The 115,343-nt window shown below is 58.7% G+C and carries 94 protein-coding genes and 2 pseudogenes (2 of these 96 only partly in view); 61 read left to right on the forward strand and 35 right to left on the reverse strand.

From position 1 onward, the window contains the following. The 4 genes and pseudogenes from fdx to sseB form a co-directional block, all read left to right on the forward strand. Positions 1-5, forward strand: the end of a protein-coding gene (gene fdx, locus HWQ14_RS11130) for an ISC system 2Fe-2S type ferredoxin (RefSeq protein WP_061709977.1). It extends 331 nt beyond the left edge of the window; only the last 5 of its 336 coding nucleotides appear in the window; its start codon lies off the left edge, out of view; its stop codon occupies positions 3-5. 1 nt (position 6) lies between these two features. Then, complete coding sequence (gene iscX, locus HWQ14_RS11135; RefSeq protein WP_003860650.1) at positions 7-207, forward strand: Fe-S cluster assembly protein IscX; 201 nt, start codon at positions 7-9, stop codon at positions 205-207. Positions 208-260: 53 nt separating this feature from the next. Continuing rightward, on the forward strand, positions 261-1,547 hold the full coding sequence (gene pepB, locus HWQ14_RS11140) for an aminopeptidase PepB (RefSeq protein ID WP_176609743.1): 1,287 nt from the start codon (positions 261-263) through the stop codon (positions 1,545-1,547). Between the two features lie 112 nt (positions 1,548-1,659). After that, positions 1,660-2,438 (forward strand): annotated as a pseudogene (gene sseB, locus HWQ14_RS11145) (enhanced serine sensitivity protein SseB). 17 nt (positions 2,439-2,455) lie between these two features. Here the strand turns inward: sseB and HWQ14_RS11150 are convergent. The 4 genes from HWQ14_RS11150 to HWQ14_RS11165 form a co-directional block, all read right to left on the reverse strand. Next, on the reverse strand, positions 2,456-3,226 hold the full coding sequence (locus HWQ14_RS11150; RefSeq protein ID WP_176609744.1) for a MurR/RpiR family transcriptional regulator: 771 nt from the start codon (positions 3,224-3,226) through the stop codon (positions 2,456-2,458). Further along, positions 3,226-4,071, reverse strand: a complete 846-nt coding sequence (gene sseA / locus HWQ14_RS11155; RefSeq protein ID WP_176609745.1) for a 3-mercaptopyruvate sulfurtransferase — start codon at positions 4,069-4,071, stop codon at positions 3,226-3,228. Before sseA ends, HWQ14_RS11150 begins: the two co-directional genes overlap by 1 nt. A gap of 90 nt (positions 4,072-4,161) precedes the next feature. Next, on the reverse strand, positions 4,162-5,529 hold the full coding sequence (locus HWQ14_RS11160) for a 6-phospho-alpha-glucosidase (RefSeq protein ID WP_176609746.1): 1,368 nt from the start codon (positions 5,527-5,529) through the stop codon (positions 4,162-4,164). Between the two features lie 12 nt (positions 5,530-5,541). Beyond that, positions 5,542-7,086 carry a PTS transporter subunit EIIC gene (locus tag HWQ14_RS11165; RefSeq protein ID WP_176609747.1) on the reverse strand — a complete coding sequence of 515 codons (1,545 nt, stop codon included), beginning with the start codon at positions 7,084-7,086 and terminating at the stop codon, positions 5,542-5,544. Positions 7,087-7,372: 286 nt separating this feature from the next. Here HWQ14_RS11165 and HWQ14_RS11170 point away from each other — a divergent pair, with 286 nt between their 5' ends. The 16 genes from HWQ14_RS11170 (at position 7,373) to HWQ14_RS11245 (ending at position 30,600) form a co-directional block, all read left to right on the forward strand. Next, positions 7,373-12,325, forward strand: a complete 4,953-nt coding sequence (locus tag HWQ14_RS11170) for an alpha-2-macroglobulin family protein (RefSeq protein ID WP_176609748.1) — start codon at positions 7,373-7,375, stop codon at positions 12,323-12,325. A gap of 1 nt (position 12,326) precedes the next feature. Next, positions 12,327-14,654 carry a peptidoglycan glycosyltransferase PbpC gene (gene pbpC / locus HWQ14_RS11175; protein ID WP_176609749.1) on the forward strand — a complete coding sequence of 776 codons (2,328 nt, stop codon included), beginning with the start codon at positions 12,327-12,329 and terminating at the stop codon, positions 14,652-14,654. Between the two features lie 88 nt (positions 14,655-14,742). Beyond that, positions 14,743-17,121 carry a DMSO/selenate family reductase complex A subunit gene (locus HWQ14_RS11180; protein WP_176609750.1) on the forward strand — a complete coding sequence of 793 codons (2,379 nt, stop codon included), beginning with the start codon at positions 14,743-14,745 and terminating at the stop codon, positions 17,119-17,121. After that, positions 17,118-17,747, forward strand: a complete 630-nt coding sequence (locus HWQ14_RS11185; RefSeq protein ID WP_176609751.1) for a DMSO/selenate family reductase complex B subunit — start codon at positions 17,118-17,120, stop codon at positions 17,745-17,747. Before HWQ14_RS11180 ends, HWQ14_RS11185 begins: the two co-directional genes overlap by 4 nt. Continuing rightward, complete coding sequence (locus tag HWQ14_RS11190) at positions 17,740-18,528, forward strand: dimethyl sulfoxide reductase anchor subunit family protein (RefSeq protein WP_176609752.1); 789 nt, start codon at positions 17,740-17,742, stop codon at positions 18,526-18,528. Before HWQ14_RS11185 ends, HWQ14_RS11190 begins: the two co-directional genes overlap by 8 nt. Next, positions 18,528-19,403, forward strand: a complete 876-nt coding sequence (locus HWQ14_RS11195; protein ID WP_176609753.1) for a 4Fe-4S binding protein — start codon at positions 18,528-18,530, stop codon at positions 19,401-19,403. Before HWQ14_RS11190 ends, HWQ14_RS11195 begins: the two co-directional genes overlap by 1 nt. Positions 19,404-19,527: 124 nt before the next feature. Next, entirely contained in the window at positions 19,528-19,959 is a 432-nt protein-coding gene (ndk, locus tag HWQ14_RS11200) for a nucleoside-diphosphate kinase (protein ID WP_045326029.1), read from the forward strand. A 147-nt stretch (positions 19,960-20,106) separates the two neighbouring features. Beyond that, positions 20,107-21,273, forward strand: a complete 1,167-nt coding sequence (locus HWQ14_RS11205; RefSeq protein WP_003860623.1) for a bifunctional tRNA (adenosine(37)-C2)-methyltransferase TrmG/ribosomal RNA large subunit methyltransferase RlmN — start codon at positions 20,107-20,109, stop codon at positions 21,271-21,273. 291 nt (positions 21,274-21,564) lie between these two features. Then, positions 21,565-22,569, forward strand: coding sequence for a cytoskeleton protein RodZ (gene rodZ, locus HWQ14_RS11210; RefSeq protein WP_176609754.1), 1,005 nt, complete (start codon positions 21,565-21,567; stop codon positions 22,567-22,569). A gap of 26 nt (positions 22,570-22,595) precedes the next feature. Beyond that, positions 22,596-23,714 carry a flavodoxin-dependent (E)-4-hydroxy-3-methylbut-2-enyl-diphosphate synthase gene (ispG, locus tag HWQ14_RS11215; RefSeq protein WP_148420665.1) on the forward strand — a complete coding sequence of 373 codons (1,119 nt, stop codon included), beginning with the start codon at positions 22,596-22,598 and terminating at the stop codon, positions 23,712-23,714. A gap of 81 nt (positions 23,715-23,795) precedes the next feature. After that, positions 23,796-25,070, forward strand: a complete 1,275-nt coding sequence (hisS, locus tag HWQ14_RS11220; protein WP_176609755.1) for a histidine--tRNA ligase — start codon at positions 23,796-23,798, stop codon at positions 25,068-25,070. 13 nt (positions 25,071-25,083) lie between these two features. Next, complete coding sequence (locus tag HWQ14_RS11225; RefSeq protein ID WP_176609756.1) at positions 25,084-25,704, forward strand: YfgM family protein; 621 nt, start codon at positions 25,084-25,086, stop codon at positions 25,702-25,704. A gap of 10 nt (positions 25,705-25,714) precedes the next feature. After that, entirely contained in the window at positions 25,715-26,893 is a 1,179-nt protein-coding gene (gene bamB / locus HWQ14_RS11230; RefSeq protein ID WP_176609757.1) for an outer membrane protein assembly factor BamB, read from the forward strand. Positions 26,894-27,005: 112 nt separating this feature from the next. Further along, entirely contained in the window at positions 27,006-28,478 is a 1,473-nt protein-coding gene (gene der, locus HWQ14_RS11235; RefSeq protein WP_022648998.1) for a ribosome biogenesis GTPase Der, read from the forward strand. A gap of 300 nt (positions 28,479-28,778) precedes the next feature. Beyond that, entirely contained in the window at positions 28,779-30,320 is a 1,542-nt protein-coding gene (locus HWQ14_RS11240; RefSeq protein ID WP_148420669.1) for a peptide MFS transporter, read from the forward strand. 58 nt (positions 30,321-30,378) lie between these two features. Continuing rightward, the gene (locus tag HWQ14_RS11245; protein ID WP_148420670.1) at positions 30,379-30,600 is read left to right on the forward strand and encodes a zinc ribbon domain-containing protein; all 222 of its coding nucleotides are present in this window, start codon (positions 30,379-30,381) and stop codon (positions 30,598-30,600) included. Here HWQ14_RS11245 and HWQ14_RS11250 read toward each other — a convergent pair. Further along, positions 30,597-30,947, reverse strand: a complete 351-nt coding sequence (locus HWQ14_RS11250; RefSeq protein WP_148420671.1) for a protealysin inhibitor emfourin — start codon at positions 30,945-30,947, stop codon at positions 30,597-30,599. The two genes, HWQ14_RS11245 and HWQ14_RS11250, sit on opposite strands and share 4 nt — an antisense overlap. Then, entirely contained in the window at positions 30,947-31,966 is a 1,020-nt protein-coding gene (locus tag HWQ14_RS11255) for a M4 family metallopeptidase (RefSeq protein WP_148420672.1), read from the reverse strand. Before HWQ14_RS11255 ends, HWQ14_RS11250 begins: the two co-directional genes overlap by 1 nt. Positions 31,967-32,128: 162 nt before the next feature. Here HWQ14_RS11255 and HWQ14_RS11260 point away from each other — a divergent pair, with 162 nt between their 5' ends. Further along, complete coding sequence (locus HWQ14_RS11260; protein WP_176609758.1) at positions 32,129-33,262, forward strand: MFS transporter; 1,134 nt, start codon at positions 32,129-32,131, stop codon at positions 33,260-33,262. Here HWQ14_RS11260 and xseA read toward each other — a convergent pair whose 3' ends face one another. After that, complete coding sequence (xseA, locus tag HWQ14_RS11265; protein ID WP_176609759.1) at positions 33,263-34,636, reverse strand: exodeoxyribonuclease VII large subunit; 1,374 nt, start codon at positions 34,634-34,636, stop codon at positions 33,263-33,265. It abuts the gene before it with no gap. Between the two features lie 159 nt (positions 34,637-34,795). Between xseA and guaB the strand changes: the two genes are divergently transcribed. Together guaB and guaA are read left to right on the forward strand one after the other, a co-directional pair. After that, complete coding sequence (gene guaB, locus HWQ14_RS11270; protein ID WP_176609760.1) at positions 34,796-36,262, forward strand: IMP dehydrogenase; 1,467 nt, start codon at positions 34,796-34,798, stop codon at positions 36,260-36,262. 68 nt (positions 36,263-36,330) lie between these two features. Further along, positions 36,331-37,908, forward strand: coding sequence for a glutamine-hydrolyzing GMP synthase (gene guaA / locus HWQ14_RS11275; RefSeq protein WP_062933291.1), 1,578 nt, complete (start codon positions 36,331-36,333; stop codon positions 37,906-37,908). 101 nt (positions 37,909-38,009) lie between these two features. On the opposite strand, the gene HWQ14_RS11280 is transcribed toward guaA, so the two are convergent. Then, complete coding sequence (locus HWQ14_RS11280; protein WP_148420677.1) at positions 38,010-38,363, reverse strand: helix-turn-helix domain-containing protein; 354 nt, start codon at positions 38,361-38,363, stop codon at positions 38,010-38,012. Positions 38,364-38,698: 335 nt separating this feature from the next. Between HWQ14_RS11280 and HWQ14_RS11285 the strand changes: the two genes are divergently transcribed. Continuing rightward, a complete protein-coding gene (locus HWQ14_RS11285) occupies positions 38,699-39,874 on the forward strand; it encodes an efflux RND transporter periplasmic adaptor subunit (protein WP_176609761.1) in 1,176 nt (391 codons plus the stop codon). Positions 39,875-39,897: 23 nt separating this feature from the next. Then, positions 39,898-43,050, forward strand: coding sequence for a multidrug efflux RND transporter permease subunit OqxB (gene oqxB, locus HWQ14_RS11290; RefSeq protein WP_176609762.1), 3,153 nt, complete (start codon positions 39,898-39,900; stop codon positions 43,048-43,050). Between the two features lie 66 nt (positions 43,051-43,116). Here the strand turns inward: oqxB and HWQ14_RS11295 are convergent, their stop codons facing one another. From HWQ14_RS11295 to HWQ14_RS11305, 3 genes are all read right to left on the reverse strand, one after another. Further along, a complete protein-coding gene (locus tag HWQ14_RS11295; protein WP_148420680.1) occupies positions 43,117-43,596 on the reverse strand; it encodes an RrF2 family transcriptional regulator in 480 nt (159 codons plus the stop codon). 170 nt (positions 43,597-43,766) lie between these two features. Then, on the reverse strand, positions 43,767-45,155 hold the full coding sequence (locus HWQ14_RS11300) for a sensor histidine kinase (RefSeq protein WP_176609763.1): 1,389 nt from the start codon (positions 45,153-45,155) through the stop codon (positions 43,767-43,769). Continuing rightward, positions 45,155-45,832: a response regulator gene (locus tag HWQ14_RS11305; protein ID WP_148420681.1), complete on the reverse strand. Its 678-nt coding sequence runs from the start codon at positions 45,830-45,832 to the stop codon at positions 45,155-45,157. Before HWQ14_RS11305 ends, HWQ14_RS11300 begins: the two co-directional genes overlap by 1 nt. A 205-nt stretch (positions 45,833-46,037) precedes the next feature. Between HWQ14_RS11305 and HWQ14_RS11310 the strand changes: the two genes are divergently transcribed. Further along, positions 46,038-46,874 carry a MipA/OmpV family protein gene (locus tag HWQ14_RS11310; RefSeq protein ID WP_176609764.1) on the forward strand — a complete coding sequence of 279 codons (837 nt, stop codon included), beginning with the start codon at positions 46,038-46,040 and terminating at the stop codon, positions 46,872-46,874. 28 nt (positions 46,875-46,902) lie between these two features. Here the strand turns inward: HWQ14_RS11310 and HWQ14_RS11315 are convergent, their stop codons facing one another. Then, the gene (locus HWQ14_RS11315; protein WP_176609765.1) at positions 46,903-47,733 is read right to left on the reverse strand and encodes a MurR/RpiR family transcriptional regulator; all 831 of its coding nucleotides are present in this window, start codon (positions 47,731-47,733) and stop codon (positions 46,903-46,905) included. A gap of 291 nt (positions 47,734-48,024) precedes the next feature. Between HWQ14_RS11315 and HWQ14_RS11320 the strand changes: the two genes are divergently transcribed. From HWQ14_RS11320 to iolB, 10 genes are all read left to right on the forward strand, one after another. Further along, on the forward strand, positions 48,025-49,530 hold the full coding sequence (locus HWQ14_RS11320; RefSeq protein ID WP_176609766.1) for a CoA-acylating methylmalonate-semialdehyde dehydrogenase: 1,506 nt from the start codon (positions 48,025-48,027) through the stop codon (positions 49,528-49,530). An 11-nt stretch (positions 49,531-49,541) separates the two neighbouring features. Then, positions 49,542-51,467: a 3D-(3,5/4)-trihydroxycyclohexane-1,2-dione acylhydrolase (decyclizing) gene (iolD, locus tag HWQ14_RS11325; RefSeq protein WP_176609767.1), complete on the forward strand. Its 1,926-nt coding sequence runs from the start codon at positions 49,542-49,544 to the stop codon at positions 51,465-51,467. A gap of 482 nt (positions 51,468-51,949) precedes the next feature. Continuing rightward, the gene (gene iolG / locus HWQ14_RS11330) at positions 51,950-52,936 is read left to right on the forward strand and encodes an inositol 2-dehydrogenase (RefSeq protein ID WP_176609768.1); all 987 of its coding nucleotides are present in this window, start codon (positions 51,950-51,952) and stop codon (positions 52,934-52,936) included. Positions 52,937-52,967: 31 nt separating this feature from the next. Beyond that, positions 52,968-53,897: a substrate-binding domain-containing protein gene (locus HWQ14_RS11335; RefSeq protein ID WP_148420686.1), complete on the forward strand. Its 930-nt coding sequence runs from the start codon at positions 52,968-52,970 to the stop codon at positions 53,895-53,897. A gap of 54 nt (positions 53,898-53,951) precedes the next feature. After that, entirely contained in the window at positions 53,952-55,499 is a 1,548-nt protein-coding gene (locus tag HWQ14_RS11340; RefSeq protein WP_176609769.1) for a sugar ABC transporter ATP-binding protein, read from the forward strand. A gap of 11 nt (positions 55,500-55,510) precedes the next feature. Further along, on the forward strand, positions 55,511-56,539 hold the full coding sequence (locus HWQ14_RS11345) for an ABC transporter permease (RefSeq protein WP_013098254.1): 1,029 nt from the start codon (positions 55,511-55,513) through the stop codon (positions 56,537-56,539). An 8-nt stretch (positions 56,540-56,547) separates the two neighbouring features. Next, positions 56,548-57,681 carry a Gfo/Idh/MocA family protein gene (locus HWQ14_RS11350; protein ID WP_176609770.1) on the forward strand — a complete coding sequence of 378 codons (1,134 nt, stop codon included), beginning with the start codon at positions 56,548-56,550 and terminating at the stop codon, positions 57,679-57,681. 12 nt (positions 57,682-57,693) lie between these two features. Further along, positions 57,694-59,598 carry a bifunctional 5-dehydro-2-deoxygluconokinase/5-dehydro-2-deoxyphosphogluconate aldolase gene (locus tag HWQ14_RS11355; protein ID WP_176609771.1) on the forward strand — a complete coding sequence of 635 codons (1,905 nt, stop codon included), beginning with the start codon at positions 57,694-57,696 and terminating at the stop codon, positions 59,596-59,598. An 11-nt stretch (positions 59,599-59,609) separates the two neighbouring features. Then, the gene (gene iolE, locus HWQ14_RS11360; protein WP_176609772.1) at positions 59,610-60,500 is read left to right on the forward strand and encodes a myo-inosose-2 dehydratase; all 891 of its coding nucleotides are present in this window, start codon (positions 59,610-59,612) and stop codon (positions 60,498-60,500) included. Positions 60,501-60,509: 9 nt separating this feature from the next. Then, on the forward strand, positions 60,510-61,334 hold the full coding sequence (gene iolB, locus HWQ14_RS11365; protein ID WP_176609773.1) for a 5-deoxy-glucuronate isomerase: 825 nt from the start codon (positions 60,510-60,512) through the stop codon (positions 61,332-61,334). Between the two features lie 89 nt (positions 61,335-61,423). Here the strand turns inward: iolB and HWQ14_RS11370 are convergent, their stop codons facing one another. The 3 genes from HWQ14_RS11370 to HWQ14_RS11380 all read right to left on the reverse strand — a co-directional run bounded on the left by HWQ14_RS11370 (position 61,424) and on the right by HWQ14_RS11380 (position 63,053). Beyond that, on the reverse strand, positions 61,424-62,167 hold the full coding sequence (locus tag HWQ14_RS11370) for an alpha/beta fold hydrolase (RefSeq protein ID WP_176609774.1): 744 nt from the start codon (positions 62,165-62,167) through the stop codon (positions 61,424-61,426). A gap of 11 nt (positions 62,168-62,178) precedes the next feature. Further along, a complete protein-coding gene (locus HWQ14_RS11375) occupies positions 62,179-62,646 on the reverse strand; it encodes a DUF6130 family protein (protein WP_148420693.1) in 468 nt (155 codons plus the stop codon). 236 nt (positions 62,647-62,882) lie between these two features. After that, on the reverse strand, positions 62,883-63,053 hold the full coding sequence (locus HWQ14_RS11380) for a YfgG family protein (protein WP_176609775.1): 171 nt from the start codon (positions 63,051-63,053) through the stop codon (positions 62,883-62,885). Between the two features lie 368 nt (positions 63,054-63,421). On the opposite strand from HWQ14_RS11380, the gene HWQ14_RS11385 reads away from it, so the two are divergent. Then, positions 63,422-65,659: an EAL domain-containing protein gene (locus tag HWQ14_RS11385; RefSeq protein ID WP_176609776.1), complete on the forward strand. Its 2,238-nt coding sequence runs from the start codon at positions 63,422-63,424 to the stop codon at positions 65,657-65,659. A 4-nt stretch (positions 65,660-65,663) separates the two neighbouring features. Here the strand turns inward: HWQ14_RS11385 and ppx are convergent. The 4 genes and pseudogenes from ppx to purM all read right to left on the reverse strand — a co-directional run bounded on the left by ppx (position 65,664) and on the right by purM (position 71,147). Continuing rightward, positions 65,664-67,203, reverse strand: a pseudogene (gene ppx, locus HWQ14_RS11390) (exopolyphosphatase). A 3-nt stretch (positions 67,204-67,206) separates the two neighbouring features. Beyond that, the gene (gene ppk1, locus HWQ14_RS11395; RefSeq protein WP_148420696.1) at positions 67,207-69,267 is read right to left on the reverse strand and encodes a polyphosphate kinase 1; all 2,061 of its coding nucleotides are present in this window, start codon (positions 69,265-69,267) and stop codon (positions 67,207-67,209) included. Positions 69,268-69,471: 204 nt separating this feature from the next. Further along, entirely contained in the window at positions 69,472-70,113 is a 642-nt protein-coding gene (gene purN, locus HWQ14_RS11400; protein ID WP_148420697.1) for a phosphoribosylglycinamide formyltransferase, read from the reverse strand. Next, positions 70,110-71,147 (reverse strand): phosphoribosylformylglycinamidine cyclo-ligase, encoded by a 1,038-nt coding sequence (gene purM, locus HWQ14_RS11405; protein ID WP_148420698.1) that lies wholly within the window; start codon positions 71,145-71,147, stop codon positions 70,110-70,112. The genes purN and purM overlap by 4 nt, the downstream gene beginning before the upstream one ends. 266 nt (positions 71,148-71,413) lie before the next feature. On the opposite strand from purM, the gene HWQ14_RS11410 reads away from it, so the two are divergent. The 4 genes from HWQ14_RS11410 to HWQ14_RS11425 all read left to right on the forward strand — a co-directional run bounded on the left by HWQ14_RS11410 (position 71,414) and on the right by HWQ14_RS11425 (position 75,870). After that, positions 71,414-72,844, forward strand: coding sequence for a 6-phospho-beta-glucosidase (locus tag HWQ14_RS11410; protein WP_176609777.1), 1,431 nt, complete (start codon positions 71,414-71,416; stop codon positions 72,842-72,844). A gap of 226 nt (positions 72,845-73,070) precedes the next feature. Beyond that, positions 73,071-73,697 (forward strand): uracil phosphoribosyltransferase, encoded by a 627-nt coding sequence (upp, locus tag HWQ14_RS11415; RefSeq protein WP_176609778.1) that lies wholly within the window; start codon positions 73,071-73,073, stop codon positions 73,695-73,697. Between the two features lie 85 nt (positions 73,698-73,782). After that, complete coding sequence (gene uraA, locus HWQ14_RS11420; protein WP_148420700.1) at positions 73,783-75,072, forward strand: uracil permease; 1,290 nt, start codon at positions 73,783-73,785, stop codon at positions 75,070-75,072. A 96-nt stretch (positions 75,073-75,168) separates the two neighbouring features. After that, entirely contained in the window at positions 75,169-75,870 is a 702-nt protein-coding gene (locus tag HWQ14_RS11425) for a DnaA inactivator Hda (protein ID WP_211482948.1), read from the forward strand. On the opposite strand, the gene HWQ14_RS11430 is transcribed toward HWQ14_RS11425, so the two are convergent. Genes HWQ14_RS11430 through celB form a run of 3 tightly spaced genes read right to left on the reverse strand, consistent with a single transcriptional unit; the run spans position 75,860 to position 79,581 of the window. Continuing rightward, a complete protein-coding gene (locus HWQ14_RS11430) occupies positions 75,860-77,302 on the reverse strand; it encodes a leucyl aminopeptidase family protein (protein WP_176611186.1) in 1,443 nt (480 codons plus the stop codon). The two genes, HWQ14_RS11425 and HWQ14_RS11430, sit on opposite strands and share 11 nt — an antisense overlap. Further along, positions 77,302-78,258 carry a N(4)-(beta-N-acetylglucosaminyl)-L-asparaginase gene (locus tag HWQ14_RS11435; RefSeq protein WP_176609779.1) on the reverse strand — a complete coding sequence of 319 codons (957 nt, stop codon included), beginning with the start codon at positions 78,256-78,258 and terminating at the stop codon, positions 77,302-77,304. Before HWQ14_RS11435 ends, HWQ14_RS11430 begins: the two co-directional genes overlap by 1 nt. A gap of 3 nt (positions 78,259-78,261) precedes the next feature. After that, on the reverse strand, positions 78,262-79,581 hold the full coding sequence (celB, locus tag HWQ14_RS11440; RefSeq protein ID WP_176609780.1) for a PTS cellobiose transporter subunit IIC: 1,320 nt from the start codon (positions 79,579-79,581) through the stop codon (positions 78,262-78,264). A gap of 147 nt (positions 79,582-79,728) precedes the next feature. On the opposite strand from celB, the gene HWQ14_RS11445 reads away from it, so the two are divergent. Beyond that, entirely contained in the window at positions 79,729-80,553 is an 825-nt protein-coding gene (locus HWQ14_RS11445) for an XRE family transcriptional regulator (RefSeq protein ID WP_176609781.1), read from the forward strand. Here HWQ14_RS11445 and arsC read toward each other — a convergent pair. Together arsC and bepA are read right to left on the reverse strand one after the other, a co-directional pair. Beyond that, the gene (gene arsC / locus HWQ14_RS11450) at positions 80,550-80,906 is read right to left on the reverse strand and encodes an arsenate reductase (glutaredoxin) (RefSeq protein WP_176609782.1); all 357 of its coding nucleotides are present in this window, start codon (positions 80,904-80,906) and stop codon (positions 80,550-80,552) included. The genes HWQ14_RS11445 and arsC overlap by 4 nt on opposite strands. A 14-nt stretch (positions 80,907-80,920) precedes the next feature. Next, positions 80,921-82,384: a beta-barrel assembly-enhancing protease gene (gene bepA / locus HWQ14_RS11455; protein WP_176609783.1), complete on the reverse strand. Its 1,464-nt coding sequence runs from the start codon at positions 82,382-82,384 to the stop codon at positions 80,921-80,923. 219 nt (positions 82,385-82,603) lie between these two features. On the opposite strand from bepA, the gene HWQ14_RS11460 reads away from it, so the two are divergent. Continuing rightward, entirely contained in the window at positions 82,604-83,668 is a 1,065-nt protein-coding gene (locus tag HWQ14_RS11460) for an AI-2E family transporter (RefSeq protein ID WP_148420706.1), read from the forward strand. 85 nt (positions 83,669-83,753) lie between these two features. Here HWQ14_RS11460 and bcp read toward each other — a convergent pair whose 3' ends face one another. Further along, the gene (gene bcp, locus HWQ14_RS11465) at positions 83,754-84,224 is read right to left on the reverse strand and encodes a thioredoxin-dependent thiol peroxidase (protein ID WP_148420707.1); all 471 of its coding nucleotides are present in this window, start codon (positions 84,222-84,224) and stop codon (positions 83,754-83,756) included. Next, entirely contained in the window at positions 84,224-84,793 is a 570-nt protein-coding gene (locus HWQ14_RS11470) for a glycine cleavage system transcriptional repressor (RefSeq protein ID WP_148420708.1), read from the reverse strand. Before HWQ14_RS11470 ends, bcp begins: the two co-directional genes overlap by 1 nt. A gap of 145 nt (positions 84,794-84,938) precedes the next feature. Here HWQ14_RS11470 and dapA point away from each other — a divergent pair, with 145 nt between their 5' ends. From dapA to ypfH, 6 genes are all read left to right on the forward strand, one after another. After that, positions 84,939-85,817: a 4-hydroxy-tetrahydrodipicolinate synthase gene (gene dapA / locus HWQ14_RS11475; protein WP_148420709.1), complete on the forward strand. Its 879-nt coding sequence runs from the start codon at positions 84,939-84,941 to the stop codon at positions 85,815-85,817. 16 nt (positions 85,818-85,833) lie between these two features. Further along, positions 85,834-86,868: an outer membrane protein assembly factor BamC gene (gene bamC / locus HWQ14_RS11480; RefSeq protein WP_148420710.1), complete on the forward strand. Its 1,035-nt coding sequence runs from the start codon at positions 85,834-85,836 to the stop codon at positions 86,866-86,868. Positions 86,869-86,977: 109 nt separating this feature from the next. Beyond that, positions 86,978-87,691 (forward strand): phosphoribosylaminoimidazolesuccinocarboxamide synthase, encoded by a 714-nt coding sequence (gene purC / locus HWQ14_RS11485; protein ID WP_148420711.1) that lies wholly within the window; start codon positions 86,978-86,980, stop codon positions 87,689-87,691. A gap of 120 nt (positions 87,692-87,811) precedes the next feature. After that, positions 87,812-88,681, forward strand: a complete 870-nt coding sequence (gene ypfJ / locus HWQ14_RS11490; protein ID WP_176609784.1) for a KPN_02809 family neutral zinc metallopeptidase — start codon at positions 87,812-87,814, stop codon at positions 88,679-88,681. Beyond that, on the forward strand, positions 88,681-90,627 hold the full coding sequence (locus tag HWQ14_RS11495; RefSeq protein WP_176609785.1) for a tRNA(Met) cytidine acetyltransferase TmcA: 1,947 nt from the start codon (positions 88,681-88,683) through the stop codon (positions 90,625-90,627). Before ypfJ ends, HWQ14_RS11495 begins: the two co-directional genes overlap by 1 nt. Positions 90,628-90,700: 73 nt before the next feature. Next, positions 90,701-91,396, forward strand: coding sequence for an esterase (ypfH, locus tag HWQ14_RS11500; RefSeq protein WP_176609786.1), 696 nt, complete (start codon positions 90,701-90,703; stop codon positions 91,394-91,396). 97 nt (positions 91,397-91,493) lie between these two features. Here ypfH and HWQ14_RS11505 read toward each other — a convergent pair whose 3' ends face one another. The 3 genes from HWQ14_RS11505 to HWQ14_RS11515 are packed head-to-tail and all read right to left on the reverse strand — an operon-like array spanning position 91,494 to position 93,203. Continuing rightward, on the reverse strand, positions 91,494-91,691 hold the full coding sequence (locus HWQ14_RS11505; protein WP_000383991.1) for a YpfN family protein: 198 nt from the start codon (positions 91,689-91,691) through the stop codon (positions 91,494-91,496). Positions 91,692-91,715: 24 nt separating this feature from the next. Beyond that, on the reverse strand, positions 91,716-92,843 hold the full coding sequence (gene dapE, locus HWQ14_RS11510; protein WP_148420714.1) for a succinyl-diaminopimelate desuccinylase: 1,128 nt from the start codon (positions 92,841-92,843) through the stop codon (positions 91,716-91,718). A 3-nt stretch (positions 92,844-92,846) separates the two neighbouring features. Beyond that, positions 92,847-93,203, reverse strand: coding sequence for an ArsC family reductase (locus HWQ14_RS11515; RefSeq protein WP_176609787.1), 357 nt, complete (start codon positions 93,201-93,203; stop codon positions 92,847-92,849). Positions 93,204-93,592: 389 nt separating this feature from the next. On the opposite strand from HWQ14_RS11515, the gene ypfM reads away from it, so the two are divergent. After that, entirely contained in the window at positions 93,593-93,652 is a 60-nt protein-coding gene (gene ypfM, locus HWQ14_RS11520) for a protein YpfM (protein WP_102751470.1), read from the forward strand. Between the two features lie 108 nt (positions 93,653-93,760). On the opposite strand, the gene acrD is transcribed toward ypfM, so the two are convergent. Together acrD and narQ are read right to left on the reverse strand one after the other, a co-directional pair. Next, positions 93,761-96,874: a multidrug efflux RND transporter permease AcrD gene (gene acrD, locus HWQ14_RS11525; protein ID WP_176609788.1), complete on the reverse strand. Its 3,114-nt coding sequence runs from the start codon at positions 96,872-96,874 to the stop codon at positions 93,761-93,763. 141 nt (positions 96,875-97,015) lie between these two features. Beyond that, the gene (gene narQ / locus HWQ14_RS11530) at positions 97,016-98,710 is read right to left on the reverse strand and encodes a nitrate/nitrite two-component system sensor histidine kinase NarQ (protein ID WP_176609789.1); all 1,695 of its coding nucleotides are present in this window, start codon (positions 98,708-98,710) and stop codon (positions 97,016-97,018) included. A 152-nt stretch (positions 98,711-98,862) separates the two neighbouring features. On the opposite strand from narQ, the gene aegA reads away from it, so the two are divergent. From aegA to HWQ14_RS11545, 3 genes are all read left to right on the forward strand, one after another. After that, positions 98,863-100,839, forward strand: a complete 1,977-nt coding sequence (gene aegA / locus HWQ14_RS11535; RefSeq protein ID WP_176609790.1) for a formate-dependent uric acid utilization protein AegA — start codon at positions 98,863-98,865, stop codon at positions 100,837-100,839. A gap of 67 nt (positions 100,840-100,906) precedes the next feature. Beyond that, complete coding sequence (gene nudK, locus HWQ14_RS11540) at positions 100,907-101,497, forward strand: GDP-mannose pyrophosphatase NudK (protein ID WP_176609791.1); 591 nt, start codon at positions 100,907-100,909, stop codon at positions 101,495-101,497. Between the two features lie 109 nt (positions 101,498-101,606). Beyond that, positions 101,607-102,650 carry a DUF1176 domain-containing protein gene (locus tag HWQ14_RS11545; RefSeq protein WP_176609792.1) on the forward strand — a complete coding sequence of 348 codons (1,044 nt, stop codon included), beginning with the start codon at positions 101,607-101,609 and terminating at the stop codon, positions 102,648-102,650. 39 nt (positions 102,651-102,689) lie between these two features. Here the strand turns inward: HWQ14_RS11545 and tkt are convergent, their stop codons facing one another. Further along, positions 102,690-104,678, reverse strand: coding sequence for a transketolase (tkt, locus tag HWQ14_RS11550; RefSeq protein WP_176609793.1), 1,989 nt, complete (start codon positions 104,676-104,678; stop codon positions 102,690-102,692). A 19-nt stretch (positions 104,679-104,697) separates the two neighbouring features. Then, entirely contained in the window at positions 104,698-105,648 is a 951-nt protein-coding gene (gene tal / locus HWQ14_RS11555; protein WP_176609794.1) for a transaldolase, read from the reverse strand. A 286-nt stretch (positions 105,649-105,934) separates the two neighbouring features. On the opposite strand from tal, the gene maeB reads away from it, so the two are divergent. Both maeB and HWQ14_RS11565 read left to right on the forward strand, forming a co-directional pair. After that, positions 105,935-108,214: an NADP-dependent oxaloacetate-decarboxylating malate dehydrogenase gene (maeB, locus tag HWQ14_RS11560; protein WP_176609795.1), complete on the forward strand. Its 2,280-nt coding sequence runs from the start codon at positions 105,935-105,937 to the stop codon at positions 108,212-108,214. Between the two features lie 163 nt (positions 108,215-108,377). Then, on the forward strand, positions 108,378-109,520 hold the full coding sequence (locus HWQ14_RS11565) for an IS481 family transposase (protein WP_432418021.1): 1,143 nt from the start codon (positions 108,378-108,380) through the stop codon (positions 109,518-109,520). Between the two features lie 84 nt (positions 109,521-109,604). On the opposite strand, the gene hemF is transcribed toward HWQ14_RS11565, so the two are convergent. Together hemF and amiA are read right to left on the reverse strand one after the other, a co-directional pair. Beyond that, positions 109,605-110,504: an oxygen-dependent coproporphyrinogen oxidase gene (gene hemF / locus HWQ14_RS11570; protein ID WP_176609797.1), complete on the reverse strand. Its 900-nt coding sequence runs from the start codon at positions 110,502-110,504 to the stop codon at positions 109,605-109,607. Then, positions 110,504-111,379, reverse strand: coding sequence for an N-acetylmuramoyl-L-alanine amidase AmiA (gene amiA / locus HWQ14_RS11575; protein ID WP_176609798.1), 876 nt, complete (start codon positions 111,377-111,379; stop codon positions 110,504-110,506). Before amiA ends, hemF begins: the two co-directional genes overlap by 1 nt. A 212-nt stretch (positions 111,380-111,591) precedes the next feature. Between amiA and HWQ14_RS11580 the strand changes: the two genes are divergently transcribed. From HWQ14_RS11580 to cysT, 6 genes are all read left to right on the forward strand, one after another. Beyond that, on the forward strand, positions 111,592-112,017 hold the full coding sequence (locus tag HWQ14_RS11580) for a GNAT family acetyltransferase (protein ID WP_148420004.1): 426 nt from the start codon (positions 111,592-111,594) through the stop codon (positions 112,015-112,017). Continuing rightward, positions 112,004-112,453: a DUF2919 domain-containing protein gene (locus HWQ14_RS11585; protein WP_176609799.1), complete on the forward strand. Its 450-nt coding sequence runs from the start codon at positions 112,004-112,006 to the stop codon at positions 112,451-112,453. Before HWQ14_RS11580 ends, HWQ14_RS11585 begins: the two co-directional genes overlap by 14 nt. Before the next feature lie 63 nt (positions 112,454-112,516). Continuing rightward, a complete protein-coding gene (locus tag HWQ14_RS11590; protein WP_176609800.1) occupies positions 112,517-113,092 on the forward strand; it encodes an RpoE-regulated lipoprotein in 576 nt (191 codons plus the stop codon). Positions 113,093-113,184: 92 nt separating this feature from the next. Continuing rightward, positions 113,185-114,084, forward strand: coding sequence for a Dyp-type peroxidase (locus tag HWQ14_RS11595; protein ID WP_176609801.1), 900 nt, complete (start codon positions 113,185-113,187; stop codon positions 114,082-114,084). Positions 114,085-114,244: 160 nt separating this feature from the next. Then, the gene (locus HWQ14_RS11600) at positions 114,245-115,258 is read left to right on the forward strand and encodes a sulfate ABC transporter substrate-binding protein (RefSeq protein WP_176609802.1); all 1,014 of its coding nucleotides are present in this window, start codon (positions 114,245-114,247) and stop codon (positions 115,256-115,258) included. Further along, a protein-coding gene (gene cysT, locus HWQ14_RS11605) for a sulfate/thiosulfate ABC transporter permease CysT (RefSeq protein ID WP_107533459.1) crosses the window boundary here: on the forward strand, positions 115,258-115,343 show its 5' end (the start). The gene runs 748 nt beyond the window's last position; 86 of the gene's 834 nt are visible here — the first part of the coding sequence; it begins with the start codon at positions 115,258-115,260; its stop codon lies off the right edge, out of view. The genes HWQ14_RS11600 and cysT overlap by 1 nt, the downstream gene beginning before the upstream one ends.

A 115,343-nucleotide genomic window follows, 5' to 3' on the forward strand; every position in this document is an offset into this window, starting at 1 on the left:
ATTGATATGGGACTGAAGTGGACCGACAGCCGCGAGATCGGCGAAGCGCTGTACGACGCGAACCCGGATCTCGATCCGAAGACCGTGCGATTCACCGATATGCATCAGTGGATCTGCGATCTGGAAGATTTTGACGACGATCCAAACGCATCCAATGAAAAAATTCTGGAGGCGATTCTGTTAGTCTGGTTAGATGAAGCAGAGTAAATCACTTAACGGGCTGCCTTCTGGCGGCCCGTTTGCTAATAAGGATAAATAAAATGACCGAAGCGATGAAGATTACGCTCACCACGCAGCCAGCCGACGCGCGCTGGGGCGAGAAAGCCACCTGGAGCATCAATAACGACGGTATTACCCTGCACCTTACCGGCAAAGATGATTTAGGGCTGATCCAGCGCGCCGCGCGTAAAATTGACGGCCTGGGCATTAAGCATGTGTCTCTGGAAGGTGAAGGCTGGGACACCGACCGCAGCTGGGCGTTCTGGGCCGGTTACAAAGGCCCGAAAGGGGCCCGCAAAGTTGAGTGGGCCAGCCTCGACGAAGCCGGGCAGAAAGAGCTTGAAAGCCGCCTGCAAATCATCGACTGGGTACGCGATACCATCAACGCCCCGGCGGAAGAGTTAGGCCCGGAGCAGCTGGCGCAGCGCGCCGTTGACCTGCTGTCCGGCGTGGCGGGGGACAGCATGTCCTACCGCATCACCAGAGGTGAAGATCTGCGCGAGCAGAACTATATGGGCATCCACACCGTGGGCCGCGGTTCTGAGCGTCCTCCTGTGCTGCTGGCGCTGGACTACAACCCAACCGGCGATAAAGCCGCTCCGGTATTTGCCTGCCTGGTCGGTAAAGGCATCACCTTCGACACCGGCGGCTACAGCCTGAAGCAGAGCGCGTTCATGGACTCCATGAAGTCAGATATGGGCGGCGCGGCGACCATTACCGGCGCGCTGGCGTTCGCCATCACCCGCGGTCTGAAAAAGCGCGTGAAGCTGTACCTGTGCTGCGCAGACAACATGGTAAGCGGTAACGCCTTCAAGCTGGGCGACATCATTCGCTACCGCAACGGTAAAAACGTCGAAGTGATGAACACCGACGCAGAAGGCCGCCTGGTGCTGGCCGATGGCCTGATCGACGCGTCAGCCCAGAAGCCGGAGCTCATTATCGACATGGCAACCCTGACCGGTGCGGCGAAAACCGCCCTGGGAAACGACTATCACGCGCTGTTCAGCTTCGACGACAGGCTGGCCGCGCGCCTGCTGGCAAGCGCCGCGGCGGAAAACGAGCCGTTCTGGCGCCTGCCGCTGGCCGAGTTCCACCGCAGCCAGCTGCCGTCTAACTTTGCCGAGCTGAACAACACCGCAAGCGCGGCGTACCCGGCGGGGGCAAGCACCGCAGCAGGCTTCCTGTCCCACTTCGTCGAGAACTATCAGGAAGGCTGGCTGCACATTGACTGCTCCGCAACGTACCGTAAGGCGGCGGTTGAGCAGTGGTCCGCGGGCGCGACCGGTCTGGGCGTGCGTACCGTGGCGAACCTGCTGACGGCTGAGTAATTATTGGCCCCTCACCCCGGCCCTCTCCCCAAAGGGGAGAGGGTGTTCAAATTCCCTCTCCCCTTTGGGGAGAGGGTTAGGGTGAGGGGAAAATGCATTATCTGGAACTGTTATGTCCGAAACCAAAAATGAATTAGAAACTCTGCTGGAGCAGGCGGCTACCGAGCCCGCCCACCGTCCGGCATTTTTCCGCACGCTGCTGGAATCCACCGTCTGGGTGCCGGGCACGGCGGCGGAAGGTGAGCAGGTTGTCGAAGACAGCGCGCTGGATCTGCTCCACTGGGAGAAAGACGACGGCACTTCGGTGATCCCGTTCTTTACCTCGCTGGAAGCGTTACAGGAAGCGGTCGAAGAGGAACAGGCGTTCGTGGTGATGCCGGTGCGCACGCTGTTCGAAATGACGCTGGGGCAGACGCTGTTCCTTAACGCGAAGCTGCCGACAGGAAAAGAGTTCACCCCGCGCGAAATCAGCCATCTGATTGGCGAAGAGGGTAACCCGCTCAGCACCCAGGAGGTGCTGGAAGGGGGCGAAACGCTGCTGCTCTCTGAAGTGGCCGAACCGCCCGCGCAGATGATTGACTCCCTCACCACGCTGTTTAAAACCATCAAGCCCGTAAAGCGCGCGTTTCTCTGCTCCATCAAAGAGCAGGCTGACGAACAGCCGGTGCTGCTGATTGGTATTGAAGCGGACGGGGATATCGACGACATCATTCAGGCGGCGGGAAGCGTTGCTACCGACACGCTGCCGGGCGATGAGCCCATTGATATCTGTCAGGTCAAGAAAGGTGAGAAGGGCATCAGCCACTTTATTACCGAGCACATTACCCCGTTCTACGAGCGTCGCTGGGGGGGGGCTTCCTGCGCGATCTCAAAACCAACCGCATTATCTGATTACAGCGGGGTGAGTTTCACCCCGTTGCTTCCAGCAGCAGTAAATCCATCAGCAGGACCAGATTCGACTCAAACGACGTCACGCCTGCGGCTTCGGCAGCGAAGTGTACCGCCTCGTCATACAGCGCGAAATGCAGATCCGCCATGCCCGCCAGCGTATTGGCGGAGGCACGGGTAAAGGCGACGACCGTCATACCCACGTTTTTGGCGATCCGCGCCTTATCCAGCACCTGCTCCGTTTCACCGCTGCGGGAGACGGCAATAAATACCTGATAGCGTGCGGCGTTGCTGAGGAAAATATTCCGGCTGTCCCCCGGCCCGGAGATAAACGCCGTTTTACCCAGCACCTGCAGTTTCTTGGTCAGGTGCTCGGCAAAAAGATAGGAAAACCCGGCGCCGTAGAGAAAAAAGCTCTCTTTCTGGCGCAGCAGGCTGGAAAACTGCTGGCGTTTCTTCTGCGTAACCCACTGAAAGGTTTGCTGATAGTTGGCAATAAACTGATTAAAAAGCGCCGGTAATTCTGCATGCTGCTCGGGCTGCACGGCGATATGCGGCGTGTCTGTAAGCAGCTGCTTGCAGTGCCAGATAAACTCGCTGAAGCCGCTGAATCCCAGCTTCTGGCACAGCCGCATAATGGTCGCGGTGGAGACAAACGTCGCCTGCGCCAGCTCGCGCACCGTGATGTTGCCCACCAGCAGCGGATGCTCCGTGAGGTGGGCGAGAACGCGATACTCCGCGCGGGTCAGGGACGCCCCGCGCGTTAACAGCGTGGCCAGGCGGTTATCCATTATTTCGCCGGTTCAACCGGCAGATCGTCTCGCGCACCCCATTCGCTCCAGGCGCCGTCGTACAGCGTGACGTCATTCACGCCCAGAGTCGCCAGCGCAAGGATCGCCACGCAGGCCGTCACGCCGGAACCGCAGCTGGCGATGATCGGACGATGCAAATCAACACCCGCACGGTCAAAAATTGCCTTTAGCTCGTCGGTGGTTTTCAGCTCCCCCTCGAACACCAGATCGCCCCACGGCACGTTCAGCGCGCCCGGAATATGTCCACGCTTCAGGCCCGGACGCGGTTCATCCGTTTCGGCGTTAAAACGTGGCGCAGGGCGGGCGTCGACGATTTGCGCTGTTCTTTCGTGGCTAACAACCAGAACGTCAGTCAGTCGCTTCACCACCTGCGCGTCAAACGTCGCGTCGAAATCGCCTTCCGGCAGCGTCACGTCACCCTGCTGGAGCGGCAGCGCATCGCGCTTCCAGCCCGCAAGGCCGCCTGCCAGAATCGAAACGTTTTCCACGCCGAAAGTTTTCAGCATCCACCACGCGCGCGGTGCCGAGAAGAGGTTACCTTCATCGTAAACAACAAGGTGTTTATCTTTGCTGACGCCAAGTTCGCGCATCGCGACGGAAAACGCTTCCGGGCGTGGCAACATGTGCGGCAGGTGAGAGGTGTGATCGGAAAGGGCTTCGATATCAAAAAATACCGCGCCGGGCAGATGTCCGGCACGGTATTCACCGGGAACGTCACGATGCTCCTGGCCCGGAGGAGCCATGCGCGCGTCAATAATCTGGACTTCCGGATCGTCGCCGTGCTCAATCAGCCAGTCGGCGGCGACAAAATATGAGGTGGACATGGGTTGCCTCCATTCTTTTCCGTAAAAAAGGATTGTCGGTGTTTTTTCTGACACCGACAAGCAAACCGCGTTCAACTCGCGAGCAAGCCCCTATTTTTTCACCGTTTCGCCGTCCTGCCAGGCTTTTTGCAGCGCAGGCCAGTAGTCGCGGTTGGCTTCAATCATGTCATCCAGAATCGCTTTCGCGTGCGCCATGGTCGGCACGGTACGGTTCAGGGTGAACGCCTGCAGCGCTTTCTCATAGCTGCCTTCGATGGTTGCCTCCACCAGCAGCTGTTCAGACGCGAGCTGCTGTTGCAGGAGGGTCTGATGGAACAGCGGCACCTGGCCCACGCGGACGGGCTCCGGTCCTTCGGAGGTGATATAGGCGGGCACTTCCACTACCGCGTCGTACGGCAGATTGGTTATCGCGCCGCGGTTTTCCACCATTACCAGATGGCGGCTCCGCAGGTTAAAGGCCAGCGAGCAGGCGACATCGACGATAAACTCACCGTGGACGCCTACGTGGAAGGCATCCGGTAAAATCCCGGTGCGCTTGTACTCTTCCGCGGCGGCGAAAAGTTTTTTCTCACGCCCGTTCATCACTTCGTTAGCGCGGGTGTACTCCGGATCCTGATGTTCCACAATCTGGTTCGGCATCAGGTAGTACTGCAAATACGGGTTCGGCAGGTACTCCGGGAAGTTATCCATAATCGGCTTGATGTTGCGCCAGGTTTTCACCCACGACGGATCAGAATGCTGCGGATCCGTTTTGGCGGCATCTTCCGTCAGCAGGCCAAACTTCGCGATATGCTTACGCAGCTCCGGCAGCCTGTCTACGCCGTCCACCAGCACGCGGGTAAACCAGCCGAAGTGATTCAGACCAAAGTAGTCCACCTCCAGCTTGCGGCGATCCACGCCCAGAATGGCGCCCATATTACGCATCGCGGCAACCGGCATATCGCAGATGTTCAGCACGCGCGCATTCGGGCGCAGACGACGTACGCCTTCAGCGACGATAGCCGCCGGGTTGGAGTAGTTAACGATCCACGCTTTCTCATGCGCGTAGCGATCCACCAGATCGATAAGCTCCACCATCGGCAGGATCGTACGCAGCCCGTACGCCAGCCCGCCGGGGCCGCAGGTTTCCTGGCCAACCACGCCGTGACGCAGCGGGATCTTCTCATCCTGCTCCCGCATCCTGTACTGACCAACGCGCATCTGGGCAAACACAAAATGCGCGCCGCTGAAGGCCACTTCCGGGTCGCTGGTGACGGTGAATTTGATGCTCTGGCTGTGGTCGCGAATAACCTTTTCCACCACCGGCGCAATAGTGTCCTGACGCGCCTCGTCGATATCATAAAGGCGAATCTCCGCCAGCGGGAAATCCTGCAGGCGCACCATCAGGCTTTTCACAATACCCGGCGTATAGGTGCTGCCGCCGCCGGCAATGGACAGAATGAATGGGAGTGTAAACATCTTTAGCTCCTTTCAGAGAAACGTCTCAACGGCTTCTCGCATTTTTTTGACATGCAGCCCGTAGACCACCTGAACGTTGTTGCCTTGTTTGATAACCCCTTTCGCGCCGGTCGCTTTCAGGCGCGGTTCGTCGATGATGGCGACGTCCTTCACCGTGACGCGTAAGCGGGTGTAGCAGTTATCAACGACTTCAATATTTTCCCGGCCGCCCAGGCCTACCACGATGGATTCGCCCAGCCCGTCATTATTCCCCTTCGCCTGGTACTCCTGCTTGCTGTAAAGGCGCGTCTCCTGCTCCTCATCTTCACGGCCCGGCGTTTTCATGCTGAAGCGCAGGATCAGGAAGCGGAACACCACGAAGTAAAGGGCGAACATAATCAGTCCGACCACGATGTACATCGGCCAGTTGGACTTCTCCGTGCCCAGCGGCAGGTTGTAGAGAATGAAGTCGATAACCCCGTTGGCACCGATGGCGTGAACGCCGAACAGGGAGAACAGCATCATGCCGATGCCGGTCAGCACCGCATGCACCACGAACAGCAGCGGGGCGACAAACAGGAAGGAGAACTCAATCGGCTCGGTGACGCCCACCAGCAGCGAGGTTAGCGCCGCCGGGATCAGAATGGCTTTCGCAATGGCTTTACGCTCCGGCTTTGCGGTCATGTACATCGCCAGCGCGGCGGCAGGCAGGCCGAACATTTTGCTGATGCCGCGCGCGTCCCACACGACCGTGCTGCTCAATTGCTTCACGTCCGGGCAGGCCATCTCGGCGAAGTAAATGTTGCGCGCGCCCTGGTAAACCGTGCCGCACACCTCCTGCGTACCGCCCAGTTCGGTATAGAGGAACGGGGTGTAGACCAGATGATGCAGGCCCGTCGGCACCAGGATGCGCTCAAGGAAGCCGTAGATCGCCACGCCGAACGGACCGGAGCCTTTGATCGCCAGCGCCAGCGCGCTAATGCCGTGCTGAGCGTACGGCCACAGCTCGCTCATCACCACGCCGAGCAGCATTGAGACGGGCAGCATCACAATGGCAACAAAGCAGTGGCCGGAATAGATCGCCATCGCGCCGTTAAACTGCACGCCGGAGTATTTGTTGTACAGATAACCGGAGAGCGCCCCGGTCAGGATCCCGGCGAACACGCCCATCTCCAGTACCTGAACGCCAAGCACCATGCTTTGACCCGCGGCTTTCATCTGGTCAGCTGGAGCCAGTTCACCGTGAAGCTGTAGCGTCACGTTCATGGCGTTGATAAACACCACAAAGGTCACCAGCCCAATCAGCGCCGCGTAGCCTTTGTCCCGCGTGGCCAGGCCAATGGGGATCCCGACGGCAAACACCAGCGCCAGGTTAACCAGCACCGACACGGCAGATTTGGCGATCAGCTGGCCAACATTCTGGATCAGCGGATGGCCGAGAAACGGCAGGTACTCGGCCAGATTACCGTTGCCCAGCACGTTGCCAAAGGCGATAAACAGACCGACGATAGGTAAGATAAGTACCGGTCCGTAAAGTGATTTACCGAAATTTTGTAGGGCGTTCACGGCTCGTTTCATGGCTTTCTCTCTTATTGAACCGCGCACTCGGCGTGCGTCATGGTCATAAAACTAGCAGGCCCGGAAGGATCTTATCCAGCTATCTTCTTGTTTTAAAAACAAATGACGTGAAAGGTAACATGTTACGTTAAGGGCTGTGATCGTGGTTCCAACACCGTATGGCAGGGTGATGTCATTCTGCGAGGCGCTTTCCACAATACTAAATTGGACTTTTTGTATTAACGAAACTTGCGGATAATACTTATCCGGACGACGACCAACAGGCCTCACAGGCCAGGGACTAAGGATGAAACCGTTTCGCTTAGCCGCGATCTCTCTCGCGCTGCTCACCACGTTTACGCTTGTCGGCTGCGATAACAGCGACGACAAAACACAGGCTGCTGCGCCCGCAGCGTCAACCGCTTCAGAAAAGAAAGCACCGGAAAAACCGGACCCGAAAACGCTGGCTGCGCTGGCTGCACAGAGCCAGGGTAAGGCGCTGACGCTGCTGGATGCCTCAGAGGTACAGCTAGACGGCGCTGCGACGCTGGTGCTGACCTTTTCGGTGCCGCTTAAGCCGGATCAGGACTTCGCCAAAACCGTGCACGTGGTGGATAAGAAAAGCGGCAAGGTGGACGGCGCCTGGGAGCTGGCGCCCAATCTGAAAGAGCTGCGCCTGCGCCACCTGGAGCCAAATCGTAACCTGGTCGTCACCGTCGAACGTGGTCTTGAGGCGCTGAACAGCGCGACGTTTGGCATTGATTATGAAAAAGCCATCACCACCCGGGATGTTGAACCGACGGTCGGATTTGCCAGCCGCGGTTCGCTGCTGCCGGGCAGCGTGGTGGAAGGACTGCCGGTGATGGCGCTTAACGTTAACAGCGTGGACGTGAACTTCTACCGCATTAAGCCGGAGTCGCTGGCCTCGTTTGTCAGCCAGTGGGAGTACCGTAACTCACTGACCAACTGGGAGTCCGACACGCTGCTGAAGATGGCGGAACTGGTCTATACCGGCCGCTTTGACCTCAACCCGGCGCGCAACACCCGCGAGAAACTGCTGCTGCCGCTGAAGGATATTAAGCCGCTCCAGCAGTCGGGCGTTTATATAGCCGTCATGAATCAGGCCGGGCACTACAACTACAGCAATGCCGCGACGCTTTTCACCTTAAGTGACATTGGGCTCTCCGCTCACCGCTATCATAACCGCCTGGACATCTTCACCCAGAGCCTGGAAAACGGTGCGGCGCAGTCAGGCGTTACCCTTACCCTTCTGAACGATAAAGGCCAGACCCTGGCCGAGGCGAACAGCGACGCGGACGGTCATGCGAAGCTGGAGACGGATAAAGAAGCCGCGCTGATCCTCGCCAGCAAAGACGGGCAGACCACGCTGCTCGATCTCAAACTTCCGGCGCTCGACCTGGCGGAGTTTGATATCGCCGGCAAGCCGGGTTATAGCAAACAATTCTTTATGTTTGGCCCGCGCGATCTCTATCGTCCGGGTGAAACGGTGCTCCTCAACGGCCTGCTGCGCGACAGCGACGGAAAACCGCTTCCCGATCAGCCTGTGAAGCTTGACGTATTGCGCCCGGACGGTCAGGTGGCGCGCACGGTTGTTGTGCAGCCCGAGAACGGTCTTTACCGCTTCAACTACCCGCTTGATAGCGGCGCGCAGACAGGCATGTGGCATGTTCGCGCGAATACGGGAGACAACCAGCAGCGCATGTGGGATTTCCACGTTGAAGATTTCATGCCTGAACGCATGGCGCTGAATCTGACGGGGCAAAAAACACCGGTTTCTCCACGGGATGACGTGGACTTTAACGTAGTGGGTTATTACCTGTATGGCGCACCGGCTAACGGCAACGCTCTGCAAGGCCAGCTTTTCCTGCGCCCGCTGCGTGAGGCGGTGACTGCGCTGCCGGGCTTCCAGTTCGGTGATATTGCGGAAGAGAACCTGAGCCGTAGCCTGGATGAAGTGCAGCTTACGCTTGATGAGCAGGGGCGCGGACAGGTGACCACTGAAAGCCAGTGGAAAGAGGTGCACTCGCCGCTGCAGCTGATTTTGCAGGCTAGCCTGCTTGAGTCGGGCGGCCGCCCGGTGACGCGTCGCGCCGAGCAGGCTATCTGGCCGGCGGCCACGCTACCGGGGATTCGTCCTGAGTTCGCCAGTAAGGCCGTTTACGATTACCGTACCGATACCACCGTCAACCAGCCGATTGTCGATGAAAACGGCAACGCCAGCTTTGACATCGTTTATGCCGATGTCGGCGGGGCGAAAAAAGCGGTGTCCGGTTTGCAGGTGCGCCTGATCCGCGAGCGCCGGGACTATTTCTGGAACTGGTCAGAGAGTGAGGGCTGGCAGTCGCAGTTTGACCAGAAAGATCTTGTTGAGGGCGAGCAGGAACTTAACCTCAAGGCTGATGAAACCGGCAAAGTCACTTTCCCGGTGGAGTGGGGCTCATACCGTCTGGAAGTGAAAGCGCCTGATGACATGGTCAGCAGCGTGCGCTTCTGGGCAGGCTACAGCTGGCAGGATAACAGCGACGGCACGGGGGCGGCGCGCCCTGATCGCGTGACGATGAAGCTTGATAAGCCAGCTTATCAGCCTGGCGATACCATCAACCTGCATATTGCCGCACCGGCTGCGGGCAAAGGCTATGCCATGATTGAATCCAGCGAAGGGCCGCTGTGGTGGAAAGAGATCGACGTCCCGGCAAACGGTCTGGATCTCTCCATTCCGGTGGATAAGGCCTGGAAGCGCCACGATCTCTACCTCAGCACGCTGGTGGTACGTCCCGGCGATAAATCCAAATCCGCCACACCAAAGCGCGCGGTCGGGCTGCTGCATCTGCCAATGGGTGACGAAAATCGCCGCCTGAACATTACGCTTGATAATCCGCAGAAAATGCGTCCTAACCAGACGCTTTCTGTGAAAGTGAAAGCCAGCGTGAAGGAGGGCGCGGTACCACAGAAGGTGAACGTGCTGGTTTCGGCTGTTGATAGCGGCGTGCTGAACATTACCGACTACGTTACGCCGGATCCGTGGGAAGCCTTCTTCGGTCAGAAGCGTTATGGCGCGGATATTTATGATATCTACGGCCAGGTCATTGAAGGCCAGGGGCGCATGGCCGCACTGCGCTTCGGCGGTGACGGCGATGAGCTGAAGCGTGGCGGTAAGCCACCGGTTAATCACGTCACTATTATTGCCCAGCAGGCGCAGCCGGTTACGCTGGATGCTAACGGTGAAGGCACCGTTACGTTGCCGATTGGAGATTTTAACGGCGAGCTGCGTCTGATGGCGCAGGCGTGGACGGAAGACGATTTCGGCAGCAGCGAGAGCAAGATCGTTGTAGCCGCGCCGGTCATTACCGAACTTAACACGCCGCGTTTCCTGGCAAGCGGTGACACCTCCCGCCTGACGCTGGACCTGACTAACCTCACCGATCGGCCGCAAACGCTGAACGTCACGCTAACCTCAACCGGCAAGCTGTCGCTGGAAGGCGCTCAGCCAGCGCCGGTTCAGCTGCCGCCTGGCGCACGCAGCACCCTATTTATTCCGGTGCGGGCGCTGGAAGGATACGGTGATGGCGAAATTACCGCTCAGATTGCCGGACTACAGCTTCCGGGCGAGACGTATATTCCCCAGCAGAAGAGCTGGAAAATTGGCGTGCGCCCCGCATTCCCGGCGCAAACGGTGAATACGGGCACGATGCTCAACCCTGGCGAATCCTGGACTGCCCCAGCGCAGCACATTGCCGGTTTCTCTCCTGCGACGCTACAGGGGCAGTTGCTGCTCAGCGGAAAAGCGCCACTGAACCTGGCGCGCTACATCCGTGAGCTGCAGGCTTATCCGTACGGGTGTCTGGAGCAAACCACCAGCGGCCTCTTCCCGTCGCTATACACCAATTCCGCGCAGCTCAAGGCTCTCGGCATTAAGGGTGATACTGACGACAAGCGCCGTGCGGCTATCGATCTCGGTATCTCCCGCCTGCTGCAAATGCAGCGTGACGACGGGGGGTTTGCGCTCTGGGATAAAAACGGTCCGGAAGAGTACTGGCTGACCGCGTACGTTACTGACTTCCTCGTGCGCGCAGGGGAACAGGGCTATAGCGTTCCTGCCGATGCGGTAAATAAGGCGAATAACCGCCTGCTGCGTTACTTACAGGATCCGGGCATGATGTCTGTCCGCTATAGCGACAACGCTCAGGCCAGTAAGTTTGCCGTACAGGCTTATGCCTCGCTGGTTCTGGCGCGTCAGCAAAAAGCGCCGCTCGGCGCGCTGCGTGAAGTCTGGGAGCGCCACGCTCAGGCTGCTTCCGGGCTGCCGCTGATGCAGCTGGGGATGGCGCTGAAGCTGATGGGGGATGCGCCGCGCAGCCAGCAGGCGCTGGATCTGGCTATCAAAACGCCGCGTACTGACGGCCGAAGCTGGATGGCGGATTACGGTAGCCAGCTTCGCGATAATGCCCTGATGCTCTCCCTTCTGGAAGAGTACAAGCTGCTGCCGGATGCGCAAAATACGCTGCTGAACGCCTTGTCGCAGGAAGCCTTTAGCCAGCGCTGGCTCTCAACCCAGGAAAGCAACGCCCTGTTCATGGCCGGACGTTCGCTGCAAACGCTCTCCGGAGCATGGCAGGCGACCACGAGCCTCTCTGAGCAGGCACAAAGTAGTGACAAACCGCGGGTAGAAAACCTGAACGGCGCCCAGCTTAGCGCGCTGCAGGTTACCAATACCGGCACTACGCCGCTGTGGGTTCGTCTGGACAGTACGGGGTATCCGGAGTATGCGCCTCAGCGATCCTCTAACGTATTGCAGATTGAACGCCACGTTCTGGCGACAGACGGCAGCAGCAAGTCACTCTCTTCCCTGAAGAGTGGTGAGCTGGTGCTGGTGTGGCTTGAAGTGAAGGCCAGCCAGAACGTGCCGGATGCGCTGGTGGTGGATCTGCTCCCGGCAGGTCTGGAACTTGAAAACCAGAATCTGGCGAGCAGCAGCGCCAGCCTCCAGGACAGCGGCAGCGAAGTGCAGAATCTGCTGAATCAGATGCAGCAGTCTGATATCCAGCATATGGAATTCCGCGACGATCGCTTTGTGGCCGCTGTGCCGGTCAATGCAGGTCAGCCGGTTACGCTGGTCTACCTGGCCCGAGCCGTCACGCCGGGAACCTACCAGGTGCCGGTTCCGATGGTGGAATCCATGTACGTTCCGCAGTGGCGGGCAACAGGGGCGGCCAGTGGCCCGCTGATTGTTGTTCCTTAAGATGCTGCCAGAACGACTGTTACGCTCCCGCTGGCTATGGCTGGCGGGAGCGCTTTTCGTTTCAGTGGCGCTGATTGTCGCTGCCGACCGCCTGTGGCCGCTGCCTCTGAAAGAGGTTAACCCCTCGCGCGTGGTTGTGGATGAGCAGGGCGTACCGCTGTGGCGTTTTGCCGACAGTGAGGGCATCTGGCGTTATCCGGTTACCATTGAGGAGGTTTCACCGCGCTATCTCGAGGCCCTGATCCAGTATGAAGACCGCTGGTTCTGGGAGCACCCGGGCGTCAATCCGCTCTCTGTACTGCGCGCTGCCTGGCAGGATCTTACCTCCGGGAGAGTCGTTTCTGGCGGAAGCACGCTTACCATGCAGGTGGCGCGCCTTCTGGATCCGCACCCGCGCACTTTTGGCGGAAAAATTCGTCAGCTGTGGCGGGCAATGCAGCTGGAGTGGCATCTCTCCAAGCGTGAAATTCTCACGCTGTATCTCAACCGGGCCCCGTTTGGCGGCACCCTGCAGGGAGTGGGGGCAGCAAGCTGGACCTACCTTGGAAAGCCGCCATCACGGCTGAGCTATTCCGACGCGGCGCTGCTGGCGGTGCTGCCGCAGGCACCAAGCCGCCTGCGCCCGGACCGCTGGCCGGAACGCGCGGAGGCGGCGCGTAACAAAGTCCTCGACCGCATGATGGCTCAGGGCGTCTGGTCAGAAAAGCAGGTGAAAGAGTCCCGGGAAGAACCGGTGTGGCTGGCTCCCCGCCAGATGCCGCAGCTGGCACCGCTCTTTTCGCGCATGATGCTCGGTAAAAGCCGCGAGACAAAAATAGCCACCACGCTTGATGCCACGCTGCAGCGACAGCTTGAAGAGCTGGCGATGAACTGGAAGTCTCGCCTGCCTGCCCGCAGTTCGCTGGCAATGATCGTGGTAGATCACACGGATATGAAAGTGCGCGGCTGGGTCGGCTCGGTGGATATCAACGATGACAGCCGTTTTAGCCACGTGGATATGGTCAATGCAATTCGATCCCCGGGATCGGTTCTCAAGCCCTTCGTCTACGCCATGGCGCTGGACGATGGGCTGATCCATCCCGCCTCCTTGCTTCAGGATGTGCCAAGAAAAACCGGGGATTATCGCCCCGGCAACTTTGACAGCGGCTTTCATGGGCCGGTCAGCATGAGTGAAGCCCTCGTACGCTCCCTCAATCTGCCTGCGGTGCAGGTGCTGGAGGCGTACGGCCCTAAACGTTTTGCCGGGATGCTGAGCAATGCGGGGTTACCGCTGATTCTCCCGGCGGGCGCGCAGCCCAACCTCTCCCTGATTCTGGGGGGCGCAGGCGCACGTCTGGCTGATATAGCCGCCGCGTATAGCGCTTTTGCAAGGCAGGGTAAGGCCGGTCGGTTGCGTTTACAGCCGGGCGATCCGCTAGTTGAACGTCCGCTGTTGTCGCAGGGCGCTGCGTGGATTATTCGTCGCATTCTCGCCGGTGAAGCCCAGCCCCTGCCGGACAGCGCGCTGCCGCAGGTTGCGCCGCTGGCGTGGAAAACCGGCACCAGCTACGGCTACCGGGATGCCTGGGCCATTGGGCTTAACGCCCGGTATGTCATTGGTATCTGGACCGGACGCCCGGACGGCACGCCCGTCGCGGGGCAGTTTGGTTTCGCCAGCGCGGTTCCGCTACTGAATCAGGTGAATAACCTGCTTCAGTCTCGTTCGACGGTGGATGAGGCTCGTCTGCCGCGCGATCCGCGTCCTGCCAGCGTGGGGCGGGGTGTGATTTGCTGGCCGGGCGGCCAGTCGCTGCCGGAAGGGAGCGAAAACTGTCGGCGTCGTCTGTCAACCTGGCTGCTTGAGGGCAGTGAACCGCCTACGCTGCTATTGCCGGAGCAGGAGGGAATTCGCGGGATCCGTTTCCCGGTCTGGCTGAATAAAGACGGTCAACGCGTTGCGGCGGATTGCCCGGATGCGACAGAAAAAGTGCTGGATGTCTGGCCGTTGCCGCTGGAGCCCTGGCTGCCCGTTGCCGAAAGACGTGCCGCTCGTCTTCCTGCCCGTTCAACGGTTTGCCCGCCGCTGGATAATCATAATTCGGCACCGCTGATGTTATCAGGCGTCAGAGAAGGAGCGGTAATTAAGCGCCTTCCGGGCGAGAAAAATATGACGCTCTTCGTTTCAACCAGCGGTGGCGAAGGGCAGCGCTGGTGGTTTTTAAACGGTGAACCGCTGGAGGGACGGCAGAGGAATTATTCATTGCAATTATATTTGCCGGGTAATTATCAATTAATTGTAATGGATGAAACAGGGCAAACGGCGACGGTGAATTTTGAATTAGATCGTTAAGCGTTACCCCTGAAGGGTTAGCTTGATAATTATCAATATTCATTCCTGAAAAAAAACGAGAATGCGTTTTTATTTTAAGGAATGAGCAATGAAAAAAAATAAAAATCCGGGAGAGGGGCTTATTCCAGCCTTATCCCGACGTCACTTTATTCAGGCAGGATCGGCGCTGGCCGCCCTGCCGTTTGTCGCCACAACCGGCAAAGCACGTGCCCAGGGCCCGGCAAAGACCAGCGCCACGCCTGAAGAGAAAGTCGTGCAAACCTGTAGTACGTTTGACTGCGGCGGCAAGTGTGATATTCGTGCGCACGTTAGTGAAGGCGTTGTCACGCGAATTTCCACCCGCCCGGATGATGCCCTTGATCCGCAGATGCCGGTTATGCGCGCCTGCGTTCGCGGTCGCGCTTATCGGAAATTCGTTTATCACCCGGATCGGCTTAAATATCCCATGAAACGCGTAGGTAAACGTGGCGAAGGAAAATTCGAGCGTATTACCTGGGATGAAGCCACCACGCTTATTGCGGATCGGTTAAAAACCATTACGCAAAAATACGGCCCCGCCTCGCGCTATGTGCATGTGGGCACCGCAGTTTCCGGCGGCACGTTTTCTGGCGATAAGATGGTTCGTCGCCTGCTTAACCTAACCGGCGGTTATCTCGAAAGCTATCACTCGGTCAGCATGGGCAACACGGCGGCGGCAACGCCGTATACCTATGGCACTGCCGCCAGCGGCAGCTCGCTGGACACGCTGCAGGACACCAGGCTGGTCATCCTCTGGGGGCACAACCCGACAGAGACGATCTTTGGCCACAGTAACCACTATTTCCAGAAGATGAAGCAAAACGGCACCCGCTTTATCGTTGTCGATCCGCGCTATTCGGACACGGTTTCCTCCCTTGCCGATCAATGGATCCCGCTGCTTCCTGCAACCGATAACGCCCTGATGGACGCCATGATGTACGTGATCGTCACGGAGAACCTGCACGATCGCGATTTCCTTCAGCGCTATACCCTGGGCTTTGACGAAGACGCCATGCCAGAGGGCGTTCCGGCGAATGAATCCCTGATGGCTTACCTTAGCGGTGCAAAAGATGGCGTGGCGAAAACGCCTGAGTGGGCAGAGAAAATCACCCACGTGCCGGCGCAGACCATTCGTCAGCTGGCGCGCGACTACGCAACCACCAAGCCCGCCGCGCTGATCCAGGGCTGGGGGCCGCAGCGCCATAACTGCGGCGAACGCACCGCGCGCGGCTCGACGATACTGGCAACGCTGACGGGCAACGTCGGGGTGAAAGGCGGCTGGGCGGCTGGCTATGGCGGCTGCGCAAACCGGAAATTTGCGGCAGGTCCAGAGATGCCGGATAACCCGGTAAAAGCCAAAATATCGGTAATGAACTGGGTGCAGGCCGCCGATGATGCTTCCCAAGTAACGGCAGAAGTCGGCCTGAAGGATGTGGATAAGCTCGACAGCAATATCCGCATCCTGTTCTCGCTGGCGGGCAACTATCTGGCTAACCAGAACCCGGATCTTCATCAGGCGGTCCGCGTGCTGGAAGATGAGTCAAAAATTGAATTTATCGTCGCAAGCGATCTGTTTATGACGCCGAGCGCCAGATATGCCGATCTTCTCCTGCCGGAAACCAGCTTTATGGAGCGCTGGAATATCGGTGAAACCTGGGGCACGGCAAGCTATCTGATCCTGTCTGAGAAGCTGATTGAACCTGAGTTTGAGCGCCGCTCAGATTACGACTGGCTGCGGGAAGTCGCTGCTAAGCTTGGCGTCGAACCCGCATTCAGCGAAGGCCGTGACGAAAAAGCGTGGATTGAACACATCTGGGAGCAGACGCGGCTGTCCATGCCGGACGAAAACCTGCCGGACTTCGCGACGCTACAGAAAACGCGTCAGCATCTCTTCAAAAGCGCGCCGTTCGTTGCCTTTGAGGACAACATCCGCGATCCGCAAAATCATCCGTTCCCGACGCCTTCCGGAAAAATTGAGATCTTCTCGAAGCGCCTGTACGACATGCATCACCCGGAAATTCCGGCGCTGTCGCACTACGTTCCCGCCCATGAGGGCCCGGAAGACGCGCTGGCGAAAACCTTCCCGCTCCAGCTGATCACCTGGAAAGGGAAAAACCGCGCCAACTCTACCCAGTACGCCAACCCGTGGCTGATTGAAGTCCAGCAGCAAAAGCTGTGGATTAGCCCGCAGGATGCGCAAAAGCGCGGTATTGCGCAGGGAGACACCGTGCGCATTCACAACGCGCGCGGCATTTGTGAGGTCCCGGCGGAGGTCACGCCGCGCATTATTCCCGGCGTTGTTGCCATGCAGGCAGGCGCCTGGTGGCAGCCGGACGAGCGGGGCATTGATAAAGGCGGCTGCGCGAACGTGCTCAGTTCAGCCCGTATTACCGCACTTGCGAAAGGAAATTCCCATCAAACCATGCTGGTGGAGGTAGCGAAAGCATGAGTCAGTTCAAACACTACGCGCCGGTGAGCGACAAGCAGCTGGGGTTCTTTATCGACTCATCCCGCTGCTCGGGCTGCAAGGCCTGCCAGGTGGCGTGCAAAGATAAAAACAACCTTGAGGTCGGGCGTCGTTTCCGTCGCGTGTACGACGTTAACGGCGGGAATTTCATCCCGACCGGCCAGGGCGGGGTCAGCAATAACGTTTTTGCCTACACGCTTTCTGTCTCCTGCAACCACTGCGCGGATCCCATCTGCACCAAAAACTGCCCGACCACCGCGATGCATAAGCGTCCTGGCGACGGCATCGTGCGTGTCGATACGGACAAGTGCGTCGGCTGCGGATACTGTGCGTGGTCATGCCCCTATGGCGCGCCACAGCTCAACGAGCAGACCGGGCAGATGTCAAAATGCGATTTTTGCGTGGATCTGCAGGCAAAAGGCGAACAGCCTGTCTGCGTGGCAACCTGTCCCCTCGAAGCGATCAAATTCGGGCCGATTGATGAGCTTCGGGCGAAATACGGTGCGGTCTGTGACGTGAAGGGCTTGCCTGATTCCTCCATCACAAAACCGAACCTGGTGATCAAAGCACATCAGGGCGCAGAGAAAGAGGGGAAACGTCATGCATGAGTTACCGCTGTTGATTTTTACGCTGTTCCTTCAGGGTTCGGTAGGCGTTACGCTCTGGCTGGCGTTCGGGGGCGCGCATGGTTCGCCGCGTAGCGCGCTGCTGCCTGCTGCCGGGGCGTTCGTGCTGGCCTGCCTGGGGCTGCTCGCCTCGGCGCTGCACATGGGTTATCCGCTGAATGCCCTTAACGCGCTGCGCCACGTATCCAGCTCCTGGCTGAGCCGCGAGATTGTCTTTGCCAGCCTTTATCTTGCGGCGCTTGGTCTTGCGACGCTGCTGATGTTCGCAAAAAAGCCGGGTTGGAAGCCGCTTCTGGCCGTGGCGGGTCTTGTCGGGCTGGTGGATGTCTTCTGCATGGCGCAGATTTATATGCATGCGTCCGTGGTGACCTGGCAGCACATAAACACGCTGGTGCTGTTTATCGGCTCGGTGGGCATTATCGGCTCAGCCTGCATGGCCGCTGGAACGCCTTCCCGGGCGACCCTGCGTGCGGCGGTTGCGATCGTTACGCTGCTGGTGCTTGTGCGTCTGCTGATGCAGCCCGTCTGGCTGGCTGACATTACTGCCGTGGACAACACCGTGGTGACGTTCCCGCACGCTCCGTTACGGATGCTGGAGCAGCTGCGCACGCTGCATCTGCTGAGCTGGTGCGTTTCCGTTGCCGGCATGCTGTGCTTTGCCGCGGGCGGTCTGAAGGCAGCGCGAGGCCCTGTTCTGCTCGGAAGCGCGTTGCTGATTGTGGGTGAACTGATGCTGCGCTTCGTTTTCTTCAGTATTGGCTGATGGGCGGATTAACGCTTATCCCGGCGATGGACGTGACGCACGCGTGCGTTCGTCGCCGCTTTCGCCACGCCTCCTGCCGCGCCTGTGCGGACGCTTGTCCCGCGCAGGCGTTCTTCGTTACGGACGCGGGCGTCCTGATTGATGACAGCCGCTGTATTGAATGCGGCGACTGCCTGTTTGTCTGTCCTGCCGGGGCCATTACCGGCATCATGCCGCGAAAGCGCTTTTTGCGTGGAGATATGCTTGTCGGGCCGTTTACTGAGCGCGCGCCCGGCGTGAATGAGCTGCTGCTCTGGCACGCGCAATACCGCGTTCGTTTTATCAGTATTGAAGCAGAGCGTTACCCTGCATGGCTGCTGGCGCTTGCCCGGCTTAATCTTGCGCTTCGCCGACGCGGTGAGGCGGCGTGGACGTTCAGGCTTATCCCGCACAACGAGGTTAATCTCGCCCGTCGTGCGCTGATGCACGTTCCCCGTGAGGCCGTTCAATCCTGTAGCGTAATGCCCGGCCTGCGCGAGCTGCGAAGGGCTTTTCCCGCGTTTAGCGAGGCAGAGATAACGCTCGATGCCGGAAAGTGCGTGCTGTGTGGGGCATGCTGGCGAAGCTGCCAGGAAAAGGCGATTCGCTTTGAGAACGCCGTGCTGAAGGTGGAGTCCGGGCATTGCACCGGTTGCGGGGGATGTGAAGCGGTTTGCCAGCATGAGGCGATAAATGTGACGCAAGCAGAGGGATCCGCAAATACCGTTGCCAGGCCCGCATATGAGGTGGTTTGCCAGTCGTGCCACCGCCAGTTCTGGTCATTTACGCCTGATGAAAAGCAGTGCCCGCTCTGTTTTCATCATCATTACGGGATGCGAAATCAGGCCTGTTGCTAATCTTCGTCTCATTTTAAAAAAATGTTATGCATAACCATAGGCAATGGCGCTATTGCTCTTTATAATCCGCGCCACACCATACTCAGGTATGCAAAAACAACAGAACATTTTACAGAGGTTATCAATGGCTATTGAACGTACTTTTTCCATCATCAAACCAAACGCGGTGGCAAAAAACGTTATTGGCAGCATCTTCTCTCGCTTTGAATCAGCAGGGTTTAAGATCGTTGGCACCAAAATGCTGCATCTGACCGTTGAACAGGCTCGCGGTTTCTACGCCGAGCACGAAGGTCGCCCATTCTTTGACGGTCTGGTTGAGTTCATGACTTCTGGCCCAATCGTTGTATCCGTACTGGAAGGCGAAAATGCGGTACAGCGTCACCGCGATCTGCTGGGTGCAACCAACCCGGACAACGCGCTGGCAGGCACTCTGCGCGCCGACTACGCTGACAGCTTCACCGAGAACGGCACCCATGGTTCCGACTCTGTTGAATCTGCTGCACGCGAAATCGCGTTCTTCTTCGCAGAAGGCGAAGTGTGCCCTCGCACTCGCTAATAATTTCGTAAATGCCGCGTGCAAACGTGGCATCCCTGCGCCAGACTTTGTACAATGCAACGCCCCGGACGAGCAGACCGCTTACCGGGGCGTTTCTTTTCAACCCACCAAGGGCCACAACGTGTAACAACGAGGCCGGAAAACATTATGTCTGAATTAGTGAATACCTCCGAAGTCGCCATTCCTGCGGTTCCCAATAAAAATGGAAAAATTAACCTGCTGGACCTGAACCGTCAGCAGATGCGCGAGTTCTTTAAAGAGATGGGCGAGAAGCCGTTTCGTGCCGACCAGGTCATGAAATGGATGTACCACTATTGCAGCGACAACTTTGATGATATGACGGACATCAACAAGGTTCTGCGCAATAAGCTCAAAGAAGTCGCGGAAATCCGCGCGCCGGAAGTAGTGGAAGAGCAGCGCTCGTCGGATGGCACCATTAAATGGGCCATTGCGGTTGGCGATCAGCGCGTTGAAACCGTGTATATCCCGGAAGACGATCGCGCCACGCTGTGCGTCTCTTCTCAGGTGGGCTGTGCGCTGGAGTGCAAATTCTGCTCCACGGCGCAGCAGGGCTTTAACCGTAACCTGCGGGTGTCGGAAATTATCGGCCAGGTATGGCGCGCCGCGAAAATCGTGGGCGCGGCAAAAGTGACCGGTACGCGTCCAATCACCAACGTGGTTATGATGGGGATGGGCGAACCGCTGCTGAACCTGACCAACGTGGTGCCGGCGATGGAAATCATGCTCGACGATTTCGGTTTTGGCCTGTCCAAGCGCCGCGTTACGCTCTCTACTTCAGGCGTGGTTCCCGCGCTGGACAAGCTGGGTGACATGATTGACGTCGCGCTGGCCATCTCCCTTCACGCGCCAAACGATGCGATTCGTGACGAAATTGTGCCGATCAACAAAAAGTACAATATCGAAACCTTCCTGGCCGGCGTGCGTCGCTACCTGGAGAAATCCAACGCTAACCAGGGCCGCGTGACCATCGAATACGTGATGCTGGATCATGTTAACGACGGCACCGAGCATGCTCATGAGCTGGCTGAACTGCTGAAAGATACGCCATGTAAGATCAACCTGATCCCATGGAACCCGTTCCCGGGCGCGCCGTATGGCCGCAGCTCGAACAGCCGTATCGATCGTTTTTCCAAGGTGCTGATGGAGTATGGCTTCACCACTATCGTGCGTAAAACCCGTGGTGATGATATTGATGCCGCCTGTGGCCAGCTGGCGGGTGACGTTATTGACCGTACCAAACGTACGCTGCGTAAGCGCATGCAGGGTGAGTCAATCGCGGTTAAAACCGTTTGATTATTATGCAGACACGGCGCGTTTTTTGCGCCGTGAAGCATAAATTTACTGAATAATCAGTCACAATCATCACGATTGATTAATAATTACGGTGCGTTTCATACGACTTTCGGGCAGTATGTAACGACGTAACAACAGTTTAGCGCGAAGGCCTGCCAGCGCTGTCATCTGCGGCCCGACAGTCTTATACTGTTTGTTCAAGGTTAACTGACCTGAAGTTTCGCGGTGCGGGTGGCATTGTGACTCACCGGCACCTGAACCCTTATTTTCACGTACCAGTAGTTGTAGCGAATGAATACTGAAGCCACTCACGATCAAAATGCAGCACTCTCCACTGGCGTTCGTCTTCGCAACGCCCGTGAACAACTCGGACTCAGCCAGCAAGCCGTTGCAGAACGCCTGTGCCTGAAGGTTTCCACCGTTCGCGATATTGAAGAAGATAAGGCACCAGCCGATCTGGCTTCAACGTTTCTGCGCGGTTATATCCGTTCTTACGCCAAACTGGTTCATATTCCTGAAGACGAATTACTGCCGATGATGGAGAAGCAGGCGCCCGTGCGTGCTGCAAAAGTTGCGCCTATGCAAAGCTTCTCTCTGGGTAAACGTCGTAAAAAACGCGATGGCTGGCTGATGAGCTTTACCTGGCTGGTCCTGTTCGTGGTTGTGGGCCTGACGGGCGCATGGTGGTGGCAAAACCACAAAGCGCAGCAGGAAGAGATCACCACCATGGCCGATCAGTCCTCCGCTGAGCTTAATCAAACCAACGGTGCGCAAAGCGTGCCGCTGAGCACGGAAGGGGCTGCATCTTCCAGTGAACCTCAGACGGCGGCAACGAACGCGCCTGCAAGCGAACCTGCTCCAGCGCCAGAGGCGACGGCTAACACCGCGCCAGCGACCCAGGCACAGGATCAGAACGCGGTAGTGTCACCTTCCCAGGCAAATGTTGATACTGCACCTGCGGCAACGGCATCTGCGGAAAATCCTGCGGCGACGCTGCCAACGGACCCGGCCGGCACGGCGGCACCTGCCGTTGACCCGAATGCGCTGGTGATGAACTTTACGGCGGATTGCTGGCTGGAAGTCACTGACGCAACGGGTAAAAAACTTTTCAGCGGCCTGCAGCGTAAAGATGGCACGTTAAATCTAACGGGGCAGGCACCCTACAAGCTTAAAATCGGCGCACCGGCAGCGGTACAGATCCAGTATCAAGGAAAACCTGTCGATCTGAGCCGCTTTATCAGAACTAACCAGGTTGCGCGTCTTACCGTTAATGCCGAACAATCAGCAGCACAGTAACAGACGGGCAATGCGGGAGATTTTACATGCATAACCAGGCTCCTATTCAACGTAGAAAATCAAAACGGATTTACGTTGGGAACGTGCCAATCGGCGATGGGGCGCCTATCGCCGTCCAGTCGATGACCAACACGCGCACCACGGATGTGGAAGCAACGGTCAATCAAATCAAAGCATTAGAACGCGTAGGCGCGGACATTGTCCGCGTCTCCGTCCCGACCATGGATGCCGCTGAAGCGTTCAAACTAATCAAGCAGCAGGTGAACGTGCCGCTGGTTGCCGATATTCACTTCGATTACCGTATTGCGCTTAAAGTCGCTGAATACGGCGTCGATTGCCTGCGTATCAACCCAGGCAATATCGGCAACGAAGAGCGTATTCGCATGGTTGTTGACTGCGCCCGCGACAAAAACATTCCAATTCGTATCGGCGTTAATGCCGGTTCGCTGGAAAAAGATCTGCAAGAAAAGTACGGTGAGCCAACGCCGCAGGCGCTGCTTGAATCCGCGATGCGTCACGTCGATCATCTGGATCGTCTTAACTTCGAGCAGTTCAAAGTGAGCGTGAAAGCCTCCGACGTTTTCCTTGCCGTTGAATCTTATCGTCTGCTGGCAAAACAGATCGATCAGCCGCTGCACCTCGGGATCACCGAGGCGGGCGGTCTGCGCAGCGGTTCGGTGAAGTCCGCCATTGGCCTTGGCCTGCTGCTCTCGGAAGGCATTGGCGACACGTTACGCGTCTCTCTGGCCGCCGATCCGGTGGAGGAGATCAAGGTAGGTTTCGATATCCTGAAATCACTGCGCATCCGCGCGCGCGGGATCAACTTCATTGCCTGCCCAACCTGTTCACGTCAGGAATTTGACGTGATTGGTACCGTGAATGCTCTGGAGCAGCGCCTGGAAGACATCATCACCCCGATGGACGTTTCCATCATTGGTTGCGTGGTGAACGGTCCGGGGGAAGCGCTGGTGTCAACGCTGGGCGTTACCGGCGGTAACAAGAAAAGTGGTCTCTATGAAGATGGCGTTCGTAAAGATCGTCTGGATAATAGCGACATGATCGACCAGCTTGAAGCCCGCATTCGCGCTAAAGCGACAATGATGGATGAAGCGCAGCGCATCAGCGTTCAGCAGGTTGAAAAATAACGTGATGGGAAGCAGGCTGCTTCCCATGTATGATTGAGCCCATTCTTTGGGTTCTTTTTTGTATATAGAAAGAGAATAAACGTGGCAAAAAACATTCAAGCCATCCGCGGCATGAACGATTATCTGCCTGGCGAAACCGCCATCTGGCAGCGCATTGAAGGCACACTGAAGCAGGTGCTCGGCAGCTACGGTTACAGCGAAATTCGTTTGCCGATTGTAGAGCAGACCCCGTTATTCAAACGCGCGATCGGCGAAGTGACCGACGTGGTTGAAAAAGAGATGTATACCTTTGAGGACCGCAACGGCGACAGCCTGACCCTGCGTCCTGAAGGTACGGCGGGTTGCGTGCGCGCCGGCATCGAACATGGTCTCCTGTACAATCAGGAGCAGCGCCTGTGGTATATCGGCCCGATGTTCCGCCACGAACGTCCGCAGAAAGGCCGCTATCGTCAGTTCAACCAGCTGGGTGTGGAAGTGTTTGGTCTGCAAGGGCCGGATATCGACGCCGAGCTGATTATGCTGACAGCCCGCTGGTGGCGCGCGCTCGGTATTTCTGACCACGTCTCCCTGGAACTCAACTCTATCGGTTCGCTGGAAGCGCGTGCTAACTACCGCGATGCGCTGGTGGCATTCCTGGAAGCGCACAAAGAGAAGCTGGACGAAGACTGCAAGCGTCGTATGTACAGCAACCCGCTGCGCGTGCTCGATTCCAAAAACCCTGACGTGCAGGCGCTGCTGAACGATGCGCCTGCGCTGGGCGATTACCTGGACGACGATTCCCGCGAACACTTTGCCGGCCTGTGCAGGCTGCTGGAAGCGGCGGGCATCGCCTATACCGTTAACCAGCGTCTGGTGCGCGGTCTGGACTACTACAACCGTACCGTGTTTGAGTGGGTCACCACCAGCCTCGGTTCGCAGGGCACCGTTTGTGCCGGTGGCCGTTACGACGGTCTGGTTGAGCAGCTTGGTGGCCGTGCGGCACCAGCCGTTGGCTTCGCAATGGGCCTTGAGCGACTTGTTTTGCTGGTTCAGGCAGTTAATCCGGAATTTAAAGCCGATTCTGTTGTCGATATATACCTGGTGGCTTCAGGTGCGGATACGCAGCCTGCGGCGATGCAGCTTGCCGAACGCCTGCGTGATGCATTGCCGGACGTTAAGCTGATGACCAACCATGGCGGCGGCAACTTTAAAAAACAGTTTGCTCGTGCCGATAAGTGGGGCGCACGTATCGCACTGGTGCTGGGCGAGTCCGAAGTGGCTAACGGCGAGGTGGTGGTAAAAGACCTGCGCTCTGGTGAGCAAACTACGGTAACGCAGGACGGCGTTGCGGCGCTCTTGCGCACTCTATTGGGCTAAGGAGAAGGACTGCGTGGAAATTTACGAGAACGAACACGACCAGGTTGATGCGGTTAAACGCTTCTTTGTTGAAAACGGCAAAGCGCTGGTTGTTGGGATTATTTTAGGTGTAGGTGCGCTGGTTGGCTGGCGTTACTGGAACAATCATCAGGCTGACTCTGCTCGCGGTTCGTCCCTGAACTACGAAAATACCGTTAGCGCAATCCGTGCCGATCGGCCGCAAACGCTGACGGCGGCGGAGAAATTTGCCGCTGACAACAAAAACACCTACGGTGCGCTGGCCGCGCTGGAAGTGGCCCAGCAGTATGTTGATAAGAACGAACTGGACAAAGCCGCTGCGCAGCTGTCTCAGGGTCTTGCTGCTGCCAGTGATGAAAACCTGAAAGCGGTAATTAATCTGCGTCTGGCTCGTATCCAGGTTCAGCAGAATAAAGCCGATGACGCGCTGAAAACGCTTGATACCATTAAAGGCGAAGGCTTTGCCGCCATCGTTGCCGATCTGCGCGGTGAAGCACTGCTGAGCAAGGGTGATAAAGCGGGCGCGCGTAAAGCGTGGCAAGCTGGCGTGGATAGTAAAGCTTCACCTGCGCTGAGCGAAATGATGCAGATGAAAATAAATAATTTGTCCGTCTGAGGGGGACCCAATGCAATTGCGTAAATTACTTCTGCCAGGACTGCTTTCTGTTACGTTATTGAGCGGTTGTTCATTGTTCAGTGGCGAAGAAGACGTTGTCAAAATGTCCCCGCTGCCGACGGTTGAAAACCAGTTTACCCCGTCTACCGCCTGGGACGTTTCCGTGGGCAACGGTATCGGTGACTTCTACTCCAACCTGCACCCGGCGTTTGCTGACGGCGTCGTTTATGCGGCCGATCGCAAAGGCACCGTTAAAGCGCTGAACGCTGATGATGGAAAAGAAGTCTGGTCCGTCAACCTGGCGGAAAAAGACGGCTGGTTCTCCCATAAGCCTGCGCTGCTTTCTGGCGGCCTGACCGTAGCCGGTGGTCACGTGTATGTGGGCAGTGAAAAAGCGCAGGTTTACGCGCTGAATGCCAGCGACGGCAGCGTTGCATGGCAGACTACCGTTGCCGGTGAATCCTTATCTCGTCCGGTTGTCAGCGACGGTCTGGTGCTCATCCATACCAGCAACGGCCAGCTTCAGGCGCTGAACGAAGCGGATGGTCTGGTAAAATGGACCGTTAACCTGGATATGCCAGCGCTCTCTCTGCGCGGTGAATCTGCGCCGGCAACGGCGTTTGGTGCTGCCATTGTGGGCGGCGATAACGGCCGCGTGAGCGCAGTACTGATGCAGCAGGGCCAGATGATTTGGCAGCAGCGCATCTCTCAGGCGACCGGCTCCACTGAAATCGACCGTCTGAGCGACGTAGACACGACGCCAGTTATCGTTGACGGTGTGGTTTACGCGCTGGCGTATAACGGCAACCTGACCGCGCTGGATCTGCGCAGCGGCCAGATCATGTGGAAACGTGAGCTGGGTTCCGTGAACGATTTCATCGTGGAAGGCAACCGCATTTATATGGTCGATCAGAACGATCGTCTGCTGGCGCTGAGCACCGAAGGTGGCGTTACGCTGTGGACGCAGAGCGATCTGCTGCACCGTCTGCTGACCGCACCGGCACTGTATAACGGCAGCCTGGTGGTGGGCGACAGCGAAGGCTATATGCACTGGGTCGATCCAGAGAACGGCCGCTTCGTGGCGCAGCAGAAAGTGGACGGCTCAGGCTTCCTGACGGATCCTGTTGTTGCTGACGGCAAGCTGCTGATTCAGGCAAAAGACGGCACGCTGTACGCGATCACGCGTTAATTACACGGCGGTTGTAGTATACTAAACGGCTCCTGTTCACTCAGGAGCCGTTTTGACATTTTTAAAAACGCCGCGAAAGCGACGTTATTTTGAATTTTATGAGGCTTCAAACATGGTACCTGTGGTCGCGCTTGTCGGGCGCCCTAACGTTGGAAAATCCACTCTTTTTAACCGTTTAACACGCACCCGTGATGCGCTGGTTGCGGATTTCCCGGGGCTGACGCGTGACCGTAAGTACGGTCGTGCAGAGGTGGAAGGACGCGAGTTCATCTGTATTGATACCGGTGGTATCGACGGTACGGAAGACGGCGTTGAAACCCGCATGGCAGAGCAGTCTCTGCTGGCGATCGAAGAGGCGGACGTGGTTCTGTTTATGGTAGATGCTCGCGCTGGCCTGATGCCTGCGGACTCTGCTATTGCCAAACATCTGCGTTCACGCGAAAAGCCAACCTTCCTGGTGGCGAACAAAACTGACGGTATCGATGCCGATCAGGCCGTTGCGGATTTCTGGTCTTTAGGCCTTGGCGATATTTACCCAATTGCGGCTTCGCATGGCCGCGGCGTCACCAGTCTGCTGGAAACCGTTCTGCTGCCGTGGGTTGACGAAGTAAACCCGCCGGAAGAGGTGGATGAAGACGCAGAATACTGGGCGCAGTTCGAAGCCGGTGAAGAGGGCGAGGAAGAGCCGGAAGACGACTTTAACCCGCAGGATCTGCCCATTAAGCTGGCTATCGTTGGCCGTCCAAACGTAGGTAAGTCTACGCTTACTAACCGTATTCTGGGTGAAGAGCGCGTGGTGGTCTACGACATGCCGGGCACCACCCGCGACAGTATCTACATCCCCATGCAGCGCGATGAACGTGAGTACGTACTTATCGACACCGCGGGCGTGCGTAAGCGCGGGAAAATCACCGACGTGGTGGAAAAATTCTCGGTTATCAAAACCCTGCAGGCGATTGAAGACGCCAACGTGGTGCTGCTGGTGATCGACGCACGTGAAGGTATCTCCGATCAGGATCTCTCTCTGCTCGGCTTTATCCTCAATAGCGGACGCTCGCTGGTTATCGTCGTCAACAAGTGGGACGGCCTGAGCAATGAAGTGCGCGAGCAGGTGAAAGAGACGCTGGACTTCCGTCTGGGCTTTATCGACTTTGCCCGCGTTCACTTCATCTCTGCCCTGCACGGCAGCGGCGTAGGTAATCTGTTTGAATCCGTACGTGAAGCCTATGACAGCTCTACCCGTCGCCAGAGCACCGCTATGCTGACCCGTATCATGAATATGGCAGCAGAAGATCACCAGCCGCCGCTGGTGCGCGGCCGTCGCGTGAAGCTGAAATACGCCCACGCCGGTGGTTACAACCCGCCAATCGTGGTGATCCACGGCAACCAGGTGAAAGATCTGCCGGATTCCTACAAACGCTACCTGATGAACTACTTCCGTAAGTCGCTGGACGTGATGGGGACCCCTATCCGTATCCAGTTTAAGGAAGGGGAAAACCCGTTTGCGAATAAGCGCAACACCCTGACGCCAAACCAGATGCGTAAGCGTAAGCGTTTGATTAAGCACATTAAGAAAAGCAAGTAAGCTTCGATCTTCCCCCGAAAACCCGCGCTCGTCGCGGGTTTTTTATGCCCGCTGGCGGCCCATTATTGCGTCTGTGTGATGTCAATCACTATTCGCTTTTAACCATGTATATATCTAAGAAAGTAGACAATCGTCGAATTTTCGTCTTAAAGTCCAGGGTTCGGTACTAGACAAAGCTAGCGCCTGGTTATCAAATGGTTAACCAACTTTTCGCCGCATGTAAAAAATCGATCGGATACGTAACCGCTCGGCGTACATGCTGGTGTTTACAAGCACGACACATACCTTTTCGGGAGAATTATGCAATCCTCTGTTAATCAAAAAGAGAGCCGAACCTTCTTCGGCCACCCTTATCCACTCGGCTCGCTGTTCTTCACCGAGATGTGGGAGCGTTTCTCGTTTTACGGTATTCGCCCGTTACTGATCCTCTTTATGGCCGCCACCGTCTACGACGGCGGAATGGGGCTGGCGCGGGAAAACGCCTCGGCGATTGTCGGCATCTTTGCCGGTACCATGTACCTGGCCGCGCTGCCGGGCGGCTGGCTGGCGGATAACTGGCTCGGCCAGCAGAGAGCCGTCTGGTACGGTTCGATTCTGATTGCCCTTGGTCACCTGTCGATTGCGCTGTCGGCCATCATGGGCGATAACCTGTTCTTTATCGGCCTGATGTTCATCGTGCTCGGCTCTGGCCTGTTCAAAACCTGTATCTCGGTAATGGTCGGCACCCTGTACAAAAAGGGCGACGCGCGTCGCGACGGCGGCTTTTCGCTGTTCTACATGGGCATCAACATGGGCTCGTTCATTGCGCCGCTGATTTCCGGCTGGCTGATTAAAACGCACGGCTGGCACTGGGGCTTTGGCATCGGCGGCATCGGGATGCTGGTTGCGCTGATCATCTTCCGCGTGTTTGCCGTTCCGGCCATGAAGCGCTACGACAGCGAGGTGGGGCTGGATTCCACCTGGAACAGTCCGGTTGTGAAACGCAACGGCGTGGGTGCCTGGCTGCTGGCGCTGGCGGCAGGCGTTGCAATCATCGTTACGCTGATTGCCCAGGGCGTGATTGTGATTAACCCGGTCGCGGTCGCCAGCGTGCTGGTGTACGTGATTGCCGCCTCCGTCGCGCTCTACTTTATCTACCTGTTCATCTTCGCGGGTCTGAACCGCAAAGAGCGCGCCAGGCTGCTGGTGTGCTTTATTCTGCTGGTCTCCGCCGCGTTCTTCTGGTCCGCGTTTGAGCAGAAGCCAACCTCCTTCAACCTGTTTGCCAACGACTACACTAACCGTATGATCGGTGATTTTGAAATCCCGGCGGTATGGTTCCAGTCGATCAACGCCCTGTTCATCATCCTGCTGGCGCCGGTATTCAGCTGGGCCTGGCCGAAGCTGGCGAGCAACAACATTCGCCCGAGCAGCATCACTAAATTCGTTATCGGTATTTTGTGCGCCGCGGCGGGCTTTGGCCTGATGATGCTGGCGGCACAGAACGTGCTGAGCAACGGTGGGGCAGGCGTTTCTCCGTTCTGGCTGGTGGGCAGTATCCTGATGCTGACGCTCGGCGAACTGTGCCTGAGCCCGATTGGGCTGGCGACCATGACCCTGCTGGCGCCGGAGAGAATGCGCGGCCAGATGATGGGGCTGTGGTTCTGCGCCAGCGCGCTGGGTAACCTGGCGGCGGGCCTGATTGGCGGACACGTGAAGGCCGACCAGCTGGATATGCTGCCGGATCTCTTTGCACGCTGCTCCATCGCGCTGCTGATCTGTGCCGCGGTGCTGATCGTACTCATTGTTCCGGTACGCCGCATGCTGGAAAATGTGCAGACTAAACCGGCTACTGAAGCCTGATAACATTCAGCCTGCCGGGGCAGGGCATCTGCCCCGGCCATACGCAACAGGAGAGAGCATGACGATTACCTGCCCGGACTGCCACGCAGCGCTGGAGCCGCAAAACGGTATTGCGCACTGCGATAGCTGCAATAAAGATATTCCCCTTGAAGCGCGCTGCCCTGACTGTCACCAGCCGCTTCAGGTACTCAAAGCCTGCGGCGCGGTGGACTACTTCTGTCAGAACGGCCACGGACTGATCTCAAAAAAACGGGTCGAATTCGTCAGGGCTGAGGCTTAATCGCACACGCAGCCTTCGCCTTTTCGCCACAGCTCGATCAGCGATTCCGGCGCTTCCTGCTCCGGAACCAGCACAATGATGTCGGCGTACTGCGCCTGATTGTGCCGGGTCCAGATTATCTGAATGCGAAAATAGCGCTGATCGCCGCTGCCCGGTGACGACGGCTGACCCGGCGGCTGCCCGCGCGGGATAGCCTGTTGCAGAATACTGACCACGCGCTGACGCTGCGCCTCGTTAAGAGTGGAAAGCGCGATGGTGCGCTGGCCGCTCAGCTTTGGAATAAAGGCGACGCCGCCTTCCCGGGCCAGCTCAACCACGGCGTCATCCGTCAGTTCCGGAACCTGCATTACAGTACTCCCACCTGTTCCCAGGCTTGTTTAATGGCCGCCCCAACGTCGCTCCCCGAGCGCTTTTCGCCGTGGGCGATCGTCAGTTTTGCGAAAGCCTCAAAATCCGCATCCTGCGCCAGGCTGCGATCGCAAACCGTGTCGTACCAGGCATAGCCCGCTTTTTCCCAGGCATAACCGCCAATCGCCGTTGCGGCCAGATAAAACGCCCGGTTGGGAATGCCGGAGTTGAGGTGTACGCCGCCGTTGTCCTCGCGCGTTTTAATGAAATCTTTCATATGCCCGGGCTGCGGATCTTTGCCGAGCAGGGGATCGTTGTAGGCGGTGCCGGGTTCAGACATGGAGCGAAGCCCTTTGCCGTTGATGCCCTCCGCCAGCAGCCCTTCGCCAATCAGCCAGTCCGCTTTATCGGCGGTTTGCTTACGGTGGTACTGCTTCACCAGCGAGCCAAACACGTCAGATAACGACTCGTTCAGCGCGCCCGATTGTTCAAAGTAGATTAGCCCCGCTTCGGTCTCCGTCACGCCGTGGCTCAGCTCATGCGCCACCACGTCGATGGCAATGGTGAAGCGGTTAAAGATGTCGCCGTCGCCGTCGCCAAAGACCATCTGCTGACCGTTCCAGAAGGCGTTCTGGTATTCCCGGCCGTAGTGCACGGTGCCGGTGAGGATCAGCCCTTTGTTATCAAGCGAATCGCGCTGATATTCCTTCCAGAAGAAATCATGGGTGATGCCCAGATAATCGTACGCTTCATCCACCGCCACATCGCCGTTGGAGGGCTGTCCTTCATAGCGCACCTGGGTACCCGGCAGCTCCTGGGTCTGCTTTGCGTCGTAGATGTCACGCTCAAGCTGGCCGGCTTTATTCACGTGCGGCGCGGCAGGCTTGCCCGGCATATGCGCCATCAGGGTTTGCACATGGGTTAACGTCTGGCGGGCGCAGCGCTGCTGTGGCTCTGAACCGCTCTCGATAATACGACGAAGAATATAGGGGGGGATCACGCTGTGAATTCGGGTCATGCAGTTCTCCTGTTTTCTGGCAATGCCGAAAAAAGAATCTACTTAAGTGTAAATCATTAAACCGGGACCGGAGGTAAGTCGGACAATTCGTTTTCTTAAAAACTGGCGCAACGCTTCACCACCGTTTAGGTTTTTTAAACGCCATTAAGTGAGAGGAGCGCAATGAACAGACAGACTTCGCTGAGCATAACCGGATTTTCAATCATCGCGGTGACCTATGGTATGGCAAGGTTTTCGTGGGGCCTGATGCTGCCTGATATCCGTCAGGCCATCCCTTTCACTCCGCAGGTGGCGGGGTTTATAGCGTCCTGTAGTTATGCGGCGTATTGCCTGTCTATATTTCTGGCCTCTTACCTTATTGCGCGCGCTGGGCCTCGCCTGCCCGCCTTGCTGGCGGCCATCGCCGCTGCCGCGGGGTTATTCATTCTCGCGTTTTCGGCACAGCCGATGACGCTGGCGATAGGTTTGTTTATTGCCGGGCTGAGCTCGGGACTGGCCTCGCCGGCCCTTGCCGGGGCGGTAGATGACAGGATCGCTCCCGACCGTCAGCTCCATGTGAATACCACCATCAATGCCGGAACGAGCGGCGGGATCATCCTCTCGGTGCCCGTTCTGTTTTTCATGCCCGGCGGCTGGCGGGCTGCCTGCGTTGTGTTCGCCATGATGGCGCTGCTGTGCCTGCCGGCGTTGTGGCGGCATCTGCCGCCGTCGGCGGCGAAACCACGCACGCCTTCGCCTAAGGCATCATTTATCGTACGTAAACCCGGCATGTTTCGGCTGCTGGGGATTGCCTTTATCAGCGGTATTGCCAGCGCCGCATGGTGGAGCTTTGGCCCGGAGATACTTATGCGTCACACGGAACTGGATAGCGCAGCGACCAACGTTCTCTGGCTGATAAGCGGCGGGGCGGGGATCGTTGCCATATTTACCGGAACTATGGCAAGGCGTATCGGCATGCGGGGGGTTTATCGTTTATCCCAGATCTTCATGGCTATCTCTCTGGCGATTCTGGCGGTAAGCCACGGTTTTTCCTGGTGGCTTATTCCGGTGGTGGCGATGAGCGGGGCGGGGTATGTGATTTTGTCGGGGGTGTTGCTGGTGAAGGGGGCGGAGATTGCTCATCCTTCTCCGGCGGCTGGAGTTAGCCTGGCCTTTTTGATGCTGGCAGGCGGGCAGGTATTGGGCGCTATCCTTTTTGGCCTGCTGCTGGGGTTAACGAGCGCAGCGGCTGCGCTGGCGATTTTTTCAGGCCTGTCCTGGCTGATGCTGGCCGTCACGCCGGACGGCCATCGCTGATTACGCCTTTTTACGGGCGCGAGGTTTTTTTACCGGCGTCACGCCTTTCACTTCGCTTTCCACCCAGCCGTCTGAAAGCCGCGTGGTGAGGATATCTCCGGCTTTAACCTGCCCGGTTTGCTTCAGCACGTTGCCGTCCGTCGCGGTGGTAACGCTATAGCCGCGCGCCAGCGTGGAGAGGGGGCTGACGGCCTCCAGATGGGTGACCGCGTTGCCGAAACGCTCGCGGGTGGTGCTGAGGCGGGCGCGAATATTCTCCGCCAGACGATATTCCAGCTGCTGAATACGCGCTTGCGCACGGTAAATCGTCGGCTGCGGGTTCTGCTGGTTCAGACGCTGCGTCACGCGCTGCTGGCGTGAGCCCGCACGCTTAAGCTGGGCGTCAACCGCGACGTTCATCCGCTGATGCAGGCGCTCCAGCACGGTTTGCTGACGCGCCAGACGCAGCTGCGGATGCTGCTGTTGCAGACGATGATGAAGCTGCGTAAAGCGGCGGGTACGGTTGGCGAGGAAGTAGTCCATCGCCATCTCCAGGCGCTGTTGGCCGTTCTGGATCTGGCGCAGCAGCTCCTGCTGATTGCGGCTGACCACTTCTGCCGCCGCGGACGGCGTAGGCGCGCGTAAGTCCGCGACAAAATCGGCAATGGTCACGTCCGTTTCGTGACCGACGGCGCTCACCACCGGGATAAGGCTGGCAAAGATAGCCCGCGCCACGCGCTCGTCGTTAAAGCTCCACAGATCTTCCAGCGAGCCGCCGCCTCGCCCGACGATTAATACATCACACTCCTGGCGCGCGTTTGCCAGCTCAATCGCGCGTACGATTTGCCCCGGCGCGTCGTCACCCTGAACGGCGGTAGGATAAATAATGACGGGCAGCGAAGGGTCGCGGCGCTTAAGCACGTGCAGAATATCGTGCAGAGCCGCCCCGGTTTTCGAGGTGATAACCCCAACGCAGTGGGCAGGGGAGGGCAGCGGTTTTTTGAGCTGCTGGTCGAACAGTCCCTCGGCAGACAGCTTTGCCTTTAACTGTTCATACTTCTGCTGCAACATGCCTTCGCCGGCAGGCTGCATGCTTTCGACGATAATCTGATAGTCGCCGCGCGGCTCGTACAGGGTGATATTGGCACGCACCAGAACCTGCTGGCCGTGCTGAGGACGGAACGTCACGCGACGGTTGCTGTTGCGGAACATCGCGCAGCGCACCTGGGCGGTGTCGTCTTTTAGCGTAAAATACCAGTGGCCGGAAGCGGGCTGCGTGAAGTTAGAGATTTCACCGCTGATCCAGACCTGCCCCATTTCCTGCTCAAGCAGCAAACGCACCGTCTGATTAAGGCGGCTGACAGTATAAATTGAGGGGGATTGAGAGGATAACATGTGAGCGGGATCAAATTCTAAATCAGCAAGTTATTCAGTCGATAGTAACCTGCTGAGAGGTGAGCGCAAGCATTTTTTTCAAAAAAGTGTGGATGCAATCGGTTACGCTCTGTATAATGCCACGGCAATATTTAACCACCCAGGTCAGAGATATTGCCCATGCTACGTATCGCTAAAGAAGCACTGACGTTTGACGACGTCCTCCTCGTTCCCGCTCATTCCACCGTTCTGCCGAATACTGCCGACCTCAGCACGCAGTTGACGAAAACCATTCGTCTGAACATTCCTATGCTCTCCGCAGCAATGGATACCGTAACGGAAGCGCGTCTGGCTATCGCCCTGGCACAGGAAGGCGGCATTGGCTTTATCCACAAAAACATGTCTATCGAGCGTCAGGCGGAAGAAGTTCGCCGCGTGAAGAAACATGAATCCGGTATCGTGTCCGACCCTCAGACCGTTCTGCCAACCACCACGCTGCACGAAGTGAAAGCGCTGACCGAGCGTAACGGCTTTGCGGGTTACCCGGTTGTGACCGAAGATAACGAGCTGGTGGGCATCATTACCGGTCGTGACGTGCGTTTCGTGACTGACCTGAACCAGCCTGTCAGCGTCTACATGACGCCAAAAGAGCGTCTGGTTACCGTGCGTGAAGGTGAAACCCGCGACGTCGTGCTGGCAAAAATGCACGAAAAACGCGTTGAGAAAGCGCTGGTTGTGGATGCGAACTTCCACCTGCGCGGCATGATCACCGTTAAAGATTTCCAGAAAGCAGAACGTAAACCGAACGCCTGTAAAGACGAGCATGGCCGTCTGCGCGTAGGCGCTGCGGTTGGCGCAGGTGCCGGTAACGAAGAGCGCGTTGACGCGCTGGTTGCCGCGGGCGTAGACGTACTGCTTATTGACTCCTCTCACGGCCACTCCGAAGGCGTTCTGCAACGCATTCGCGACACCCGCGCTAAATACCCGGATCTGCAGATCATCGGCGGCAACGTGGCGACAGGCGCAGGCGCTCGCGCCCTGGCTGACGCCGGCTGCAGCGCGGTGAAAGTGGGTATTGGCCCTGGCTCCATCTGTACCACACGTATCGTGACCGGCGTGGGCGTTCCGCAGATCACCGCGGTCTCTGACGCGGTTGAAGCGCTGGAAGGTACCGGTATTCCGGTTATCGCTGACGGCGGTATCCGCTTCTCTGGCGACATTGCTAAAGCGATCGCCGCGGGTGCTTCCGCGGTGATGGTTGGCTCCATGCTGGCCGGTACCGAAGAATCCCCGGGCGAAATCGAACTCTACCAGGGCCGTTCATACAAATCCTACCGCGGTATGGGCTCTCTCGGTGCGATGTCCAAAGGTTCCTCCGACCGTTACTTCCAGACCGATAACGCGGCTGACAAACTGGTGCCGGAAGGTATCGAAGGTCGCGTTGCCTATAAAGGCCGTCTGAAAGAGATCGTTCACCAGCAGATGGGCGGCCTGCGCTCCTGTATGGGTCTGACCGGCTGTGGTACCATCGACCTGCTGCGTACTAAAGCGGAATTTGTACGCATCAGCGGTGCGGGTATCCAGGAGAGCCACGTTCACGACGTGACGATCACCAAAGAGTCCCCGAACTATCGTCTGGGCTCCTGATTTTCTTCGCCCGACCTTGTGTCGGGCGATTTATTTAATCTGTTTCACTTGCCTCGGAATTAGCGTCAATGACGGAAAACATTCATAAACATCGCATTCTCATCCTGGACTTTGGTTCTCAGTACACTCAGCTGGTGGCGCGTCGCGTGCGTGAACTGGGCGTTTACTGTGAACTGTGGGCGTGGGATGTCACGGAAGCACAGATTCGCGAATTCAATCCAAGCGGCATCATCCTGTCCGGCGGCCCGGAAAGCACCACCGAAGAGAACAGCCCGCGCGCACCGCAGTACGTGTTCGAAGCTGGCGTGCCGGTATTCGGCGTTTGCTACGGCATGCAGACCATGGCAATGCAGCTGGGCGGCCACGTAGAAGGCTCTAACGAGCGTGAGTTTGGCTATGCGCAGGTAGAAGTGGTAACCGACAGCGCGCTGGTGCGCGGTATCGAAGACTCCCTGACCGCAGACGGCAAGCCGCTGCTGGACGTATGGATGAGCCATGGCGACAAAGTTACCGCCATCCCGTCCGACTTCGTGACCGTTGCCAGCACCGAGAGCTGCCCGTTCGCGATTATGGCGAACGAAGAAAAACGCTTCTACGGCGTGCAGTTCCACCCGGAAGTGACCCACACCCGTCAGGGCATGCGCATGCTGGAGCGCTTCGTGCGCGATATCTGCCAGTGTGAAGCGCTGTGGACTCCGGCTAAAATCATCGACGACGCCGTTGAGCGTATCCGCCAGCAGGTTGGCGATGACAAGGTGATCCTCGGCCTCTCCGGCGGCGTGGACTCCTCCGTCACCGCGATGCTGCTGCACCGCGCTATCGGCAAAAACCTGACCTGCGTCTTCGTGGACAACGGCCTGCTGCGTCTGAACGAAGCCCGGCAGGTGATGGACATGTTTGGCGACCACTTCGGTCTGAACATCGTTCACGTGGAAGGCGAGCAGCGCTTCCTGGACGCGCTGAAGGGCGAAAACGATCCGGAAGCGAAGCGTAAAATCATCGGCCGCGTGTTCGTTGAAGTGTTCGACGAAGAAGCGCTGAAGCTGGAAGACGTGAAGTGGCTGGCGCAGGGCACCATCTATCCTGACGTGATCGAATCCGCCGCCTCCGCAACCGGTAAAGCACACGTCATCAAATCTCACCACAACGTGGGCGGCCTGCCGAAAGAGATGAAGATGGGCCTGGTTGAGCCGCTGCGCGAGCTGTTCAAAGACGAAGTGCGCAAGATTGGTCTGGAACTGGGTCTGCCGTACGACATGCTCTACCGTCACCCGTTCCCGGGCCCGGGCCTCGGCGTACGCGTGCTGGGCGAAGTGAAGAAAGAGTACTGCGACCTGCTGCGTCGCGCGGACGCGATCTTCATTGAAGAGCTGCACAAGGCTGACCTGTACAACAAGGTTAGCCAGGCGTTCACCGTGTTCCTGCCGGTTCGCTCCGTCGGCGTGATGGGCGATGGCCGCAAGTACGACTGGGTTGTCTCCCTGCGTGCGGTTGAAACCATCGACTTCATGACCGCGCACTGGGCGCACCTGCCGTATGACTTCTTAGGCCGCGTGTCTAACCGCATCATCAACGAAGTTAACGGTATTTCCCGCGTGGTGTATGACATCAGCGGTAAGCCACCGGCGACGATTGAGTGGGAATAAGCCACTAACTCAACCTGTATCGTCATAAACAGGTAAAACTGAATAAAGCCCTCTGTTTACAGAGGGCTTTTTTTCTGGCCGATATCCGTCCCGGAGGCGAGTTACTGGCTCATCTGCCGCGATTCACGGCAGCCGATACTGCGCCGCCATGCGCCTGGCGCCTGACCGTACTGACGCTTAAAGCTGCGGTTGAAGGACTGCTGAGAGTCAAAGCCCAGCGCGATCGCCACGTTCAAAATTGGTTCATCGCTTTGGGCTAAACGCTCGACCGATTTTTGCAGCTTTTGCGCGCGAATATATTCTGCGAGAGGGGAGCCGGTATGTTCCTTGAAGATCCGCTGGAGGTGCCATTTCGAATAGCCGGCTCGCCTGGAGACGGTCTCAATGTCCAGACGGCTGTCAAGGTTGTTGTCGATCCAGTCAAGTAAATCGTGAATGAATGCACCGGTGTTCATCTTGCTTCCCCCTACGCCATGCGTTAAAAAGCATCTTTGTTTGTTGCATTTAAAGGTGGCCCTTTTTTTCACTAATTGCAAGTTTTATTGTTACATTTAAAACCCTGCTCGAAACAGGTTATTTACCTTTGACGCAAATAGCACATAAAGTGCAACAATTATTCTTGCACTTAATTAAGCGCCTTCCTACAATCGCCGCGATAGTGTATTCGCAACTGTTACATTTTTGTGGCGATGAACGACACAAATGGCCTTAAGCCAGCCCGGACAAAGGAAGTGGCGCGGCACCTCCCGCTGCGTCTTGCCCGGCGGCTACAATAACCGGAATAAAAATAATGAGCCTGCAAAAAACCTGGGGTAACTTTCATCTGCAAACGCTGGGCGCGATTTTACTCGCCGCGCTGCTGGTCGGGTGCGATGACAGCGTCGCGCAAAATGCCGCGCCGCAAGCGCCCGTCGTCAGCGCTGCTGACGTAGTCGTAAAATCCATAAGCCAGTGGGACAGCTTCAACGGTCGCATTGAGGCGGTGGAGAGCGTTCAGCTGCGCCCGCGCGTCTCCGGCTACATTGATAAAGTGAACTACACCGACGGCCAGGAGGTGAAAAAGGGCGAGGTGCTGTTCACTATTGATGACAGAACCTATCGCGCCGCGCTGGAACAGGCGCAGGCGACGCTGGCGAGAGCCAAAACGCAGGCCAGCCTGGCGCGAAGCGAGGCTAACCGCACCGATAAATTAGTCAATACCAACGTGGTATCCCGTGAAGAGTGGGAGCAGCGCCGTTCCGCAGCCACCCAGGCGCAGGCCGACATTCGCGCAGCGCAGGCGGCGGTTGACGCCGCGCAGCTTAACCTGGACTTCACCAAAGTGACCGCGCCCATCGATGGCCGCGCCAGCCGTGCGCTGATCACCAGCGGTAATCTGGTTACCGCCGGCGACAGCGCCAGCGTGCTCACCACCCTGGTCTCGCTGAAGACGGTTTACGTTTACTTCGACGTGGACGAGTCAACCTACCTTCACTATCAAAACCTGGCCCGCAGCGGGCAGGGGGCGTCCAGTAATCACCTGGCGCTGCCGGTGGAGATTGGCCTTACCGGCGAGGAGGGCTATCCCCATCAGGGCAAAGTGGATTTTCTTGATAACCAGCTCACGCCGAGTACCGGAACGATCCGCATGCGCGCGCTGTTAGATAACGCGCAGCGTCAGTTCACGCCGGGACTCTTTGCCCGCGTGCGCCTGCCGGGCAGTGCGGAATTTAAAGCCACGCTTGTAGACGATAAGGCGGTGCTGACCGATCAGGATCGTAAATATGTTTATATCGTTGATAAAGAAGGGAAAGCACAGCGTCGCGATATCACGCCGGGTCGTCTGGCCGACGGTTTACGCATCGTACAGCAGGGGCTGAATCCCGGGGATAAAGTCATCGTCGATGGTTTACAAAAGGTGTTTATGCCGGGCATGCCGGTTAACGCGAAAACCGTCGCCATGACCGCCAGCGCCGCCCTCAACTGATCCCTTACCAGAGAATCCAACCCATGGACTTTTCCCGTTTTTTCATCGACAGGCCAATTTTTGCCGCCGTACTGTCGATTTTGATTTTTATCACAGGATTAATCGCCATCCCGCTACTGCCGGTCAGCGAATATCCTGACGTCGTACCGCCAAGCGTGCAGGTGCGCGCGGAGTACCCCGGCGCCAACCCGAAGGTGATCGCGGAGACCGTGGCAACGCCGCTGGAAGAGGCGATCAACGGCGTTGAGAACATGATGTACATGAAATCCGTCGCCGGATCGGACGGCGTGCTGGTCACCACCGTCACCTTCCGTCCGGGTACGGATCCCGATCAGGCGCAGGTTCAGGTGCAAAACCGGGTATCGCAGGCCGAGGCGCGCCTGCCGGAAGACGTGCGGCGTCTGGGCATCACCACGCAGAAGCAATCGCCAACGCTGACGCTGGTGGTGCATCTGTTTTCGCCAGGCGGCAAGTACGACTCGCTGTACATGCGAAACTACGCCACGCTGAAGGTGAAGGACGAGCTGGCGCGCCTGCCCGGCGTGGGGCAGATTCAGATTTTCGGCTCGGGCGAATACGCGATGCGCGTCTGGCTGGACCCAAACAAGGTGGCGGCGCGCGGGCTGACGGCATCGGACGTGGTGACGGCGATGCAGGAGCAGAACGTTCAGGTTTCCGCCGGGCAGCTTGGCGCCGAGCCGCTGCCGAAAGAGAGCGATTTCCTGATCTCCATTAACGCCCAGGGCCGTCTGCATACCGAAGAGGAGTTTGGCAATATTGTCCTGAAAACGACGCAGGACGGTACGGTCGTCCGCCTGCGCGACGTGGCGCGCGTAGAGATGGGTTCCGGCAGCTATGCGCTGCGTTCGCAGCTCAACAATAAAGACGCGGTCGGGATTGGTATTTTCCAGTCGCCGGGGGCGAACGCCATCGATCTGTCTAACGCGGTGCGTGCAAAAATGGACGAACTGTCCACGCGTTTCCCGGACGATATGAAGTGGGCGGCACCTTACGACCCGACGGTATTTGTGCGCGATTCTATCCGCGCGGTCGTGCAAACGCTGCTGGAAGCGGTGGTGCTGGTGGTGCTGGTGGTGATCCTGTTCCTGCAAACCTGGCGCGCGTCGATCATTCCGCTGATCGCGGTGCCGGTATCGGTGGTGGGCACGTTCAGCATTCTCTACCTGCTGGGCTTTTCGCTTAATACCCTGAGCCTGTTCGGGCTGGTGCTGGCGATTGGTATCGTGGTGGACGATGCCATCGTGGTGGTGGAAAACGTCGAGCGAAACATCGAGGAGGGGCTCGCCCCGCTTGCGGCGGCGCATCAGGCGATGCGTGAAGTTTCCGGGCCGATTATCGCCATCGCACTGGTGCTGTGCGCGGTGTTCGTTCCCATGGCGTTCCTCTCCGGCGTGACCGGTCAGTTTTATAAACAGTTTGCGGTCACGATAGCCATATCAACGGTGATTTCGGCCATTAACTCGCTGACGCTCTCGCCGGCGCTGGCTGCCCTGCTGTTGAAGCCGCACGGCGCACCGAAAGATTTCCCGACCAGGCTTATCGATCGTCTGTTCGGCTGGATCTTCCGTCCGTTTAACCGCTTTTTCCACCGCAGCTCGACCGGCTATCAGGGGCTGGTGGGTAAAACGCTCGGCCGACGCGGCGCGGTGTTTGCGGTTTATTTGCTGCTCCTTTGTGCTGCCGGCGTGATGTTTAAAGCCGTACCCGGCGGGTTTATTCCGACGCAGGATAAGCTGTACCTGATTGGCGGCGTGAAAATGCCGGAAGGCTCGTCGCTGGCGCGTACCGATGCGGTGATCCGCAAAATGAGCGAAATCGGTATGAATACCGAAGGCGTGGATTATGCGGTTGCGTTTCCCGGCCTGAATGCGCTCCAGTTTACCAACACGCCGAACACCGGGACGGTATTTTTTGGCCTGAAGCCGTTCGACCAGCGTAAACACACTGCGGCGGAAATTAACGCGGAGATCAACGCGAAAATCGCGCAAATCCAGCAGGGCTTCGGCTTCTCGATTCTGCCGCCGCCGATTTTAGGGCTGGGTCAGGGGTCGGGCTATTCCCTGTACATTCAGGATCGCGCCGGTCTGGGCTATGGCGCGCTGCAAAACGCGGTGAACACCATGTCCGGTGCAATCATGCAGACGCCGGGGATGCATTTCCCCATCTCAACCTACCAGGCTAACGTTCCGCAGCTGGACGTTCAGGTCGACCGCGATAAGGCGAAAGCGCAGGGCGTGTCGCTCACCGATCTGTTCGGCACGCTGCAAACCTACCTGGGCTCGTCCTATGTGAACGACTTTAACCAGTTTGGCCGCACCTGGCGCGTAATGGCCCAGGCCGACGGGCAGTTCCGCGACAGCGTGGAGGATATTGCGAACTTACGCACCCGCAACAACCAGGGCGAAATGGTGCCGATTGGCAGTATGGTCACCATCAGCACCACCTACGGGCCGGACCCGGTGATCCGCTACAACGGCTACCCGGCGGCGGATCTCATTGGCGATGCCGATCCTCGCGTGCTCTCTTCCGCGCAGGCGATGACGCAGCTGGACGCAATGTCTAAGCAGATACTGCCGAACGGGATGAATATCGAATGGACGGACCTGAGCTTCCAGCAGGCCACGCAGGGCAATACGGCGCTGATCGTCTTCCCGGTTGCGGTTCTGCTGGCGTTTCTGGTGCTGGCGGCGCTGTATGAAAGCTGGACGCTGCCGCTGGCGGTGATCCTTATCGTTCCGATGACGATGCTGTCCGCGCTGTTTGGCGTCTGGCTGACCGGGGGCGATAACAACGTGTTTGTGCAGGTGGGTCTGGTCGTGCTTATGGGGCTGGCCTGTAAGAACGCGATACTTATCGTGGAGTTTGCCCGCGAGCTGGAAATCCAGGGGAAAGGTATCATGGAGGCCGCGCTGGAGGCGTGCCGCCTGCGTTTACGCCCGATTGTGATGACCTCTATCGCCTTTATTGCCGGGACGATCCCCCTCATCCTCGGCCACGGTGCGGGTGCCGAGGTGCGCGGCGTCACCGGGATCACGGTGTTCTCCGGCATGCTGGGCGTGACCCTGTTTGGCCTGTTCCTGACGCCGGTATTTTACGTGACGCTGCGTAAGTTCGTGACGCGCGGTAAAGCGAAAAGAGACGTGCTGCCTGCGTAGGACGTCGCAGACAATAAAAAACCGCCTTCACAGTGAAGGCGGTTTTTTTTCGCAATCCGTAAAGGATTAAGGCGCTTTTTTATGCTGCGTGCAGATTTCCGGGACCGGATCGCACCCGCTGGTGTCGGCTTTTTTCACCTCTTCCAGCGCGCTGGCGACGGTATGGCGCGCCAGAACCGCCAGCGAAGCCTGCTCCGCTTCATCAGCAATGGATTTGAAGTACCAGCAGGCGTTGGCGCTCACCACGCAGCGTGCCGGAACGTCAGGACGGGACGCCCACAGCTTTTTATCTTCAGTAACGGAAAGGTAGATATCGCGCAGGGTAATCTCGTCCGCCGGGCGGCCAAGGTGTATAGAGCCGTTGCGGCCAAGCGTGGAGACGATAATGCCGTCACGGGCGAGCGGAACCATTAGTTTACGGATGAAGCTCGGATTCGCTTCCAGGCCGTAGGCCAGGATTGCGCTCGTCGAACGTTCACCCGACTGCTCCGCCATCGCTACGCTGAGAACCATCTGCAAAGCTGTCGGGAAGCGGTAATCTAGCATTTTTCTGTCCTGGGTCGCGGTGAATCTTGTTCTTTTTGGCACCGCAGAGGTGAATAATCAATAAGTAACAATATAACAAATACGGTAACCTTATTGAAGCAATCTGCGGCATGCGTGAAATAACGCTGCCGTACCGGCAAACGTCAGGCCGGGTAGCGTTGCGTTTCCGTTCATGCAAGCGCGGGATGCGGGAAGTCCACGGTCACCATCAGGCCGCCTTCTGCTGACGTACTCAGATTGACTCTGCCGTTGTGCTGCTGGGTAACGGCTTTGACGATGGCAAGCCCTAAGCCGCTCCCGCTTTGGGTTTGATTAGGATCGCGGAAAAACCTGTCGAACACCCGCTCGCGCAATTCAACCGGAATGCCGGGGCCCGCGTCTGAGACGCGCAGCCGGGCGGACGTCGTTGTCGATTGCAGCTGTACCTCAATTCGTCCTCCCTCAGGGCTGTACTTCACGGCATTTTCAATCAAATTGTCGATCAGCGACACCAGACGTTCCCGGATGCCCGCAACCCGGATTTCATCGTCGGCGAAGAACTCAAGCTCAATCCCGCGCGCCGACGCCAGCGGCTCCAGCGCGGCCATTCGCTCCTGAATAAGCGTTGTCAGCGGCACAGGCTCCGTTACCGTGTCGATGTGCGCTTCGCTGTGCTTCATCAGCAGAAGCTGATTGACGAGACGAGCGGCACGGCTATTGCTGCGAACAATGCCTGCAAGCAGCTCCTGCTGGCTTTCGCTGATGACCCAGGACTGCAGCGCCTCGACGTTGATTCGCATCGCGGCCAGCGGCGTACGCAGCTCGTGCGCGGCATCGGCAATAAACACCCTTTCCCTTTCGGCGCTTTCCCGCACCCTGGCGAGAAAGTCATTAATCGCGTCCACCGTCTGGCGCAGCTCCCTGTGCCTGGGAACGGCTTGTAAGGGAGAGAGATCGTCTGGCGTGCGCAATGAAATTTCATTCACTACCCTGTTCCAGGGGCGCATCGCGATGCGGATTGACAGCCACGCGGGAAACAAAAGGAAAGGGATGCATACCAGCAGCGGCATGACGTAATAGCCGCGCGAGTTCAGGTAGATAAAGAAATTCCAGCTGCCGGCAGGGGTGAAAAGGGTGACCTCCACGTCGGAGCGCGCGGATTTGAGCGTGCGGCTCGTCCAGGTGTGGTCTCCAGTCCGGACGCGCTGCATTTCCCCCAGACGGCTATTTTTCACCTCCGTTGGCGCGCCACGCGAAGAAAAAATAATCTCATTATGCTTGCGAACGATCAGGTTGATGGCCAGCTCCGGATCTTCACCGCCGCCATACCCCTCCCGCAGCGCCTTGCTGAACGCGGCCAGCACCTCTTTACGCGCCTGCGGCCTATCCTCCATGCTCTCAACCAGGGAAAAGAGGGTTTCGTAAGTCTCACTGCCCGTGAGTATTGGAGGGCTGCGCAGGTCCTCCAGCAAAATGAAGGTTAAAAAAAGACACCACAGCAGCGTAAGCAGCAGCATCTGGGCGACCATCATTCGCCTGACCAGCGTAGGAAGCCTGAGGCGGTACCAAAAATTACGCATCAGCCCGCCGCCTTCTGAACCGGTACGGTATCAATGACGTACCCTACGCCCCGCACCGTTCGCACAAAGCCATCGCCAATTTTTCGCCGCAGGTTACCCATATGCACGTCGAGCGCGTTGCTGAGATTTTCTTTCGTGCCGAATATCCTCTCTTCCAGATACCGCCGCGTAAGCACGCGGTCAGCGCGCAGCATTAGCGTTTCGAGCAGCGCGTATTCACTTGCCGTCAACTCAACGTGGCGCGCGCTCACCGTCACGCGACGCGTCGGTACGTGGAGAGACAAGCCGCGAATGTCGATCGCCTCATTCTCAAAACCGTAGCTGCGCCGCGCCAGGGCTCTCACGCGCGCCAGCAGCTCGGCGAGCACAAAAGGTTTGACCAGATAGTCGTCCGCGCCCGCGTCCAGCCCGCACAGGCGGTCCTGCAGCGTGCCTCGCGCCGTCAGGATAATGACGGGGATCCCCCGGAGCTGCTGACGCAGGCGCGTCATCAGGCTCATGCCATCGCCATCGGGCAGCCCCAGGTCGAGCAGGATAAGCTCCGGCACGCAGAGATCGAGCTGATGCAGCGCATCCTCTTTCCGGCGTACCCAAATGACATCAAATCCTTGATCTGCAAGGGCGATACGTACGCCGTTGCCGAGATCCAGGTCGTCTTCAATTAGTAGAATTTTCACAAAGGTAACGGTATCAGCAGTGGATGAAGAACAGCTTAAGAAAAAAACGGTATCAGGAAATCATTCAGCTTTACAGAACCAGCACGTGCTTCAGCGTTTCTTCATTTTCGGCTCATAAGAACCTTAGGGAGGGTATTCAGAATGAGCGCGCTGGCGTTTAACACCGCCTGAATCGTAACCATCTGAATCCAAAAGGGCTTCTTTAATGAGAAACAGCAAACTGCGTCACAGGTTCCCCCGTTCACTCATCGGTCGCAGCGCGAAAAGCATCCTGTCGGGGGCCGTCCTGGCGTTACTGGCTACCCCGACGCTGGCGGCCGGGCAGCGCCAGGGCAACGTGTTAACCCTGGGGGGCGGCGTGGATGTTGCGCCACGCTATTCCGGTTCGGATAAGAGCCGCGTTGCTGCGGCCCAGGTGGTTGATTACGCGATGGAAAATGGGTTCTTTATCAGCACCACTCGCGGGCTCGGCTACGGCAACCGCGTCGGCAACCTGGATTATAGCGCTGCGCTGAGCTATCGCGCGGGACGTAAGGATCGCGACGTAAGCAGCGATTCAATCGCCTCCGGCAGCGACTACCTGCGGGGGATGGGTGAGGTCAAAGGCTCAGCCGTCGTTGTGCCGGGGCTGGGGTACAGGGTAACTGACTGGCTTAACGTGCAGCTGCAGGCTGAGGTCCCGGTTTCGGAAAGAGACAACGGTGAGGCTGTGCACTTCGGCATTGCCAGCCCGCTCTACACCTCTTCTGAAAACTCGGTGACGCTGGCGCTGACCGGCAGCTGGGGATCCAGCAAGTACATGCAAACGTACTACGGGGTCAGCGCCGCCCAGTCGGCCGCATCGGGATTTGCCCGACATGATGCCGGATCGGGAATATACGCCTATTCGCTGAACCTGGACTGGACCCATAAGCTCACCTCCCGCTGGAGCGTGCTTGCCGCTGCCGGCGTTACGCAGCTGACGGGAGAGGCGGGCGATAGCCCAGTCGTTCAGAAAAAAACGTCGCCCACGGGAAGCCTGAAGGTGACGTACAGCTTCTGACCGGTGTTGCAGGCGAAGGAGCGGTAGCCTACTTTCCTTCGCCCAGCCGATATGCCAGCGCCACTACCAGCGACTGCACCAGGCACAGCGTCGCCGACTGAGAGCGAAACGCATCTACCTGCGCCTCTTTCACCACGAAACAGAGGTCGCTGAACGTCGCCAGCGGGCTGATCTGGCTGTCGGTGATCACAATCTGGCGCGCGCCGACCCTGGCGGCGGTTTCGCTGACCATCACCGTCTCTTCCGCGTACGGCGAGAAGCTGATCGACACCACTATATCGCGCGCCTTGATGCGGCTAATCTGCTCGCGCAGCATGCCGCCCATGCCGTCGAGCAGAACAGGGCGGCACTCAAGGTGGCTCAGGGCATAGGTCAGATAGGCTGCTACGCTAAAGGAGCGGCGCAGTCCGGCGATATAGATGGTGTCGGCGTCGGCCAGCAGCTGAACGGCGCGCTCCAGCATCTCCGGTTCGGCACGGGCGGCGAGCTGCTGTAGCGCCTGGGCATTTGAGCGGGCGAACTCCTGTAAAATATCGAGCGGCGTTTCCGGCACGGCTTCGCTCTCCATTTCGCGGAACAGCCGCGCACGGTCGCTGTAGCTGGCGGTTTCCTCCACCAGGTTCATGCGAAACAGCTGTTTCATTTCGTTAAAGCCGGTGAAGTCAAAGGCGTTGGCGAAGCGGATCAGCGTTGACGGCGGCACGTCGGCGCGCTCGGCAATGACGGCAACCGTATCAAAGGCCACGCTGTTGGTGTTATCCAGTACATAGCGGGAGACCTGCTGCAGCCTCTTGCTCAGGCTATCGTAGCGATCGCGGATTTGCTGCTGCAGTTCGTTCAGGCTGGTTGCTGTCGTCATGTTATCCCCCAAATACAGTTTTATGATTCTAAACGCAAAGCCGCGTCTTTTAAATGTCGGCCATCCATCTGGCAGCAAAAATGAAACAGAAGCTTCAGCCATTTCCTCGCCCGAAATGCCTTAATAGCGCACGCAGCGTCAGTGTTGCTGGCTATTAACATAAAAATCCATCCTTGATCACAATAATCATCATTTATTTTATTTCAACTTAAAATGGAATATTTGTTTCATATATAGTGTGAGTACAAAGCGTTTAGGTAACGGTCACGTATCAACAGCGAGAGGTTAAGGATGGAGACGGTAGCGAATTTTATTCACGGCGAATGTGTCACCGGTTCAGGCCAGCGCGTTCAGGCGATCTTCAACCCGGCCACCGGCGAGCAGATCCGCCAGGTGGTGATGAGTACGGCGCAGGAGGCGGAGCAGGCGGTTGCCGCCGCGCAGCAGGCCTTTCCCGCGTGGGCACGTCAGGCTCCGCTTAAGCGCGCGCGCGTAATGTTCCGCTTTAAGGCGCTGCTGGAGGAGAACATGGCGCGCCTGGCCCGCCTCATCAGCGAAGAGCACGGCAAGGTCTACTCCGACGCGGTGGGGGAACTGACCCGCGGTCTGGAAGTGGTGGAATTTGCCTGCGGCATCCCGCATCTGCAAAAGGGGGAACACTCTGCGAACGTCGGTACCGGCGTCGACAGCCACTCGCTGATGCAGCCGCTCGGGGTCTGCGCCGGGATCGCGCCGTTTAACTTCCCGGCGATGGTGCCGATGTGGATGTTCCCGATTGCGCTGGCAACCGGGAATACCTTCGTGCTTAAGCCGTCGGAAAAAGACCCTTCGCTGGCGCTGGCGCTGGCGCAGCTGCTGAAAGAGGCTGGCCTGCCGGACGGCGTGTTCAACGTGGTGCAGGGCGATAAGGAGTCCGTTGACGTGCTCCTGACCGACCCGCGCGTGCAGGCAGTGAGCTTTGTCGGCTCCACGCCAATTGCGGAATACATTTACCAGACCGCCTCCGCCCACGGTAAGCGCTGTCAGGCGCTGGGCGGGGCGAAAAACCACTGCATTTTAATGCCGGATGCCGACATGGAGATGGCGGCCAACGCCATTATGGGAGCGGCCTACGGCGCGGCGGGCGAGCGCTGCATGGCGCTCTCGGTGGTGCTGGCGGTGGGCGATAATACCGCCGACGACCTCTGCGCCCGTCTGGAAAAACAGATTGCCGCGCTGCGCGTCGGGCCGGGCCTGGACCAGACGCCGGAAAACGAAATGGGGCCGCTTATCTCCACCGCCCACCGCAGCAAGGTGCTGGGCTACATCGACAGCGGCGAGGCGCAGGGGGCGAGGCTTCGCGTGGACGGCCGCGGCTTTAGCGTGCAGGGTTACGAGCAGGGCTATTTCGTCGGGCCGACGCTGTTCGATAACGTTACCCCGGAGATGACCATCTATAAGGAAGAAATTTTTGGCCCGGTGCTTTCTGTGGTGCGCGTAGCAGATTACGCCAGCGCGGTGGATCTGATTAACCGCCATGAATATGGTAATGGCTCGGCCATTTTCACCCGCGACGGCGGCTGCGCGCGCCGCTTCTGCGAAGAGGTGCAGGCGGGCATGGTGGGCGTCAACGTGCCGATCCCGGTGCCGATGGCGTTTCACAGCTTCGGCGGCTGGAAGCGTTCCATCTTTGGCGCGCTCAACGTCCACGGCAACGACGGCGTGCGCTTCTACACCCGCATGAAAACCATCACCGCGCGCTGGCCGGAAATGCAGCAGGAGACAGGCGCCGCGTTTTCCATGCCGACGCTGGGCTGACAGGAGGTGTTATGCAAACCGAACGTATGACCATGGCCCAGGCGCTGGTCCGCTTCCTTAATCAACAGTACGTCAGCGTTGACGGCAGCGAAACGCCCTTCGTGGAGGGCGTGGCCACTATCTTCGGACACGGTAACGTGCTGGGTATCGGCCAGGCGCTGGAGCAGGATCCGGGCCATCTGCGGGTAATGCAGGGCTGCAACGAGCAGGGCATCGCCCATATGGCGACGGGGTTCGCCAAACAGCACCGCCGTCAGCGCATTTTTGCCGTCACCTCCTCCGTCGGGCCGGGCGCCGCCAATATGGTGACCGCCGCGGCAACCGCTACGGCGAACCGAATCCCGCTGCTGCTGCTGCCGGGGGATATCTACGCCAGCCGCCAGCCGGACCCGGTGCTGCAGCAGATCGAGCAGTATCACGATCTCAGCATCAGCACCAACGACTGCTTCCGTCCGGTCTCCCGCTACTGGGACCGCATCAACCGCCCCGAGCAGCTGATGAGCGCCATGCTAAATGCGATGCGAACGCTTACTGACCCCGCAAATACGGGGACGGTGACCATTTGCCTGCCGCAGGACGTGCAGGGCGAAGCCTGGGATTACCCGCTGAGCTTCTTCGCGCGCCGAGTGCACCACGTTGAGCGTCGACCGCCCGATCCGCATCGTCTGGTGCAGGCGCGGGCGTTAATTGCCCGCAAGCAACGTCCGCTGGTGGTGTGCGGCGGCGGCGTGCGCTATTCCGGCGCGCATGCGGCGTTTCGCGAATTTGTCGAGACGCTGCAACTGCCGTTTGCCGAAACCCAGGCCGGAAAGGGGGCGCTGGTAAGTGACCACCCGCTTAATCTGGGCGGGGTGGGCGTGACGGGCGGAATGGCCGCTAACCGGCTTGCGCCGCAGGCGGACCTGGTGATTGGCGTCGGCACGCGCCTCACGGACTTTACCACCGGCTCCAAGGCGCTCTTTTCCCATCCGGACGTCGAGTTTCTGCTGCTGAACGTGGCCGAATTTGACGCCCTGAAGCTCGACGCCACCGCGCTGGTGGCCGATGCCCAAACCGGGCTGCAGGCCCTGACCCATGCGCTGAAGGAGTACCGCAGCGGCTGGGGAGAGGAGATTGCTGAGGCGAAAGCCGCCTGGCGCGACGAATGCCGCCGCCTGTGGGATCGCCAGTGGCATCCGGCAGATGCGCCCGAGGTGGCGGGGCACCTGGACGCGCAGCTGGCGGAATACGGCGAGACGCTCAACACCCGGCTGACCCAGACGCGGGTGCTGGGGCTGATTAATCAGCATGTTGAGGATAACGCCATCGTGGTGGGCGCGGCCGGTTCGCTGCCGGGGGATTTGCAGCGCCTCTGGCAGGTCAAAACGCCCGACACCTATCACCTTGAGTACGGCTACTCCTGCATGGGCTACGAAATAGCGGCAGCGATTGGCGCGAAGCTTGCGAGCCCCGAACAGCCGGTATACGCCATGGTGGGGGATGGCTCCTACATGATGCTGCACTCCGAGCTGCAAACCGCGGTGCAGGAGGGCGTTAAGGTCACCGTTCTGCTGTTTGATAACGCCAGCTTCGGCTGCATTAACAACCTGCAGATGGGGCACGGCATGGGGAGCTTTGGCACCGAAAACCGCCACCGTAACCCGGAAACCGGGCGGCTCGACGGGCCGCTGGTGAAGGTCGATTTCGCGCAAAACGCGGAAAGCTACGGCTGCCGCGCGTGGCGGGTTCGCGATGAGCCAGGCCTGCTGGCGGCGCTGGCGGCGTCCCGCGCGCACCCTGGCCCGACGCTGCTGGACATTAAGGTGCTGCCGAAAACCATGACCCACGATTACGACGCCTGGTGGCGAACCGGCGATGCGCAGGTGGCGGCCTCCTCAGCCGTACGCGAGGCCGCGGCGCAGACGCAGGCGCAGGTGAAAAAAGCGCGTCAGTATTAAATTTTCATGTCGTAACGAAATTTTCATTTCATTTCCCCTCACCCTAACCCTCTCCCCAAAGGGGAGAGGGGATGGTTCGGTGCGGCCTTTTCTCCCTCACCCACCTGGGGAGAGGGGATGGTTCGGTGCGGCCTTTTCTCCCTCACCCACCTGGGGAGAGGGGATGGTTCGGTGCGGCCTTTTCTCCCTCGCCCACCTGGGGAGAGGGGATGGTTCTGTGCGGCCTTTTCTCCCTCGCCCACCTGGGGTGAGGGGACGGCTCGGGGCTGTCTTTTCTCCCTCGCCCCTTTGGGGAGAGGGCCGGGGTGAGGGGAAGATGTACGCCCTTCCATGTTGTGAGATTGATAACAAAATTTATCTCATTCATCTCAAAAGTGTTAACCCACACTCAAAAACATAATTTTCACTATTTATAAAAATGAAATAAATGTTTTATTTAAAGGGTCGTTAGTTTACAGCATTCACCAACACCGGGAGCCGTTATGTTTAACATTGCTTTACTGGGCGCTGGCCGAATTGGTCAGGTACATGCAGCTAACATCGCCAGCCACGGTGCGACCACGCTGTGGTCCGTGGTTGACCCGAATCAGGAATTTGCCACCCGCCTCGCCGCGCGGTATCAGGCCCGCCAGCAGAGCCTGACTGAGGCGATGACCGACCCTGACGTTCATGCCGTGCTGATTGCCTCCGCAACGGACACCCATGCGGATCTGATTGAAATGGCCGCCCGCCACGGCAAGGCCATCTTCTGCGAAAAGCCGGTACACCTCGACCTCGCCCGCGTGCGCGACTGCCTGAAGGTGGTCAAAGAGCACGACGTGCCGCTGTTCATCGGCTTTAACCGCCGCTTCGACCCGCAGTTCCGCCGCGTGAAAACCGACGCCCAGGCCGGGCGCATCGGCAAGCCGGAATCGCTGCTGATTATTTCCCGCGATCCGTCTCCGCCGCCTGCGGAGTACGTGCGCGTCTCCGGCGGCATGTTCCGCGACATGACCATCCACGACTTTGACATGGCGCGCTTCATCATGGGCGAAGAGCCGGTGTCGGTGTATGCCCAGGGCAGTAACCTGGTGGATCCGGCGATTGGCGAGGCGGGGGACATCGACACCGCGTTTATCGTTTTGAAATACGCCTCCGGCGCGATGGCGACCATCGTCAACAGCCGCCGCTCCTCGTACGGCTACGACCAGCGCCTGGAGCTGCACGGCTCCGAAGGGCTGCTCTGCGCGGGCAATATTCTGGAAAACCAGGTGCAGCACTACGGCAAACAGGGCTGCACCAGCGCGCTGCCGGAACACTTCTTCCTGCAGCGCTACAAATCCGCTTACGCCGCGGAATGGGAACACTTTGTTGCGGTTCTGCGCGGCGAAGCGGTGCCTGACTGCAGCGGCGATGATGGTGAACGTGCGCTTTGCCTCGCGGATAAAGCGCTGGAGTCGCTGCGCAGCCAGCGCGAGATCGTCCTCTAAACACAACGACCCTACACAGAGAGACATAATAATGAAAAAACTGATCGTAGCCGCCCTCATCGCCATGACGTCCGGGGCCGCCCTCGCCGAAAACGAGCAAATTGTTTTCAGTACGCCAAATCTGGCCATGCCGTTTGAAGTGCACATGCAGCGCACGGCGGTGAAGGCCGCAAAAGAGATGGGCGTGCAGCTTCAGGTGCTGGACGGGCAGGGCAGCTCACCGAAACAGGTGGCTGACCTGGAAAACGCCATCACCCGCGGGGCGCAGGGCTTTATCGTCTCCCCGAACGACGTGAACGCGGTCTCCAGCGCGGTGGATGAAATTCAGGAGGCGAAGCTGCCGGTCGTCACCCTTGACCGCTCCGTCGACAGCCAGAAGAAGGTGCCGCACTTTGGCGCCAACAACTATAAAGGCGGCCAGGCGATTGGCGACTTCGTCAAAACTAAATTCCCCAACGGTGCGGACATCATTCTGCTCACCGGCCAGCCGGGCTCCTCCTCCAATATTGAACGCACCAAAGGGATCCGCGACAGCCTGAAGGCGGGCGGGGACAAGTACAAGATCGTCGCCGATCAGACCGGCAACTGGATGCGTTCAGAAGGGATGCGCATCGTTGAAAGCGTCCTGCCTTCTCTGCCGAAACGCCCGCAGGTGATCCTCTCCGCCAACGACGATATGGCGCTGGGGGCGATTGAAGCCCTGCAGAGCCAGGGCGTGAAGCCGGGCGAAATCCTGGTGACCGGCTTTGATGCGGTACCGGAAGCGCTGGCCCGCGTGCGCGAGGGCTGGCTGGCGGTGACCGCCGATCAGCGTCCGGGCTTTGCGGTGCAGACGGCGATGAGCCAGCTGGTGGCCAGCGTGCGCGAGAAGAAAGCCATCACCGGCGCCGACTACCCGCCGACGCTTATCACCAAAGAGAACCTGCAGCAGGCTGAGCGCATCGGCGAGGCCGGTAACTGATCTATCCGCAGCCGCCGCGCGAGCGGCGGCGCACTCTGAAGGAGGAGCAGACCGATGTCGCAACCCTTACTGAAAGTGACCGACCTGGCGAAAAGCTTTTCCGGCGTCTGGGCGCTGAGCAGCGCTCAGCTGACCGTCGGCAGCGGAGAAATACACGCCCTGCTGGGGGAAAACGGGGCGGGAAAATCCACGCTGCTGAAGGCGCTCGCGGGGGTGCAGCCGCAAACGCGCGGGGAGATCTGGTTCAACGGCGAAACGCTGCCGGTGGACGACTCCCCGGTGGAGCGGCAGAACAAGGGCATTATCACCATCTATCAGGAGTTCAACCTGCTGCCCAACATGACCGTCGCGGAGAACATGTTTCTCGGGCGCGAGCCGCGCAGGCGTAACCTGATCGTCGACGAAAAGGCGGTAAACCAGGAGGCCCAGGTCATCCTCGATTACCTGCAGTTGAACGTCGCCCCGACCACGCCGGTCGCCCGCCTGAGCGTGGCGCAGCAGCAGATGGTGGAGATCGCCCGGGCGCTGACCCTCAATGCCCGGTTAATCATTATGGACGAACCGTCCGCCGCGCTGAGCGACAGCGAGGTGGAAAGCCTGCACCGCGTGGTGCGGGAGCTAAAAAATCGCGGGGTGAGCATTATCTATGTCACCCACCGCCTGCACGAGGTTTTCCAGCTCTGCGATCGCTTCACCGTGTTCCAGGACGGCCGCTTCACCGGCACCGGCGCGGTGGCGGAGACCAACGTCGAGCAGCTGATCCGCCTGATGGTCGGGCGCGACGTGGCGTTTAACCGTCGTCCCGCCAGCGAAACGCATCATGAAGACAAACCCATCCGTCTGGCCGTGAAGGGGCTGAGCCGCGAAAAGCCGCCGCTGGATCCGCACGGTATTGCCCTGCACGACATCAGCTTCCACGTCCACGCCGGGGAGGTTTTAGGCATTGCCGGGCTGGTGGGCGCGGGACGCACCGAAGTGGCGCGCTGCCTGTTTGGCGCGGACGCGTTTACCTCGGGCAGCTTTGAGCTGGATGGCGTGCCGTACCGGCCGCGCGATCCGCTGTATGCCCTGGACCAGGGCGTGGCTCTGGTGCCGGAAGATCGCAAAAAAGAGGGGGCGGTGCTGGGGCTGTCGATTCGCGACAACCTGTCGCTCTCCTGCCTTTCGTCACTGCTGCACTGGCGCTGGTTCGTCAACACCCGCAAAGAGGACGACCTGATTGAGTCCTACCGCCAGGCGCTGCAGATCAAAATGGTCAACAGCGAGCAGGAGGTGCGCAAGCTCTCCGGCGGTAACCAGCAAAAAGTGATCCTCGCGCGCTGCATGGCGCTCAATCCTCGGGTGCTGATCGTCGACGAGCCGACGCGCGGCATCGACGTGGGGACCAAATCAGAAGTGCACCAGGTGCTGTTTGACATGGCGAAAAAGGGCGTGGCGGTGATCGTGATCTCCTCCGATCTGCCTGAAGTGATGGCGGTGTCCGACCGGATCATCACCCTCAGCGAAGGCCGGGTGACCGGCGAGATCCACGGCGACGACGCTAACGAAGAACGGCTGATGACGATGATGGCCATCAACCACAACGCTCTGAACGCGGCATAACGGAGTTTCTCATGACGCAGATGATTTCTAAAACGCAGGCCCCGGTCAAACGCGCCGGACGCATCGATCCCATCGCCTTCTTCGAGCGCTTCGGGGTGCTGATTTTCATGATCCTGCTGCTGATCTTCTTCCAGTCGCAGAACAGCAATTTTTTCTCTGAACGCAACATTTTCAACATCCTGACCGAGGTGTCCATCTACGGGATCATGGCCGTGGGGATGACCTTCGTCATCCTGACCGCCGGGATCGACCTTTCCGTCGGCTCCATTCTGGCGGTGTGCGCCATGACCGCGGCGTACGTGATCAAGGGCGACAACTTCACCACCGTTGACCCGAACGCCTGGGGCGGCATGAGCTGGCTGATTGGGCTGGGGATTTGCCTGGCGATGGGCACGGCGATTGGCTTTCTGCACGGCCTGGGCGTTACCCGCCTGCGCCTGCCGCCGTTCATCGTCACTCTCGGGGGGATGACCATCTGGCGCGGCCTTACGCTGGTGATTAACGACGGCGCGCCGATCGCCGGTTTCGATCAGGGCTACCGCTGGTGGGGGCGCGGGGAGCTGCTCGGCATCTCCATTCCGATCTGGATCTTCGCCATCGTCGCCGTCGGCGGCTATCTGGCGCTGCACAAAACCCGCTGGGGGCGCTTCGTTTACGCCATCGGCGGCAACCCGGAGGCGGCGCGCCTGGCAGGTGTCAACGTGAAGCGCGTGCTGGTCAGCGTCTACGTGCTGATTGGCTGCCTGGCGGGGCTGGCGGGCTTCATCCTCAGCGCGCGTCTGGGGAGCGCCGAGGCGGTGGCCGGGATCTCCTTTGAGCTGCGCGTCATCGCCTCGGTGGTGATTGGCGGCACCTCGCTGATGGGCGGCTACGGGCGCATCGGCGGCACCATCATCGGCTCCATCATCATGGGTATTCTGATTAACGGCCTGGTGCTGATGAACGTCTCGGCCTACTACCAGCAGATTATCACCGGATTAATTATCGTTCTGGCGGTGGCGTTCGACACCTACGCCAAGAGCCGTCGCGGCGCACTGTGAGGATCGTGATGAAAGAGGTACGTATTGGATTAATCGGCACCGGGTATATCGGCAAGGCGCACGCCATCGCCTACGCCCAGGCCCCGACGGTGTTCAACCTGCGCGGCAGGCTGGTGCGCGAGATGGTGGCCGAGGTGAACCCGGCGCTAGCGGCAGAGCGCGCCCTGGCGTTTGGCTTTAACCGGTCAACCGGAGACTGGCGGGCGCTGGTGGCCGACCCGGCCATTGATGTAGTGGATATCTGCTCGCCCAACCATCTCCATAAAGAGATGGCGCTGGAGGCAATCCGCCATGGCAAGCACGTCTACTCGGAGAAGCCGTTGGCGCTGAACGCCCACGACGCGCGCGAGATGGTCGACGCCGCAAGGCGGGCAGGGGTGAAAACCCTGGTGGGCTTCAACTACATGAAAAACCCGACGGCGCAGCTGGCGAAGGAGATTATCGCCCGCGGCGAAATAGGCGAGGTGATCCACTTCTACGGTACCCACAACGAAGACTATATGGCCGACCCGCTTTCGCCCATTCACTGGCACTGCTTTAAGGAAACCGCCGGGCTGGGAGCGCTGGGCGACCTCGCGGCGCACATCGTCAATATGGCCCAGTACCTGGTGGGGGAGATTGAGCAGGTTTGCGGCGACCTGAAGATTGTGGTCCCGGAACGCCCGGCGAAGGCCGGATCGTCGGAGATGGTTGCCGTCGAAAATGAGGATCAGGCCCACGCGATGGTGCGCTTCGCGGGCGGGGCGCAGGGTGTGATTGAAACCTCCCGCGTCGCCTGCGGACGCAAGATGGGGCTGTCGTATGTGATCACCGGGACGAAAGGCGCCATCAGCTTCACCCAGGAGCGCATGGCGGAGCTGAAGCTCTATCTGCATGACGATCCGGTCAACCGTCAGGGGTTCCGCACGCTGCTGGTCGGCCCGGCACACCCGGACTACGCCGCATTCTGCATGGGCGCGGGTCACGGGATCGGCTTTAACGATCAAAAAACGGTGGAGGTGCGCGACCTGGTGGACGGCATAGCCGCCGACGTCCCGATGTGGCCGGACTTCGAAGAGGGCTGGAAGGTGTCCCGTGTGCTGGACGCCATCGCACTCTCGCACCAGCAGGGCCGCTGGCTGAACGTGAACGACATTGTCTGAAGAGGTATCAACGTGGAAAAGCAGTTTGATGTGATATGCATGGGCCGCGTGGCGGTAGACCTCTACAGCCAGCAGATTGGCGCCCGTCTGGAGGATGTCTCGAGCTTCGCCAAATATCTCGGCGGATCGTCCGGCAACGTGGCGTACGGCACCGCGCGCCAGGGCCTGCGCTCCTCAATGCTGGCGCGCGTGGGCGATGAACATATGGGCCGCTTCCTGCGGGAAGAGTTACGCCAGGTGGGCTGCGACACCAGCCATCTGATTACCGATAAAGAACGCCTCACGGCGCTGGTGCTGCTCGGCATTAAAGACCGGGACACCTTTCCTCTGATTTTTTACCGCGATAACTGCGCGGATATGGCGATTACCGCCAGCGATGTGAACGAAAGCTACATCGCCTCCGCACGGTGTCTTGCCATCACCGGGACTCACCTTTCTCACCCTCAGACCCGCGAGGCGGTGCTGACGGCGCTGGGCTATGCCCGCCGTCACGGCGTGCGCACGGTGCTGGACATCGATTACCGCCCGGTGCTGTGGGGGCTGACCTCCCTGGGCGACGGCGAAACGCGCTTTATTCCCGCCGATCGGGTCACCCGCGAGCTGCAGGAGGTGCTGCACCTCTTCGACGTCATTGTCGGCACCGAGGAGGAGTTCCATATTGCGGGCGGCAGCACGGATACCTTGCAGGCGCTGGAACGGGTGCGCGACGTGAGTCAGGCCACGCTGGTCTGCAAGCGCGGCGCGCTCGGCTGCTCGGTCTATACCGGTGCCATTCCGCCACGGCTGGACGACGGCCTGACGGTGACCAGCGTGCGCGTGGAGGTGCTGAACGTCCTCGGCGCGGGGGACGCGTTTATGTCCGGCCTGCTGCGCGGCTACCTGAACGACGAGGGCTGGGAGCAGGCGTGCCGCTACGCCAACGCCTGCGGCGCGCTGGTGGTCTCGCGCCACGGCTGCGCCCCGGCGATGCCGAGCAAAATCGAGCTGGATGACTATCTCTCCCGCGCCGCGAATGTGCCGCGCCCGGATCTCGACCCGCGACTTAACCATCTGCACCGGGTCACCACCCGCCGCCGTGAATGGCCCGAGCTGTGCGTGATGGCGTTCGATCACCGCAGCCAGCTTGAGGATATGGCGCTGCAGTGCGGCGCGTCGCTCGGGCGCATTCCGGCCCTGAAGCAGCTGATCCTGCAGGCCAGCCGCGAGGCGGCGAGCCGCGCCGGGCTGGAGGGCAAAGCCGGTCTGCTGTGCGACGGCACCTTTGGCCAGGACGCGCTCAACGCCATTACCGGGGAAGGGTGGTGGATCGGGCGGCCCATTGAGCTGCCGGGCTCGCGGCCGCTGGAAATGGAGCACGGCAATATCGGCACCCAGCTTATCAGCTGGCCGCAGGAGCACGTGGTGAAGTGCCTGGTCTTTTTCCATCCGGAAGATGCCCACGGCCTGCGCCTGGAGCAGGAGCAGAAAATCGCCGAGGTGTACCACGCCTGCTGCCGGTCCGGGCACGAGCTGCTGCTGGAGGTGATCCTGCCCGCGACCATGCCGCGCAGCGACGAGCTCTACCTGCGCGCCATCTCTCGCTTCTACAACCTGGGCATTTACCCGGACTGGTGGAAGCTGCCGCCGCTCTCGGCCGAGGGCTGGACGTCGCTCGGCGAAATTATCGAACGCCGGGACCCGCACTGCCGCGGAGTGGTGATACTCGGGCTTGACGCGCCGGCCGAACAGCTGCGCGCCGGGTTTAACGCCGCGGCGGGGCACGATCTGGTGAAGGGGTTTGCCGTGGGGCGCACGCTGTTCGGCGATGCTTCCCGCGCATGGCTGAAGCACGATATCGACGATGCGCAGCTGGTGGCGCGCATCCGGGACAACTACCTGCAGCTTATCGCCTGGTGGCGCGAGCGCGGGCACGCATAATGGAGACGACAATGAGTGTACAACTGGGCATCAACCCGCTGACGTGGACGAACGACGATCTGCCTTCGCTCGGCGCGGAGACGCCGCTGGAGACCTGCCTGAGCGAAGGCAAAGAGGCCGGTTTTGCCGGCTTCGAGCTGGGCAATAAGTTCCCGCGCGAAGCGCGCCTGCTCGGCCCCATTCTGCAGCGCCACGACCTGCAGCTGGTCTCCGGCTGGTACTCCGGCCGCCTGCTGGAGCGCAGCGTGGAGGAGGAGATTGCCGCCGTGCAGTCCCACCTGACGCTGCTGCGCGAGCTGGGGGCGAAGGTGCTGGTCTTTGCGGAAGTGAGCGGTTGCATTCACGGCGAGCAGCAGACGCCGGTGCACCTGCGCCCGCGCTTCCCGAAGGATCGGTGGAAGGAGTACGGCGAGAAGCTCACCGAATTTGCGCGCTATACGCAGCAGCAGGGGGTGCAGATTGCCTACCATCACCATATGGGCACGGTGATTGAGTCCGCCGACGACGTGGACAGCCTGATGCTCCACACCGGCGACGAGGTGGGACTGCTGCTGGATACCGGGCATCTGACCTTTGCCGGGGCCGATCCGCTGGCGGTGGCGCAGCGCTGGGCGATGCGCATCAACCACGCCCACTGCAAAGACGTGCGCGCCGACGTGCTGGCGGACGTGAAAAACCGCAAAACCAGCTTCCTCGACGCGGTGCTGAGCGGCGTGTTTACCGTGCCGGGCGACGGCTGCGTGGATTACCCGCCGATTATGCGGCTGCTGAAGGCGCAGGACTATCACGGCTGGCTGGTGGTGGAGGCCGAGCAGGATCCGGCGATAGCCCATCCGCTGACCTACGCCCGTCTGGGTTATAACAACCTGAGCCGCCTGGCGCGCGACGCCGGGCTTATCTGAGGAGGTGACATGTCACGTCTGCTATCACGCTGGCAACAGCCGAACGCTGAGGGGCGCACCCAGTCCGTCACGCCGGAACGCGCCGGCTGGGAATATGTTGGCTTTGAGGCCTATGAACTTCAGGAGGGGCAGGAGCTGACGCTGCCCGCGGTCAGCGAAGAGCGCTGTCTGGTGCTGGTGGCCGGGCGCGCCTCCATCAGCACGCCATCCGCGCGGTTTAACGACATCGGGGAGCGGATGAGCCCGTTCGAACGCATCAAGCCGTGGGCGGTTTACGTCACCCCGCAGGAGGCGGTCCAGGTGAAGGCGCTGACGAGGCTCGAACTGGCGGTCTGCGCCGCTCCCGGCAAAGGCGCGTATCCGACGCGGCTGATTGCCCCGCAGGATATCGACGGCGAGGCGCGCGGCAAGGGCCACAATCAGCGCTACGTGCACAACATTCTGCCGGAAGACAAGCCCGCCGACAGCCTGCTGGTGGTGGAGGTGTGGACCAGCGAGGGCTGCACCAGCTCGTACCCGAGCCATAAGCACGATACGGATAACCCGCAGCAGGAAACCTATCTGGAGGAGACCTACTACCATCGCCTCAACCCGGAGCAGGGATTCTGCATGCAGCGCGTCTACACCGATGACAGAACGCTGGACGAGTGCATGGCGGTCTACAACCGCGACGTTGTCATGGTGCCGAAGGGCTACCATCCGGTGGCGACGATGGCCGGGTATGACAGCTATTACCTCAACGTGATGGCCGGGCCGGTGCGCAAATGGATGTTCACCTGGGAAGACGATCACGCGTGGATTAATCGCGATTATCCCGCAGAGAGTGGTGGCTGAGGCGGCCTTTCTTGTCGGGCGGCGCTGCGCTTACCCGACCTGCGAAACCGTAGTCCTGAGCAAGCGCGCCGCCGCCGGGCGAATTGTCCTCAGTGCACCCGCCTCGCCTGCTCAATCGTGCGGGCGATGGCCTCCGGATGGCTCACCATCGATACGTGGCTTGCCGCTACCTCGGTGGTTTTTGCGCGGATCGCCTTCGCCATCGCGCGCTCCAGCGCCGGGTTAATCATCCTGTCATTCTCGCTTACCACATACCAGCACGGCTTAGTGCGCCACGCTGCACGAGTAATCTTTTCCCCAAACGCATCGCCCCTTATTGGCCCCTGCGTGGCCGCAATGGTCTGTTGTTCACCCAGCTTTACGTCAGGCGCAAAATCCTTCCTGACGGCCTCCGCTGGCAGATATAAATAGCCGTCCGCCGTTTTGGCAATGCCCGCGCTGCCCGGCGGCGGCGGGAAGCTTCCAGCGAGATCCGCCGTCGACTGGCCGGCGTCCGGCGCGAACGCCGCCACGTAAACCAGCGATTTGACCCGCGCATCGTTACCCGCTTCGCTAATCACGGTCCCGCCCCAGGAGTGGCCTACCAGCACCACGTCGCCCTGCGCGCGGGCGATGGCCCGCTTTGTGGCCGCGACGTCATCGTTCAGCGAGGTGAGCGGCAGCTGGACGGCAATGACCTCTGCGTGCTGTTTCTGCAACAGGGTAATCACCTTATTCCAGCTGCTGCCGTCGGCAAACGCGCCGTGCACCAGCACGACGCTGGTTTTACTCTCCGCAAAGGCGCTGGCGGAAAGCGCCAGCAGGCCCGCCGTCACTACAGACAGTGCTTTCATCTTAAGCGTCCTTAAAAATGGTGAACCGCCGCGTGGGGCGGTACGGTGAATTCAATGGTTTTGTGGTCGAGCGGTTTATGCGTCGGGTCGGCCAGAATAATCGTCACCTTGTGTTTACCGGCGGGCAGACCCACCAGGATCACCGGCTCGCCGCTGGCGTCAGCCCAGTGCCAAGGCGCGTCATCCACCACCACGTGAATGTGGCCTATGCGCGGGGTGACCCTGAGCGCCTCGGGGCCGAACACCGGCTCGATGCGCAGGTTTTCGGCACGGTACTGAATAAACACCGCGCCTTTGCTCAGCGGCCCGGCAAGGGGCGGATCGACAATCAGCTTTGCAGGCGGCTGCGGGTGTGCCAGCGGCGCGACGGCGGCGGGGCCGTTAACATCCGCGGCGCTCAGGTTGTCCAGGGGCGCGGCCCAGGAGCCGGTTGCCGACGCGAGGGCCAGCAGGGGGAACAGCAGGTATCGACGCATCATCGGTGTCTCTCCTCATCGGTTCTGAATGATGTCAGACACAGATAACCGTATTTATGTATCGGAGAGATTTGCCGGAGGCGCCGTTTTGTACCCGTCTGTCAGCGTGGCGCGCTGGATACAGTGCGATACAGTTTGCCTGCCGGGAAGACGGGCAATGGCAATCGCCAGCGTCTGGACAGAATTTTGAGGAGAGGGATCGCCGGCGTTATTCGGTTATTGCAACACCATCTGAGGAACTAGCGTTCTGGCGCGTCGACGGTCAGGCTGGTTTGCTGTGACTGGATTTTGTCCTGATGGTGATACCAGGCGCCAATGGAGGAGTACACAAAGCGTCCAAAGAAAAACAGAAAGCTGATGAGCAGTATGATGCGGGTCATTCGGGTGTTAAATCGATGTCGTTTTCGCATACGCGTAGCCTGACTCACTTTCTTTTCCTGAGTATACCCTTCCGGGCGATGCGGCTATTAAGGCACAACCGCACGAAGGGGTCAATTCGATGAAGTGTAAAATACCGTCAATGCTTACATTAATATATGTTATTAAAAACAACGCATTTATTTATCGCATTGATAACTACAGGAAAAATAATTAAAAAAAACGTAAGAAAGATTTAATCAGATAAAATTGTTTGATTTAAGTCAACGGGATTGCGTCGTTGATATTTAAAATCCCTCCTCCACTGTGCTTGCCAGGAATTTTCCGGGCGACGTGTACGTCAGGTTGGATGCCTGTCTTCACTTACCCTCTGGAACGAAAGGGTTGTAAACGAGCATCTATGAAAATTCACCACATCCTGAAGCAGAATAAAAACCGCTGGTGGGCGCTTCCTCTTATTTTACCCGTGGCGTTACTCCCGGTGCTCAGCGTGGCGAATACCCTAACGCAGTTGGGCGACGGTATCGTTGCGCTCTACTATTTACCCCTCTCTTTTTTGCTGACGCTGATGCTGTTTTTTGGCCTGGAAGCCATTCCGGGCGTTCTGGTGTCGCTATTTATCCGCTATTACCCGGCCGTTGGGCTCTATGAAACCGTGGCCGGCATTCTTCATTTTATCGTCCCGCTGGTGCTCAGCTGGGGCGGCTACCGCGTGTTTGCTCCCCGACGTAATATGACCGCTTACGGTGACGTAAGGCTGATGGGGCAGCGCATGTTCTGGCAGGTATTCTGCCCGGCAGCGCTGTTTCTGGCGCTGTTTCAGTTTGCGGTTTATCTCGGCGTTTATGAGTGCCGCCAGAGCCTCGCGGGGTTAAACCCCTTTAATATCCGAACCCTCATCAACTATCAGGCGCTGCTGGTGAGCGGGCTGACGGGGGTACCGCTCAGCTATCTGCTGATCCGCCTGATTCGCCATCCGCGCTATATCAAAGCGCTACTGTCACAGCTCCGCGCGCAAATAGAAAAAAAGGTAACGGTTGTTGAGTTTGTGGTGTGGTTTATCGCCCTCGGCGGGCTGCTGGGCATGTTGCTCCTGCCCATGAATATCAACAGCTCTATTTTCAGCACCAACTATACGCTGTCCCTGCTGATGCCCGTGATGCTCTGGGGGGCAATGCGCTTCGGCTATAAGCTGATGTCGATTATCTGGACGCCGGTTTTGCTGGTGTCGATACACTATTTTTATCACTACATTCCGCTGAATCAGGGCTATGACATCCAGCTGGCCATTACCTCCTCCAGCTATCTGGTCTTTTCCTTCGTTGTGATTTACATGGCGATGCTGGCAACACGCCAGCGGAGCATCAACATTCGTTCCCGCAGACAGGCATTCCTCGATCCGATATTGCATATGCCCAACCTGCGGTCGCTGTCGCGTGAGCTTGCCGCGAATCCGTGGTCGGCGCTCTGTTTGCTGCGCGTGCCTGAACTGGAAGTGCTGGGGCGCAATTACGGGGTTTTGCTGCGGATCCAGTACAAACAGCAGCTGGCGCAATGGATAAACGGCACGCTTCAGCCCAACGAGCGGGTCTACCATCTTACCGGGTTTGACATGGCGGTGCGCCTGAATGCGGAGTCCCATCAACAGCGCATCGAGGCGCTGGACGAGCACATTAAGCAGTTCCGTTTTGTCTGGGATGGGATGCCGGTGCAGCCGCAGGTTGGCGTGAGCTACTGCTACGTGCGCTCGCCGGTTAATCACCTCTACCTGGTGCTGGGCGAGCTGGGCCTGGTTGCCGATCTCTCACTTTCAACCAACCACCCGGAAAACCTTCAGCAGCGCGGCGCTGTTCATTTGCAGCGTAGCCTGAAAGATAAGGTGGCGATGATGAGCCGTTTGCAGGCGACGCTGGAGCAGAACGCCTTTACCCTGCTGGTTCAGCCCGTCCGGGGGCTGCGGGGCGATCGTTACCACGAGGTACTGCTGCGGATGCGCGATGATAACGGCGCGCTGATTTTCCCTGAGCAGTTCCTGCCCGTCGCGCAGGAGTTTGGCTTATCCTCGCGCGTCGATTTATGGGTGCTGGAGCGTACGCTGCGTTTCCTGGCGGAGCACCGACAGCGGCTGCCAGGCCAGCGCTTTGCCATCAATCTCGCACCGTCTACCGTCTACCGGTCGCAGTTTCCGCTTGAGGTGAATCGCCTGCTGGCTAAATACGCCATTGAAGCGTGGCAGCTGATCTTCGAAGTGACCGAAAGCAGCACCCTGGGCCGTACGGACCTGGCCGCCCCCACGCTCAGGCAGTTACAAAAGATGGGCATACGCATCGCAATTGATGATTTTGGCACCGGCTACGCCAGCTATGCGCGGCTGAAAAGCGTGGATGCCGACATCCTCAAAATAGACGGCGGCTTTATCCGTAATATTGTCAGCAACAGCCTGGACTACCAGATTGTGGCCTCGATTTGCCATCTGGCCCGGATGAAGAAAATGCTGGTGGTGGCGGAATGCGTGGAAACAGAAGAGATACGTAGCGCGGTTCACGCGCTAGGTATCGATTACGTTCAGGGATATCTGATAGGCATGCCGGTTGAGCTGGAAACGCTGGCTGAAGCGCAGCCTCAGGAGAGCGCCTGAGGCGTTACGCCGCAACCTCGGCGCTCTCTTCTTCGATCTTCAACAGCCAGCCGGTGACCGCTTCCCAGTACTGCTGCTCTTTTTCCAGATCCAGCAGGACCAGCGCGTTCTGGCTAAACCAGTCGTGCGGGAAGCTCAGCGTCCAGTGATGGTCGTCCGTTTTCAGCTTCAGCGTCGGCGGGGTGGTGGTGGCCTGTCGCTGGTTGTTGAGCAATACGCCCAGGCGCAGCAGCTGAATTAAAGGCAGGAACTGCTTTTTCTTGAACAGCGTAAAGCGCGGCAGATCGTCGAGCTTGATCGCCTTGCGGTGGTAGCGCACCAGCGTGGCCATCATGGTCTGCTGCTCCTGGTTAAAGCCCGGCAGATCGCTGTTTTGCAGGATATAGGCCGAATGGCGATGCATCCCGCTGTGGTTGATGTTCAGCCCCACCTCGTGCAGCATCGCGGCCCATTTCAGCAGTGCGGCAAGCTGGGGGTGGGCAAGCTTCGGATTCTGCTCTTCCCACTGCTCGTACATCTGAACCGTGGTTTCCAGCACGCGCTTCGCCTGCTCGCGGTCGATGTTGTACTGGTTCGCCAGGCTCTGCGCGGTGCGGCTACGAATGTCCTGATGGCGGAAGCGTCCTTCCATCTCGTACAGCACGCCTTCGCGCAGGGCGCCGTCAGAGAGGCGCAGCTCTTTGATCGCCAGGGCGTCAAACACGCCGCAGAGGATCGCCAGCCCCGGCACGAATACCGCTTTTCGCTCGTCCGACAGGCCCGGCAGGCTCAGGGCATCAAAGCTCTTATGCTTAAGCACCTCTTCGGTAAGCTTCACCAGCCGCTCAGGAGTAATAAACCCGTCTTTTTCACCCATTGCCAGCAGCACTTCGTGGGCGGCTTTAATCGAACCCGAAGCCCCCAGCGCCACGTTCCAGCCCTGAATACGATACTGCCAGGCCAGATTTTCCAGTTTCTGAACCGCGGCCATGCGCGCGCGCTGGAAGTTTTCGCGGGTAATTACCCCCCCCCGGGAAATACATCTGCGCGAAGCTGACGCAGCCCATCCGGCGGCTCTCCACCAGGCGCGGCTCGAAGTCTTCGCCAATCACCAGCTCCGTTGAGCCACCGCCGATATCAATCACCAGCTTGCGGCCTTTTTCCGGCTGGGTGTGCTCAACGCCCATAAAAATCAGGCGCGCTTCCTCGTTCCCGGAGATGATCTCAATCGGGTAGGGGATAACCTTTTCCGCGCGCTTGAGAAATTCCGGCGCGTTCAGCGCCTGGCGCAGCGTATGCGTCCCGACGATGCAGACGCTGGAGGGCGAAAAGCCCTGAAGACGTTCTGCGAACAGCGACAGGCAGTTCAGGCCGCGCTCCATTGCCTCTTCGCTCAGCATATTACGCGCGTCCAGACCGTCGGCCAGATGCACGCGCTGCTTCAGGCGACCGATGATCTGCATCGCGCCATCCACCACGCGGGCGATGACCATGTGAAAACTGTTTGAGCCAAGATCGACCGCGGCGAACTCCTGCGGGCGTGGGGTGTTATCGTTTATTGGCATAGGTTAATCGGGTTGCTCAAGTGATTTGATATAATCGTAAATCGCCAGTTGCGACCGCACTTTACGGCGATTGCCGCGCGGTACATAGCGGTTACTGAGTTCTTTGTCGATATAGCGTGCTTTCACCGTATCGCTGAACAGGATCTCGATAATGTCGAGGATCCGCTGCTTCAGGCGTGGGTCCAGCAGCGGCGCCGCCACTTCAATACGGTAATCAATATTACGCGTCATCCAGTCGGCGGATGAGAGGTAAACGCGCTTATCGCCGGCGTTATCAAAAATATAGACGCGATCGTGTTCAAGATAGCGATCCACAATGCTGATCACGCGGATATTATCGCTGATCCCTTCCAGTTCCGGAATGAGTGAACACATGCCGCGAATAAGCAGGTTTACCGGAACGCCGGAGCTGGAGGCCGCGTACAGGCGGTCCACCAGGCCTTTGTCCACCAGGTTATTGAGCTTCAGCGTAATGCCGGACGACAGGCCGTTCTGCGCATTGGCGATCTCTTTGTCGATCATATCGTACAGCAGGCGGCGCGAGTTCTGCGGTGAAACCAGCAGATAGTCGAAGCTAACCGGGCGGTACGGGTTCTCAATGAAGTTGAACACCCGACGCACTTCGTTGGTGATGCGCGCATCGGCAGTCAGCAGCGAGTAGTCGGTGTAAATACGCGCCGTTTTCTCGTTAAAGTTGCCGGTACCGATATGGGCGTAACGCACCACGTCGTCGCCCTCTTTACGGGAGATCAGGAACAGCTTGGCGTGAATTTTCAGCCCCGGCGCGGAGAAGATGACGTGCACGCCCGCTTCCGTCAGGCGGCGCGCCCAGTGGATGTTGGCTTCTTCGTCGAAACGCGCCTGGAGTTCAACCACAACGGTGACTTTTTTGCCGTTGTGCGCCGCGTGGATCATCGCGTCGATGATGCGGGAATCTTTCGCCACGCGATAGATGTTGATTTTAATCGCCAGCACGTTCGGGTCGAACGACGCCTGCCGCAGCAGTTCCAGCACGTGTTCAAAGGTGTGGTACGGATAGTAGAGCAGCACATCGCGCTCGCGGATGGCGTCGAACCCGTTGCGGAACTTATCGAACCAGATATGGCGCAGCCGCGGCAGCGGTTTGTTTACCAGATTGGCTTTGCCGACGTTCGGGAAGCCGATGAAATCTTTAAAGTTGTGGTAACGCCCGCCGGGAATAATGGAGTCGTAGCGGGAGATGGTCAGCTTGTCGCGCAGCATTTCGACCATCGCATCCGGCATATCGCGCTGATAGACAAAGCGCACCGGCTCTGCCGTGAGGCGCTGCTTGAGGCTGGAGGACATCAGCTCCATCAGGCTGGCTTCCATCTCATGAACCAGATCGTACTCGGCGTCGCGGGTCATCTTCATCGAGTAGGCGTTTAGCGCGTCGTAATCGAAGAAGCCTTTGAAGATATCGTCCAGGCAGTAGCGCAGGATGTTATCGAGCAAAATCATTGGCTTGCGTCTGCGCGGGGTTTCCGGCGGCAGGTTCACAAAGCGCGGGACTTTATCAGACGGTATCTCCAGCAGCGCGTAGCTAATATTCTCACCGCGAATGATTTCCACGGCCAGATAGGTGTAATCATCCTTCAGGAACTGCACCAGATCGGTTTCACGGTTGATCAGAATCGGGGTGATGTGCTGGCGCAGATAATGTTTGAAATAGTGGCGCAGCCAGTTTTGCTGGTTCGCGGAAAGCTGACGTTCGTTAATCAGGAAGATTTGGTTACGCGCCATTTCCAGCAGCAGCTCGTTATAGAGGCCATCAAATTCCTGATCGGCTTTCATTACGCGAGACTGGATTTTGCCCAGCAGGTGGCGCGAATGCGAGTTTAAGCCCTGTTCTTCGCTGATGATGATTCTGCGCTTCAGTTCAGCAAAACGAACCTTATAGAATTCATCCAGATTGTTGGAATAGATGCCTAAAAAGCGCATACGCTCAATCAGCGGGTTACTTTTATCGGCCGCTTCCTGAAGTACACGTTCGTTGAATGCTAACCAGCTTAGCTCTTTCTCGATGTATAACTTTTCCTGACCCATTACAGCTCACACTCCAGTTCAATCACAGGACGTGGTAAATCCGTCTCGTCCTTATTATGGCGAGCATTTCCACGATATGTCCAACAGTGCCAGAAAAGTATGACAGTTATTTTTTTTGTTGGGGATTTTAGAGGGTTGGAGAAGGGGATATCGGGTAATGCCGCGTGCAGGTCGGGTGAGCGTGGCACCACCCGACACGATAAACTACGCTTCGGCCGCATAGCCCTGCGGGGGCAGCTTAACGCCGTCCAGCCAGGCTGCACCGTCGCGCATTGCCAGACGCCCGTCGACAAACCAGCTTACCACCAGCGGGTAAATGGCGTGTTCCTGCGTCTGCACGCGTTCGGTTACGTCATCTTCGCTGTCGCCCTCGAAGACCGGCACTTTCGCCTGCAAAATCACCGGGCCACCGTCCAGCTCGTCGGTGACGAAATGCACGGAGGTGCCATGCTCCTCGTCGCCGTTCTCCAGAACCTGACGATGGGTGTACAGGCCGGGATATTTTGGCAGCAGGGAAGGGTGGATATTGAGCAGGCGTCCGGCGTAGCGTTCAACGAACGCCGGGCTCAGGATACGCATGTATCCGGCCAGCACCACCACGTCGGGCGCGTAGGCGTCAATCTCCTGCATCAGCTCGCGGTCAAATGCCTCGCGGCCGGCAAACTGGCTGGCTTCCAGCGCGTGCGCCGGGATATTCGCTTCCCGCGCACGCTCAAGGCCGAACGCATCGGCCTTGTTGCTGAATACTGCCCGAATGGTGCCATTGATTTTCTTCTGCCTGCAGGCGTCGATGATTGCCTGCAAATTGCTTCCGTTACCGGAAATGAGCACCACGATGTTTTTCATTCAATGACCACACGCTGTTCGGAATCGGAGGCTTTAATCGTACCGATTTTCCACGCGTTTTCACCTTTTTCAGTCAGCAGCTTAACCGCTTTATCCGCTTCGCTGGCCGGCAGGGCGATAACCATGCCCACGCCGCAGTTAAAGGTGCGGTACATTTCGTGAGAGCTTACGTTGCCTGCGGTTTGCAGCCAGTTGAAGACGGACGGCCACTGCCATGAAGATTCGTCGATTACCGCCTGGGTATTGTCCGGCAGCACGCGCGGAATGTTTTCCCAGAAGCCGCCGCCGGTCAGGTGGGCAATAGCGTGAACGTCAACGTTCGCGATCAGGTCCAGCACGTTTTTCACGTAGATGCGGGTCGGGGCCAGCAGGTGATCGGCCAGCGGTTTGCCGTCCAGCTCGGTGGTCAGCGGGTCACAGCCGCTCACTTCGAGGATTTTACGCACCAGGGAATAGCCGTTGGAGTGCGGACCGCTGGAGGCCAGCGCAACCAGCACATCGCCGTCGGCCACTTTGCTGCCGTCGATAATTTCTGATTTTTCTACCACGCCGACGCAGAAGCCCGCGACGTCATAATCTTCACCGTGATACATGCCCGGCATTTCAGCGGTTTCACCGCCGACCAGCGCACAGCCTGACTGCAGGCAGCCTTCGGCAATGCCGTTAATGACGCTGGCTGCGGTATCCACGTCCAGTTTGCCGGTTGCGTAGTAATCCAGGAAGAACAGCGGCTCGGCGCCCTGTACCACCAGGTCGTTGACGCACATTGCCACCAGATCGATACCGATCGTGTCGTGACGCTTAAGATCCATCGCCAGGCGCAGTTTTGTACCCACACCATCCGTACCCGAGACCAGCACAGGTTCACGATATTTTTGCGGCAGCGCGCACAGTGCGCCGAATCCACCCAGGCCACCCATCACTTCCGGGCGGCGGGTTTTTTTCACCACACCTTTGATTCGGTCAACCAGCGCATTACCTGCGTCAATATCAACACCGGCATCTTTGTAGCTGAGAGAAGTTTTGTTGGTCACGGCTTAAATCCCCACGCGATTGCATAGCTAGTAAGAAAAATCGGCGCAATTCTAACAGTCCAGGCAAACGTTTGCGAGCCTATTCTCGGGGCGGGGATCTTTTTTTCACTCTCGCTCGTGCGGGCCGACAAACATGACTCTGTTCACGAAAATGAAACCGGTTTCGGCGAACTGCTTGCAACCGTTATCCCCTTTGCACATCATCGAAATGAAACCGGTTTCTGTAACTGTTTTTGCAGAAAATAACGCAGAATGAGGGAAAGCGAATGTCAGGATTTAAAGCAGGTTTTCTGTGGGGTGGGGCCGTTGCGGCGCATCAGCTTGAAGGCGGCTGGAAAGAGGGCGGCAAGGGCGTGAGCGTTGCCGACGTCATGACGGCGGGGGCCCACGGGGTGCCGCGTGAAATCACCAACGGCGTGCTGGAGGGGAAAAATTACCCTAACCACGAAGCCATCGACTTCTACCACCGCTATAAAGAAGACGTCAAACTCTTTGCCGAGATGGGGTTCAAATGCTTCCGCACCTCTATCGCCTGGACGCGTATCTTCCCGAAAGGCGACGAGCTGGAGCCGAACGAAGCGGGCCTCAAATTCTATGACGATCTGTTCGACGAGTGCCTGAAGCACGGTATCGAACCGGTGATCACGCTTTCCCACTTCGAGATGCCTTTCCACCTGGTGACGGAATACGGCGGCTGGCGCAACCGTAAGCTTATCGACTTCTTTGTCCGCTTCGCGACGGTCGTTTTTGAGCGCTACCAGCATAAGGTGAAGTACTGGATGACCTTTAACGAGATCAACAACCAGGTCAACTTCCACGAGGACTTCGCGCCGTTTACCAATTCCGGGCTGAAATACGCACCGGGTGAAGATCGCGAGCCGGTCATGTTCCAGGCGGCGCACTATGAGCTGGTGGCCAGCGCCCTGGCGGTGAAGGCGGGGCGCGAGATCAACCCGTCGCTGCAAATCGGCTGCATGATTGCCATGTGTCCAATCTATCCGCTGACCTGCGCTCCGGACGATATGATGATGGCGATGAACGCCATGCATCGCCGCTACTGGTTCACCGACGTCCACGTGCGCGGCAAATATCCGCAGCACCTGCTGAACTACTTTGAACGTCGCGGCTTCGCGCTGGACATCACCGAAGAGGATAAAGCGGCGCTGGCCCAGGGCTGCGTGGACTACATCGGCTTCAGCTATTACATGTCCTTCGCCACCAAAGCGACGGCGGATAATCCGGAGCTGGATTACGACGAGAGCAAGAGCCTGGTTTCCAACCCGTACGTGCAGAAATCCGACTGGGGCTGGCAGATCGATCCGGTTGGGCTGCGCTACTCCCTCAACTGGTTCTGGGATCACTACCAGCTGCCGCTGTTCATCGTTGAGAACGGCTTTGGCGCGATTGACGTGCAGGAGAGCGACGGCACGGTGAACGACCAGTACCGCATTGATTATCTCTCCGCGCACATCCGCGAGATGAAAAAAGCGGTGGTGGAAGATGGCGTGGATCTGATGGGTTACACCCCGTGGGGCTGTATCGATCTCGTTTCTGCCGGCACCGGTGAAATGAAGAAACGCTACGGCTTTATCTTTGTTGATAAAGATAACGAAGGTAACGGCACGCTGAACCGCAGCAGGAAAAAGTCGTTTGACTGGTATAAGCAGGTGATTGCCAGCAACGGGGAACAGCTATAATTGCCCGGTGGCGCTGCGCTTGCCGGGCCTGCGGGGTTTCCAGGCCGGGGAAGCGTTAGCGCCACCCGGCAGAACCTCGCACCAAAGCCGGAGCCTTGTCTCCGGTTTTTTTACGCGTTAATCATTTTGATTGATATACGTCAAGCAAGATGGGTATGGCGCAATCCGAAAAAAGCGGTATAATCCCGCGATTTTTTTGCGGATGCCACCTCAGAGGAGAAAGAGAATGAAGATTGTGGAAGTGAAACACCCACTCGTTAAACACAAGTTGGGCCTGATGCGTGAGCATGACATCAGCACGAAGCGTTTTCGCGAACTGGCTTCTGAAGTGGACAGCCTCCTGACCTACGAAGCAACCTCCGATCTGGAAACGGAAAAAGTGACCATCGAAGGCTGGAACGGCCCGGTACAGGTTGAACAGATCAAAGGTAAAAAAATTACCGTTGTGCCGATCCTCCGTGCGGGTCTGGGCATGATGGAAGGCGTGCTGGAGCACGTGCCAAGCGCGCGTATCAGCGTGGTGGGGATCTATCGTGACGAAGAGACCCTTGAGCCAGTCCCGTACTTCCAGAAGCTGGTTTCCAACATCGACGAGCGTATGGCGCTGGTGGTTGACCCGATGCTGGCGACCGGTGGTTCCATGATCGCCACCATCGACCTGCTGAAAAAAGCAGGATGCAGCAGCATCAAGGTGCTGGTTCTGGTCGCGGCGCCGGAAGGTATCGCGGCGCTGGAAAAAGCGCACCCGGACGTTGAACTCTATACCGCATCCGTCGACCAGGGGCTGAACGAGCACGGGTACATCATCCCGGGGCTTGGCGATGCCGGCGATAAGATTTTTGGTACCAAATAATCGAATAACGATAAAGAAGCCGACTTTGATAGTCGGCTTTTTTTTGAATAAAAACCCATAACAATGACACTCAGAGGAAAACACTATGACGCGCCGTGCTATCGGGGTGAGTGAAAGACCGCCGCTTTTACAGACAATCCCGCTTAGTTTGCAGCACCTGTTCGCCATGTTTGGCGCAACCGTGCTGGTGCCAATCCTGTTTCACATTAACCCGGCTACCGTGCTGCTGTTCAACGGCATCGGAACGCTGCTTTACCTCTTCATCTGTAAAGGCAAAATCCCGGCATATCTCGGGTCGAGCTTTGCCTTTATCTCCCCGGTGCTGCTGCTGTTACCGCTGGGTTATGAGGTCGCCCTGGGCGGCTTTATCATGTGTGGGGTGCTGTTCTGCCTGGTGTCCTTCATTGTGAAGAAAGCGGGTACCGGCTGGCTGGACGTGATGTTCCCGCCTGCGGCGATGGGCGCAATCGTTGCCGTCATCGGCCTGGAGCTGGCGGGCGTGGCGGCGAACATGGCCGGCCTGCTGCCGGCGGACGGTCAGTCGCCTGACACCAAAACCATCATCATCTCGCTGGTGACGCTCGGCGTGACGGTGTTTGGTTCCGTGCTGTTCCGCGGCTTTATGGCAATTATCCCGATCCTGATCGGCGTGCTGGCGGGCTATGCGCTCTCCTTCGTAATGGGCGTTGTGGACACCACCCCCATTGCCGAGGCGCACTGGTTCGCGCTGCCAACCTTCTATACCCCGCGCTTCGAATGGTTTGCTATCTTCACCATTCTGCCTGCCGCGCTGGTGGTGATTGCCGAGCACGTCGGCCACCTGGTGGTGACGGCGAACATCGTTAAGCGCGATCTGATCCGCGACCCGGGCCTGCACCGCTCCATGTTTGCGAACGGTTTTTCCACCATTATCTCCGGTTTCTTCGGCTCCACGCCAAACACCACGTACGGTGAGAACATCGGCGTGATGGCAATTACCCGCGTTTACAGCACCTGGGTTATCGGCGGCGCGGCAATCATCGCCATTCTGCTCTCCTGCGTCGGCAAGCTGGCGGCGGCGATCCAGATCATCCCCGTCCCGGTGATGGGCGGCGTGTCTCTTCTGCTGTACGGGGTGATCGGTGCCTCCGGTATTCGCGTGCTGATTGAATCCAAAGTGGATTACAGCAAGGCGCAAAACCTGATCCTGACCTCCGTTATCCTGATTATCGGCGTGAGCGGTGCCAAGGTGCACATCGGTGCGGCCGAGCTGAAGGGCATGGCGCTGGCGACCATCGTGGGCGTCGGCCTGAGCCTGATTTTCAAGCTGATCTCGGTGATCCGCCCGGAAGAGGTGGTGCTGGACGCTGACGAAAGCGAAAAAGCGCCACGCTGATCGTAAAGCCGGGCGACGGATCGCCCGGTTCTCTCCTTGCAGGTTCCGTGTTAAACTCCATTCCGATTTTATGTAAGATCTCTGGTTGAGGTATTTCTGAACGGACCGGCACAGCTCTCTCTGCCACTTTATCTCCCTGACGACGAAACTTTTGCGAGTTTCTGGCCGGGTGATAACCCCTCTTTACTGGCTGCACTGCAAAACGTGCTGCGCCAGGAACACAGCGGATACATCTATATCTGGTCACGCGAGGGCGCGGGGCGCAGCCATCTGCTGCATGCGGCCTGTGCTGAACTCTCCGCGCGCGGTGACGCGGTAGGCTACGTGCCGCTGGATAAACGTACCTGGTTTGTGCCTGAGGTGCTCGAGGGCATGGAACATCTCTCCCTGGTCTGCATCGATAATATCGAATGCGTGGCGGGGGACGAGCCGTGGGAAATGGCGATCTTTAACCTCTACAACCGTATTCTGGAGTCGGGCAAAACCCGGCTGCTGATCACCGGGGATCGCCCGCCGCGCCAGCTTAATCTTGGGCTGCCGGATCTGGCGTCTCGCCTGGACTGGGGGCAAATCTACAAGCTCCAGCCGCTGTCGGATGAAGACAAGCTCCAGGCGCTTCAGCTGCGCGCAAGGCTGCGCGGCTTCGAGCTGCCGGAGGACGTGGGGCGTTTCCTGCTGAAGCGGCTGGATCGCGAAATGCGCACGCTGTTCGATACGCTCGATCAGCTCGATCGCGCCTCCATTACCGCCCAGCGCAAGCTGACTATTCCGTTTGTGAAAGATATTCTCAAGCTCTAGCTGCGCCGGGCCTGAGCTCTTCCATCAGGTGCTCCACCAGTAGCGGAATCGGCCTTCCCGACGCCACGCTTCGTCCGTTCTCACGCCACAGCGCCGTTCCGCTGATGTCCAGATGCGCCCACGGGATCGTCGGCGGACAGAAATGGTGTAGCAGCCACGCCGCCGAGGCGCTGATTGCCGCATTGTTGGGGGGCGTATTGCACAGGTCGGCAATGGCGCTGTCGGTCTGCTTTTTCAGCCGCGCATCCAGCGGCAGCGACCATACCTCGTCACCGCTTCGTTTTCCCGCCTGCGTCAGCGCCTCGCGCAGCGGCTCGTCCTGCGTCATCAGCCCGCTCAGCTCATACCCCAGCGCCTTCACGACCGCGCCCGTTAAGGTTGCCATATCAATGATATAGCGCGCCTGTGGGTGCTTCCGGCTGGCCCAGGCAATGGCGTCCGCCAGCACCAGCCTGCCTTCGGCATCGGTATTGTTGATTTCAACGGTGGTGCCGTTGCAGGCCGTCGCCACCGTGCCGGGCTGCATGGCGTCCGGGCCGATGGCGTTTTCTGCCAGCGCCAGCACCCCCATGATGCGGACCGGCAGGCCCAGTTCAGCAACGCTCAGCATTAACCCAAGCACGTTTGCCGCGCCGCACATGTCATATTTCATGGTGTACATGCCTGCGCCTTCCTTCAGCCGCAGGCCGCCGGTATCAAAGGTAATGCCTTTTCCCACATAGCAACGCACCGGGCCGTCGTTCGCACCATCATAATGAATAGCAAGCAGACGCGGCGGGCAGGTCGCCCCTTTGCCAACGGCGTGCAGCAGCCCAAGGCCCTGCTCAACGATATCCTTTTCGTTCAGCACCTCGCAGCGCAGGGCAGGGAAGGCGGCGCAGCGTTTTTGCGCTTCCTCTACCATATGCTGCGGCGTGCAGCGGTCGGACGGGGTATCCGCCAGACGCCGCGCCGCGACCATGCCGCGGGCGATGGCCTGCTGCTGGCGGAAGAACGTCTCAAGCCTCGCCTGCTGCTCCGGCACGCAGAGGGCGGTGATGCGCGTAATGCGCGCTGCCGAAGGGTCCGTTTGCTTCAGCCCCAGGTCGCTAAGCCTGTGCGCCTGATTAAAGAGAAAGCGCAGCACCTGCGCCAGCACCACCTCATCAATATCCGTTACGTCCAGCACGATGTCGGCGCTGGCCGGCGCGGCAACCAGCGGCCGCAGCGCGGTGAGTAACCCTTCGGTCAGGGCGTCATGCCAGAGCGCGTCCGGCAGCAGGGTGATGCGGGCAAAGGGCGCGCAGCCAAAGCGCGCGTCCGCAATGCTGTGCTGCTGGCGCATTTCAGCGAGAAGCGCGCTGTCCGGTAAATGGGCGCTGGAAGCGGGCGCAATCAGGTGGCCCTGCGGCGCTGCGTCTGCAAGCGCGGTGATAAACTGATAAGCGATCATCATGACTCCTCAATGGGCGCGCGGATGCGTGCGGCATAGGCCTGCATCCACGCCTCGTCCACGGCGTGATAGTGGGTTTTCTCCCGCAGGCGCTCGGTACGAAAAACCGTAAGAGGCTGGCGGGCCGTTGCGACCACAAACGAAAAGGTTTTGATGTTCGTCGCGGCACCGAATTCGCCCCGGTTATTCATGCACACCACGGAGAGATCGCCAACCCGGCCAAAGCGCGACATCAGCTTGTCCTCCAGTTCGAACACCACCGAATCCGCCGCCTGCTGCGGCGTCATGCCCTGCGCCATCCGGCGCACGATTTCATAGCTGGTGCAGCCTTTCATCAGATCTTCACCGACGCCCGTCGCGGTCGCCGCGCCGGTTTCGCTGTCGCAGTAAAAGCCGGAGCCGACGATCGGCGAGTCGCCGAGGCGACCGCGTTTTTTCATAAACAGGCCGCTGGTGGAGGTCGCTACGCTCATGGAGCCCTGCATATCCAGACCGATAATGCCGACGGTGTCGTGCCCGTCGTACGGGCTCAGGCCTTTGTCCAGCGTCTCCCGGCAGCGCTTGCGGTAGTGCTGCATGGCGCGGTCGGTAAGCATGGTTTTGTCGCTAAAGCCCTGGCTCAGTGCCCATTCGCGCGCGCCCTGGCCAACCAGCAGGCTGTTGTAGCGCTGGCGGCTGAGCGCATGGGCCACGCGCACCGGGTTGGCAATATCCACCAGATTCCCTACGGCGCCGAACGCCAGCGTGTCGCCGTCCATGTACGCCGCATCCAGCTCCACCTCGCCGTTCTCGGTGGGCAGCCCGCCGTAGCCGACGGATTTATACAGCGGGAAGTCCTCCACGGCGGCGACGGCGTCAACCACCGACGCAGCGGCCGGTTTTCCCGCCGCCAGGGCAGAAGCAGACTCCGTTACCCCTTCAAGCGCCATTCGCCAGGTTGCGATAATTCCCCACATGCTTTACTCCTGTTTTGCAAGGGTGGTGTCGGTTTGCGTCACCGTGGACAGCTCCGCGGCGCGGTACTGTTTATCCACTATACGCATGAAGGGCAGGTACAGCATGGCGCCAATCAGCAGGTTGATTAGCTGCATCACGCTGCCGCTCAGGTGCCCGGTGACGATAAATCCGCTGATGACCGGCGGCAGCGTCCAGGGAATAAATACCCCGGTGGTGACGGCAACCGCGCCAATTTTCATCGCCGCGTACTGCACGGTGACCAGCACCAGCGGCACCAGGTTGAACGGAATGAGCATGATGGGGTTCATGATCACCGGCAGGCCGAACAGTATCGGTTCGTTGATGTTAAACACCGATGCTCCGGCGCCGAGGCGGGCCACTTCGCGCATGTTTTTACTGCGGGCAAAAATCAGCATCGCGATCACCAGCGACAGCGTGGCCCCGGCGCCCCCCATCCAGATCATGTCAAAAAACTGTTCCGTGATGATGTGCGGCGGCGTCGTTCCCGCCTGAATCGCGGCAATGTTATCGGTCTGGTTCTCCATCCACAGCGGGCGAATAATGCCGTTGATCATCGAGCCGGAGTTAATGCCCACCGACCACAGAATGGTGATGCTGAAGACCGTCATCAGCGCGCCAAAATAGGAGGTGCCATAGTGACGTACCGGCGTTGCAACCACGTCATAAATAAACTGGTGGATAGTGTTGTAGTGGGTATTTTCAAACAGGATGCGGATCGCCAGCACCAGAATCATCACCAGCAGGGCCGGGATCAGCGCGGCGAAGGACTCCTGCACCGCCGGAGGTACCCCGTCCGGCATTTTAATAACCAGCTTTTTGCGCTTCAGCCAGCAGAACAGCTCCGTCCACAGCAGGGAGCCGATCATCGCCACGAACAGCCCCTTACTGCCAATCCACTCTACCGGCATGACGGTAATACCGCCGTTTTCCGCCACCCTGATGAAGGGCGTCAGGATCAAAAAGGCGACAAGCGCGAGGATGCCGCAGGAGATGCGGTCTTCGCCATAATGTTCCGCCAGGCGGTAGGCGACCAGAAAGCTGATAAACAGCGACATGGTCGAGAACACCGCGTTGAACGGGATCTCAATAATTGCACTCCAGCTCTCACCAAAGACCTGAGACATAAACTGCTGGTAGGCCTGGTTCGGGAATGAGGAGATCACCAGCAGAATGGAGCCGACAATGATAAACGGCATGAATGAAACGTAGGCACCGCGAATGGCCCCAAGATGACGCTGCTGGGCGGTCTTCGCCGCCAGCGGCATCAGTTTTGCTTCAAGAAATCCCAGAACATTGTTCATTGTGAACTCCGTACAAGATTGAGAGGTGTTGTTTATGTTATGTCTGTGGATTATCAGTGAAGCGCGGCGAGCGAAAGGTGAAATCGGTCACAAAGCATTCGCTGATGCACTATAAATCTCACAAGGTTGGTTTCGGAGATCTTCGCGATGGAAATTAAGCTGCACGCCAATGCCACCACCACGCCGCGCATCCGCCGCTATCTGCAACGGTCGGATAAGAGCGACAGGGAGCTGGCCGTCGAGCTGGGTATTTCGGTCACGACCGTCAGGCGCTGGCGCAACCGCGAGCAGGTTTCGGACAACCACACCACGCCAAAAGTGATACACAAGGCGCTGAGACAGGAACAGGTTTCGCTGGTAAACGCCCTGCGGGATATTACCGGCGCACCGCTGGATGAACTGCTGATGATGGTCAATGACGGGCTCGGGATCGCCGTTTCCCGCGCCACCCTGAACCGCTACCTCAAACCGGCCTCTGCCAGGCAAAAGGACGCGTCGCTGCAGGGTAAAAAGGCGCTGAAGGCAGGCATCGTGCCGCAAAAGCTGCTGCTATGGCATCAGCCGCTGTCGCTGCATATGGACGACGGCGGGGAGCAACATCTGCTCTGGGCGCGTGAACCCGTCAGCGGCTGGTGCTACGCCCGGCTTTATGCGGGCTTTTCCCCGCAGCTGCTGACCCACTGGGTAAACGCGGCGCTGGCTGCCTGTCCGGCTGATATTCATTGTGTTGAGACTTTCGGGCTGGAAGTGAAGCTGCCGGAGCGTAGCGTCACTGTAAGAGTGCATTCACGGTACAATCTCGCCGTTCAGGTCCCTGTGCCGCTACGCGAAATCATTCCGCGCGTAAATAGTGAACCCGCGGCGGAGCTGTTGATCCAGCTGTGCGATTTTTATAACCGGGGAAAAGCGCAGAAAAAACTGGGAGAGAGTACGCCGCAGGCGTTTCTGGAAGCGCTGCGGCGTAACGATTAGACGATTTCGAGCACGTCTTCCGGCGGCCTGCCGATACGCGCCTTGCCGTTCGCAACCACAATCGGGCGCTCAATCAGCTTTGGATTCTCGACCATGGCCTGGATGAGCCGATCTTCGGTGAGATGCGGGTCGTTCAGGTTGAGCGTCCTGTACAGATCCTCTTTCTGACGCATCAGCTCGCGCGCGCTGCCCATATCAAGCATCTTAAGCAGCTGGCGGATCGTCTGCGCGTCCGGCGGCGTCTCCAGATACAGCACCACCTCGGGGTCGACGCCGTTAGACTTCAGCAGGCTGAGGGTATCGCGGCTCTTGGAGCAGCGAGGGTTATGGTAAATTTTTACCGCGTCTGTCATGACTTCTCCTTTAATTACATCTTCTCGTACGGCTTAAAGCGCAGCTGCAGGGCGCGCAGCTGGTCGATTCGCGCATCGTAGCGGGCCTGCTGCAGGCTGCCGAGCTTCACCTGCGAACTGGCGCTGCTTAACAGAGAGATGGCCTGATCGAGCCGTCCCGCCAGCGCCAGCCCTTCCGCACGCGCGGCCAGCTCCTGATCGCGGTTACCCAGTTGCCCCTGCGCCTGGGCGAGCAGCTCCCAGCCGTTCTGGTCATCTTTATTGTTAAAGGTGTAGCGGTTCAGAATGGTCACCGCCTCGCCGGGCTTGCCGCCCTGCAGGTACGCGTTCGCCAGGTTAAGCTGCAGTACCGGGTTATTGCGAATGTCTTTCGCCCCTTTCAGGCGATTGATCGCATCGGTTGCTTTTTTCTGCCCCAGATCGATATCGGTGGCGAGGTCGAGGTACCACGGGTTATTTGGCTCCGACGCCAGCAGCGGCTGTAGCGCTTTACGCGCTTCATCGTATTTGCTGGCCTCCATCGCCTGGAGCGCCTGACCATATTGCGCCGCGTTTTTCTCGCGGATGTTGCCTTTTGCCAGCGTATCCAGCAGATCGCTGGTGAGCTGGTTACGCCCGGAGTTGTACATGCCGAGCGTTCTCACTTTTGCCATGTAGAAATCCTGCGATGACTGCACGACCACCGGACGCATCTGGTTGGCGCGGTTACGCGCATCCGAAAGTCGGCTTTCCGGCAGCGGGTGGGTCAGCAGAATTTCCGGAGGACGCGACGAGTAGCGCGCCTGATCGAGCAGCTTTTCCAGGAAGCTCGGCATGGCCTGCGGATCAAAGCCCGAACGCTGCAATACCTGAATGCCGATGCGGTCTGCCTCCTGCTCGTTCTGTTGGGTAAAGCTGATCATCCCCTGACGCGTACCCGCCAGCGTCCCGGTCAGCGCCGCCATCCCGGCCTGCGGGCTGGCCATAGCCAGCAGTATGGAGCCCAGCGCGCCAACCCAGGTCAGCGGGGCGTTACGCTTCTGGTCTTCCATCGCACGCGCCAGGTGGCGCTGGGTGACGTGTGAAATTTCGTGCGCCATGACCGACGCCAGCTGGCTTTCGTTATCGGAATAGCGGAATAACGCCGAATGCAGCACCACGTTTCCGCCAAAGAAGGCGAAGGCGTTGATCTCGTCGTTATTGATTAAAAAGAAGTGGAAGGGGGTTTTTACCGAATCCGCGTGCGCCACCAGACGCATCCCCAGACCGTTGATGTACTGCACCAGCAAAGGATCGTTGATCAGTGGAGCACTGCCGCGCAGTTGGCGTACGTAATAATCCCCCATCTGCATCTCCTGCCCGATGGAGAGCGTGCTTCCTGCCGTGGTGCCCATGTCCGGCAATGAATCGGACGAGTCAGCGAAAGCGGGCAACACCTGACCCACCGTCACTGCGGCAATCAGTGTCGCAACCAGTGTTTTTCTCAACTGCCTGAACATAACCACTGTCCTGTATTTTGGATGTGCTAATTTGACCGATGAACCCGCATAACGTTCATCTCCGCTGCTCTGCGAGTGTAGCCGTGTTAGGAGATGAAGAAAATCCCATTCATCAGGGTTTTGCGAAACCTGACAGTGATACAAAAAGGAAAGTCTTTTTTGTGACAGTTAGATACAATTCGTCCCTCACTCCCGCTATTCGATTCAGGGAAGGGTTGTATGCTCGAAATGTTAATGCAGTGGTACCGGCGTCGGTTCAGTGACCCGGAAGCCATTGCTTTGCTGGTCATTCTGGTTGCCGGGTTCGGTATCCTGTTCTTCTTTAGTGGCCTGCTGGCTCCGCTGCTGGTGTCGCTTGTCCTGGCGTATCTGCTGGAGTGGCCAACGGCGCGTCTGGAACATATCGGCTGTTCCCGCCGCTGGGCCACCAGCATCGTGCTGGTGCTGTTTGTCGGTATTCTGCTGTTAATGTCCTTCGTGGTTATGCCTATCGCCTGGCAGCAGGGGATTTACCTGATCCGCGACATGCCCGGCATGCTCAATAAGCTGTCTGACTTTGCCGCCACGCTGCCGCGTCGCTACCCTGCGCTGATGGACGCCGGGATCATCGACGCGATGGCCGAAAATATGCGCGCCCGCATCATGACCATGGGCGACTCGGTGGTGAAATACTCTCTGGCCTCGCTGGTGGGGCTGCTGACCCTGGCCGTTTATCTGGTCCTCGTGCCGTTAATGGTCTTCTTCCTGGTGAAGGATAAAGAGCAGATGCTGAACGCGGTGCGCCGGGTGCTGCCGCGCAATCGCGGCCTGGCAGGGCAGGTCTGGCAGGAGATGAACCAGCAGATCACCAACTACATTCGCGGCAAAGTGCTGGAGATGATAGTGGTGGGCGTAGCGACCTGGATTGGCTTCCTGATCTTCGGGCTGAATTACTCGCTGCTGCTGGCGGTGCTGGTCGGATTTTCGGTTCTGATCCCGTACATCGGCGCGTTTGTGGTGACCATTCCGGTGGTGGGCGTTGCGCTGTTCCAGTTTGGCCTGGGCACGGAATTCTGGAGCTGTTTCGCCGTATACCTGATTATTCAGGGGCTGGACGGTAACCTGCTGGTGCCGGTGCTGTTCTCCGAGGCGGTGAACCTGCATCCGCTGGTGATTATCTTATCGGTGGTCATTTTCGGCGGGCTGTGGGGCTTCTGGGGCGTGTTTTTCGCTATTCCGCTGGCGACGCTTATCAAGGCGGTAGTTCACGCGTGGCCGGATGTGCCGGCGGTGGAAGAGAAGTAGGCTTAGTGCAGCCTGATGCCCCTCTCTCGCGGGGGGAGGGGGCAAACGCAAAAAACGGCAACCAGGGTTGCCGTTTTGCTGTTTATCAGGCGCTTTGTTTGATCCAGTTCAACACCACGTCGTGGTGATTGCTGGTTTTGAAATCATCAAACACGTGTTCAACTTTACCGTCAGCGTCAATCAGGAAGCTGATGCGGTGAATACCGTCGTAGGTTTTGCCCATAAAGGACTTCTCGCCCCAGACGCCAAACTGCTCGCAGACCTGGTGGTCTTCATCGGAAAGCAGCGTGAAGTTCAGCAGCTCTTTTTCCGCAAAGCGTGACAGCTTCTCTGGCTTATCGGTGCTGATGCCCAGCACTTCTACACCGGCTTTTTTCAACTCATCCATGTTGTCGCGTAATCCGCAGGCCTGTACGGTACAGCCCGGGGTCATGGCTTTCGGGTAAAAATAGACCAGAACACGCTGTCCCTGGAAGTCGGTCAAATTTACTTGCTCACCGTCTTGATCCGGCAAGCTAAATTTCGGTGCGAGATCACCGGCTTTCAGTGGGTTCATTACTCAACTCCATCCTGTTCATGCTGCGAATAATTGACGACGCTTATACTGCCCTGCGCGTGTAATTCTGTACAGAGGGCTTTGAACGCCTGCTCGATATTTGACGCATCCTGCGAGGCAGGGCTGTGCGCGGTAATTTGAATAAACAGCGTCGGGATTGCGTTTTCATCACCCGGCTGCGTGCGGGAAACCAGTTCGGCAATGTTCATCTGATGGCTGTCAAACAGCGCCGTAAAACGTTCAATCAGATGGGGTGAATCAGGCACTTCAACCTGCACCCAGACCGTAGCAGGCAGAGCCGGACGCGGGCGCGCGGTGGTGCGCTTCATCACAATCAGTAAATCCAGCTCTGCGCCTTTCAGCGGCAGGGTAGATTCGATAAGGGTAATGGCATTCCATGTCCCGGAAAGCAGCATAATGAACGTGAACTCTTCGCCAAGCATAGCCAGACGGCTGTCTTCGATATTGCAGCCGCAGCTGCTCACGTGACGAGTGATGGTGTTCACGATACCCGGCCTGTCAGCACCCAGCGCAGTGATAACCAGGTAATGTTGTGATGAGGTTGTCAAACCTGTTCTTCCTTTGCGTGGTTAAGTCTTCCTAAGGAAAGCATAAAAAAAACATGCATACAACCGCCCGAGCGCCTCAGGTCGCTTGCTTTTATTACAGTTCCAAACGTAACATTGAGACTCTTGTTCGCACAGAGGATGGCCCATGTTCACGGGAAGTATTGTCGCGCTTGTTACACCGATGGATGAAAAAGGTAATGTCTGCCGGTCAAGCATGAAGAAGCTGATTGATTATCATGTCGCCAATGGAACCTCGGCGATCGTTTCGGTAGGGACTACCGGTGAATCCGCAACGCTGAGTCACGACGAGCATGGCGACGTTGTGATGCTTACCCTGGAGCTGGCTGACGGACGTATTCCGGTCATCGCGGGTACCGGCGCAAACGCAACGGCTGAGGCGATTAGCCTGACTCAACGTTTTAACGACAGCGGCATTGTTGGCTGTCTGACGGTCACGCCTTACTACAACCGTCCTACGCAGGAAGGGTTGTTCCAGCATTTCAAAGCCATCGCAGAACATACTGACCTGCCACAAATTCTGTATAATGTGCCGTCCCGTACCGGTTGCGATATGCTGCCGGAAACCGTTGGCCGTCTCTCGAAAGTAAAAAATATTATCGGGATTAAAGAGGCGACAGGGAACTTAAGCCGCGTTCATCAGATCAAAGAGCTGGTTTCAGACGACTTTATCCTGTTGAGCGGTGATGATGCGACCGCGCTGGACTTTATGCAGCTCGGTGGTAACGGCGTGATTTCCGTGACGGCGAACGTTGCGGCGCGCGATATGGCTGACATGTGCAAGCTGGCCGCAGCCGGTCACTTTGATGAAGCTCGCGTGATTAATCAGCGTCTGATGCCGTTGCACAATAAATTATTTGTCGAACCCAATCCGATCCCAGTGAAATGGGCATGTAAGGAGTTGGGGCTTGTAGCAACCGACACGCTGCGTCTGCCAATGACACCGATTACCGACCATGGTCGTGAAATCGTCGCTGGCGCGCTGAAGCATGCCGGTTTGCTGTAAAGTTTAGGGAGATTTGATGGCTTATTCAGTACAGAAGTCGCGCCTGGCGAAGGTTGCGGGTGTTTCGCTTGTTATGCTCCTCGCTGCCTGTAGTTCAGACTCGCGCTACAAGCGCCAGGTGAGCGGTGATGAATCCTATCTGGATTCGCCGCCGCTTGCTGAACTTCACGCGCCTGCCGGTATGATCCTGCCGATTCAGAACGGTGATTATAATATTCCGGTCACTAACGGCAGCGGTCTGGTAGGGAAAGCGCTTGATATTCGTCCGCCAGCTCAGCCTCTGGCGCTGGTGAGCGGCGCGCGCACCCAGTTTACGGGTGACACCGCCTCTCTGCTGGTGGAAAGCGCACGCGGCACCACGCTGTGGCCGCAGGTGGTGAGCGTGATCCAGTCGAAAAATTACGCGATTGATAAACGCGACGACGCCAGCCAGACGTTAACCACCGACTGGATTGAGTGGAACCGTCTCGATGAAGATCAGCAGTATCGCGGTCGTTATCAAGTCTCCGTTAAGCCGCAGGGTTATCAGCAGGCGGTTACCGTTAAGCTGTTGAATCTTGAGCAGGCGGGTAAACCGGTTGCCGATCCGGCCGCCATGCAGCGCTACAGCACCGAAATGCTGAACGTGATTGCGGCAGGTCTCGATAAAAACGCCACCGACGCCGCTAACGCCGCGCAGAACCGTAACGGCTCAACGTTTGACGTGCAGAGCGGTGCGGATGATACCGGTCTGCCAATGCTGGTGGTACGCGCACCGTTTAACCAGACCTGGCAGCGTCTGCCAGCCACGCTGGAAAAAGTGGGCATGAAGGTGACCGACAGCACCCGTTCAACGGGCAGCATCACAGCGACCTATAAGCCGCTGTCTGAGAGCGCCTGGCAGGAATTGGGCGCGCGCGATCCGCAGCTGCCTTCCGGCGATTATAAAATCCAGGTCGGCGACCTCGATAACCGCAGCAGCCTGCAGTTTATCGATCCGAAAGGACACACGCTGACCCAGGCGCAGAACGACGCGCTGGTCGCTGCCTTCCAGGCCGCATTCAGCAAATAAAAGCGAGGGCTGGTGAATCCAGCCCTTTTTATTTTCGTGCCACGCAAACGTGTGCGTGGCATAATATGCCCAGTTTTGAATACAAATCATCACACCAGGAGTAATGAAGATGCAGAAGCAAGCTGAGTTGTATCGTGGCAAAGCGAAAACCGTATACAGCACGGAAAACCCGGATCTGTTGGTGCTCGAGTTCCGCAATGATACGTCAGCAGGAGACGGCGCGCGCATTGAGCAGTTCGATCGTAAAGGCATGGTGAACAACAAGTTCAACCACTTCATTATGACCAAACTGGCCGAAGCCGGTATCCCGACTCAGATGGAAGCGTTGCTGTCCGATACGGAATGTCTGGTAAAAAAACTGGATATGGTGCCGGTTGAGTGCGTTGTCCGTAACCGTGCCGCAGGCTCCCTGGTGAAGCGTCTGGGCATTGAAGAGGGGATCGAACTGAATCCGCCGCTGTTCGACCTGTTCCTGAAAAACGATGCCATGCACGACCCGATGGTTAACGAATCCTACTGCGAAACCTTCGGCTGGGTGAGCAAAGAGAACCTGGCGCGTATGCAGGAGCTGACCTACAAGGCGAACGACGTGCTGAAAAAGCTGTTTGATGACGCGGGCCTGATCCTGGTCGACTTCAAGCTGGAGTTCGGTCTGTACAAAGGTGAAGTGGTGCTCGGTGACGAGTTCTCACCGGACGGCAGCCGCCTGTGGGACAAAGAGACGCTGGATAAGATGGACAAAGACCGTTTCCGTCAGAGCCTGGGCGGCGTGGTAGAAGCGTACGAAGCGGTTGCTCATCGTTTAGGCGTTAAGCTCGACTAATCTCCTCATTTGCCAAAGGATGTTTGCATCCTTTGGCGTCTTATCCTTGTTTACTATGGTAATCCTTTCATTAACCGCCTACGATCATAGCTATTATTAATGGAATAGTTCGAGGTGGTTATGCGCTGGCAAGGGCGTCGTGAAAGTGACAATGTAGAAGACAGACGCAGCAGTGGTGGCGGTGGTCCGTCCATGGGCGGGCCAGGGTTCCGTCTACCCGGCGGCAAGGGCGGTATTATTCTGCTGGTGGTGGTGCTCGTGGCGGGCTACTACGGCGTCGACCTGACCGGCTTAATGACCGGTGAACCGATGCAACAGCAGCAGTATTCTCAGCGCTCCATCAGCCCGAATGAAGATGAGGCCGCGAAATTTACCTCCGTGATCCTCGCGACCACCGAAGATACCTGGGGTCAGCAGTTCGAGAAAATGGGCCGCACCTATCAGCCTCCAAAACTGGTGATGTACCGTGGCGCAACCCGCACCGGCTGCGGCACCGGGCAGTCCGTTATGGGGCCGTTCTACTGCCCGGCGGACAGCACCGTCTATATCGATCTCTCCTTCTATGACGACATGAAAAGCAAGCTGGGCGCCGATGGTGATTTTGCCCAGGGCTACGTGATCGCGCATGAAGTGGGGCACCACGTGCAGAAGCTGCTCGGCATTGAGCCTAAGGTGCGTCAGATGCAGCAAAATGCTTCGCAGGCGGAGGTGAATCATCTCTCCGTGCGCATGGAGCTTCAGGCCGACTGCTTCGCTGGCGTCTGGGGACACAACATGCAGCAGCAGGGCGTGCTGGAGACGGGCGATCTCGAAGAGGCCCTGAATGCCGCACAGGCAATTGGTGACGATCGTTTACAGCAGCAGAGCCAGGGGCGCGTTGTGCCGGACAGCTTCACCCACGGCACCTCCGAGCAGCGCTACAGCTGGTTTAAGCGTGGCTTTGACAGCGGTAACCCGTCGCAGTGTAATACCTTCGGCAAAGCTATGTGATGCCGGGGTTTGAACGGCTGAGCCATCAGCTTGAGCGTACCGGGCACCGCCGGCTGGTGGTGCTCAGTGGCGATGAACAGTGGACGCTGAGCCAGGCCAGTCGCCTTCGCGAAACGTTGCCGGGAGACTGGCCGTGGCTTTCGGAAGCGCCCTCTAAAGCCATCAGCGGGCTGCTGGGGCGCGAGTACCGGCATGCTGTTTTTGATGCGCGCGCCGGCTTTGACGTCTCGGCCTTTGCCGCCCTCAGCGGAACCCTGCGCGCCGGCAGCCTTCTGGTGCTGCTGGTGCCGCCGCTCTCCGACTGGGCCGACCGGCCCGACAGCGATTCCGTTCGCTGGAGCGACAGCGCCGAGCCGATTCCCACCCCGCGCTTCGTTCACCATTTTTGCCGGACGCTGGCCGCCGATTCGGATGCCATCGTCTGGCAACAGCATTGTCCCCTGTCTCTTCCCGCTGCGCCGGATTTACCCGCCTGGCAGCCCGCCTGCGGTGAGCCGCAGCGCGAGCAGGCTGCGATCCTCGACGCGCTTCTGGCCATGCCTGCGGGCGTGGCTGCCGTTACGGCCCCGCGCGGGCGCGGAAAGTCAGCGTTGGCAGGCATGCTGCTCAACGGCATTCGCGGCAATGCGGTAGTGACCGCACCGGCAAAAGGGGCTACGGACGTCATCGCCCGTTTCGCAGGCGAGCATTTTCACTTTATGGCCCCGGATGCGCTGCTGGCCTCCGCGACGCAGGCCGACTGGCTGATTGTCGATGAGGCGGCCGCTATTCCCGGCCCGCTGCTGGACAAGCTGGCGTCGCGTTTTCCACGCGTGCTGTTGACCACTACGGTTCAGGGTTATGAAGGCACAGGCAGGGGATTCCTGCTTAAATTCTGCGCCCGGTTCAGCGGGCTGCGGCGGTATACCCTATCAACCCCGGTGCGCTGGGCGGCCGGTTGTCCCCTTGAGCGAATCGTGGCGAATACGCTGCTGTTTGACGATGCGCTTATCGACCGCAGGCCGGAAGGTGAGGTGCGTTTAACGTCGCTGGCGCCCGGGGTGTGGGAGAGCGATCCGACCCGCGCGGCGGGCGTGTATGAACTGCTGTGCGCCGCGCACTACCGGACCTCTCCGCTTGATTTACGCCGCATGATGGACGCGCCCGGCCAGCACTTTGCGGTTGCCCAGGCCGGCGCGGACATCGCGGGCGCGCTCTGGCTGGTGGAGGAAGGGGGGCTACGTCCCGAACTTAGCCGGGCGGTGTGGGCGGGCTTTCGCCGTCCGCGCGGAAACCTTGTGGCGCAGTCGCTGGCGGCGCACGGCGGATCGCCTCTCGCGGCGACGCTGAAGGGCCGACGCGTCAGCCGCATTGCGGTTCATCCCCATCGCCAGCGGGAAGGCATCGGCCAGCGGCTCATTCGCAGCGCCAGCGGTGAAGACTATCTCTCGGTTAGCTTTGGATATACCGACGAGCTGTGGCGCTTCTGGCAGCAGTGCGGTTTCGTGCTGGTGCGGATGGGCAGCCATCGGGAGGCCAGCAGCGGCTGCTACACGGCGATGGCGCTGCTGCCGCTAAGCGAGGCCGGGGAGCGGCTTTGCGAACGGGAACACCGGCGTTTATGCCGCGATATGCGCGTCCTGTCGGCCTGGAATGGTGAAAAGATCCCGGTGGCTGACGCCTGGGAAGCTACCCTTAACGGTGACGACTGGCTGGAGCTGGCGGGGTTTGCCTTTGCTCACCGGGCGTTTGCCACCTCGGTTGCCGCACTGACGCGATTATTGTCAGCCGTGGATGCGCCGCTCCCGGCGCTGCGTGGAAAAATGGAGGGGAGCACGCACGACGTCGGGCGCAAGGCGCTGCTGGCGAAGCTGCGCGAAGAAACTGCACGCGCGCTTGAAGAACTAGACTCTTCCCGCTGCCAGCAGCTGAAAGCCGACATATTGCAATGGCAATTTTTTCAATGACTTCTTCAGTAAAGCGGCATGGTCATTACCCCGCAGAGGCGTAAAATCCTGCTCATCAATTAAGGAGACCGCCATGACACACGATCATTTTGTTGTACAAAGCCCGGATAAGCCGGCTAAACAGTTACTGCTCCTGTTTCATGGCGTTGGCGATAATGCCGTAAATATGGGACAGATTGGCAGCTGGTTTGCCCCCGTTTTCCCACAGGCGCTGATCGTCAGCATCGCGGGCGTGGAGCCATGCGGCCCTGACGGGCGGCAGTGGTTTTCCGTTGAGGGCGTGACGGAGGAGAATCGTCAGGCGCGCATCGATGCCGTCATGCCTGCGTTTATCGACACCGTGCGCTACTGGCAGCAGCAGAGTGGCGTAGGGGCCGACGCGACGGCGCTGATTGGCTTCTCGCAGGGGTCAATCATGTCACTTGAGAGCGTTAAAGCGCAGCCCGGGCTGGCGTCCCGCGTGATTGCCTTTAACGGTCGTTTTGCGACGCTACCGCAAAGCGCGACGACGCAGACCACGATCCATCTGATCCACGGTGGTGAAGACCGGGTGATTGAGCTCTCTCATGCGGTTGCCGCGCAGGATACGCTGATCCGCGAAGGCGGGGATGTGACGCTGGATATCGTGGACGATCTGGGGCACGCCATTGACGATCGCAGCATGCAGTTTGCGCTCGATCGTTTACGCTATACCGTACCGAAGCACTACTTTGATGAAGCGCTCAGCGGCGGTAAGCCAAATGACGATGATATTGTAGAGTTTATGTGAGTTGCCCCTCACCCTAACCCTCTCCCCAAAGGGGAGAGGGAACAGAACACCCCTCGCCCCTCTGGGGAGAGGGGCCGGGGGTGAGGGGTGAGCACAATTACTTCTTCTGGTCCTTCTTCGGCCAGTCGTCCTCATCGTCCCACTTGTCGTTAAAATCACGATGCGGCGGCAGATCCGGCTTGTTGGCAAGAAACTTTTTATGGTCAACGCGCTTGAGATCTTTAATCACGTTAAGCAGCACGCCTACCAGAAACACCAACACCAGAATCCACCAGTACTTTGAAAGCCAGTCCATTCGCTAATCCTCTAAAAGCACCCGTCAGGCGACGAGCTGCTCCATAATACGTTGATACATGCGGGCCAGCAGTTGTAAATCCGCTGCGTTCACGCACTCGTTGATTTTGTGAATCGTTGCGTTAACCGGACCCAGTTCGACAACCTGTGCACCCATCCGGGCGATAAAGCGTCCGTCAGACGTGCCGCCCGTTGTCAGCAGCTGTGGCTTAATTTCATTATAGTGCGCAATGGCGTTCACCACCGCATCCACCAGCTTACCGCGCTGCGTCAGGAATGGCTGCCCGGAAAGCCACCAGTCGATGGTATAGCGCAGCTGATATTTCTCCAGCAGCGCAACCACGCGCGCTTTAATCATCTCGTCGGTCAGTTCGGTGCTGAAGCGGAAGTTAAACTGGACGAAGAGATCGCCGGGAATGACGTTGTTGCTGCCGGTGCCGGCCTTGACGTTGGCAATCTGCATGCTGGTTGGCGGGAAGAACTCGTTGCCTTTGTCCCACTCAATGCCTACCAGCTCGTTCAGCATCGGCGCCGCGCGATGAACCGGGTTATCCGCCAGGTGCGGATAGGCAACGTGGCCCTGCACGCCATGGACGGTCAGGTTGCAGGTTAGCGAACCACGACGGCCATTTTTCACTACGTCGCCCACCACTTCGGTGCTGGACGGTTCACCTACCAGGCAGTAATCCAGACGCTCGTTGCGGGCCATCAGCGCCTCAACGACCTTCACGGTGCCGTTGTGGGCGCTGGCTTCTTCATCAGAGGTGATCAAAAACGCAAGACGGTTTTTATGATTAGGATGCTGGGCCACAAAGCGCTCTGCCGCTACGACCATCGCGGCCAGTGAACCTTTCATGTCAGCCGCGCCGCGTCCAAACAGCATGCCATCGCGGATGGTTGGCTCAAACGGCGGGTTTATCCAGCGGTCCGCGTCACCTGCGGGAACCACGTCGGTATGTCCGGCAAACGCCAGCGTCTCCCCCTGACCGCGCCATGCCCAGAAGTTTTGCGTATCGCCAAAATCCATATGCTCAACGGTAAACCCGATGGCACGCAGGCGCTCAATCATTAATGCCTGACAACCCGCGTCGTCCGGGCTCAGGGAAGGGCGGCGAATAAGCTGCTGAGTCAGCTCAATGACCGGGCATGACATAGACTACACCTCAACGAAAAAATCTGAATAAAGGGTTTCACTGAAACCCAGCAGCATAGGCTGACCTGGCTTGCAGAGCAATGGGCGTTTGATAATTGCTGGCATTTCAAGCATCAGTCGCGCAGCGCTGTCGGCGTCGCCGATCGTGGCCCGCAGGGATTCATCCAGCTTTCGCCAGGTGGTGCCACGGGTGTTCAGCAGCGCTTCCCACCCCAGCTCCTGAATGGCGGAATGCAGAAACGCCGGGTCGAGCCCGTCGGCACGGTAATCATGGAAGCGATAATCAATGTTATGGGCTTCCAGCCAGCGGCGGGCTTTTTTAATCGTGTCACAATTCTTAATGCCGTACATCACAACCATGGTGAATCCTTTTGTTGTTTTGGGGGGGGTAAATGTTCAATATTTTCGAAGATATATCCTCAAGGGGAATATAACACATTCGGATTTTTTCCTGATTTACAATTCTCCTTAATTCAACGAACAGCTGTAAGCTGAATAGTCTTTCATCTTTTAAGCATAGTTGTCCACCGTGTTTAAATTGCCAGTAAACTCAACGTGAAAAATAAAAGGCTTCCTCTCGTCTGACTATTTCAAAATATTGCTGTAGGTCACATAAAATTTACCCGGCAGCGCTCATAGTGAGGCTAAACCCAACAGCATAGCGGGGCTCAATCACAGCAATCGGATAAAGTGGCTTCACAATGATGATACGTTTTCGTAGAGTGCGCATAATAATAAGAGAGGTTGTTATGATTGAACGTGAAATGGGGAACTGGAAAGACTTTATCGAAGGCATGCTTCGTAAATAATTTCCGGTAAGTAATGCAAGAGCACTTATTTAACTAAAATAACCATAGTGTGAAAGAATCACACAATAAAAAGGCGGCCCTCAAAGCCGCCTTTTTTATTTCAGCCGGTTATTCCGGCTTCTCCTTCAGCGGAAAACGGCGACGTACCAGCACAAAGAACAGCGGTACGAAGTAGATGGCCAGCACCGTCGCTGAAATCATTCCTCCCATCACGCCCGTTCCCACCGCATGCTGGCTGCTGGAACCCGCGCCCGAGCTGGTTGCCATCGGCAGGACGCCAAACACAAACGCCAGAGAGGTCATCAGGATCGGGCGCAGGCGCTGGCGACAGGCGTACAGCGTGGCGGCCGTCAGCTCTTGTCCTTTGGCATTCATCTCGTTGGCAAATTCGACGATCAGAATGGCGTTTTTTGCCGACAATCCGATAACGGTGAGCAGCCCGACCTGGAAATAGACGTCATTTTCCAGGCCGCGCATCCAGGTTGCCAGCAGCGCGCCGATAACCCCGAGCGGCACCACCAGCATCACCGAGAACGGCACTGACCAGCTCTCATACAGCGCCGCCAGACAGAGGAACACCACCAGCAGGGAAAGCGCATACAGGGCTGGCGCCTGAGCGCCTGAGAGCCGTTCCTGGTAGGACATCGCCGTCCACTCCAGGCCAAAGCCCGTGGGCAGCTGCTGAACCAGTTTCTCCATAATATCCATTGCGGTACCGGTACTAACGCCCGGTGCGGCCTCGCCGACAATCTCCAGCGCCGAATAGCCATTATAGCGCTCCAGGCGCGGCGAGCCGGTCTCCCAGCGTGAGGTCGCGAAGGCCGAGAACGGCACCATGCCGCCGGTTTTATTTCGCACGTACCAGCGGTTGATATCGTCCGGCAGCATGCGGTATTTGGCGGCAGACTGGACGTAGACCTTCTTCACGCGGCCACGATCCATAAAATCATTCACGTAGCTTGAGCCCCATGCCGTTTGCAGGGTGTCGTTGATGTCGTCGATGGAGACGCCCAGCGCCTGCGCTTTACGCTGGTCAATATCCACCTGCAGCTGAGGGCTGTCATCAAGGCCGTTATGACGAACGCGGGTGAGCTGCGGATCTTTCCCGGCCAGCTCCAGCAGCTTGTCGCGTGCAGCCATTAACGCGTCGTGCCCGGCACCCGCGTGATCCTGAAGCTCCATATCGAACCCGGCTGAACTGCCCAGCCCGCTGATGGCCGGCGGGCTGCTGGCGAACACGCGCGCTTCTTTAATTTTGCTGAACGCTTTGGTCGCGCGCTCAATGATGGCAAATGAGGAGCCGGTATCGCTGTCGCGCTGGTCCCAGTCCTTCAGGCGCACAAACATGCGCGCCACGTTCTGCCCGTTACCGCCCGGGCCAGAGCCGACGGTGGCGAAGACCGAAACGACGTTATCCTTCTCCTGCGTATGGAAGTAGTTCTCGACCTGCTGCACCACTTTCAGGGTCTGCTGCTGGGTCGAGCCGCTCGGCAGCTGTACGGAGGTGATAAACATGCCGCGATCTTCCAGCGGCAGGAAGGATGTCGGCAGGCGCAGGAATAAAAAGACCATGCCGCCGAGCAGCAGAACGTAGACAGCCATCCAGCGCACGCTGCGGTGCAGCACCTTGCCCACGCCCGCCTCATAACGCGCCGCATTGCGGTTGAACATGCGGTTAAACCAGCCGAAAAAGCCTTTCTGCCCGTGGTGCTCGCCCTTGTGCAGCGGCTTAAGCAGCGTCGCGCACAGGGCAGGGGTGAGGATCATCGCCACCAGCACCGAGAGCACCATCGCCGAAACGATGGTGATGGAGAACTGACGATAAATCGCGCCCGTGGTGCCGCCAAAAAAGGCCATCGGGATAAATACCGCCGAGAGCACCATGGCGATCCCCACCAGCGCGCCCTGTATTTGCCCCATCGACTTGCGCGTTGCCTCGCGCGGGGAAAGCCCTTCCTCGCTCATGATGCGCTCAACGTTTTCCACCACCACGATGGCATCATCCACCAGCAGGCCGATTGCCAGCACCATGGCGAACATGGTCAGGGTGTTGATGCTGTAGCCAAAGGCATACAGCACCGCAAAGGTTCCCAGCAGCACCACCGGCACGGCAATGGTAGGAATAAGGGTGGCGCGGAAGTTTTGCAGGAACAGGTACATCACGAGGAATACCAGCGCGATGGCTTCGAGCAGGGTTTTTACCACATCCTCGATGGAGGCCTTAACGAACGAGGTGGTTTCGTAGGCGACTTTGTACTCCAGGCCGTGCGGGAAATAGTGCGAGAGTTCATCCAGCCGGTCTAACACCAGCTGCGCGGTGGCCATTTCGTTGGCGCCGGAGGCCAGCTTCACCCCTAGCCCGGACGCGGCCTTGCCGTTAAAGCGGCTCAGGTAATCATATTTTTCCGCACCCATCTCCACGGTAGCGACATCACCCAGCCGCACTTCCGATCCGTCCTGATTTACCCGCAGGGTGATATTACGGAACTGTTCTGGCGTCTGGAGCAGCGACTGAGAGTTAATGGTGGCATTGAGCGCCTGGTTATCCACGGACGGCGTACCGCCCAGCTGACCCACGGCGATCTGCGCGTTCTGCGACTCAATCGCGTCGGTGACGTCTTTAGCGGTCATCTGCACGCTGTTCAGCTTGTTCGGATCCAGCCAGATGCGCATGGAGTACTGCGAGCCGTAGGCGTCAATATCGCCCACGCCGTTGATACGGCTGAGCGGATCCTGAATATTGCTGGCAACGTAGTCGGCGATGTCCTGCTTATCCATCGAGCCGTCGGTTGAGACAAACGCGATGGTCAGAATGTTGGTGTCGCCGGTTTTACGAACGGTAACCCCCTGATTCTGCACCGCCTGGGGCAGCTTACGCAGGGCCGACTGCAGCTGGTTTTGCACCTGCTGCACCGCCTCATCCGGATCCGTGCCCGCCGTAAAGCTCAGGGTTACCGTTGCCTGGCCCGTGGCGCTGCTCTGGGAGGACATATACATCAGGTTATCGAGGCCGGTCATGTTCTGCTCGATAACCTGCGTAACGGTATTTTCCAGCGTCTGTGCCGAGGCGCCAGGGTAGTTAGCGGTGATGCGCACGTTAGGCGGGGCGAGGTCAGGGTATTGCTCAACCGGGAGTGATGTAATCGCCAGGACACCCGTCAGACACAGCAGGATTGCAAGCACCCAGGCAAAAATGGGGCGATCGATGAAAAAATTCGCCATGAAAAAATGACCTCGTTATGCAGCACGTCGTTATTGTCTATTGCCCGCATCACTTTAGCGGCAAGGCACAGGTCAAACGTGGAGAAATAAAGGAGATAATGTAAATTATCATGCGCTTTTCCCAGCGCGCCCGCGTTATGATCATTTTTCAGTCTGTGCCGCCGGCGTCCTGAACGTCACGCTGACCTGCGTACCGCCCTGCGGCGGCTGGGAGAAGCGTAACGTCCCGCCGAGCCGCTCTGCGCGTTCGCGCATGATGTTCAGCCCGTAGTGGCCCGGCGGTTCACTTGCGTCGCCGATACCAATACCGTTATCGCAGACCGTGACCGTGTGGGTGCCATCCGCCGCGGTAATGCAGCTGACGACGATCTCGCTCGCCCCGGCATGTTTAATCGCATTCAGCACCGCCTCGCGCACGATCTGCAGAAGGTGAACCTGCTTTTGCGCGTCCAGCGCCAGCGATGAGAGGCGGCAGTCGAGCACCAGCTTCGCGCTGGTCTGGCCCTGCAGTCCGTCGAGAGACTCCTGAAGGGCAGCGGGAAGATTGGCGTGATTCAGCGTCAGGCGGAAGGTGGTAAGCAGCTCGCGAAGCTGATGCCAGGCGTTATTCAGCTCGCGGGAGAAGTCCGTAATAATGCTCTGCGCCGGGGCGTTATCGCCCGGCACGGCGTGCTTCAGCAGCGTAAGCTGAATGCGCAAATAAGAGAGCACCTGCGCCAGCGAATCATGCAGCTCGCGGGCAATGGTGGCGCGCTCCTCCATCAGCAGCAGCTGTTGATAGTGCTTTTGCGCCTGGTTGAAATAGAGCCCGCGGCCGAGCATCGTCGCCACGCTTTCCATCAGCGGCAGGGGAACATGCCCCGTCGCGCTCTGCCAGCGCAGTTCGCCGTAGAGGGTGTCCTGCATTAACACCGGTAAATTGTGCATCTCCGCGCCGGGCGTTTCCTGCCCTTCGCACAGCTGCCAGTCATCGCTGGTGCGCAGCTGCAGGTAATTCATTCGGGTGTATTCATGCACAATCTGCAGCATATGCCGGAAGCAGTGGCTGTCTATCTGCCCGGTATTCAGCGCCTGCGAGCATTTAAACAGCATGTCGAGCTGCTGGTGCGCTTCATTCAGGTGGCGGGTTTTTTCGGCAACGGAGGCTTCAAGGGAGCGATACAGGGTGTGCAGCTCCGCCGACATATGGTTGAAGGCGCGGGAAAGCTGGCCCAGCTCGTTGGGGAGCGCGGTGTCCGGCGCGGGCGTGTCGAACTGCCCCTGCTCGATACGCTCGCTCGCCGCCACCAGGTTGTTCAGCGGCAGCACGACCTGACGCCGGATCCGCCGCAGGGTGACTACCGCCAGCAGCAAAATGGCCAGCCCGCCCGTCAGCGAGACTAAAACCACCAGCTGAATTTTATGTTCGGTGTAGTGCTGTAGCGCCAGCACGAAGGCGTCGATGCGGCCAACGAAGTCCTCAATGTGGGTCTGATACCACCCGGCATCGCCGCTGGCGATGCGTTTATCCATCTCCTGCCAGGCAAGGTGAAGCTGCCCGTAACGCTGCTTGACGTCCTCCGGCACATACCAGCGGGTTAACTTCTGCAACGCGGGGGCGCCCAGCGTTTGCTGCCAGACCGCGCGGTGCTCTGCCAGCGACGGGCTGGCGCGCTGCAGTTCGTAGCCCAGGCGATAGCTCTGCATGCGCAGCGATCCGGCGATGTTAATCGCCTCGGCGTCGCGCTGGCTGCTGGCGAGCGTAACCAGCGCAATGGCGCTGATGAGGACGGACAGCACAATCATCAAAAAGAAAGCCCGGGCCAGGCTTCCCGAAACGGGGCGTTTAACGGTCACAAATCAGCTTCCTGAATAAAATTGATCTGCCACAGGTTCACTGGAAATAGTTCGGCTTCCTGGGCATTTGAACATTGCGTCGCCATGCCGCTGTGGGTAAATACGGTAACAATAGAAAGAATAAGGTTATTGAACCAAAAACAGGTGTTGTTATGAATCGTTTTATTATCGCCAGCGGTGAGCAGTGCATCGGTTGCCGCGCCTGCGAAGTCGCCTGCGTGATGGCGCACAATGGTGAACAGCACGTGCTGAGCGAGCGTCATTTTCATCCCCGCATTACGGTCCTGACGTCTGGCTCCCGAAAAAGCCCCGTCACCTGCCACCACTGTGAAAACGCACCCTGCGCGCAAAGCTGCCCGAACGGGGCCATCGCTAAACAGGGCGACAGCGTACAGGTCAATCAACAAAAATGCATTGGCTGTAAGGCCTGCGTGGTGGCCTGCCCCTTCGGCACCATGGAGATAATAGTTACCCCGCTGGATAACGGCAGCGTGAAGGCCTCGGCGCACAAGTGCGACCTCTGTCAGGGAAGGCCACAGGGCCCGGCCTGCGTTGAAAACTGCCCCGCTAACGTGCTCACGCTCGCCACTCCCGCCGTGCTGGATAACCTGGCGAAGCAGCGCCGCCAGCGCAGCGCAGGGCTTGAAGCGCAGCCGTGGCACAGCGAGGCGGTACAGGCGGTACGTCCGCAAAGCAAACTGCAGCAGATGCAACACACCCCGGCGCGCGGTGAGCCGGATAAGCTCAGCCCCGAAGCGCGCGCCTGCCATTTTAACGAGATCTACCAGCCGTTTCGGCCGGAACAGGCGCAGCGCGAAGCGTCCCGGTGCCTGAAATGCGGCGAGCACAGCATCTGCGAATGGACCTGCCCGCTGCATAACCACATCCCGCAGTGGATCGAACGGATTGGGGCGGGTGATATCGCCGGGGCGGCCGAGCTTTCTCACCAGACCAACTGTTTACCGGAAATTACCGGCCGCGTCTGCCCGCAGGATCGATTATGTGAAGGCGCCTGCACCCTGCGTGACGCGTCTGGTGCCGTAACCATCGGTAATATCGAACGGTATATCTCGGATCGGGCGCTGGCGATGGGCTGGACGCCGGACCTCAGCAACGTCGTGCCGGTCGATAAGCGTGTCGCCATCATCGGCGCCGGTCCGGCAGGGCTGGCCTGCGCCGACGCGCTGGTGCGCAGCGGCGTGAGCGTGACGGTTTACGATCGTCATCCGGAAATCGGCGGGCTGCTGACCTTTGGCATTCCTTCCTTCAAGCTGGATAAATCGCTGCTGGCGCGGCGCAGGGAGATCTTCAGCGCGATGGGCATCCGCTTCGAGCTGAACTGCGAGGTGGGTAAAGACGTGTCGATGGACCGGCTGCGGAGCGACTACGACGCCATTTTTATCGGCGTTGGAACCTATCGCTCCATGAAAGCGGGTATTCCCAATGAGGACGCGCCGGGGGTCTATGACGCGCTGCCGTTTTTAGTGGCAAACACGCGGAACGTCATGGGGCTTGAGCCCTCCGCGGACGAGCCGTTTATCGACACGCGGGGGTTGAACGTGGTGGTGCTCGGCGGGGGCGATACGGCGATGGACTGCGTGCGCACCGCGCTGCGCCACGGTGCGGCAAAAGTGACCTGCGCCTACCGGCGGGACGAGGCCAACATGCCGGGCTCAAAAAAAGAGGTCAAAAACGCGAAAGAAGAGGGCGCGGCGTTTGAGTTTAACGTCCAGCCGGTTGAGCTAACGCTGGATGAGGACGGGAAGGTCAACGGCGTCAGGATGCTGCGCACCGTGCTGGGCGAGCCGGATGCGCAGGGGCGTCGGCGCCCTGTCCCGGTGGCGGGCAGCGAGTTTGTGATGCCTGCTGATGCGGCGATCATGGCGTTTGGGTTTAATCCGCACGCCATGCCGTGGCTGCAGGCGCAGGGGGTCGACACCGACGACTGGGGCCGCATCAGGGCCTCCGTGGAGAGCCGCTATCGCTACCAGACCTCGAATCCGCAGATTTTTGCCGGCGGGGATGCGGTACGCGGTGCGGATCTGGTGGTCACCGCCATGGCGGAAGGGTGCCATGCCGCGCAGGGGATCGTGGAGTGGCTCGGCGTGCAGCCGCGCAGGATGCATTAACGCTCGCGGGCGACAAAGCGGGCTTCACGGCGTAATATAAGCAGACTCATTTTGCCGTGGAGCCCGTATGTCCCTGAACATCACCGTTATTAAAGACAAAATCCTTTCCGAAAATTACTTTGTCCTGCGTAACATCACTTACGATTTAACCCGTAAGAACGGAGACGTCATTCGCCACAGGCGCGAGGTCTACGATCGGGGCAATGGCGCAACCATTCTGCTGTATAACCGTGAAAAGCAAAGCGTGGTGCTGATCCGCCAGTTTCGGGTGGCGACATGGGTCAATGGCAATGCGGACGGTCGCCTGATCGAAACCTGCGCGGGTCTGCTTGACGACGATGAGCCGGAAGTGTGCATCCGCAAAGAGGCTATCGAGGAGACGGGGTTTGAGGTGGGCGCGGTGCAAAAGGTCTTCGAGCTTTTCATGTCCCCTGGCGGGGTAACCGAGCTGGTTCACTTCTTCATTGCGGAATACACCGACGCCCAGCGCATTCACCGGGGCGGCGGCGTGGAGGACGAAGATATCGAAGTGCTGGAACTGCCCTTCAGTCAGGCCGTCGCGATGATGAAAAGCGGCGAGATCCGCGACGGTAAGGCGGTGATCCTGTTGCAGTACCTGCAAACCAGCGGGCTGATGAACGTCGCGCAGGCGTCGTGAGAAGTTGTATTTCAGATAAATCTATCCGATAAATCCGATTGAGCCAGCCCGCCCGGGGCACGAAGATACGCCCCAGATTGACCTTTTCGCTTCCGGGGCTGTGCCATTCATGCGCTACTGCGTTTTACTTCTCTTCGTTTTTTGTGGGCTACCCGCGCCGCTGGCGTGGGCTGCGCCCGCGCAGCAGTCCTTCTCGGACTGGCAGGTTACCTGCAACAACCAGAATTTTTGCGTAGCGCGGAATACCGGCGAGCATCGCGGCCTGGTCATGACCCTGAGCCGCAGCGCCGGAGCAAAAACGGACGCCAGCCTGCGCATCGATCTCGGCGGGCTTTCGGCCCCTCCGGTGAAAGAGCCAGACGTCGCCCCGCGCCTGCTGCTCGACAATGCCCCGCTAAAACTCAATTCGCAGCGCTGGCTGCTAACCCCCTGGCACCTTAAAACTGACGATACGGGCACCATCACCACGTTTCTGAAAACCATTCAGGAAGGGCAGGCGATAACCCTGCGCGGGGGGAAGCAGACGATCTCTCTGGTCGGGCTGAAGGCGGCGCTGCTGTTTATCGACGCCCAGCAGAAGCGCGTCGGCAGCGAAACGGCATGGATCAGGAAAGGGGATAGCCCGCCGCTGAGCGTGCCGCCCGCGCCGCCTTTAAAAAAGGTGGCCGTGGTGAACCCGACGCCAACGCCGCTGACGCATAGCGAACTGAACGATCTGCTGGATTACGGTGCCTGGCGGATGAACCGCAGCCAGTGCTCCCTCGATCCGAACCGGCGCGAAGTGCGCGTCACCGCGCTAACCGATGATAAAGCGCTGATGATCATCAGCTGCGAAGCGGGGGCGTACAATACCGTCGACCTGGCGTGGCTGGTGTCGCGTAAAAAACCGTTTTCGGCCAGAAGCGTCAGGCTGCGTCTGCCGTTTACCCCGTCCAGCCAGACCAGTGACATGGAGCTGATGAATGCCAGCTTCGATGAAAAAACGCGCGAGCTGACGACGCTGGCGCTGGGGCGAGGGATTGGCGACTGCGGGATCCAGACCCGCTGGCGCTTTAACGGCCAGCGCTTCCGCCTGGTGCGCTATGCCGAAGAGCCAAGCTGCGATAACTGGAATGGGCCAGACGCCTGGCCCACGCTGTGGATCACGCGGTAGTGCCCGGCAAGCGTAGCACCACCGGGCACGCAGAGCGCACTACATCACGCTCAAGGCCTTCTCTACCACGTTCTCAACGGTAAAGCCGAAGTACGGGAACAGCTTGTCGGCAGGGGCGGATTCACCGTAGCCCCGCATACCGACAATCGCCCCCTTCAGCCCGACGTATTTGTACCAGTAGTCGGCGATGCCCGCCTCGACAGCCACGCGTGCCGCGACGTTGGAAGGGAGCACCGATTCCCGGTACGCCTCATCCTGCGCGTCGAAGATATCCGTGGAAGGCAGGGATACCACCCGCACCGCGTGTCCTTCGGCGGTCAGCTTCTCCGCCGCTTTCACCGTGATTTCCACCTCGGAGCCGGTGGCAATCAGGATCACGTCCGGCTTGCCGCCGCTGTCCTTGAGGATGTAGCCGCCGCGGGCGATATTTTTCACCTGCTCCGGCGTGCGCTCGATCTGCGCCAGGTTCTGGCGCGACAGGATCAGCGCCGTTGGCCCGTTATGGCGCTCAACGGCCAGCTTCCAGCCCACCGCCGCTTCAACCTGATCGCACGGGCGCCAGGTGCTGAAGTTCGGCGTTAAGCGCAGGCTAGCCAGCTGTTCCACTGCCTGGTGGGTAGGGCCATCTTCCCCCAGCCCGATGGAGTCGTGGGTGTACACCATGATCTGCCTTGCCTTCATCAGCGCCGCCATACGTGCCGCGTTACGGGCATATTCGACAAACATCAGGAAGGTGGCGGTGTACGGCACGAAGCCACCGTGATGGGCGATGCCGTTGGCAATCGCGGTCATTCCGAACTCGCGCACGCCGTAGTGGATGTAGTTCCCGGCGATATCTTCCTTCAGCGATTTCGAGCCGGACCAGATGGTCAGGTTGCTTGGCGCCAGATCCGCCGAGCCGCCGAGCAGCTCAGGCAGGATCGGGCCAATGGCGTTCAGGGTGTTTTGCGAGGCCTTACGGGTGGCGATTTTCGCCGGACTGGACTGCAGGTTTTCAATCAGCGCCTGGGTTTTCTCTTCCCAGTCCTCCGGCAGGCCGCCGCTCATGCGGCGGGTAAACTCGGCCGCCAGCTCAGGATACGCTTTTTTGTAGGCGGCAAACTTTTCGTTCCAGGACTGCTGCGCTTTTTCACCGGCTTCGCGGGCATCCCAGGCCCTGTAGATCTCTTTTGGGATCTCAAATGCCGGGTGTTTCCAGCCCAGCTTCTGACGAGTCAGCGCCACTTCCTCTTCACCCAGCGCCGCGCCGTGCGCCTCTTCCTTGCCCGCTTTGTTCGGCGAGCCGAAGCCGATGGTGGTGCGGCAGATAATCAGGGACGGTTTGTCCGTCACGCTCTGCGCTTCCTGAATCGCTTTTTTCACCGCTTCCGGGTCGTGGCCGTCGATCTCATGCACCACGTGCCAGTGGTAGGCCTCAAAGCGCTTCGCCGTGTCGTCGGTAAACCAGCCCTCGGTTTCGCCGTCAATGGAGATGCCGTTGTGGTCGTAGAAGCCAATCAGCTTGCCCAGCCCCAGCGTGCCCGCGAGAGAGCAGACCTCGTGGGAGATCCCCTCCATCAGACAGCCGTCGCCCATAAAGACATACGTGTAGTGATCGACAATGTCGTGGTCCGGCTGGTTAAACTGCGCGGCCAGCGTGCGTTCGGCAATCGCCAGCCCGACGGCATTCGCCAGCCCCTGGCCCTGCGGCCCGGTGGTGGTTTCTACGCCCGGCGTATAGCCGATCTCCGGGTGGCCTGGCGTTTTGGAGTGCAGCTGGCGGAAGTTTTTTAGCTCCTCAAGCGGCAGATCGTAGCCGGACAGGTGCAGCAGGCTGTAGAGCAGCATCGAGGCGTGGCCGTTGGAGAGAATAAAACGGTCGCGGTCGTACCAGGTAGGATCGGTTGGGTTGTGCTTCAGGAAATCGTTCCACAGCACTTCGGCGATATCGGCCATACCCATGGGGGCGCCAGGGTGGCCGGAATTGGCTTTTTGTACGGCATCCATGCTCAGGGCGCGAATGGCGTTGGCGAGCTCTTTACGGGACATAGTTCACTCCGTGGCAAGGTTAAAGTTTGGCAGCAAGAAGATCTTCAAGTTTGCGCTGGTCGACGGCGAACTGGCGGATGCCGTCCGCCAGTTTTTCCACGGCCATCGGGTCCTGATTGTGCTCCCAGCGGAATTCCGCTTCGGTCATGGCTTTCGGTTTCGGCAGTACGGTAGAGGTCGGCACCAGCTTGCGGATCACCGTCTCTTCGCTCTCCTGAAGCTTTTTCAGCAGATCCGGGGAGATGGTCAGGCGGTCGCAGCCCGCGAGCGCCAGGATCTGCTCGGTGCGGCGGAAGCTGGCCCCCATGACGATGGTCTCGTAGCGGTGCTGCTTGTAATAATCGTAAATATTACGTACCGACTTCACGCCAGGGTCTTCCTCCACCACGTACGGATCCATCGGCTGTTTCGCCTGATACCAGTCGTAAATACGCCCGACGAAGGGGGAGATCAGGAACACGCCCGCTTCGGCACAGGCGCGCGCCTGCGCAAAGGAGAACAGCAGCGTCAGGTTGCAGTGGGTCCCCTCTTTTTCCAGCACTTCCGCCGCGCGGATGCCTTCCCAGGTGGAGGCGAGCTTAATCAGAATGCGCGATTTGTCGATCCCCTGCTCCTGGTAAAGCTCCACTATGCGGCGGGCTTTGTTAATGCTTTTTTCCCGATCGAACGACAGGCGGGCGTCCACCTCGGTGGAGACGCGCCCCGGTATGCTTTTCAGAATTTCCGCACCGATGTTAACCGCCAGCTTGTCGCTGGCTTCGGCGACCTGCTGCTCCTGGGTCTTCCCGCGCTGTTTGCCGTAGGCAAGGGCGTCGTCAATCAGGTGGCTAAAGTGCGCCAGCCCGGCCGCCTTGAGCAGCAGAGAAGGGTTGGTGGTCGCGTCTTCCGGCTGGTAGTGACGAATCGACTCAATGTCGCCGCTGTCCGCAACCACGGTGGTAAATTGTTTGATGCCGTCTAGCTGGTTCATAATTACTCCTTGGAAATAAAAGAGTTAGTCGAGTGCGTTAGTTCACACTTCTGAGAAAATCATGATGGACTTAACAAAAAAGCATAGCAGACGGGGGAGGCATTGCTCCCTGAGACGGGTAACATGGTTGCTATAAGTTGATAACAATTTTTATTCTGCAATGGTGAGAGTTTGGCAGCCTTCAAAGTTTGCGGGCCTGCCTGCGGCGATACTATGCGGCACACCAGGGTGTGCATAGGAACGTCAACATCACCCTTTTTGACCGAAACGTGAAAGGAATAACAAGATGGACGATCAGTTAAAACAAAGTGCTCTCGATTTTCACGAGTTTCCTGTTCCGGGTAAAATCCAGGTTTCCCCCACCAAGCCGCTGGCAACCCAGCGCGACCTGGCGCTGGCCTACTCGCCGGGCGTGGCGGCCCCGTGCCTTGAAATCGAAAAAGATCCGCTGGCGGCCTACAAATACACCGCGCGCGGCAACCTGGTTGCGGTGATATCTAACGGCACGGCGGTGCTCGGGCTGGGGAACATCGGCGCGCTGGCCGGTAAGCCGGTAATGGAAGGCAAGGGCGTTCTGTTTAAGAAATTCGCCGGTATCGACGTGTTCGATATCGAGGTGGACGAACTGGATCCCGATAAATTCATCAACGTGGTGGCGGCGCTGGAGCCGACCTTCGGCGGCATCAACCTGGAAGACATCAAAGCGCCGGAATGTTTCTATATCGAGCAGAAGCTGCGCGAGCGTATGAACATTCCCGTGTTCCATGACGACCAGCACGGCACCGCAATTATCAGCACCGCCGCCATTCTGAACGGCCTGCGCGTGGTGGAGAAAAATCTTTCCGACGTGCGCATGGTGGTGTCCGGCGCGGGGGCAGCGGCGATTGCCTGTATGAACCTGCTGGTGGCGCTGGGAATGCAGAAGCACAACATCGTGGTCTGCGACTCCAAGGGCGTGATCTACAAAGACCGCGAGCCGAACATGGCGGAAACCAAAGCGGCCTACGCGGTGGAAGATGACGGCAAGCGCACGCTCGAGGATGTGATTGACGGTGCGGATATCTTCCTGGGCTGCTCTGGTCCGAAGGTGCTGACCCAGGAGATGGTGCAGAAGATGGCGCGCGCGCCAATGATCCTGGCGCTGGCGAACCCCGAGCCTGAAATTTTGCCGCCGCTGGCGAAAGCGGTGCGTGAGGACGCCATCATCTGTACCGGCCGTTCTGACTACCCGAACCAGGTCAACAACGTGCTCTGCTTCCCGTTCATCTTCCGCGGCGCGCTGGACGTCGGCGCAACGGCAATCAACGAGGAGATGAAGCTCGCCGCCGTTCACGCCATCGCGGAGCTGGCGCACGCCGAGCAGAGCGAAGTGGTGGCCTCCGCCTACGGCGACCAGGATCTGAGCTTCGGCCCGGACTACATCATTCCAAAACCGTTTGACCCGCGTCTGATCGTGAAGATCGCGCCTGCGGTGGCTAAAGCGGCGATGGATTCCGGCGTGGCGACGCGCCCGATTGAAGACTTCGATGCCTATGTCGATAAGCTCACCGAGTTTGTCTACAAAACCAACCTGTTTATGAAGCCGATCTTCTCCCAGGCACGTGCCGACGCGAAGCGCGTGGTGCTGGCGGAAGGGGAAGAGGCGCGCGTGCTCCATGCCACGCAGGAGCTGATCACCTTAGGGCTGGCGAAACCGATCCTGATCGGTCGCCCGAGCGTGATCGAGATGCGCATTCAGAAGCTGGGCCTGCAAATTAAGCCGGGCGTGGATTTTGAGATCGTTAATAACGAATCCGATCCGCGCTTCAAGGAGTACTGGAACGAATACTATGCGATCATGAAGCGTCGCGGCATCACCCAGGAGCAGGCGCAGCGTGCGGTGATCAGCAACACCACGGTGATCGGCGCGATTATGGTTCATCGCGGTGAGGCGGATGCGCTGATCTGCGGCACCATCGGTGAGTACCACGAACACTTCAGCGTGGTGCAGGAGATCTTCGGCTACCGCGAGGGCGTCCATACGGCCGGGGCGATGAACGCGCTGCTGCTGCCGAGCGGTAACACCTTTATCGCCGATACCTACGTCAACGACGATCCTACTCCGGACGAGCTGGCGGAAATCACCGTGATGGCGGCAGAAACCGTGCGTCGCTTCGGGATTGAGCCGAAAGTGGCGCTGCTGTCGCACTCTAACTTTGGGTCATCTAAGTCCGCGGCGGCCTGCAAAATGCGCCAGACGCTGGAGCTGGTGCGCGAGCGCGCGCCGGAGCTGATGATCGACGGCGAGATGCACGGCGACGCCGCGCTGGTGGAGAGTATTCGTAATGAACGCATGCCTGACAGCCCGCTGAAAGGCTCGGCGAACGTACTGATTATGCCGAACGTGGAGGCGGCGCGTATCAGCTATAACCTGCTGCGCGTCTCAAGCTCTGAAGGGGTGACCGTTGGACCTGTGCTGATGGGCGTGTCGAAGCCCGTCCATGTATTAACGCCGATTGCATCCGTGCGCCGCATCGTGAACATGGTGGCGCTGGCGGTGGTTGAGGCGCAGACGCAGCCGCTGTGATTTATTGACCTCGCCCCTCACCCTAACCCTCTCCCCTATGGGGAGAGGGGATTTATACTCCCTCTCCCTTTGGGTGTACGGTCCGGGGACATAGTGAACACTTGTTCGGGGACATGGTAGACACTTACAACTAAGGCATAAGAACCCGTTTATGGAGTCGCTTATGCCCTGGGATGCGAGAGATACCATGTCATTACGTACCGAGTTTGTTTTGTTCGCCTCGCAGGACGGGGCGAACATCCGTTCCCTCTGCCGTCACTTTGGCATTTCACCTGCGACCGGCTACAAGTGGCTTCGCCGCTGGGGAGAGGAAGGTGCCTCCGGCCTTCAGGACCGCCCGCGCATACCGCACCATTCCCCGAACCGCTCATCTGACGACATCACTGCCCTGCTGCGTATGGCCCATGGCCGCCATCAACGCTGGGGCGCACGCAAGATAAAGCGCTGGCTGGAAGACCAGGGGCACCATATGCCCGCCTTCAGCACCGTTCATAACCTGATGGCCCGTCACGGCCTGCTGCCGGGCACTTTACCGGGCATTCCCGCCACGGGGCGGTTCGAACATGACGCGCCGAACCGGCTCTGGCAGATGGATTTTAAGGGCCACTTTTCCTTTGGCGGGGGCCGCTGCCATCCGCTCACCCTGCTGGACGACCACTCCCGTTTTTCCCTGTGCCTGGCGCACTGTACCGATGAACGGCGCGAGACCGTGCAGCAGCAGCTGGTCAGCGTGTTTGAGCGTTACGGCCTGCCGGACCGGATGACGATGGATAACGGCTCACCGTGGGGAGACACCACCGGTACCTGGACGGCGCTGGAGCTGTGGCTGATGCGCCATGGTATCCGGGTGGGGCACTCCCGGCCGTATCATCCGCAGACGCAGGGCAAGCTGGAGCGTTTTCACCGCAGCCTGAAGACGGAGGTGCTGCAGGGGAAGTGGTTCGCGAACGAGGGCGAACTGCAGCGCGCCTTCGACCACTGGCGGACGGTCTATAACCTTGAACGCCCGCATGAGGCGCTGGATATGGCGGTACCGGGCTCGCGATATAAGCCGTCTGCACGGCAGTACAGCGGCAACACACCGCCCCCGGAATACGACGAGGGCGTGATGGTCAGGAAAGTGGATATCAGCGGAAAGCTGAGCGTGAAAGGGGTAAGTCTGAGCGCAGGCAAGGCGTTCAGGGGAGAACGGGTCGGGCTGAAGGAGATGCAGGAAGACGGCCGCTACGAGGTGTGGTGGTACAGCACGAAAGTGGGGGTGATCGACCTGAAGAAAAAGTCGATCACCATGGGTAAAGGATGTTAAAAAGTGTTCACCATGTCCCCGAACACCTGTCTACCATGTCCCCGGACCGTACATTGGGAGAGGGCAGGGGTGAGGGGATAAGTGCTACACCCAGTCCCGAACCTTAATAAACTCACTCAGGGCAGCCTCCGGGCTGCCTTCTTTTGGCTCGTAGCAGTACTCCCAGCGTACCAGCGGCGGCATCGACATCAGGATCGACTCCGTGCGCCCGCCGGTCTGCAGGCCGAACAGCGTCCCGCGATCCCAAACCAAGTTGAACTCCACGTAGCGCCCGCGACGGTAAAGCTGGAACTCGCGTTCGCGCACGCCGTAGTCGGCGTTTCTGCGCCGTTCAACAATGGGCAAATAAGCGTCGGTATAGCCCTCGCCCACCGCTCGCATAAAGCTGAACGCGGTATCAAAATCAGGCGTGTTCAGATCGTCAAAGAACAGTCCGCCGATGCCGCGCTGCTCGTCGCGGTGCTTCAGATAGAAGTAGTCATCGCACCACTTTTTGTATTTCGGGTAAACGTCTTCGCCAAACGGCAGGCAGAGGTCGCGCGCGGTGGTGTGCCAGTGCACGGCATCCTCTTCAAAGCCGTAGTAGGGGGTCATATCAAAGCCGCCGCCAAACCACCAGACCGGATCGGCCCCCGGTTTTTCCGCAATGAAAAAACGCACGTTGGCGTGGCTGGTCGGCACAAACGGGTTATGCGGATGCACCACCAGCGAGACGCCCATCGCCTCGAAGCTGCGGCCCGCCAGTTCAGGACGGTGCGCCGTGGCGGAGGCTGGCATGGCGTCCCCGTGAACGTGGGAAAAATTCACCCCCGCCTGCTCAAAAACACCGCCGTTGCGCAGCACGCGGCTGCGCCCGCCGCCGCCGGCTTCGCGCTGCCAGGTGTCCTCCTGAAACTCAGCGCCGTCTGCGGCGGCCAGTTTTCGGCAAATCTCGTCCTGTAGCTGCATCAGGAAGGTTTTGACCAGCTGTGCATTCGGTTTCATCAACGTTTCCTGGAGTGCGCTTTTTGGTTATCGAACCAGTTGAAATAACTGATTACCCCTGAGGCGATGGCGTTAGCGATTTTCTGACGAAACGCCTTAGTGCCGAGCAGGCGTTCTTCTTCCGGGTTGGTTATGAACGAGGTTTCAACCAGCACGGACGGAATTGACGGTGACTTCAGCACCACAAACGCGGCCTGCTCGGTGCTTTTACTGTGCAGGCGGTGCACCGGCTTAATCCGTTTGAGGATATGCGAGCCGAGCGTCAGGCTGTTTTTGATGGTGTCGGTCTGAACGAGGTCAAACAGCACCTGCTGCAGCAGATGATCTTTGTCGGTCGCTTTTTTCCCGGCGACCTCATCCGCGCGGTTTTCGCGATCGGAGAGGTACTTCGCCATGGCGCTACTGGCGCCACGGTTGGAGAGGGCGAACACCGAGGCGCCCGCAGCGGACGGGTTGGTGAAACCATCCGCGTGAATGGACATAAACAGATCGGCACCGTGCTTATGGGCAATCTCCACGCGATCGTACAGCGGGATAAACGTGTCGCCAGTGCGCGTCAGGCGGGCGTCAATGCCGTTGCTGCGTAAAATTGCGCGCACATTTTTTGCAATTGCCAGCACGACGTGTTTTTCTTTCGAACCGTTTCTGCCAATGGCGCCGGTGTCGATCCCGCCGTGGCCCGGATCGAGCATGACCAGACGCTTTGCGCCGGCTTTTTTGGCTTTCGGTTTGCTGTGTCCATTGCTGGTTTTAAGCGTGCTCTCCTCTTTTGCCTGAGCCTGCTTAGCGATGCCGGTTAACGTTAAGGCCGCCAGCCCCGCTTTGAGAACCTGACGACGCGATGTGAGTGCTTTTAATGGTTTGAATGTGCTCATGCGGCCTGAATACTAAAAAATGAGGTCCTGGTGTTATATCGTATCGTGTTTCCCGTTACGACAGTCCTTATTGAGAATTGTTTTACTTTTCATTTCAATACGTGACAAAGTGACATTATGCCAAATTCAGGCGAGTTTTTCCCCGGTTATTGGCTAAATGCCCTGTTCACGCCATAATCACTGTTTTTAAACCCGAAAAGGCGGTTAATACCATGGAGATACGCGTTTTTCGCCAGGAAGATTTCGAAGAGGTGATCACCCTTTGGGAGCGCTGCGATCTGCTGCGTCCGTGGAACGATCCGGAAATGGATATCGAACGCAAGCTTAATCATGACGTCAGCCTGTTTCTGGTCGCCGAAGTGAATGGCGAAGTGGTGGGAACGGTGATGGGCGGTTACGACGGCCATCGCGGGTCGGCCTATTATCTCGGCGTGCACCCGGAATATCGCGCGCGCGGCATTGCTAACGCGCTGCTCAACCGTCTGGAGAAGAAGCTGATTGCCCGCGGTTGCCCGAAAATTCAGATTATGGTTCGGGAAGATAACGACGTGGTGCTGGGCATGTATGAACGCCTGGGCTACGAGCATGCTGACGTGCTGACGCTGGGTAAACGCCTGATCGAAGATGAAGAGTACTGAGTTCCACCCCGACGACTATGATGCTCAGGGTCGTCTGCGTCTGCCTTTTCTGTTCTGGTGCGTGTTGCTGTTGCAGGCCAGAACCTGGTTTTTGTTCGTGATGGCTGGCGCGTCACGAGGGCAGGGCGATACGTTACTGAATCTTTTTTATCCCGATCGCCAGGCCTTCTGGCTGGGGTTGCTGCCCGGCGTCCCGGCGGTGCTGGCGTTTCTGTGCAGCGGTCGGCGTCAGGAAATCCCGCGCTTCTGGCGCGCGCTTCGCTGGCTGCTGATCCTGGCGCAGGTTGCGCTCCTGTTCTGGCAGCCCGTGCTGTGGCTGTACGGCGAGCCGCTCTCCGGTATCGGGATAGCGCTGGTGGTGGCGGATATCGTTGCGCTGCTGTGGCTGCTCACGCACCCCCGCCTGCGCGCCTGTTTTACGCAACAGCCAGATTAGCACGGCACTTTTTGCCGATGTCGTACTCCAACAAGCGTTGATTTACTACGTAAGGACGTTTCAATGAAATCGCTGCGTTTACTTTTATGCGCCCTCCCGCTGGCGTTAACCGGCTGTTCCACGCTCTCATCAATCAACTGGTCTGCGGCCTATCCGTGGAACTGGTTCGGCTCCTCGACGGAAGTGACCGAGCAGGGCGTAGGCAAAATTACCGCCTCAACGGCGCTGGATCAGGATGCCATTCAGGATGCCATCGGCAGCGATTATCGCCTGCGCAGCGGCATGAAAACCGAGAACGGCAACATCGTGCGCTATTTCGAAGCGTTGAAGGGCGACAGGGTGGCGCTGGTCATCAACGGCGACAAAGGCACGGTAAACCGCATTACGGTCATGGATGAAGATATTCCAGCCTCGGGCGGCGTGAAGGTGGGAACGCCGTTTAGCGATCTCTATCAGAAAGCCTTTGGCAACTGCGCCAGCGCGCCGTCAGAAGACAGCGTGGCGGTCGAGTGTAAAGCCGAAGGCAGCCAGCACATCAGCTATCTGTTCACCGGCACCTGGAACGGCCCTGAAGGGTTAATGCCGTCTGACGACACCCTGAAAAACTGGAAAGTGAGCAAGATTATCTGGAAGCAGTAATTTGCGCCTGAGCAAGCCGCCTCGCTGAAATCCGGGTATAATAGCCGCCATCAATGCCACGCTGACGTGGCATCTTTATTTCAGGAGGAGCGATGTCTCAGGTTCAGAGCGGCATTTTGCCAGAACATTGCCGCGCGGCGATTTGGATTGAAGCCAATGTAAAAGGGGATGTGGATGCCCTGCGTGCGGCCAGTAAAGTTTTCGTGGATAAGCTGGCAACCTTCCAGGCCAAATTTCCGGATGCCCATCTGGGCGCGGTGGTTGCCTTTGGCCACAACGTCTGGCGCCAGCTGAGCGGCGGGCAAGGTGCCGAAGAGCTGAAAGACTTCGTTCCTTATGGCAAAGGCCTTGCCCCTGCCACCCAGTACGACGTGCTCATCCATATTCTCTCCCTGCGTCACGACGTGAATTTCTCGGTAGCGCAGGCGGCGGTTGAGGTGTTCGGCGACAGCATCGACGTGCAGGAAGAAGTGCACGGATTCCGCTGGGTGGAAGAGCGCGATCTGAGCGGCTTCGTTGACGGCACCGAAAACCCGGCCGGGGAAGAGGTTCGTCGCAACGTGGCGGTCATTAAGGATGGCGTGGACGCGGGCGGCAGCTACGTGTTCGTCCAGCGCTGGGAGCACAACCTCAGGCAGCTTAACCGCATGAGCGTGCATGACCAGGAGATGATGATTGGCCGCACCAAAGACGCCAACGAAGAGATCGACGGCGATGCCCGTCCGGTGACGTCCCACCTGACCCGCGTTGACCTTAAGGAAGACGGCAAAGGGCTGAAGATTGTCCGCCAGAGCCTGCCGTACGGCACCGCGAGCGGCACGCACGGCCTGTACTTCTGCGCCTACTGCGCGCGCCTCTACAACATTGAGCAGCAGCTGCTGAGCATGTTTGGCGACACCGACGGCAAGCGCGACGCTATGTTGCGCTTCACGAAGCCGGTAACCGGCGGCTACTACTTCGCGCCGTCCGTTGAGCGTCTGCTGGCGCTGTAATCACCTTTCGCCCTCTCCCTGTGGGAGAGGGCATCAGGCCGCACCCTTATTCCCTTTTCTGCTTCTAAATCACCAAACGGTATATAAAACCGTTACTCCTTTGGTCCTCGTTATAAATATTATGACTATAAGATAGTCATCACATTTATAAGGGTGCGCAATGGCCGTTACTGTACTGAAAAAAGGATCGCTGGCGCTGGCAGGTTTACTGCTGGTGGCGCAGGCGCAGGCAACCGAATTGCTGAACAGTTCATATGATGTCTCGCGCGAGCTGTTTGCCGCCCTTAACCCCGCCTTTGAGCAGCAGTGGGCGAAAGAGAATAACGGCGACAGGCTGACCATCAAGCAGTCCCATGCCGGTTCATCCAAGCAGGCGCTGGCAATTTTGCAGGGGCTGAAGGCGGATGTGGTGACCTACAATCAGGTCACTGACGTACAGATCCTGCACGACAGGGGCAAGCTGATCCCGGCGGACTGGCAGAGCCGCCTGCCTAACAACAGCTCGCCGTTCTACTCCACCATGGGCTTCCTGGTGCGAAAGGGCAATCCTAAGAATATCCACGACTGGAACGACCTGGTGCGTTCTGACGTAAAACTGATTTTCCCGAACCCGAAAACCTCCGGTAACGCGCGCTATACCTATCTGGCGGCGTGGGGCGCGGCGGACAAAGCTGACGGTAACGATAAGGCGAAAACCGAACAGTTCATGACCCGGTTCCTGAAGAATGTCGAAGTGTTTGATACCGGCGGCCGCGGCGCGACCACCACCTTCGCCGAGCGCGGGCTGGGTGACGTGCTGATCAGCTTTGAATCCGAAGTGAACAATATCCGCAAGCAGTATGAAGCGCAGGGATTCGAGGTCGTGATCCCGAAAACCAACATTCTGGCCGAGTTCCCGGTGGCGTGGGTGGATAAAAACGTCAAGGCCAACGGCACCGAGAAAGCGGCAAAAGCCTACCTTAACTATCTGTACAGCCCGCAGGCCCAGACGGTGATTACCGACTATTACTACCGCGTGAACAATCCCGAAGTCATGAGCAAGCTGAAAGACAAATTCCCGCAGACCGAGCTGTTCCGCGTGGAAGACCACTTCGGCGCCTGGCCTGAGGTGATGAAAACGCATTTTGCCAGCGGCGGTGAGTTAGACAAATTGCTGGCGACGGGGCGTAAGTAATGTTTGCAGTCTCCTCCAGACGCGTGCTGCCGGGCTTTACCTTAAGCCTCGGGACCAGCCTGCTGTTCGTCTGCCTGATTTTGCT

Source organism: Enterobacter cloacae (assembly GCF_013375935.1).
GTDB classification, from domain to species: domain Bacteria; phylum Pseudomonadota; class Gammaproteobacteria; order Enterobacterales; family Enterobacteriaceae; genus Enterobacter; species Enterobacter pasteurii.

What these genes read in the sequence shown, in the direction of transcription:
- HWQ14_RS11240 (WP_148420669.1), top strand. Translation starts at nt 28,779, where the DNA reads ATGCAATCCTCTGTTAATCAAAAAGAGAGCCGAACCTTCTTCGGCCAC.
- bamC (WP_148420710.1), top strand. Translation starts at nt 85,834, where the DNA reads ATGGCTTATTCAGTACAGAAGTCGCGCCTGGCGAAGGTTGCGGGTGTT.
- HWQ14_RS11190 (WP_176609752.1), top strand. Translation starts at nt 17,740, where the DNA reads ATGCATGAGTTACCGCTGTTGATTTTTACGCTGTTCCTTCAGGGTTCG.
- celB (WP_176609780.1), bottom strand. Translation starts at nt 79,581, where the DNA reads ATGAACAATGTTCTGGGATTTCTTGAAGCAAAACTGATGCCGCTGGCG.
- HWQ14_RS11250 (WP_148420671.1), bottom strand. Translation starts at nt 30,947, where the DNA reads ATGCAGGTTCCGGAACTGACGGATGACGCCGTGGTTGAGCTGGCCCGG.
- HWQ14_RS11285 (WP_176609761.1), top strand. Translation starts at nt 38,699, where the DNA reads ATGAGCCTGCAAAAAACCTGGGGTAACTTTCATCTGCAAACGCTGGGC.
- HWQ14_RS11150 (WP_176609744.1), bottom strand. Translation starts at nt 3,226, where the DNA reads ATGGATAACCGCCTGGCCACGCTGTTAACGCGCGGGGCGTCCCTGACC.
- HWQ14_RS11310 (WP_176609764.1), top strand. Translation starts at nt 46,038, where the DNA reads ATGAGAAACAGCAAACTGCGTCACAGGTTCCCCCGTTCACTCATCGGT.
- HWQ14_RS11590 (WP_176609800.1), top strand. Translation starts at nt 112,517, where the DNA reads ATGAAATCGCTGCGTTTACTTTTATGCGCCCTCCCGCTGGCGTTAACC.
- pbpC (WP_176609749.1), top strand. Translation starts at nt 12,327, where the DNA reads ATGCTGCCAGAACGACTGTTACGCTCCCGCTGGCTATGGCTGGCGGGA.
- HWQ14_RS11430 (WP_176611186.1), bottom strand. Translation starts at nt 77,302, where the DNA reads ATGATCGCTTATCAGTTTATCACCGCGCTTGCAGACGCAGCGCCGCAG.
- uraA (WP_148420700.1), top strand. Translation starts at nt 73,783, where the DNA reads ATGACGCGCCGTGCTATCGGGGTGAGTGAAAGACCGCCGCTTTTACAG.
- ispG (WP_148420665.1), top strand. Translation starts at nt 22,596, where the DNA reads ATGCATAACCAGGCTCCTATTCAACGTAGAAAATCAAAACGGATTTAC.
- HWQ14_RS11345 (WP_013098254.1), top strand. Translation starts at nt 55,511, where the DNA reads ATGACGCAGATGATTTCTAAAACGCAGGCCCCGGTCAAACGCGCCGGA.
- iolB (WP_176609773.1), top strand. Translation starts at nt 60,510, where the DNA reads ATGTCACGTCTGCTATCACGCTGGCAACAGCCGAACGCTGAGGGGCGC.
- HWQ14_RS11300 (WP_176609763.1), bottom strand. Translation starts at nt 45,155, where the DNA reads ATGCGTAATTTTTGGTACCGCCTCAGGCTTCCTACGCTGGTCAGGCGA.
- HWQ14_RS11565 (WP_432418021.1), top strand. Translation starts at nt 108,378, where the DNA reads ATGCCCTGGGATGCGAGAGATACCATGTCATTACGTACCGAGTTTGTT.
- HWQ14_RS11320 (WP_176609766.1), top strand. Translation starts at nt 48,025, where the DNA reads ATGGAGACGGTAGCGAATTTTATTCACGGCGAATGTGTCACCGGTTCA.
- HWQ14_RS11295 (WP_148420680.1), bottom strand. Translation starts at nt 43,596, where the DNA reads ATGCTAGATTACCGCTTCCCGACAGCTTTGCAGATGGTTCTCAGCGTA.
- arsC (WP_176609782.1), bottom strand. Translation starts at nt 80,906, where the DNA reads ATGACAGACGCGGTAAAAATTTACCATAACCCTCGCTGCTCCAAGAGC.
- dapE (WP_148420714.1), bottom strand. Translation starts at nt 92,843, where the DNA reads ATGTCATGCCCGGTCATTGAGCTGACTCAGCAGCTTATTCGCCGCCCT.
- HWQ14_RS11245 (WP_148420670.1), top strand. Translation starts at nt 30,379, where the DNA reads ATGACGATTACCTGCCCGGACTGCCACGCAGCGCTGGAGCCGCAAAAC.
- HWQ14_RS11385 (WP_176609776.1), top strand. Translation starts at nt 63,422, where the DNA reads ATGAAAATTCACCACATCCTGAAGCAGAATAAAAACCGCTGGTGGGCG.
- upp (WP_176609778.1), top strand. Translation starts at nt 73,071, where the DNA reads ATGAAGATTGTGGAAGTGAAACACCCACTCGTTAAACACAAGTTGGGC.
- guaA (WP_062933291.1), top strand. Translation starts at nt 36,331, where the DNA reads ATGACGGAAAACATTCATAAACATCGCATTCTCATCCTGGACTTTGGT.
- aegA (WP_176609790.1), top strand. Translation starts at nt 98,863, where the DNA reads ATGAATCGTTTTATTATCGCCAGCGGTGAGCAGTGCATCGGTTGCCGC.
- HWQ14_RS11165 (WP_176609747.1), bottom strand. Translation starts at nt 7,086, where the DNA reads ATGAAACGAGCCGTGAACGCCCTACAAAATTTCGGTAAATCACTTTAC.
- HWQ14_RS11375 (WP_148420693.1), bottom strand. Translation starts at nt 62,646, where the DNA reads ATGATGCGTCGATACCTGCTGTTCCCCCTGCTGGCCCTCGCGTCGGCA.
- tal (WP_176609794.1), bottom strand. Translation starts at nt 105,648, where the DNA reads ATGAACCAGCTAGACGGCATCAAACAATTTACCACCGTGGTTGCGGAC.
- iscX (WP_003860650.1), top strand. Translation starts at nt 7, where the DNA reads ATGGGACTGAAGTGGACCGACAGCCGCGAGATCGGCGAAGCGCTGTAC.
- HWQ14_RS11380 (WP_176609775.1), bottom strand. Translation starts at nt 63,053, where the DNA reads ATGCGAAAACGACATCGATTTAACACCCGAATGACCCGCATCATACTG.
- oqxB (WP_176609762.1), top strand. Translation starts at nt 39,898, where the DNA reads ATGGACTTTTCCCGTTTTTTCATCGACAGGCCAATTTTTGCCGCCGTA.
- bepA (WP_176609783.1), bottom strand. Translation starts at nt 82,384, where the DNA reads ATGTTCAGGCAGTTGAGAAAAACACTGGTTGCGACACTGATTGCCGCA.
- iolE (WP_176609772.1), top strand. Translation starts at nt 59,610, where the DNA reads ATGAGTGTACAACTGGGCATCAACCCGCTGACGTGGACGAACGACGAT.
- HWQ14_RS11495 (WP_176609785.1), top strand. Translation starts at nt 88,681, where the DNA reads ATGCCGGGGTTTGAACGGCTGAGCCATCAGCTTGAGCGTACCGGGCAC.
- ndk (WP_045326029.1), top strand. Translation starts at nt 19,528, where the DNA reads ATGGCTATTGAACGTACTTTTTCCATCATCAAACCAAACGCGGTGGCA.
- HWQ14_RS11315 (WP_176609765.1), bottom strand. Translation starts at nt 47,733, where the DNA reads ATGACGACAGCAACCAGCCTGAACGAACTGCAGCAGCAAATCCGCGAT.
- HWQ14_RS11580 (WP_148420004.1), top strand. Translation starts at nt 111,592, where the DNA reads ATGGAGATACGCGTTTTTCGCCAGGAAGATTTCGAAGAGGTGATCACC.
- HWQ14_RS11160 (WP_176609746.1), bottom strand. Translation starts at nt 5,529, where the DNA reads ATGTTTACACTCCCATTCATTCTGTCCATTGCCGGCGGCGGCAGCACC.
- HWQ14_RS11505 (WP_000383991.1), bottom strand. Translation starts at nt 91,691, where the DNA reads ATGGACTGGCTTTCAAAGTACTGGTGGATTCTGGTGTTGGTGTTTCTG.
- tkt (WP_176609793.1), bottom strand. Translation starts at nt 104,678, where the DNA reads ATGTCCCGTAAAGAGCTCGCCAACGCCATTCGCGCCCTGAGCATGGAT.
- sseA (WP_176609745.1), bottom strand. Translation starts at nt 4,071, where the DNA reads ATGTCCACCTCATATTTTGTCGCCGCCGACTGGCTGATTGAGCACGGC.
- guaB (WP_176609760.1), top strand. Translation starts at nt 34,796, where the DNA reads ATGCTACGTATCGCTAAAGAAGCACTGACGTTTGACGACGTCCTCCTC.
- acrD (WP_176609788.1), bottom strand. Translation starts at nt 96,874, where the DNA reads ATGGCGAATTTTTTCATCGATCGCCCCATTTTTGCCTGGGTGCTTGCA.
- der (WP_022648998.1), top strand. Translation starts at nt 27,006, where the DNA reads ATGGTACCTGTGGTCGCGCTTGTCGGGCGCCCTAACGTTGGAAAATCC.
- HWQ14_RS11515 (WP_176609787.1), bottom strand. Translation starts at nt 93,203, where the DNA reads ATGGTTGTGATGTACGGCATTAAGAATTGTGACACGATTAAAAAAGCC.
- maeB (WP_176609795.1), top strand. Translation starts at nt 105,935, where the DNA reads ATGGACGATCAGTTAAAACAAAGTGCTCTCGATTTTCACGAGTTTCCT.
- HWQ14_RS11460 (WP_148420706.1), top strand. Translation starts at nt 82,604, where the DNA reads ATGCTCGAAATGTTAATGCAGTGGTACCGGCGTCGGTTCAGTGACCCG.
- HWQ14_RS11435 (WP_176609779.1), bottom strand. Translation starts at nt 78,258, where the DNA reads ATGTGGGGAATTATCGCAACCTGGCGAATGGCGCTTGAAGGGGTAACG.
- HWQ14_RS11585 (WP_176609799.1), top strand. Translation starts at nt 112,004, where the DNA reads ATGAAGAGTACTGAGTTCCACCCCGACGACTATGATGCTCAGGGTCGT.
- HWQ14_RS11370 (WP_176609774.1), bottom strand. Translation starts at nt 62,167, where the DNA reads ATGAAAGCACTGTCTGTAGTGACGGCGGGCCTGCTGGCGCTTTCCGCC.
- bamB (WP_176609757.1), top strand. Translation starts at nt 25,715, where the DNA reads ATGCAATTGCGTAAATTACTTCTGCCAGGACTGCTTTCTGTTACGTTA.
- xseA (WP_176609759.1), bottom strand. Translation starts at nt 34,636, where the DNA reads ATGTTATCCTCTCAATCCCCCTCAATTTATACTGTCAGCCGCCTTAAT.
- purC (WP_148420711.1), top strand. Translation starts at nt 86,978, where the DNA reads ATGCAGAAGCAAGCTGAGTTGTATCGTGGCAAAGCGAAAACCGTATAC.
- HWQ14_RS11170 (WP_176609748.1), top strand. Translation starts at nt 7,373, where the DNA reads ATGAAACCGTTTCGCTTAGCCGCGATCTCTCTCGCGCTGCTCACCACG.
- HWQ14_RS11280 (WP_148420677.1), bottom strand. Translation starts at nt 38,363, where the DNA reads ATGAACACCGGTGCATTCATTCACGATTTACTTGACTGGATCGACAAC.
- rodZ (WP_176609754.1), top strand. Translation starts at nt 21,565, where the DNA reads ATGAATACTGAAGCCACTCACGATCAAAATGCAGCACTCTCCACTGGC.
- ypfJ (WP_176609784.1), top strand. Translation starts at nt 87,812, where the DNA reads ATGCGCTGGCAAGGGCGTCGTGAAAGTGACAATGTAGAAGACAGACGC.
- HWQ14_RS11545 (WP_176609792.1), top strand. Translation starts at nt 101,607, where the DNA reads ATGCGCTACTGCGTTTTACTTCTCTTCGTTTTTTGTGGGCTACCCGCG.
- HWQ14_RS11195 (WP_176609753.1), top strand. Translation starts at nt 18,528, where the DNA reads ATGGGCGGATTAACGCTTATCCCGGCGATGGACGTGACGCACGCGTGC.
- dapA (WP_148420709.1), top strand. Translation starts at nt 84,939, where the DNA reads ATGTTCACGGGAAGTATTGTCGCGCTTGTTACACCGATGGATGAAAAA.
- HWQ14_RS11350 (WP_176609770.1), top strand. Translation starts at nt 56,548, where the DNA reads ATGAAAGAGGTACGTATTGGATTAATCGGCACCGGGTATATCGGCAAG.
- HWQ14_RS11185 (WP_176609751.1), top strand. Translation starts at nt 17,118, where the DNA reads ATGAGTCAGTTCAAACACTACGCGCCGGTGAGCGACAAGCAGCTGGGG.
- HWQ14_RS11340 (WP_176609769.1), top strand. Translation starts at nt 53,952, where the DNA reads ATGTCGCAACCCTTACTGAAAGTGACCGACCTGGCGAAAAGCTTTTCC.
- iolD (WP_176609767.1), top strand. Translation starts at nt 49,542, where the DNA reads ATGCAAACCGAACGTATGACCATGGCCCAGGCGCTGGTCCGCTTCCTT.
- HWQ14_RS11595 (WP_176609801.1), top strand. Translation starts at nt 113,185, where the DNA reads ATGTCTCAGGTTCAGAGCGGCATTTTGCCAGAACATTGCCGCGCGGCG.
- HWQ14_RS11600 (WP_176609802.1), top strand. Translation starts at nt 114,245, where the DNA reads ATGGCCGTTACTGTACTGAAAAAAGGATCGCTGGCGCTGGCAGGTTTA.
- HWQ14_RS11410 (WP_176609777.1), top strand. Translation starts at nt 71,414, where the DNA reads ATGTCAGGATTTAAAGCAGGTTTTCTGTGGGGTGGGGCCGTTGCGGCG.
- HWQ14_RS11180 (WP_176609750.1), top strand. Translation starts at nt 14,743, where the DNA reads ATGAAAAAAAATAAAAATCCGGGAGAGGGGCTTATTCCAGCCTTATCC.
- HWQ14_RS11260 (WP_176609758.1), top strand. Translation starts at nt 32,129, where the DNA reads ATGAACAGACAGACTTCGCTGAGCATAACCGGATTTTCAATCATCGCG.
- HWQ14_RS11255 (WP_148420672.1), bottom strand. Translation starts at nt 31,966, where the DNA reads ATGACCCGAATTCACAGCGTGATCCCCCCCTATATTCTTCGTCGTATT.
- amiA (WP_176609798.1), bottom strand. Translation starts at nt 111,379, where the DNA reads ATGAGCACATTCAAACCATTAAAAGCACTCACATCGCGTCGTCAGGTT.
- hemF (WP_176609797.1), bottom strand. Translation starts at nt 110,504, where the DNA reads ATGAAACCGAATGCACAGCTGGTCAAAACCTTCCTGATGCAGCTACAG.
- HWQ14_RS11335 (WP_148420686.1), top strand. Translation starts at nt 52,968, where the DNA reads ATGAAAAAACTGATCGTAGCCGCCCTCATCGCCATGACGTCCGGGGCC.
- HWQ14_RS11445 (WP_176609781.1), top strand. Translation starts at nt 79,729, where the DNA reads ATGGAAATTAAGCTGCACGCCAATGCCACCACCACGCCGCGCATCCGC.
- ypfH (WP_176609786.1), top strand. Translation starts at nt 90,701, where the DNA reads ATGACACACGATCATTTTGTTGTACAAAGCCCGGATAAGCCGGCTAAA.
- iolG (WP_176609768.1), top strand. Translation starts at nt 51,950, where the DNA reads ATGTTTAACATTGCTTTACTGGGCGCTGGCCGAATTGGTCAGGTACAT.
- ppk1 (WP_148420696.1), bottom strand. Translation starts at nt 69,267, where the DNA reads ATGGGTCAGGAAAAGTTATACATCGAGAAAGAGCTAAGCTGGTTAGCA.
- HWQ14_RS11205 (WP_003860623.1), top strand. Translation starts at nt 20,107, where the DNA reads ATGTCTGAATTAGTGAATACCTCCGAAGTCGCCATTCCTGCGGTTCCC.
- nudK (WP_176609791.1), top strand. Translation starts at nt 100,907, where the DNA reads ATGTCCCTGAACATCACCGTTATTAAAGACAAAATCCTTTCCGAAAAT.
- pepB (WP_176609743.1), top strand. Translation starts at nt 261, where the DNA reads ATGACCGAAGCGATGAAGATTACGCTCACCACGCAGCCAGCCGACGCG.
- bcp (WP_148420707.1), bottom strand. Translation starts at nt 84,224, where the DNA reads ATGAACCCACTGAAAGCCGGTGATCTCGCACCGAAATTTAGCTTGCCG.
- purN (WP_148420697.1), bottom strand. Translation starts at nt 70,113, where the DNA reads ATGAAAAACATCGTGGTGCTCATTTCCGGTAACGGAAGCAATTTGCAG.